Below are 115,343 nucleotides of genomic sequence, written 5' to 3'. Positions count from 1 at the left end.
CGTGCACCTGCTCCATCTTTGTGCCGCCATCTGAGCCTTTGGTGGTGGTGTGCAGCTGCACGGTGTCGGTGGCGGTCGAGGAGGCGCTGGTGATCTTCACCGGTTTGTCCCCGCTATTGGTGATTTTGCCGAACACGCCGGTCATGCTGCCCTTGCTGGCTTTCACCCAGGCCCCCTCAATTTTTAGGGTGCCTGACGAGGCGCTGGCCCCCTGCCCGCCTGCCGCACTAGCCCCCGCTGAGGCTGATGAGCTTGCCGAGGAGGATGCCGATGCGGAACCGGATGAGCCGGTGCTGGTGGAGCCACCCCCGCAGGCGGAGAGCAGCAGCACCCCAGCTGCGGCGGTGCAGGTAAAGGTTACGAGCTTCTGATGATTCTTGAACATGGTTGGTTTTCTCTTTCTGGGCGGTACCGCCCGGTGTGTGCTGTGCGCAGCTGCGGTCGAGGGACGACCCCAGCTATTGCGCATACTTAGTGAGTGCGGCTACTTAGTAGTTCCTGAGCCGTCGTTGCGTTTGCGGATGAGCATCACCACAATCGCCCCGACCAGCAGGATCAGCAGCCCGCCGCCGCCCCACAGCCAGGGGGCAAGTCCTTCTTTATGTTCCGTGTCCGGCCCGTTCTGCGCCTCACTGCTCTGTTCGGCGGAGGCGCTGCTTACAGGTGCCGAGGCGGTTTTACCGGCCCCCACAGTAAACCTGTAGGTACCCTGAATGGGGTGCCCGTCGGATGAGACCACGCGCCAGGTGACGGTGTACGTTTCATCCGCTGCGGGGTCTTTGAGGTTGAGGGTCTGGGTGACGGTGTTGCCGCTGACTTTAGCGTCGCCTTTCCCTTCAACAAGGGAATTGCCAGCCGAGTCGGTCACGCGCACCCGGTTGCCGCCCTCAACGTTCATGAGGTTAGCGCTGTAGGTGAGCGTGATTTCGGTGGGTGCCTTGCTGAGGGTCGCATCGGCGGCGGGGGTACTGCTGACGAGCTCGTCGTGCGCATAAGCGGGCGCGGCGGTGAGCGTCAGCAGCGTTGCCGTGAGCGCGGCAAGTAGGGTACGCAAAATAGTGCGCATAGTGTTTCCTTGTCTGAGTCACGGGTTGCGGTAACCCGGGTGCGGGTGCGTGCACCATCTGGCACGCTGGCTTTCTCAGACGAAGGCGGGCGGGCCGCGCTCAATACGGCAGTATTTGAGGGTGGCAACCCGCCCGGTGGCGGGTGTGTTCGGAATATACAGTAGGATGCGCCGCCCCAGCAGCGGCAGCACGGCTGGCGGGGTGAAAAGAGCCACCCCCAGGGCACGCACTTTCATGGCGAGCAGGCGTATTAAGCGAGCGAGGGTGCGCTCAGCGCTGTAGAGCACCCCCAGGCTGGCGATAGCTGCCACTAGGTGCACCCCGAACATGGGTATATGTGCGTGTTCGGCCGCTGCGTGGGTGAGGGTGTGGGTGCCGCCTACCCCGCCGCCCGATGGGGCATAGTCATAGGGCGTGTTTCCTGGTAAAACATGGTTGCCCAGCGTATGGGTATGTGCCCCGTGCGCGGCGGTGCTGGCGTGGGCTGCTGCGATGTGCTCCCCCGCTAGGGAGGGCGCGTGGGAGAGGTTAAAGAGTGTGTGCAGTAGTGCTTGTACGGCAACGGCGCCTAGGGCGGTTCCTGCGGTGAGGGCTTGGGGGATGCGGTTGCGCATCCGGCTCATAACCAGCAGCAGCACCAGGCTCATGAGCGCCCCAAGCGCGGTGCACAGGATGAGAATCATAAGGTGCGGCGCGCTGGCCCCGGCAAGGGTGTGTCCGGCTGCGCCGAGGAGCACGGCGGTACCTGAGATAGCCCAGGCACGCCCCATTAGGGCGGTGCGGGTGGGGATGCACAGCGTATGCGCATCCGTTTCAGTGCATGCACAGGGGGTGTTGCAAGGGGTGAAGGCGCGCCGAGCGTAAGCGTTAGCTGCGTCGCGCATATATGCCTCCTCGCTGCTGGTACACCGTGTGTGCGGTTTTCGTGTACAGCACCCATTCTACCGGTAATACCGTAGGGCGCCGCATCCTCCGTTGGATGCGGCGCCTGTTGGGCTACCCCCGAGGCACGGAACGTTACTTGTGGCCCCTGAACGGCAGCTTCCTGTGCCGAGGTGGTTGAGCCGTACGGCGCGCCTTATTTCCGCACTGACGCGCCGCCGCTCTTTCCGCACAGGTTTATGAGCTGGCGGCCTTATCGGGTCAGTTGTTCGCCTGCCGCATACGGTGGTGTAGGCGGCTTCTTTCCCGAAGGGATTGTGTGAAGGCGTGACCGTCAGCTCAGCAGCGTGGAGGGGGTTCTAGCGGAGGTGGTCATGAGGGTTTTCCTCTGTGGTGGTTGGTATACGGTTTGGGGTGTACTGCCGCAGTTCGTGCACCCGCATTATTGCAGGCTTGCGGTAGTGATAGGTTCCACTATATAAGGGGTGGCTATGTTTGACCTGTGTTTATACTGTGATACCCACCTGTGAACAGCGAGAGCACCGAAGCAGTGGGGCTTGGCGAGGCGGCTCCCACCTCAGCTGTAGTGGGATACTGCCGCAGCGGGGATACCGTGGCGCCCCTGCCGCAGGTAGTGTGCCTCTGTCTGCTATTAGGATCGCTGCCACAGGTCACACGCCGCTCCCCCGCTTGTTTTTGAGGCCAACGTTCGGGTAGCAGCTGTTATCCGCTCAATGGAGGGAACTATTTGGAGGTCTGTGTGGGTTCTGCTGGCGCTTTGGGGGTGACGTTCTGCCCGCTGGGCACAGCAGGAACCTGCGGTGTTGCGGGTTTTTCAGTGGTGGGAGACCCGTTTTTAACAACGGTGTATTCCCCGTCTACGCTCACTTCTGCGGTGTCACCGTTGGCGTAACGGGTTTCCCATGAGCCGTCTGCCTTGACCGTGGTGGTGTCACCGTTGGGGTTGGTGCGGGTCCAAGACCCTGCGGTACCCACAGTGACGGTTGCCCCGCCGTTTTCGGTGTTCTTCCAGGCTGGGCTGCTTGCGGAGGTTGCAGGTTTCTGCCCGCTGCCAGCCGTCTGGGTGCCGCCGCCTGCACTGGTTTCGGCGGTACTGGGGCTGGTGCTGGTCTTAGGTTTTTCGTGGGGGTTCGCCTGGGTGGATGCCCCTGCCGTGCCCGGGTTTGTTTCTGCGCCTGCACTGCCAGTGGTTTTGCCTGCTGCGGCTCCTTTGCTGCCGCTGGCGGTGGGCTTCGGTGTGGTGCTTGCGCTGCTGGTTTCACCGGGGGTTGCGGATGCACTGTCTTCGGAGATGGTGTTGGTGGTGCCGCAGGCGCTAAGAGTGAGCAGCCCCGCGATGCTAAGAGCGGTCAGTACAGATATTTTTGAATTTTTGAAGACGGTATTCATCTTGTCCTTTTCATGCAACGGGGCTCATATATCGGTGTGGTGCTATTAGCTTAGCAGGGTGACCTCAGTAAACGCCGGAAAATTACAGCTTATTTTTGAGAATGCGCGGCTGTTTTCCTCATGCATGGCGCTCATCCCGGGGCGCATGAGTACATTTAGTTTCCGCCGCATTGCACATTGCGAATTCTGAGGTTCACCGGGAAAAGAGGTAACGATAGCAGCCTGTTGTCTTACAGAAGGTGCGGTGCCGCTATTTTTCTACAGGTATGGCTGGGTTAATAGGGGTTTTGGGTGTTGCCGCCCCGGGTGCGCTGGCGGGCGTGGGTGTACCTGGTTTTGCGGGGAGCACGGGGGTGCCGCCGCCTCCGGGGTTGTCGTAGGTTCCGTCGGTTTTAACACGCATACTGCCTTTATTAATACCGCCGATCCAGGTCCAGGATCTGTCACGGTTAACGTCAATAACTCCACCTTCGGGGGATCCGGTCCACCGCCATGAGCCGTCGGCGTTTACGGTAATAGTACCTATATCACTACCGGTTGCGGCCCATGACCCGTCGGGGTTAACGTGCAGCTGAGTTCCGTCAGGGTTGGTAACAAACCAAGAACCGTCTGTTTGCACGACTGCGGTGTCGGTATTGAAGGTCAGGGTGTGCACACCGCCGGGGTTTTCGGCGGGCTCGGTGTCAGCTGCCACAGATGAGGCAGTACCGGTGGGTGCGCCCGCACCGCTGGTGGTGCACCCGGTTAGAGCGAGGGCCAGCACACCGGTGAGAACCGTAACGAGGAGAACCGGTACGTTTTGAGCAGCCGTCATTGGCAAACCTTTCCGCATATCAGTCGCACACCCCTTATAGCATGTGGTGGATAAAGGTAGCCCCGGGCTGGTGCTGAAACTGTACCGGTCCGGGACTCTAGATCGCCCTGTGCACGGGCGCTAGGTGAAGGATGCTCCCCTAAGAATTAGCTGTTAACTTTCTTGGGCTGCACAGGGGTCTTTGGAGTAGTAGCGTCTTTTGACGGCTTGATAGCGCTCATGTCTGGGCTTTTAGGTATCGTAACCTTAGCCTTACCGTCCTCTGAGGTTCCAGTATTACCCGCGGCATCAGTGTATACCCAAGTTCCATCGGTCTTCGTGGTAAACGTGGCGCCGTCATCACCTTTACGAACCCACGAACCATCAGCAGCAACGGTAATAGTTCCTTGGCCCTCTTTTTTCATAACCCAGGACCCATCCGCAGCAACAGACAGTTCGATACCCTCCTCGGAGAACTTTCCAACCCAAGAACCATCAGGGCTCACTTTTACGTCTTCCAGACCCTTAGCTTCAGAACCCGAACCTGAACCACTCTTTGCTGAAGCTGAAGAGTCAGCTGCACCGCTGCTGGAGTCTGAACCACTGGAGCTATCAGCGGTTGATTCGGTGCTGTCACTGTCTGCAGACGCACTGGAATCAGCTGCCCCGGAGGAACTTGCGCTGCTGCTCGAGCTTGCGCTGCTTGACGCGGAGGACGATGCGGAAGCACTGGAACTCGCGCTTGAAGATGCGGAGGAGCTTGCGCTGCTGCTGCTCGAGTTGTTGGAGGCAGACCCTCCACCGCATGCGCTCAGTGCGAGCACACCAGCGAAGGCGAGGGAAAGTAGGGCCGGTGCTTTTTTGTATTTCATCGAGAGACCTTTCGGTAGTGTATATCGGTGTGTGTCCCCACCCCAGACGCTTATCCCAACATATGTTGAGCCAGCATAAAGGTAGGGTGCGTCACTAGCGGCTACTTTCACTGGTGCGGAACAGGTTTCACCCCTAGCAGGCCGTTAAAGCACTGGTATTTAGTCTACCTGAAAAGAACCGCTGACAACGTGGGACACATTACACTTTCTAGAAGCACTATCCTGACACTCTCACGACGAGAAAATACAGACTGCTTACGTCGCTGTATTTTTACGAAATCTCAACATTGCCATACCTCTTCCCAGTCACCAGTCAGGCATCCTGAGGATGAAACATTACACTTACCTCAGTCATTCTCCGATTATTATTCAGAGTGGTCGGTGCCACCTCCACGCGGTAACCGATGGGGCTTTCTATTCATGTGCAGTTAGCAGCAGGTTACTTACTTGGAGAGATGGGGGTTCGTGGGTCTTTGACGTCAGTGTTCGGCTTAGCAGGTACCTGGGGAGCAACTACTGTACCGTCCTTTGGTGAAGGGGTGCCGTCATACTCAACAGCGGTGACTTTGCCGCTGGGGTCTTTCATGGTCCATGACCCGTCATGTTTAACCACAATATGGGTACCGTCTGGCTTATCCATTGTCCAGCTGCCGTCATAATCTACGGCGATTTTAGTGCCATCTTCCTTCACCTGTGTCCATGACCCGTCATAAGAGATATCCAGCTTAGCCTTGGAAGAGCCACTCTTGGCGCTACTAGAGGCAGAAGACTCTCCAGCTTTGCCATTGGCGCTTGCGGAGCTGGACGAAGAATCAGCCTTAACCGTCTCCCCCGAGGACGCTGAGGCAGACACGCTCACATCCCCGCCCTTACCAACATTCACATCCGCCGAATTACCGTTGCCGTCACTACCGGAAATCTTTACATTCCCGTCAGGACCAACCGACACATTCGCACCAGCAGAAGCTGACGCAGACGAAGAAGCCGGTGAAGAGGAAGAAGAATCAGACGACGATCCTGAAGAGTTCACTGAGACACACCCACTCAGCGCGAGAATGCCAGCCACAGCAAGAGACACAAAAACAGGAGCTTTTTGGACGGAAATATTCACAGTATTTTCTCTTTTCTTATTTGACAGCTAATCGGCTCATCAGAGTTGGGGGTAAAAACACCTCAACGGCCACATACGCAACCGCTAAAAGATGCGTTAAGAAGCTCACCCACGCCTTCAGGTTTCAGTACCTTATTAGCGTGGGTGAGATCCTTAAGCCTATTGTTTGGGCTGAACAGGAGTTGTCGGGGTGGCCGCTTTATCGTTCGGTTTAGCAGGCACCTGCGGGACGGTGGGAGTTCCATTATCAGAGTGGAATGCCCCATTCTCGTTAACAGTTGTGGTGTTACCGTCAGCATCGGTCATGGACCACGCGCCACTGGCGTTAACCGTAATGTGAGTGCCGTCGGACTTCTGCAGCGCCCACGCCCCACCCGCGTTAACCGTAATCTGGGTGCCGTCGGGCTTCACTAGCACCCATGCGCCGCTGTCGTTCATCGTCAGTTTGCCTTCTGCCGATTCAGAAGAAGCTGCGGAGTCGGCTTTATCGTCAGCTGATGCGGTGGAGTCCTCTGAGGCTTCATCTGATGCGGTTTCCCCTGAGGACGCCGAGGCAGACACGCTCACATCCCCACCCTTACCAACATTCACATCCGCCGAATTACCCTTGCCGTCACTACCGGAAATCTTCACATTCCCGTCAGGACCAACCGACACATTAGCACCAGCAGAAGCTGACGCAGACGAAGCAGCCGAAGCCGAAGAACTAGCCGACGATGAAGCCGATGAAGAGGACGAAGAATCAGACGACGATCCTGAAGAGTTCACTGAAACACACCCACTCAGCGCGAGCATGCCAGCCACAGCAAGAGACACAAAAACAGGAGCTTTTTTGGAGGTGATATTCATCGGAAGTTCTTTCTTATGTGATTGTTAGTATGCGGTTATGCTATGCCCCAACGATTCGGGGCACCATCAGTCGCCTGTGTGCCTCCATTTGGCCTGTGTAGGCGGGGTTTTCCGCATCAGTTGAGACCTTTTAATTTTACTGTCGTTTTCTATGCCCCTGCTATGAAAAGCTATGTTTTAACTGTGAAAAGCACCCCATAATGTGTGGGGAGCCTCCATATGTACGGCAACTGGGTGCCGTACCCGCAGCGGGTACAGCACCCAGTCTCAGTAAGGTCCGTGTTTTTGAACCGTTGAACGAGCCGGAGTCCCTAACCTAGTTTCTTAGTGGGCTGGACGGGGCTGACAGGGTTGGCGGCCTCAGCATTCGGTTTTGCGGGCACGTCCGGGGTGTCTGGCTTATCTGCTTTACCGTCGTGCTCAACCTGATTGTACGAGCCGTCAGGTTTTACCGTCACACTGTCGCCGTCGTGTTCGGTTTTAGTCCACGAGCCGTCAGGCTGCACCGATACGGTGTCACCGTCACGTTCGGTCTTGGTCCATGAGCCATCTGCTGCGACTGTGATCGTGTCGCCGTCAGCCTCTGTGAGGGTCCAAGCGCCGCCTTCACCCATGGTCACGTTGCCGTTTGCCCCACTGGATGCTGCACCCGAAGCTGCACCAGCCGCGCCACTACTTGCGGCACCGGAGGCACCACCAGAAGCACTAGCAGATGCGCTACCAGTTGCCGCACTGGATGCGGTACCGTCCTGAGTCGCAGCCGCAGAAGAGCTGGCTGCTGATGAAGCGCTTGATGAGCTGGAGCTCGAAGAACTATTGGAAGATGATGCGTTATTAGAACCACCGCAAGCGCTCAGCGCGAGCGCACCGGCGACCGCAATGGTCAGGAATGCGGAAGTTTTCTTGACAGATGCGTTCATTGTCTTGTCCCTTCAAGGGTGGTCGGTTGGCTACCACCGGGTGGATGCACAACCACAGCACATTATAGGATCAGGTGTGTGCGTCCCGTATGGGGAGGGAAATTGATTCTCGGTGCCGGTTCGGGTTCGTGGGGAACTGTCGCCAAATGCGAAGAATCTGCTGAACCTAATGTGATTGTATGTTGTCATCCTGTGGTGATATCCCCAGCTTATCAAGATTTTCTATGTTTTCTCCCAGAAAACCTGTGCTTTAGCTGTGATAGTTAAATCTTAATATTCTGACTTAATCTGATATGAAAGGTGTTTGCTGTGCCGCACCAGCATCGTTACCCCGCTATTACTGTCTGCATCCGCCGGGGGCGATGCGTCCTGTTGGTGAGAACCGGGTGCCGCATCGGCGTTAATGCGGCACCCGGGGATGGGGGGTCAGGTGGGAACGACGCTGTTCCCGTATGTTGTGGGAGATTCCCGCACAAGCGGGCTAGCTGTTGTCTGTTATGGATTTTGTGGGTTGTACGGGAGTGACAGGGGTAACTGCCGAGTTATCGGGTTTTTCGGGAGCTTTTGGAAGTTTCGGGGGCTCGTTGGATACTGCGCCCTCTTTAAGCACGCGGAAAGTGCCGTCGGCATCCACCCTCGCCGCTTCCTTTATCAGTTGTCCTTTTTCCGAGGCGGTGGTATAAGACCACGAACCATCCGCTAGCACATTTGTGCTTTCACCTTTGGGGCCAGTGATGGTCCAGCTTCCGTCCTGGAACACGACGTACTTATTACCGTCAGGCTCATCTTTTGTCCAAGCAATGGTGGTCCTATCTGAGTCTGATGAGCCGCCCGCACCGCCCGAGGCTGAGGTGTTCGGGGCTGCTGCTGAGGCTGAGCTTTGAGCCGGGGTGCTTGTTGCGGCTGAGGAGGTGGCTTCTGAGGAGGAGCTTGTTGCTCCACCACCGCATGCACTGAGAATCAGCGTGCCAGCTAGGGTGGCTGCAACGGGTACGGAACCTTTGTACAGTGAGGTACGCATCAGAACTGTTGTTTCCCTTCGGTCGGTTGCGGATCGCCGCCTCTCTCGGAGGTACCCGCTGTACGGGTTACGGCGTTAGTTCTACCCTATTCACCGCTGCTGTATGGCCGCTCTAAAAAACCGGCTCTCAGCTGTGAAACCCCTAGGGTGCACCCGATAGAACCCTCAACTTTAACTTTATATTTTATGATTGTGTGTCAACGTAAGCGTTCTTGACGCACAAGGCACCCCCTGCAGGATGCCGAGGCTAAAATACCCGCAGCACCACCAGCAGAGGGCGCATACCGTTCACAAATATGATGTTGTACCGTTCGTTGGCGACGTCAATCTCTGGTGAGGCTCACCGCACCCGCTCTCAGGGTGCGTAGGGCACAGGTGCGGCTATTTCACCACTGCTTTAGCCCGCCCTAGAACCACCGGGGAGATGGGCTGTGCCGGGTCTTTGGCCTTCGAGTTATCGGGTTTTGCGGGAGTACCAGGCTTGGCAGGGCCCTTAAAATCGTCTTTCTTCCCGGTACTATCGTACGACCCGTCAGCAGCGACGGATATATTGCCGTTCTCACCGGATAGCTCCCAGGAGCGGTCTTTATTCACAGTGATGGAGCCATCCGGGCCATCAGCCCACGACCAGGAGCCGTCTGATTTCACGTCCAGCACCTTCGTGTTCTGTGAATTGCGCACCTCCCAGGCCCCCGATGAGTGCACCTTAAGAGTCATCCCCTGACCGTTATGTGTCTGCCAAGCACCGCTATCTTCAACTGTGGCGTCTTTGGTGTTAAAACCTAAATCCCGTATGCGTTCAGTTGCCTGAGCTGTCCCGGAGCTGGAGGAGCTTACTTCCGTGCCTTTAATAGTTTCACCGCCGCTGCAGGCGCTCAGTACGAGCGTTCCGGCAAGCACAATGGTGGCGCAGGTAGCGATTTTACGGGTGTTCGTGGAGGTGGTATTCATAGTCGCATCCCTCAGGTAGATGTTTCAATGAGCTTCTTTAACCATAAAGTTATCCAAGCATTCATTTCACCTGTAAAGTGATGCATGCACCTGGGAATATGCTGAATTTTACATATGCACTATTTTTACTTCAGCTGTTTCGGGGTCGCTGGAACAGCAGGGGCCGCTGCCTTTTCGTTCGACGGTTTACCAATAGCAGCGGGTTTTGCCGGAACCTGCGGCTTACCTCCACTGGTCGCGCTATACGAGCCGTCAACCTTCACCTCAGCAATACCGTACGGCCCGCCCGTCCAGGTCCACGAACCATTGCGCTCAACGGTCACCATACCTCCGGATGGGTGGCTCGTCCACGTCCACGAACCGTCGCTGTCCACCGCGAGGATGCCCTTCGTGCCGTTCACAGACCATGAACCATCGTCATCAACTTGCACCGTGGTGCCCTGGGCACTGTGCGCTTCCCAGGCACCATCGTTCTCAATGGTGGTGACTTCCTGAATCGTGCCGAACCCCAGATCGATGGTGCCCGTTTCGTTGTGTTGCGGAGATGCCGTTGATGCTTTGACGCTGGGGGTCGCGCCAGCTGCGGCCGCACTGGCAGCAGCCGGGGAGCTGCTTGGTGTCTGCGCTGCTGATGCTGTCTTTTCAGGCTCTACAGGCTGGGCGTGGCCAGATGGGGTGTGGTCAGATGAGCTGGGGGACATGCCCAATGTAGCACTGGTGCTAGGCGATGCACTGGAGGCAGATTCCGAAGACGCTTTCGCTTTAGAAATTTCAGCCTGCGCCGAAGCCACCGCGTCTGAAGCCTGCCGGGTCTCATTCGAGGTGCCGCCGCAGGCGCTCAATAAGCAGACACCCGCTACGGTACAAGAAAGCAGCACATACAGTTTTCGTGCGGAACTTTTCATCAGGGGCTCTTTCCTCACGTGGTTGGTATGCCGCCCCAGCTAAGCGGCACAATGATTGTACCGGAAAATAGGTACCTCATGCCTTGTGAGTCAGCGCCCCGGCATACTGCAGTGTGCCATTATTAGCGAGGCTGCACCGGTGTTTTCGGTGCGGTCGCGTTCTGGTTCGGCTTCGCGGGGAGCTCAGGAACGTCCGGCCGGTCATGTGAGGGAGCCCCGTCCTCAATCATCACAAACGAGCCGTCAGAGTTGACGGTGACGGTGTCCCCGTCATTCTCACGTTTCGTCCATGAGCCATCAGAATTCACGGTCACCACGTCGCCATCAGGCTCGGTTTTCACCCACGAGCCGTCCGGGTTTACCGAGACAACATCGCCGTCAGATTCGGTAGTGCTCCACCCGCCGCCAGCGGCAACTGCTTGAGTGTTACCCCCCGAGATATTGACAGAAGAACCGCCACCGTTCTGGGAGCCTTGACCCTGTGTCGCTCCGCCCTGTGGCTGCTGTTCACCACCGTGCGGGGCAGCGGCGGAGGGGCTGGATCCGTTCTGGGCCGCAGGTGCAGGTGCAGCGGTACCGCCAGCACGTGCACTTGGTGCTGCGGCGGCCTCAGTATTCCCCCCGTTTCCCCCGTTTGCCGTCTCATGAGCAGTATGCGCTGCTGTGCTCTCATGCACCGGTGCGGCGGCGGGCGCCTCAGAGCGGTGAGGCCCACTACCGTGGGAGCTGGCGGATGCTGAAGCGGACGGGGAAGCAGAAGCTGATTCTGATGCCCGTTTCGCCATCTCGGCCTGTGCTGAGGCCACCGCGTCCGAGGCCTGGCGGGTCTCATGGGATTTTCCGCAGGCGCCCAACACCAAAACACCCGCAAGAGCTAGGGGTACCACCGCATAGTATGTTTTCTGTCGGGGTGTCATAGGGAAAGTCCTTCTCTTGTCCTGCGTGTGAATCGCTGGGGGTTCCCGAAAGACGGAATAAACGCCGTATCTCGTAGCCCAGACGAACCCTGAACTGCGTGCCCCAGCGTACGGGGTGGAGGCTTCTACCGGCGTGGCGCGGGGGCTGCTGGCCGGATAGCTACCATGCACCGCCCCATCATTACCCATATCATAGCAACGTCCACTATGCCCCAGCTAAGAAAACCTGTGTTTTCCCTGAGAAAACCATGAACGCCCGGCGTGTCACACGTTATAAACCCTGTTTTCGGCGGGTGACCCACCCGAAACCGCCTACAATATTCGCCACATGTCTATCCCGCAGCCCCGCACAAAGCTACCCAGCACCTGTGGCTTTCACATCCTTTTATCTGCGGTATAGGCTGGCTCCCTGCTTCGTATGCGGAGGCCGCACACAAACGGAGCCGCCTCCCCACCGGTACGGCGGGGAGGCGGCTCTTCACAGTTTAGAGTCTCAAGAATTACTTCTTCTTGGTGGTCTTGGCGGCCTTCTTCTTGGTGGCGACTGCTGCCTTCAGCTTGGAGCCTGCGGTCAGCTTCACGCCGTGACCAGCGGGAATCTGGATGGTTTCGCCGGTCTGCGGGTTACGGCCGGTACGAGCAGCACGGTCGGTGCGCTCAATTGCCAGCCACCCGGGGATGGTGATCTTCTCGCCCTTGGAGACGGAAGTCTCGAAGACCTGGAACACTGCGTCGAGGACTGCATTAACGGTTGCCTGGCTCTTGCCAGACTTCTCTGCTACCTCTGCAACGAGTTCGGTACGGTTCTTAGCCATTAGGGTGCCCCTTCCTGAGACTTTAGATTTGCGACTAAGTCAAAGCTTTTTCCGGTGAGAAATAACTTTGCCTAGGTACAAAATACCAGAAATTACCAGCTCGACTTAGTAATGCCGGGCAGTTCGCCACGATGAGCCATCTCGCGGAAACGCACACGGGAGATACCAAACTTCTGGAAGGTACCGCGCGGGCGGCCGTCAATCTGGTCACGGTTGCGAACGCGAACGGGGGAAGCGTTACGCGGCAGCTTCTGCAGCGCCACGCGTGCTGCCTCACGCTCTTCGGGAGTAGCGTTCTCGTCGATCAGCGTCTTCTTCAGGGCAAGACGCTTCTCGTTGTAACGAGCCACAATGACCTTGCGCTGCTCATTACGAGCAATCTTTGACTTCTTGGCCATTATTTAGCGCTCCTCTCGGAAATCAACGTGCTTACGTACGACGGGATCGTACTTCTTCAGCACCATACGGTCGGGGTTGTTGCGGCGGTTCTTACGGGTCACGTAGGTGAACCCGGTGCCAGCAGTGGACTTGAGCTTGATAATAGGACGCAGATCCTTAGCCTTCTTAGATGCCATAATGCTAGATCTTCTCCCCGCGTGCGATGATGTCTGCGACCACGGCGTCGATGCCACGAACATCGATCACCTTAATGCCCTTGGCGGACACGTTCAGGGTTACCTTACGGCGAAGCGAAGGAACCCAGTAGGTCTTCTTCTGAACGTTCGGATCGAATCGACGCTTATTGCGGCGATGCGAGTGCGAAATGCTGTGTCCAAAGCCGGGAACAGCTCCGGTCACCTGGCAGACTGCTGCCATGTTTCACTCCTTATGGTTGATTTTTATGACGGGTACGCAGTCGATGTTACTCGTAAGCGTCCCGTCACCAATGTAGAAGCACCGGGTTATTCGCCGGGCTAGAGTGTCCAAGACCGCCACCCGGGTGAGAGTCCGAGCAACAGCCCCCGCCGCGGGAAAAACGGTGAAGCTTAAAATTAGTGTCGAGAGGCGTTTTCACCACTACGAACAGCCTTAAATTCTAGGTAACTCAAGGCACTCTCGCAAGCCTAGACGCCGGTAATCCCCATAAATTTTGCGGATTTCTCGCTAAAACCTTAGGGTGCGCACCCCGTGGGGTACCCCGGAAACCACCCAGCATCAGGCCAGAGAGCCACCAGAATATTCTATCACTGTCCCGTATTGGCGCAAGTCAGAGCCCCTATTCACCCCGGTAGCGGATAGTTTTAGTGGGTGTTAGCGCGCCCCAAAACCTGAGTAAATAACACAGCTGAAATTCGCTGTGTGAGATTAATAGCTTAAAGCACCGATTAAGACATTAAACCGCAAAAGCACAGGCCGCAGCCTTCCACACCAGCGGTGTTCCCTTTGACCCGGAAACTACGCTGCGCTCACCACATGTTTGCCGGCGGGCACACCCACACCGCTGCCAAGTGCACGGGCAGAAGGCTCAAACAACGCTGGACGAAACGCCGCATACTTAGGCTGCAGCCCATCCCCAGAGCTGGTTCCCCGGATCCTACGCCCCACCCACGGCAGGGCGTGCTCCCACACCCAGCGCGCGCTCTGCTCCAGCTCTTCACGGCGGCTCAACTCAACCACTGGCGGCAGCTGCGGCTCCGGCACAGCGCCTTCAAGACCCAATAAAGACAGCACCCGAGCCGCAAACTTCTGGTGCCCATACTCGTTCATATGCAGCTTATCGGGAGCCCACAGCCGCCAATCCACAAAATCACGCATCCGCCAATAATCGACAATGTGCACTCCCCTGTTCTCAGCCACCTCACGGATCAGCTCATTATACAAGGCCGTGCGCGGACGGGTGCGGGCAAACGGGCCTTCCCCCAAAAAGTCCAGACCAGTCATGGTGAACACCTCAATGCCCTCGGCACGCAAAAGAGCAAACGCATCATCCATGCGCTGCACCAACGCATCAATATCCACCTTGGGGCGTATGATGTCATTACCCCCGCCGTAAATACTCACCAGGTTCGGCTTCAGCTCAAGAGCCGGTGCCAGCTGCTCATCCATGATCTGATCCATTAAATACCCGCGGATCGCCAAGTTCGCGTACTGCGCCTGCGCATCCCGGGCACCTATCGCATCAGCCACCCTATCGGCCCAGCCACGCACCTGATTCGGGCGGGACTCATCAATATCGCCGACCCCCTCAGTAAACGAATCGCCCAAGGCCACATAGCGTACCGGCTCACCGTTCAGGCGAGCATTCTCATCAAGGTGAAGCACCGTTCCCCTCCCCTAGCTCACAGTTTTGCCTACACGCCAGTATCCCATAAACGACACCTGCTCCTTCGGGGTTCCTGCCTCCTGCCCGCTCACCCAGCGAAGGCGTTTACCCATCGCGGTTCCTCCCCACAACGAACATGTCGTGCGGGTCATTGGCGACACGGCAGATATAACGCCGTAGCGGGTGATATTGCTGAGGTTTTGCCGAGCGCCTTGAGTTTATTGTCAAACCAGTCGGCGGACTTATTTGAGTTCTCTTCCCTAAAATTTGAGTCTGCCGGTCACCAACCAGCCGCTGCGGGATGCACGCTCATAAATGGCGTGCGCCATGGTGCGAGCGTAGCTTTTTGTCACGTGGTTATCGTCCATGTACACGTAAACATTCCCGATGATCGGCTGGCAGGTTCCTTCAGGGCAGTACAGGTCAGCCAGGTCGATGGTCACCGCGCCTTCGTACCGGTCTAGCACCTCGCGGGAGGGGTTGGTATCAGCAAGCTTCTCATTCACGGGACGAGCACAGGAGCTCATATCCGAACCGGCTTTTTGGGCGCACTCGTACACGTTGAAGTCATAACGCGGGTTATCCCGCAAACCAATCACCTGAATCCCGGCATCGGTAAGTTTTTTGACGGTTTCATCCAGCGCCGGGTCGACCCGTTCCTCATTGGTTTTCGCATCTGCCACAGTTGCGGTTAACACCACCGTCTGGGGTTTGCGTTTGAGGAGTTCCTCGGTCACCTTATGGTTGAATTCGCTGCATTCGTCGGATGCGTTCACGTCTCGGGTCGGGTACAGGCACCCTCCCAGCAGGTAGGCTTGCAGGTTGGTGTGGGTCTGCTCCGCGATCGGTTTGAAGGAGGCAATGGACTGTTCGATATGCGAGTTGCCCACAATAACGGTCAGCGGGGCATCATCCGCACCGTATGTTTGGATATTGCAGTATTTGGAAAGCGACTCGTCCCTGGGTTTAAACACCCCATCGCAAGCCCCGTCCAGGCGCTCATACTGGCTTTTGGGGTCGGTAGAAGGGATGGGGTTGTCGTTTGATGTCACCCGGTTGGTACCAATGGCGCGCGCGCCTGGGTACTCTGAGTGTTCATCGCCAGTACTCTGTTCTGCTTTGGCTACGGCTTTGGTGTTGGATGCGCTCACCCACGCCTGCGCGCCAGCAAGCGGGATCCCTGCGAGCAGGAAGATGGCGACAAGGAAAGCAGCCTGATCTGCCCAGGTGCTCACCACGAACACTTTTTTAAACCGTAGTTTCATCATGAGCCAGGGCACGAACGGGTCTTTACGGTACCGTAGCGGTTTTTCGATGAAACGGGTCAGCAGCCATGCCAACGCCACGGAGACCACAATAATCAGGGTCCCTTCCAGGAAGTCTACCCCGGTTTTACCAACAGCGGCGCTGTAGAGAATGAGGATAGGCCAGTGCACTAAGTACAGAGCGTAGGATATGTTACCCAGGTTCTGCAACGGTTGGGAGACCAGCAGCCGGTCTATGCCCCATTTGCTATTGGTGCGGCCAGCCATAATGACAAGTGCCCCCGAGAGCACCGGCCACAGGGCGAGAAAGCCTGGGAAAGACCGCTGCACCGGTAGCACGGCGCCACAGATAGCAAGCCCGATGATGCCCACCCAGCCCATAATGACGCGTGCTTTCTCTGGGGCCTTCCATTTGAGGGTGAGCATGGCCAACAGGGTTCCGATGGCAAACTCCCAGAGGCGGGTGCGAGTGTCAAAGTACGCGTACCCCTGGTTTGCGTTAGTCTCAATGATGGAGAAGGTTAGGGAAGCCACGAACACGGTGTTGAAAACAAGCACAGCTGTGGTGAGCAGGTTCCAGTTGTGACGGCGCACCAGATAAGCAACAAAAGCGAACAGCAGAGGCCATAGAAGGAATATTTGTCCCTGGATGGAGAGCGACCAGAAGTGCTGGAAGGGGGTCTTCGCGGCCGCATTTTGGGCGTAGTAGTCCACTGAACTATTCGCTAGGTGCCAGTTCTCGTAGTAGAACAGCGAAGATTTGGCGTCCGCCATAATCTCAGGCCAACGGCTGGGCGCGAGAATGAAAAACGCAGCAATGGTCGTACCCGCAATGGTGATAGTAGCGACGGGCAGCAGCCGCTGGAATACGTGCAGCCAATAGTTAATGAGGTTCAGAGGACGACCCTCATTGATTTTACGGAGATAAGACAACGAGAGCAGGAAGGCCGAGATGAAGAGGAACACGTCCACTCCCCCGGAGACCCTGCCGAACCATACGTGGTAGAAGACAACCAGTAGCACTGCGAAGGCTCGCAGCCCCTGAATTTCGGGGCGAAAGCCGCGTGTCTCAATAAAGTTTTCGAGGGGCTTAGGCTCCTGCGGGCGAGCCGGTGCGGTGCGTGCTGACGGTTGGTCTGACATGGTTGCCATTCTATGGTTGATGTGAATGTTTGCGGTTGGTTTGTAGTTTGTATCGGTGTGCCCTGTATGAAAGAAAATCCTGATTCAGCGCATCCGCACAGGCGGAGGGGACGAATCAGGATTTTGGGTGAGCCCCCTACCGGATTCGAACCGGTGACCCTCGGTTTACAAGACCGATGCTCTGGCCAACTGAGCTAAGGAGGCATACGACCTCTAGTTTACCCTACGATGGGCGATTTCCTGCCCTTTTAGGCGCTCAGTATCGGCTACATCACTCCAGTTTATGTGTGGGGTGGGTCGCATACCTGACACATTTATCGTATCAGGTATGCGACCCACCTCGTGGTATGGCTACCCTGAGGTTATTTTACGCACCACACGGGCGACCACAGACCAGCCTGTTACTGCTGCTTTTTGGCATCAATCTTTCCTTGAACCCACTTAGGGAAGTCTTCGGATTTAGGCCCGGGGAACTGTTCCCCATCAGCGTAGATCGCCGGAGTGCCGTGCACACCGTTATTGAGAGATTCTTCATTGACCACATTCACGAGGGGACGCCACTTGTTATCGTTCAGGTCGCTCGAAATATTCGCCCCGTATTTTGCGGCGATGTCGGCGATCTGCTGGTTATTCAGGTCCCCACCGCCCTGCCGGTCAAAGAGTTCTTTCTGGAACTCCAGGTACTTATCGGCGCTCACCTGGTTTGCCACAGCATAGGCAGCATTTGCGGTACGCGCGGAGTACTGGGTGGGTGATCCACGGTCCAGAATGATCATATTGCGGTATTCCACGGTAATGGAACCGTCCTCAACGAGCTTCTTAATGGTCTCGTAGTTTGCCTGTTCAAAATCACGGCAGTGGTGGCAGTTAAAGTCCTGGAAGATCACCACGTGTACGGGCTTACCGTTCTTCTTGGCTTCTTCTGCTTTCTCTATGCCTAGCGGCAGGGTTTCTGGGGTGGCGCTTCCGCTGGCAGAGGGAGTAATGGATGTATCGGAGGTACCGAGTTTATCAGCGTCTCGCTGATCCTGCTTTGATGCGTTCTTGACGATTCCGTCTTTGGTAATAACGATACCGCCGTATTCGTTAGCACTAGCTGGCACGGGTCCTGCCTTGGGAATATCCTGCTTCTGCCCATTAATGAAGACAAAACCGACAATAATCACGGCCACTAGGACAACCGCTAGCACACCCAGCTGCAGCAGGCGACGGTTTGATTTTGTTGGGTTATTGCGTGCCTGTTTGGCCGCGATTTGACGGGCCTTTTCACGGGCATCGTTCGACATACCTGTTCCTTTTCTTGTAGGACGCACGACGCTGCGCCTTATCATTACCCCGTCTAGACTACCGAACTAGAGGATGCATATTCCAGCCATCAGTCGATTTCTGCGGAGTTTCGGAGTTTTCTCACGCTCTCAGCTTATTTTACGACGCAAATATATGCCTTTATGCAGATAGTGATGTCATGTTTCTCATACGGGGGTGAAGATACCAGGCGCCTTATAGCCCTGGCTTTTTGTGTAGACCCCAAAACACCCACACCCCCCTGTGGGGGCACAAAAAAGAGGGGCCCCCACCAGGGGACCCCCACTCACAAAAAAATTGCGGCAGCCATCTACTCTCCCACACCCACCAAGATGCAGTACCATCAACACCACAGGGCTTAGCAACCAGGTTCGAAAAGGAGACTGAGCGTTTCCCCCCGGCTATCACCACCGCAAAACCACACAACAACACCTTCACGGGGATTACCCCCCGTAAAGAATGGTTTGTTGCCTCAAAACTGTACAGTGAACACAAACACACAAAAATGACTATATTGTAAGCCTTCGGTCTATTAGTACCAGTCAACTCCACACCTTACAGCGCTTCCATACCCGGCCTATCAACCCCGTCATCTACAGGGAACCTCACACACCCAAAAGGTGCCAGGAGAACTCATCACGAAACAAGCTTCCCGCTTAGATGCTTTCAGCGGTTATCCCTCCCGAACGTAGCCAATCAGCCATGCACCTGGCGGTACAACTGACATACCAGAGGTTCGTCCGTCCCGGTCCTCTCGTACTAAGGACAGCCTTTCTCAATTCTCCAACGCACGCAGCGGATAGGGACCGAACTGTCTCACGACGTTCTGAACCCAGCTCGCGTACCGCTTTAATGGGCGAACAGCCCAACCCTTGGGACCGACTCCAGCCCCAGGATGCGACGAGCCGACATCGAGGTGCCAAACCATGCCGTCGATATGGACTCTTGGGCAAGATCAGCCTGTTATCCCCGAGGTACCTTTTATCCGTTGAGCGACAGCGCTTCCACACGCCACTGCCGGATCACTAGTCCCTGCTTTCGCACCTGCTCGAGCCGCCACTCTCACAGTCAAGCTCCCTTGTGCACTTACACTCAACACCTGATTGCCAACCAGGCTGAGGGAACCTTTGGGCGCCTCCGTTACACTTTAGGAGGCAACCGCCCCAGTTAAACTACCCATCAGGCACTGTCCCTGAACCAGATCATGGCCCGAAGTTAGACGCTCAGATTGACCAGAGTGGTATTTCAACAACGACTCCACCACCACTAGCGTAGCGGCTTCACAGTCTCCCACCTATCCTACACAAGCCAACCCAAACACCAATACCAAACTATAGTAAAGGTCACGGGGTCTTTCCGTCCTGCTGCGCGAAACGAGCATCTTTACTCGTACTGCAATTTCACCGAGTTCATGGTTGAGACAGTAGGGAAGTCGTTACTCCATTCGTGCAGGTCGGAACTTACCCGACAAGGAATTTCGCTACCTTAGGATGGTTATAGTTACCACCGCCGTTTACTGGGGCTTAAATTCGCAGCTTCGCCCCCAAAAGGGCTAACCACTCCTCTTAACCTTCCAGCACCGGGCAGGAGTCAGTCCGTATACCTCGTCTTACGACTTCGCACGGACCTGTGTTTTTGATAAACAGTCGCTTCCCCCTGGTCTCTGCGACCCCTACACGCTCCCCACCGCACGGGCAGATCACGCTCAGGGCCCCCCTTCTCCCGAAGTTACGGGGGCATTTTGCCGAGTTCCTTAACCATGATTCTCTCGATCGCCTTAGTATTCTCTACCTGATCACCTGTGTCGGTTTCGGGTACGGGCAGCTCAAACCTCACGCCGATGCTTTTCTCGACAGCATAGGATCACCAAATCCCCCAACAACGGGGTCCCATCACGTCTCAGACACACAGCTGGCGCATTTAACAACCAACCATCCTACACGCTTAGACCACGACAACCACCGCGTGGCTTGGCTACCTTCCTGCGTCACACCTGTTAACACGCTTACCTCCAAAGCCTGGGTCCCACACACCCCACAACACACCACCCAAAAGAGCAGCACACTGTGTTCGGCATGGTTAGCATCACAATATCAGTATGGACGGTTCTTCACTGGTACGGGAATATCAACCCGTTATCCATCGACTACGCCTGTCGGCCTCGCCTTAGGCCCCGACTAACCCAGGGCAGATTAACTTGACCCTGGAACCCTTGATCATCCGGCGCACGGGTTTCTCACCCGTGATTCGCTACTCATGCCTGCATTCTCACTCCCACACAATCCACCACACACTCCCGTGGCAGCTTCACCTCATGCAGGACGCTCCCCTACCCAACCAGCCACAAGGACTGATTGCCATAACTTCGGCGGTGTACTTGAGCCCCGCTACATTATCGGCGCAGAATCACTTGACCAGTGAGCTATTACGCACTCTTTCAAGGATGGCTGCTTCTAAGCCAACCTCCTGGTTGTCTCAGCAACTCCACATCCTTTCCCACTTAGCACACGCTTAGGGGCCTTAGTTGATGGTCTGGGCTGTTTCCCTCTCGACAATGAAGCTTATCCCCCACTGTCTCACTGCTACACTCTCACTTACCGGCATTCGGAGTTTAGCTAACGTCAGTAACCCTCGCGGGCCCATCAGCCATCCAGTCGCTCTACCTCCGGCAAGAAACATGCAACGCTGCACCTAAATGCATTTCGGGGAGAACCAGCTATCACAGAGTTTGATTGGCCTTTCACCCCTATCCACAGCTCATCCCCCCAGTTTTCAACCTAGGTGGGTTCGGTCCTCCACACGCTCTTACACGTGCTTCAACCTGGCCATGGATAGATCACTCCGCTTCGGGTCTAGATCCTGCCACTACAACGCCCTATTCAGACTCGCTTTCGCTACGACTACCCCACACGGGTTAACCTCGCGACAAAACACTAACTCGCAGGCTCATTCTTCAAAAGGCACGCCACCACCCCACACAACGGGGGCTATAACGGCTTGTAAGCACACGGTTTCAGGTACTCTTTCACTCCCCTCCCGGGGTACTTTTCACCATTCCCTCACGGTACTGATCCACTATCGGTCACTAGAAAGTATTTAGACTTACCAGGTGGTCCTGGCAGATTCACACGAGATTCCACGAGCCCCGTGCTACTCGGGACAAACGCCACGCGGTCAGAACAATTTCAGCTACGGGACTCTCACCCACTCCGGTCGGCCTTCCCAGACCATTCACCTACCATCCTGAACATCACGCCAACAGCCGGTCAGAACTGCCACGACGCCTCCCACAACCCCCATGATGCAACCCCCGACCGGTATCACACACCACAGGTTTAGTCTCTTCCGCTTTCGCTCGCCACTACTAACAGAATCATTATTATTTTCTCTTCCTGCGGGTACTGAGATGTTTCACTTCCCCGCGTTCCCCCCAACTGGCCTATACATTCAACCAGCGGTCACTCACCATAACAATGAGCAAGGTTTCCCCATTCGGACATCCTCGGATCAACGCCCAGTTATCGGCTCCCCGAGGCTTATCGCAGATTCACACGTCCTTCATCGGCTTCTAGTGCCAAGGCATCCACCGTGTGCCCTTAACAACTTACAAACAATCAAAGAAAAAATCACAGAAAACTCACCACACACCCACACACAAAACAGGCGGGTGCACAGCACAGCTTCCAGAAGATGCTCGCGTCCACTATACAGTTCTCAAACAACAAACCACACCACCACCAGCACCAGAGAAAACCCCCAGCACCAGCACCAGCCAGTCACACAGACCACACAGCGTGCAGCCCGAAAACCCAACAGCGCACCTCAATGGCCCCACCACAAACCAGGAAACATGACATTCCACCCATGAGCAAACCACCCATCCGACACTCGCAGATGGCATGGCCAACCAATATAGTTGAGCTCCTTAGAAAGGAGGTGATCCAGCCGCACCTTCCGGTACGGCTACCTTGTTACGACTTAGTCCCAATCGCCAATCCCACCTTCGACGGCTCCCCCCACAAGGGTTAGGCCACCGGCTTCGGGTGTTACCAACTTTCGTGACTTGACGGGCGGTGTGTACAAGGCCCGGGAACGTATTCACCGCAGCGTTGCTGATCTGCGATTACTAGCGACTCCGACTTCATGGGGTCGAGTTGCAGACCCCAATCCGAACTGAGACCGGCTTTAAGGGATTAGCTCCACCTCACAGTATCGCAACCCTCTGTACCGGCCATTGTAGCATGCGTGAAGCCCAAGACATAAGGGGCATGATGATTTGACGTCATCCCCACCTTCCTCCGAGTTGACCCCGGCAGTCTCCTATGAGTCCCCGGCCGAACCGCTGGCAACATAGAACGAGGGTTGCGCTCGTTGCGGGACTTAACCCAACATCTCACGACACGAGCTGACGACAACCATGCACCACCTGTACACCAGCCCCGAAGGGAAACGCCATCTCTGACGCGATCTAATGCATGTCAAGCCTTGGTAAGGTTCTTCGCGTTGCATCGAATTAATCCGCATGCTCCGCCGCTTGTGCGGGCCCCCGTCAATTCCTTTGAGTTTTAGCCTTGCGGCCGTACTCCCCAGGCGGGGCACTTAATGCGTTAGCTACGGCGCGGAAAACGTGGAATGTCCCCCACACCTAGTGCCCAACGTTTACGGCATGGACTACCAGGGTATCTAATCCTGTTCGCTCCCCATGCTTTCGCTTCTCAGCGTCAGTTACAGCCCAGAGACCTGCCTTCGCCATCGGTGTTCCTCCTGATATCTGTGCATTCCACCGCTACACCAGGAATTCCAGTCTCCCCTACTGCACTCTAGTTAGCCCGTACCCACTGCAAAACCGGAGTTAAGCCCCGGCCTTTCACAGCAGACGCGACCAACCGCCTACAAGCTCTTTACGCCCAATAATTCCGGACAACGCTCGCGCCCTACGTATTACCGCGGCTGCTGGCACGTAGTTAGCCGGCGCTTTCTCTGCACCTACCGTCACTTTCGCTTCTTCGATGCTAACAGAGGTTTACAACCCGAAGGCCGTCATCCCTCACGCGGCGTCGCTGCATCAGGCTTGCGCCCATTGTGCAATATTCCCCACTGCTGCCTCCCGTAGGAGTCTGGGCCGTGTCTCAGTCCCAGTGTGGCCGGTCACCCTCTCAGGCCGGCTACCCGTCGTCGCCTTGGTAAGCCATTACCTCACCAACAAGCTGATAGGCCGTGAGCCCATCTAAAACCACTCCATAACGCTTTCCACCAACACCCCATGCAGAGATTGGTCGTATCCGGTATTAGACCCAGTTTCCCAGGCTTATCCCAGAGTCAAAGGTAGGTCACTCACGTATTACTCACCCGTTCGCCACTAATCCACGGTGCAAGCACCGCTTCATCGTTCGACTTGCATGTGTTAAGCACGCCGCCAGCGTTCGTCCTGAGCCAGGATCAAACTCTCCGTTACAAAACAAAAAGCCTGACAACCCGATCTCAAACACCAACACAAACCGTACACGGGGGTGCACGATCCACGCTGACACAATTGAAACCACAAACGGTCATCAATCAAAAAATAAATAAAATAATTGGTATCACATTTCCAAACAAAAACAATTTGCTCGAAACCAAAAAAGCACACTATTGAGTTCTCAAACAACACACCACCCCAGGACACCACCACACACCCACAACAGGCACGCAGAAGCCCCCCAGACAGTCATCATTCAGAGCCAACCACAACATCAACAGCACCCCTTCAGGGCCCCTCGCCGCGGCGACTCATACAACTATACACACCCCCCACACAACACGCAAATCCACACACCATGAACTACACCACACATAAAGCAGCATGTGGGTGCCACCTACAAAACTGGGGGTAACTGCTCAACGCAGTTACCCCCATATACGCTATCTTTTCGTCATAGCAACCTACAGAAAAATTCTTACTCTTTGTTCTTGGCCGTTACAGGCTCCACCGGGGCCGCAGCCTTCACAGCCTTAGGCTCCGATGCTTGGCGCGCCCCAACACCCTGCTGTTTTGTGGCTTGTTCAAAAGGAGAAGCTAATGATTTGCCGTCGCCGCCCTCCTTCGTCATTTTTCCGTCTGCAGATACGCTGTAGACAGTTCCGTCCTGGTATTTAAGAGTCCAGGAGCCGTCTGCCTTCACTTCATACGTCCTGTAACCGTTAGTCGCCGCGTAGGTGTAGGAACCATCAGCGTTAACGGTTAACTCTCGAAGATCATTCTTCTCTTCCCAAGACCCGTCCTTCTTCACAATGAGCTGGGCGGTCTTGTAGTTCTTACTCCACGAGCCATCATCATTAACGATTGCTTCGCCCACAGGATCACTAGCCGTAGCCGTGCGGTTACCGCTGCTGTCTGCGCCACCTGCCGGAGCAGTACTTGCAGATACTGAAGACGACGCAGTTGAGCTTGCCGAAGACGATGCACTGCTACTTGCACTAGCGGAAGATGAAGAGGCCGATGCCGCAGACGAAGACGATGCGGAGGCTGAAGATGATGCACTAGAACTGGAAGCAGCTGATGATGAAGAGCTATTCGATGCTGAGCTATTTGAGCTCCCGCATGCACTCAAACCCAGCATAGCGACAATACTCAGCGACACTACAGCAGAAGCAGGACGGATATTCATGTGATGATTCACTTCCCTCAAGTAAAAACTTTACGTCTTCACACATACATCGAAGACGGTATGACTATAGCACCGTATACCTTGAAATACCTTTAAATATGAAGCTAACGTTAAAATTTTAAACAAATGAGTTCTCTACACACGCACAGTGGTAAAGGGGGACCGCTAGTGAGACTCGGTGCGATGGCGCGATACATCATAAAGGGTAATACCCACTGCCATTGCGGCATTGAGAGACTCCATAGCCGAATCAATGGGAATCGACACGATCTGATCGCAGGTCTCCGTCACCAAACGCGAAAGGCCCTTACCCTCGGAACCAACCACCACGCACAGAGGTTCAGAAGCGAGCTGCAGATTCGGCAGGTCTATGTCTCCCCCGCCGTCCAAACCAATCACAAACATACCCTGCTCTTTTGCCTGCTGCAGCACGCGCGTCAGGTTCGTTGCCTTCGCCACCGGAATGCGGGCCGCCGCACCCGCACTCGTTTTCCAGGCGCCTGCAGTCACCGCAGCAGAGCGACGCTCGGGAATAATGACCCCATCACCGCTAAAAGCCGACACACTACGAATAATTGCGCCCAAATTTCGAGGATCGGTAATACCATCCAAAGCCACGAAAAGCGGAGGCGACTTAAGTTTGCCAGCATGCCAGCGCTGCATAACATCCAGTACCAAATCGGTAGCATCCGGGTACTGGTAAGGCGGAATCTGCATTGCGATCCCCTGATGCACGGCACCATCCGTCAGACGATCCAGCTCGCTGCGGGGAATCTCCAGCATGGGCAGGTTTTTCTTATTCGCCATCGTCATAATGTCGCGCACGCGGTCATCAACCTCAATACGGCTCATCACGTACAGGTGCTTCGCTGGAATATTGGTGCGAAGTGCCTCCAGAACCGCGTTGCGACCGGTCACCAACTCATCACTCACGCGTTTACCGCCCAGACGAGTCTGGAACTTGCGGTTCGTGCCGGTAGCCGCACGGCGCTCCGCCGCGCGCTTCATCTTATACGCCTTGTGATAAACGCGGTCCTCAGCCTTCGGGGTGGGCCCTTTACCTTCCAGCGCACGCCGACCGTGGCCGCCGGTGCCCTTCGTCGCACCCTTTTTCTTTGCGGTAGCGCCGGGGCGCGAACCTGCCTTAGCCATATCTGTATCCTTTAGTTCAATGTCTGTCATGCCCGCTTCCGGGGCGGGGTTTCGGAGAATGTGTTATGCGTTAAGGCTCCACGTAGAGCCCTGCGCGCCGTCCTTGACCGTAATACCTGCGGCAGCGAGAACATCGCGCATCCTATCGGCGGTTGCCCAGTCCTTCTCGGCGCGGGCACTCGCGCGCTGTTCCAAAATAGTGTGAATAAGCGCATCTAATGCCTGATGCTCCGTGCCAGATGCTCCCGAACCGTCAAGATTCATGAGCGAAGTCAGCCCCAGCACATTCGCCATCGCCCACACGGCGTTTGCGTATTCGGATGCATCCGTACCGGCGGCAAGCGCGGCGTTACCGGCGCGAGTCTGCTCATGAAGCACCGCGAGCGCGCGCGGAATATTCATATCGTCGTCGAGCGCATCCGCAAAATCCTGTGGTACGCGACGCTCTTGTGGATTCGGGGCCATAAGCTCCGAGGTAGCGGCAAGAAACGCCTCCACACGCTCGATAGCAACCCGTGCTTCTTCTAATGAAGTGGGGCGGTAGTCCAGCACCGAACGATAATGTGCCGAACCCAAGTAATAGCGCACCACCAGCGGGCGAGCCTGCTGCAGCATTTGCACGGGCGAAATGGTGTTGCCGATTGACTTCGACATTTTCTCGCCCTCGTAGGTGACCATACCGTTGTGCATCCAGAAGTTAGCGAAATCATCGCCCGCCGCCGTGGACTGCGCCAGTTCATTCTCGTGATGCGGAAAACGCAGATCCAGCCCGCCACCGTGAATATCGAACCGCTTCCCCAGATATTTACCTGCCATCGCGGAGCATTCCAGATGCCAGCCGGGACGACCGCGACCCCACGGCGAATCCCACGCTGCGGTCACCGGTTCACCTTCCTTATACCCCTTCCACAGGGCAAAATCGCGGGGATCACGCTTGCCGCGCGGGTCTGCGTCGGCGGAGTCCTGCATATCATCTACGCTCTGGCGGGTGAGCGCGCCATAGTGTTCCCAGGAACGCACATCGAAGTAGACATCCCCAGAATCATCAAGCGCCGGGTATGCGTGCCCGCGGTCGATGAGACGCTGAATAAGTTCAAACATCTCAGGAATGTGACCGGTCGCGCGCGGCTCATAGGTTGGCGGGTCAATACCCAACGTCGCATATGCGCGCGCAAAAACTTTCTCGTATCGATACGCGAGCGCCCACCACTGCTCGTTGGGGTGTTCCCCAGCGTAGGTGGGCTGTGCAGATTCAACGGACTTCGCCAGAATTTTATCGTCAATATCCGTAACATTGCGCACGGTGGTGACTTTGAACCCGCGGTAGCGCATCCACCGCGCAAGCTGGTCGAAGACCAGGGCGGAACGGATATGCCCCACATGCGGTTCACCCTGCACGGTGGCACCGCAGTAGTAGATACGTGCCTCGCCGGGGACTACCGGTTCAAAATCGCGGATGCTTGATGTTGCTGAATCATAAAAACGCATAGTCACAGTACCTAGTTTACGGGGTACAGCACCCAAGCGGCGGGTACCGCCGGATTCTCATTTAATAATCTTCCGTCCGGGGAACTACACCACAGGGTAAAGGAGTGCAGTGGCAACGGCTGCAACGCCTTCGCCGCGTCCGGTCAGACCCAAACCGTCGGTCGTGGTCGCGGTAACGGTCACCGAAGCCCCAGCCGCTTCGCTCAGAACACGATTGGCTTCTGCGCGGCGCGGCGAAAATTTGGGGCGGTTACCGATCAGCTGCACGCTGATGTTGCCGATCTCAAAACCTGCCGCTCGCACGATTGCCGCCGCCTCCGAGAGAATACGCACTCCGGATGCGCCCGCCATATCTGGACGATCCACCCCGAAGTTACTGCCCAAGTCTCCGGTACCGGAGGCGGTAAAGAGCGCATCGGCGGCCGCGTGCGCAACAACATCGCCGTCGGAATGCCCACTGAGCCCGCGTTCGCCCGGCCAATACAGCCCCGCGATCCACAGCTCAGTGTTTTCCTCCCCAAAGGCGTGCACGTCTACACCGGTTCCTACGCGGGGTATGAGGGGGGTCTGAGGGGTGGGGCTGTTCTGTGTGCTGGTTGTATCTGTCATGGCGTGCCTTTCGTCGCGGTGTACTGTGGGTTCCCCACCCTCACCTTCCTGTGACGAAACGTCATGACCCGGCGGGGCAGGTGTACGGGTTAGGCGGCAGAAGAATCGGGTGCTGCGTAGAGAGCCCTGGCAATGCGCAAATCCATGGGCGTCGTAATCTTAAAGGCGTCCATGTGCCCGCGCACGGTCACTACCCGTCGGCCCGCTGCCTCAACGGCCATCGCGTCGTCCGTGATCTTCTCAGACTCTTCAGGAGGCAGCCGTCGGCTGCGGCGGTGTGCCGCCTCAAGAACCCACCACTCAAACCCTTGCGGGGTCTGTACGGCGCGCATCTGCGAGCGGGGCGGGGTGCCCGTCACGTACCCGTAGGCGTCTACTGTCTTAATCGTATCGACCACTGGAAGCACCGGGATCACTGCGTCCGAGCCAGTGTTCAGCTCATCCAGTACCCGCTGGTACACCCTCGGCGGGGTAAACGGCCGGGCGCAGTCATGAATCAGAACCACACGTGGGGGAAGGATCTGCTGCAACGAACATACTGCACGTACTGTACGCATTGCCGCCACCACAGAGGCGGTGCGGGTGTCCCCGCCGGTGCTCACCATCGCCCCGAACCTATTGGCGTCATCGTAGAGTTGCGGGCATGTCTCACTACAGTTGGGGGGCAGAGTCACCACCATCATATCGGCGACCCCGGAGTCGTGAACCCCCTGCAGCGCATGATGCAGCAGGGTTTTACCGCCCACCTTAACGGCGGCCTTGGGTACCGGCTCACCCAGGCGCGTGCCCGAGCCCGAGGCGAGCACAATGACCGCAACGTCAATATCGGTCACACCAAGTTTATTCATCACGTAATGAGCGTACCCGATACGGCGGATACTTGAACAAAACCAGCCCCCGCCGGGGAGGTGAAACCGCGACCCGCAGCGGCTACTGCGGGGAATACGGTGCACTATACGCGCAGGTGGAGGCCGCAAAAGCCGCCAGCCCGTGGGAAAAGCCGCGGGCACTATGTGATATTGAGCTATGCGTGTTCCCGTCCACGGCCCAAAGCTCTCAATACACCCGAGCTAGAGCCGTCCGCTAACCGCCGCTACGGCGTGAACAGCCCATTGGGGAAACCTGGGGAGTCATATACCGACGTCTTGTCGATAAATTGCTAGAATGGTGCAAGAGATTACTTATCTCACGCCACGGTTCGCGGCCGCCCACCGTCCGGGAGAACGCCCGCGTCTGAGGCGTCTAGCACGCACACCGAGCCCTCACCGGCTCGCCACCACACCAAGGAGGACGGGTCGTGAAGTTCACCGTTTCTACAGCACTCAAACGCGCCGGAGCGGGCCTAACGCTAGGGGCCGCGTTACTGGCTGTCAGCGGGTGCGGGTATATTTACACCCAGCCAACTACCCTGCATTACGCCGCATCCGACGGAGTACACAGCACCATTAACGGCAATATTGAGCTGCGCAATATTATGGTTGTCTCCCACGGTAAAGGCGCCGAAGGGCGAGTGCTAGGCACCGTACTGAACAAAGGCAACAACGACGCGACCGTCACCTTCAACTTCCCCTCCGGGGCGAAAACCGTGAACGTCCCCAAAGGGCAGCAGGTGCGCCTGGAACAGGACGACCACAAGCTCGTGATCCCGCAGGTGGCGCCACAGCCCGGAGAAACCCTGAGCAACACGCGTGTATCCGTGGGTGATGCATCGGGCACTCTGAACATCCCCGTCATGGACGGCACCCTCAAAGAGTACAAGCCGTACCTGCCTGGTAATGCGAACGCTTCAGCCAGCGCCTCCCACACCGGTGCCCCATCCGCGAGTCATGCAGCGACCCCCAGCGGCAGCGTGAGCCCCTCCGCTGTACCCGAGACCCCACGCGCATCACACGATGCCACCAGCGGGCGCACCCCAGAGGCGACCGCCGAAACCAGCCAGGCACCCACCCTGAGCCTGGCCCCGGGGGCGACGGAAGAACCCACCGGTGCGGAGCAGTCCGCTTCAAGCGCCTCACCCCAGCGTTAGAACAAGTTCAGCGGCCGGTTATAGAAAAACACCTAAAATAGAACAACGGCGGGTGCCCGCCAGCAGGTTTTTGCATCCTGCGGCTGCGGCACCCGCCGTTTACGGTGTGGTACCGCTGGGGCTACGCCTCAAACTTATATCCCAGCCCGCGCACCGTCACCACGTACCGGGGGGAAGAAGCCTGCGGCTCAATTTTGGAGCGAAGACGCTTAATATGCACATCCAGAGTCTTCGTGTCCCCCACATAGTCGGCGCCCCACACCTGCTCAATCAGGGAGGCGCGCGTCATCACCCGCCCCGCATTCCGCAGCAGAATCTCAAGAAGCTCGAACTCTTTCAGCGGCATCGAAACCTCACCACCGTCCACAGTCACCACATGCCGCTGCACGTCCATCCGCACCGGCCCAGCCACCAGCGGCGCACGGCTCTCGTCCTCTTCAGGGTCCCCGCCGCTGCGGCGGCGAAGCACAGCCCGGATGCGCGCAATCAGCTCACGCGAAGAATACGGTTTTGTCACATAGTCGTCAGCGCCCAGCTCAAGGCCCAGCACCTTATCAAGCTCAGTATCTTTGGCAGTGAGCATAATAATCGGCACAGAAGAAACCGCCCGCAGCTGTTTACACACCTCAAGCCCGGACTGCCCCGGGAGCATCACATCCAAAAGCACCAGGTCGGCGCCTTCACGTTCGAAAGTGGGCACCGCCTGCAGCCCGTTATCCACCACAACAGGCGTGAAGCCCTCCCTGCCCAGTAGGTACGCCAGGGGGTCTGAGAGAGCTTCCTCATCCTCAACTATCAGGATTTTCACCGGGGTCTATACCTCCGCTTAGGGTTCGTGACGGCTACTACCATTATGCCGTATACGCCCCTGCGGCCGCTGCCGCCCCAGCTGCCCTAAACCGCCGTATCGGCAATCGGCAGGGACAGCGTGAACGTGGACCCCTGCCCCGGCACCGACTGCACCGACACCTGCCCGCCGTGCTGCCCCATCACATGTTTGACGATGCTCAACCCCAGGCCCGTGCCGCCGGTCTGGCGTGAACGCGCCGCATCAACACGGTAAAACCGCTCAAAGATGCGCGCCTGCTCTTCCTCCGGGATGCCTGCGCCCTGGTCAGTCACCGAAATGTTCAGGGTGTCCCCCTCACGTTCAATCAGCAGATCCACCCGGGTTTTTTCGGGCGAGTACCGCACCGCGTTTTCCACCAGGTTGTGCAGGGCGGTCCCCAGCAGCTCAGGGTCGGCGTACAGCTCACCGCTGTAGTGCACCTGAGCCTGCAGCACAATGCTTTTCGCTTCGGCCGCTAACCGGTTGCGGTCAAGAGCCTCGTTCACCAGCGCATCCGTAGATACCAGGGTGCCGCGGGCAATCACATCCGCTGACTGCAGCCGAGACAGCTCAATAATATCTCGCACCAGCGCCGAGAGCCGCTGCGATTCACGGCGAAGCCTGCCCGTGAAGTACTCAATCGCCTGCGGGTCGTCGGATGCCTCTTCAATAGCCTCAGCCAGCAGGCCAATAGCGCCCACCGGGGTTTTCAGCTCATGTGAAACGTTGGCCACAAAATCATTGCGCACACGCTGCACACGCGAAATTTCGGTGCGGTCATCGGCCAGCACCAGCATGTACTCATCCCCCACCGGCGCCACCCGCAGGTCAATGACCAGCGTCTCGCCCTCGCCGCGGTCCACTTCGACCTCCTGCTCGACGAAAATACCCCGGTGCCGCACGGTGCGGATCATCTCGGACAGCTGCTCAGAAACTACCGTGTGCCCGCGCACCAGGCCCATCGCGTAGGCCCCGGGGGACGCCTGCGCCACGCCGCCGACCTCATCAACCACCACGTAGGCGCGGCCAATCACCGCGAGCACCTGCGCCGCTCCGTCACTCAGGGCGGGCTCAACCACACTATTATTCGCCCACTCACGTTCGCTGCGGCGCAGAAAGCTCATGCTCACAGCACCCAGCAGCAGGCCAATAATACCCGATATGAGAATAACCAGGGCGGCTCCCCCTCCTTCCTAACGTCGCCGTTGTCAGATGTCCGCCGGTGCGGGCCAGCAAAAACATGAAACCCGCCTCCTACGTCACACATTATCCCGAGGAGACGGGCTTCACGCCTACAAATCAGTTGGTGAGAATTTACTTACCCTGGTTGGCGACGGCCGCAATCGCATCCTTCGCGGCTTCGGGGTCAAGGTACTCGCCCGGCTTGACGGGCTTAAAGTTCTCATCCAGCTCGTAGTACAGCGGGATACCGGTCGGGATGTTCAAACCGGCAATATCCTCATCGGAGATATTCTCCAGGTGCTTCACCAGCGAGCGCAGCGAGTTGCCGTGCGCAGCCACCAGCACAGTCTTACCCTCAGCAAGATCAGGCTTAATATCGGATTCCCAGTACGGGAGCATACGGCCCAGAACATCCTTGAGGCACTCGGTGCGGGGTGCGTTCTCAACATCAGCGTAGCGGGGGTCGTTCGCCTGCGAGTAAGGGTCGTTATCGTCCAGCGGCGGAGGCGGCACATCGTAGGAGCGGCGCCAAGTCATGAACTTCTCGTCACCGTATTCTTCACGGATCTCAGACTTGTTCTTACCCTGTAGAGCACCGTAGTGGCGCTCATTCAGGCGCCAAGTGCGTTTGACCGGGATCCACAGGCGGTCAGCCGCATCCAGGGAAATATTTGCGGTGTTAATAGCGCGTCGCTGCAGGGAGGTGTGCACAACATCCGGCAGGATGTGGCGCTCTTTCAGCAGCTCGCCGCCGCGCTGAGCCTCAGCACGGCCCTTATCTGTCAGATTAACATCAACCCAGCCGGTGAATAGGTTCTTCTCGTTCCACTCAGACTGGCCATGGCGAAGGAGTACTAGTTTATAAGTCATACCCCTATTCTTCCACCCCCAGCGCGGCTTGTCATGCTTTAAGACGCTTAAAAGCCGGGGTGTGGGCACATTACGGCACAAATGCCGCTGCCCACACCCGCACGGATCACCGCACCCGGCAGTACCCCACTATGGCACCAGTTACAGGCGGCGCCGGACGCTGGGGTGCACATTCGTCAAAAACACCATCGCAATGGTGATGGCGATCAGCTCAAACAGGAGCATGCTGCTCATCATCCCGCCCCTCAGCACCAGCCACAGCATCAGCACCGAAAACAGGGCCGAACCGCCGGTGAGCCCCATCCAGAACCCCTTAGTGCGTTTATCGTGGAACTTATAGGCGTTCGGGGCTGCCGCAGCCGCCTGCACAAACGCCCACACGCAGGTGGCAGCGGCGGCTACTGACAACACCAGATCCGCCCAGTACATGAACAGCATCACCAGCTGAATCGGCGACATTAAGCGATCTCCTTCAACGCATTGACCAGATCGTCGTACAGGTCATCCACATTCTCAATCCCCACCGACAGGCGCAGCAAAGACTCCGGAATGGAATCCGGCTCATTACCGTGACGGCGGCGGCGCTCCACCAGCGACTCCACCCCACCCAAGCTTGTGGCCGGGGTCCACAGTTTCAGTGCCTCAACCACGCGTTGGGCGCCAGCCGCATCCGTGTTCAGCACCACGCACAGCACCGCACCGAACCCGCCGGTCATCTGCTTCTTCGCCAGCTCATGCCCCTTATCAGTGGGCAGCCCCGGGTAACGCACCTGCACCACAGCCGGGTGCTCCCCCAGCCGCTCAGCCAGCACCTGCGCATTCGCCATGGAACGCTCAACCCGCACCGCCAAAGTACGCAGCCCACGCAGCCCCAGCCACGCCTCCATAGGCCCGGCAATCGCCCCGTTTGTGATGCGGTGGTGCAGCATCGCCTGGTACAGCGCCTCGTTTGAGGTGACGCTCACGCCCAGCAGCACATCCGAGTGACCCGCCAGGAACTTAGTAGCCGAATGCACTACCACATCCGCCCCGAACGACAGCGGCCGCTGCACCAACGGAGTGGAGAACGTATTATCAACCGCAGAAACCACACCCAGCCGTTTCGCAGCCGCACAAATTGCGGGCACATCCCCCACCTCAAGCATGGGGTTCGTGGGGCTCTCAATCCAGATGAGCGCCTTCGGGGCGGCATAGTCAACAGTGCCGGGGGTGACACCGGTGCGGGCTGCCGCATCCTCAAGGGCAGCAATAACAGAGGCGGTGTCCTCAAGGTCATAACGCACCACCTCAGCGATACCGCGGCGCTCCAGATCCTTACACATGGTCACCGACGCCATATAGGCGTGCTTCGGCACCAGAATAACGGAACCAACCGGCACCAAGTCGATCACCGAAGCAACCGCCGCCATACCCGAAGGAAACAGCAGGCCCGGCTGGGTGGCGCCCTCAAGGCGGGCAACGACTTCTTCCATTCCCTCCCACGTATCATTCGCGAACCGCGCATACACGCGGTCATTCACCGTATCAACCGTGTCAGTGCCACGGTAGGTGGAGGAAAGAATAATGGGCGGGTTCACCGGCGCGTCATGCTCATGCGCGGGACGCCCGCCGCTCACAACAAAAGTATCGGCAGAGAAACGTTCAGAAGTCATACCCTTAAGAGTGGCACAGGTTCACGCCCGGCGCATCCCGGCCCTGCCACAAGGCCACAAGGTTTTACACGGCTGTAACCTGCGCCCGAGACCGCAAACACCCCGCACCCCGCGCGGACCGGGCAGGCACGGTACCCTAGATAGGGTGAAGGATTCTCTGAGTTACACCCCCGGCACCGCAGACCACCCGCGTGTGAGTGACGGCACCCCAACCGGGCTTTTTATCGTCTTTGAAGGCAGCGATGGCTCCGGCAAAACCACCCAGCTGTCCCTGCTCGCTGATGCGCTCACCGCCCGCGGGTACACCGTGATCACCACCCGTGAACCCGGCGGAACCGAGATCGGGGAGAAACTGCGGGACCTCGTGCTCAGCAACAGCGGCGACCCGGTTGATGCCCGCACCGAGGCTCTCATCTTCGCCGCCTCCCGCGCAGCACACGCGGCGCAGAAAATCCGTCCTGCGCTCGCCGCCGGGGCGGTTGTGCTCAGCGACCGGTATATTGACTCGTCTGCCGCGTACCAGGGGGCGGGGCGCAGCCTGGGGGTGGAGAGCATCGTTGACCTTAGCCGCTGGGCCACCAGTAACCTGCTGCCAGATGCCACCCTTTTCCTTGAGGTGCCGCCCGCAGCAAGCGAGCAGCGTGTGAGCGTACGCGGCACCACCGACCGTATCGAAGCCGAAAACACACAGTTCAAGGCCCGCACCCACACCGCTTTTACCGACCTGGCGCACGCCGAAACAACCGGCCCGCACACGGTCATTGACGGCTCAGGCACCATTGAGCAGGTGCACGAGCGGGTGCTTGCCGCCATCACGCCGCTACTTGCTCAGCGGTCACTGCCGCGCGAAAACACCGCACCAACTAAGGAGGCGCTGTGAGCCTGTGGGACGCCCTCCTAGCGCCTGAGCCCGTGACGGCGCAGCTACGGCAAGATGCCTCTTCCCAGGCGCCCACACACGCCTGGCTTTTTACCGGCGGGGCGGGCTCGCTCAACCGGCAGGCCGCCTCCGTTTTCGCCGCAACCCTGCTCTGTGACCAGCCCGACCCGGCAGACCGGGGGTGCGGTACCTGCCGGGGGTGTGTGACCGTCATGAACGGTTCCCACGCCGACTTCACACATTTCCGTACCGAGGCGGTGAGCATCAGCATTGATGAGGCACGTGAACTGGTTCTCAAAGCCCAAGACCGCCCCTCGGTGAGCCGCTGGCGTGTGATTCTGCTGGAAGACACCGAACGCATGCCTGAGCGCACCTCCAACGTGCTGCTGAAAGCGATTGAGGAGCCGCCGCCGCACACGATCTGGCTGCTGACCGCCCCCTCCCCCGCCGATGTGCTGGTCACCATCCGTTCACGCTGCCGCCCCGTGCAGCTGCCGGTGCCGCAGACACAGAGGATCGCCGCGTACCTTGAAAGCACAGGGGTTGAGGCGGGGCTGGCCCACCGCGCCGCCGCCCTCAGCCTCGGTGACGCCGAGGTAGCGCACCGGCTGGCAACGGTACCGCAGGCGCTGACCCGCCGGGAGGATCTTGCGCGCCTGCCGTTGCGTATCCGCACCCTGTCGTCGGCAATGGAGGCGGCTGAGCGGCTGATTTCGCTGGCTGAGCAGGATGCCGCCGACGCGACGCAGCAGCGTGATGCCGCCGAACGCGCCGAGCTGCTGGCGATGCTGGGCATCGCTGAGGGTGAGCGGGTGGCCCCGACCCTGCGGGCCCAGGTGCGTCGTCTGGAGGAGCAGCAGAAGCGGCGGGCGCGGCGCATCCAGACCGATACGCTCATCCGCGCGGTGGCCGATATTCAGACGGTTCTGCGGGATGCGCTAACCCTGCAGCTGGGGGCGCAGGCCCCTCTGCTGAACGAGTATCTGCGGGAGCCGCTGCAGGAGTACGCGGCGCGCACCAGCCCCGCGCAGACCCTCTCAGATGTTCAGGCGGTTGAGACAACCCTGCGGCGGCTACGCACTAACGCGAACGCCCGCCTGGCTTTGGAGGCCCTCATGAGCAGGTTCGTGCGGTAACTACTGCGCCTGTCCCCAGCGGCCGCGCGTGCGCACCCCGTCAAGCAGCACATTCAGGTGGGGCGCTAGGCGTGGCAGGTTCCACACCGGGCGTGCGGAGATGTCCTGCACAATATAGTCGTCAAGGTTAATTCCGGCCTGCCGCGCATTGTGCTCAAACCGTTCTATATCCTCATAGGCGTGCGGCGAGTGTTCAAGTTTCTCCGCTGTTTTCAGGTAGTCCACGAGCACCGGGATTGAGCGGGCGCGTTTCGTGGCGGAGTACCCAGGTGCCTTGATTTTGACCATATAGCCTGTAGAGTCGCGGATAACCCAGCCTTCAGCGTCGCTTGTGCGCGCGTTCTGGAGCAGGCGGGTGAAATTGGCGTCGTCTTTGAGGGGAATTTCTTCGACCGTAGAGATGCGCACGGAGCCGTAGTCTTCGGTGGGGCGCGGCTGTACGAAGGCCTGCGGGGAGAGCCACAGATTTTCAAAGCGGGCCAGTTTCACGCTGAACTGCGCGGTGTTCGCCACCAGATCGAGCAGGTAGAGCGTGACCTGCTCGTAGGGCACAATGTGCGGGTCGCGGAACGGGTCGACCACCTCAACGGTCAGGGAGGAATCCATGCGGGTGAGCGCCTCGGTGAGCCGGGTGAGTTCTTCCTCGGTGAGGGCCGCGCGCAGGATGCTCTCGGCGTGGCGGCTGTAGGCGGTTGCCCCGCCTTTACTGTAGACGGTCAGCACACCGTCGAAGACCGTAATAATCGCCAGGTACCCGTTTTCTTTGGCGCGCGCCACAGCCGGGTAGGCGAGGCGTTCACGAACGTGTGCCTCACTCTCGTGCCCGGGCTCATCCATATTGAAGAATTTTTCGTACCCGCGCCCCACAATTTTGCCGGTTTCGGCGTGAATAAACAGCCCGCGCGCTTTGGCGGTGGTCTTATCCCAGGCGCCTTTGTAGAAGGCTTTGCGTGTGAAGTTGCACGCGAGCACACCCGCTGGTTCGGTGGCGCGCACGTTCACATTGGGGTTGGCGCGCATCTCCTCTAGCAGGCGATGCCCGTCATTGAGTGGTTCTGTGGCACCGTTTGCGGTGCTTTTTGAGGCGCCCGCCGCTCTACTCCCCGAGGCGTAAGGATCGGGGATGAGGGAGCTCGATGGAATTTCCACGATTTCACGCTTCCATACGGCTTTCTCAGGTGCACCGGATACGCTGTCCTCACGGCTGAACACCACGGCACTCAGCTCGCCGCCGGTATATTCGACGCTGCTTTCTAACGGAATGAGATTACTGTATCCTTCCGAACCGAGCGCCGCCGGGCGGTGACCGTAAATTTGGGTGATACCGGCGGCCCGACTCAGGTCATTGAGCGTGTCTTCGTAGCCCGCGTACTGGGTTTTACCCGCCCGCGCCTGCGGGTACGGATTAGAACCCAAATAGAACGTTTCATCTGCATACAGCCCCGTGAGGTACCCCTCCCCCACGCCCTCCAGCGTGCGATGGGAGTCCGCGAAGAGCTGCGGCGCAACCCCGGCGTGGGTCACGAAATAACGCTCCTGCCCGAGAGTAAAGGGCATCATATTCACAGCGGTGTTGAGCATGGCGATTACCCGGCTGTTGTACACGCCGTGGGCGGCGAGAGCGTCCAGGGTTTCGCGGGCATCACGGTAGCGGCGCACGCCCCGGATAGTGTGCATAATGGAGCGTTCGTGGTTGCCCATCACGAGGTGCACATTGGGCAGGGTGCCAAGGGCGGGTTCGAGGATGTCAAAGACTTTTTCGGGGTTTTGCCCGCGGTCAAAAAGGTCACCGGCGAATATCCAGCAGATGTTTTCATCGCTCAGCCCGGTTTCGGGTGAGAGAGTGTCGATGAGTTTTTCGAGTTCACTACCCATGCCCTGAATATCGCCGACCACGACTACTTTATGGTAGTTATCGAGCGCACGCACCGGGGTGAAGAGTTCGGCGAAAACCTGGTCGGGGGCGATGTACCCGGCGACCACATCCCGGTAGTTTTTGAGGGTGCTGCGCCAGTTCTCGCGCAGCTCGCGGTGGTTGTTGTAGGCAGTCTCGATAACCTCTTCAGGTACGCGCTTGGTGTATTCGCGGGCTCTGTTGCGCGCATACAGTTCGTCGAGGGTGAGTTCGCCCTGAAAATCGACGAGGTATGCGGTGTAGCAGTATTTACGCGCAAATTCGAGGAAGGTTTTCATGTTGCGCAGCAGCACGTTCATATTGTCGATAAATACGGTGTTGCCGTGCCGCATATTCTCTTCCACGCAGTCGTTTACCCGGCGGATAGCCTTCGATTCGGCACTGGTATTTTGCGATAGGGCTAGTGCGGGCTGGTTATCGAGCGTGTAGGTGATGTATCCGCATTTGCGGCGCTCGGCATCCCAGGAATGCGTCAGGTCTGCGAGCTCAGGATGCGCGGCGATCCAGGTGCTCTTACCGGCACCCGCCGCCCCAGCTAAGAGGAAGATTTTACGTGCCATTACTATTATCTTTTCGTCATCTTTGTGTAGTGGTTGGTCTATAGTGTTTTAGACCTTACCGGGTTACCCGCGCTGGTTCAACATATAAGGTCGCTGGGGTGAGCTATTTAAGGTATCGCAACACGTGCTTGAAGATACTGCTCTTCACCTTTCAGCCACTCACAGTTTTAATCCGCGGCACATGGATTTCAGCGTATAGGCAAGCGTAGGCACACTAATATTATTGAAAACCTGCGCTTAATATAATTTTGAGCGGAGCATTAGAAATATTTCCTTCGGGGATCTTCAAAAGAACCAATAAATGTTAAATCATTGTATAAATTGCCCGGAGTATCCTCATGAAAAACTGCGTTTCCATAATAATATAACGAATTTCCTTCGGTTACCCCTTTAGCTTTGGCCGCCGCAATAACCTTTTCAGTAGCCGCCCGAGAATGAGTCGCCACTTCTTCAGCCAGAACTTCGATGGGAACAATTTCATGATTCGCTGTTCGATACGCACCAAAGAAATCAGAGTCAATAAAAGAGGTTCCAAAATCTCTGCACGCCGGACAACCTGATCCTAGATATTCCATGCCTTCCGTGTATTCATTAAAATCTTCATATGACTTCATGGATATTCCCATCCACACCGAAATCATTCCCCGAACCGTGTTATCAATCATACTATCATTCCTAAATATTTACCACGTATTAATCAATAAATATTTTCTATTTTGAATAATTTATAAATATTTTTCAGTTACGTTACACACCCACAATCTTACAGTCTTTCAAAAATTAAATTATATACGCAAGATTGTGTTTCTTCAGTGAAATTTTCACCCTCAATTTTTACCGGTAGTTTGCTATTTAAAACAAAGCCATCAAGAAGGATTATATTATGTTGTTGAAATAAAGTTATTAATGGCAAATCCTCGCTACTAATACCAGGGGATTGATGCGACAAATAGTGCCCGGATTTATATCGTTGTGCCACAGCGTACCTGCCTACCAGGGAAAGACTCACCCCATACCTATTCTTTTCGTCTCGCCGACTGGCTATTGACCAGTCCAAACATGAGGAATAATTTAAGTCCGATAGATCAGAAACTATGTATTGCGTTTCTACAGCATTTAGAAACTCATCGTACATACCCTCATTAATTCTCTTACCAACAAAACTAAAATTTGGGCTCTCGGGGTTCTCATATGAGTTTAGAACGTCATGACATATTTTTATTAAAACTTTCTCCCTATTACTCATAGAAAACCTAACCTCTGAGACTTTATTTCCCTAATGTTTCCGGCGAATTTCTGGTAGGTCATGGCTGCATACTATTTACCTATACATTGGTTAAGTTCTGCTTTCAGCTTGGGTGACACCTTTTTCGAGACAGAACGTAAGGTTTCTTTATAGTTTCTACTATCCACATTACGGATGGTCCACATAAGTTTTCTATGGAAAGAGTAAAAACTGTTGAGCGCTAACCAGTCATATTTTAGATCAAAACATTTTATTAAGACCGGGACTGCTGACGCATCTCCATAGTAGTCAATAATATCTACAATGTCTTCTTGCCTGCTATGCCACCCTTCGCATAATAATTGCTTATACACATTAAGCAAAAATTTGTCTTTTTTCAACAGCCCCGAAAGCGCTATACAAAATTCGATTCTGCCACCATCTTTATTTTTAACCCCATCTTCAATATATTCATGAAGAAAATCCAAAATGTCAATGCCTCTATCAGAAATAGATTCGTTAATAAAATAACTAATTTCTTGATAGCTAGATTCCCCTCCGATAAATGAATCCATCAGAGTATCGAGGCCTTCAAAAACGTCTTGACTATTCATCACATACCCTCTTCGTATTGTATAAGTTATAGTTATCTAAGAATATTTACATTTTACCTGATGTGAAGTTTTGATGCACACAAGCGCAGAGCCTCTTTCCACCTCTCTTCCCCTAGCCAAGTTCTGGGGTCCAGGCTGGCTACTGCCTGGTCTTGTATTCTTTCATACGCTCAGACATTGTGTGAAAATTAAGTACTCCTTCAGGGTAGTCTTCAAAAAACATACTTAGCCACATCTCAAACGCGCTGGGTTTTGCAAAAAACCCATATATACGACCACTTTTAACTAGCGTATCGTACGTATCAAAACTAACACTTTTCGCATTCCCTTTACTCATAACCTGAGAATTCTGATAAGAATAGGATACGTTCCACGCTAGATATATAGCCAAATCTGGGAATGTAATGCCTTCCGATTCTAAGTCGATATTTCCGATATATTTCCATGTATTATTATCAATATTCATTTCATCACAGGCGCTATACATTTTAAACCCTTTGTGAAGCAAAATATTGACGTCGCTTATTTTATTCTTAGAAATATAATTAAAAATCCCGAAATTCTTTTCAGAGATAAGACAGGCATACACATACTTCCCTTCTGGCAGAAGAATCTCATATACGTTTCCGTATTTCTTGTTACTTAGCATCTTTAACAACCATCCTGCATATGTAAAATCCCAAAATATACTACCCGAATCTTCGTGCCTTTTATGCCACGTATCCAGAGATTAAAACTTGCTGAGAACCGCACACCATAGTCTAATATGTCTCATACACTTCCCAAGAGAAACTTTTATCGTCGCATGGAATCCTGCCGAGCCTAAAATATTCCCTCATACAGCTAAACGCCAGGTATTCGGGGATAACATATTTAACCTCATATGGCCCATACTGCCCTCCGGCTTTCATATTCTCTGTATCTATAGAGCTCACTTCTTCGCCTTCTGGGCACAATAAGTTAAACCCTCTCAGCTGTCCTTCGCTATGTGCTTCCTGCCCGAAAACTAGATAGGTGCCACGACCGCCAGAGATAGTTAAATAATCATCATCAATTTTTCCATGAAGAATTAATTCTGTATGTACCTTTGAGTCTAGTCGCCGCAGCGTTTTGGTGAGTTCTTCCTGAGATTTTATGTCAAAGGTTTCCTCTTGCCTGCGCGTCCCCTGCCATTGATCGATGGTAGCTTTCATCTTCACCGCCTGATATGTGCTATCTGAGGTAGGAGGGGCATTCATTTGGGCTAGGGAAACTATTCAGAAACCTTTAGCATAAGCCCAGCACCTCTGCAGAAGGAGAACGGATAAAGAAACCCTCTTCCGTTTGCTCCCCTAGTTTCTGAACCCGTGCACCGGTGAGGGGATCCTGCCGCAGCGGGCGATGAACGCCTCTGAGGATGGTGTATGCACCGGCATGATCGGGGCGCGCCCCAGCAGCCCACCGAACTCAACGGTATCTCCCACCCCTAGACCGACGGCGGGGATGACGCGCACGGCGGTGGTCTTGTGGTTCATCACGCCGATTGCAGCTTCATCGGCGATCATGGCGGCAAGCGTCGCGGCGGGAGTGTCACCAGGTACTGCGACCATGTCCAGCCCAACCGAGCAGATCGCGGTCATTGCTTCTAGCTTATCGAGTGTAATATGCCCTGCGGCGGCGGATTCGATCATGCCGATGTCTTCGGAGATTGGGATGAATGAGCCAGATAGTCCGCCCACATGCGAGCAGGCCATGAGCCCACCCTTTTTTACCGCATCGTTGAGCAGGGCGAGTGCTGCTACTGTGCCGTGGGTTCCCACGGTTTCCAGCCCCAGTTCTTCGAGGATGTGCGCCACGGAGTCCCCGATTTCGGCGGTGGGGGCTAGTGAGAGGTCAACAATGTTGAAGTACACTCCCAGGCGTTCGGCGGCGAGGCTGCCAACCAGCTGCCCTACACGCGTGATTTTGAAGGCTGCCTGTTTAATGGCTTCGGCGCATGCGTCGAATCGTGCCCCGCGTACTTTGTGGAGGGCGCGGTGTACCACGCCGGGGCCGGAGACGCCCACTGAGATGGTGGTGTCTGCTTCTTGCACGCCGTGGAATGCGCCAGCCATAAAGGGGTTATCGCTCACGGCGTTGGCGAAGACCACGAGTTTGGCGCACCCGAACCCGTTAGTTTCTGCGGTGAGGTCGGCGGTTTCACGCACCACCTCACCCATGCGTTTAACACCGCTCATGTTAATGCCGGCGCGGGAGGAGCCAATGTTTACTGAGGAGCACACCACGTCGGTTTCGGCGAGCGCGGTGGGGATGGAGTTCATGAGCGTGTTGTCGGCGGGGGTTGCGCCTTTGTCGATGAGTGCGCTGAACCCGCCGATGAAGTTCACGCCCACGGCTTTTGCGGCGGCGTCGAGGGTGCGGGCGTATTCGATGTAGTCGTTTTCGCTGCTGGCTCCGGCGATGACGGCGATGGGTGTGACGGCGATGCGTTTATTCACAATGGGGATGCCCAGCTCAGCTTCGATTCCTTCGCACACGCTCACCAGGTTTTTGGCGCGGGAGGTGATTTTGTCGTAGATTTTTTGGCGGGCTACCGCGCCGTTAGAGTCGGCGCAGTCGAGCAGGGAGATGCCCATGGTGACGGTGCGGATATCTAGTTTTTCTTCCTCGATCATGCGTAGGGTTTCGAGGATATTGTCGTTCATCATGCGGTTGGGGTCCCTTGGGCACGTTAGATGGTGTGCATGGTTTTGAAGATCGCTTCTGCCTGGATGCGGATCTGAACTTTTTGTGCGTGTTCGACGGGGATCATGGCTTCTTGCAGGTCGATGAGGTTCTGCTCGTTTTCGTCGAAGGAGCAGTGCATGATCATGGTGAAGTATTCACCCATAATGGTTTGGGAGACGTCGAGGACGTTCACGTGGCGTTCTGCGAGGGTGTTGGTGACGGCGGCAATGATGCCTTCGTGGTCGATGCCGGTGACGGTGAGGATGATTTTCACGGTGATTCCTTACGGTGGTGGCATGGTTTCTGGGCAGGATAGTTTTTTAGGAATTGTAACGTATCCCGGTTGATATGGAGACCCGCAACACACCACTGGATGGTTATTTGCCTGCTTTTGAGCCCCGCCCTGCCGTGGCGTGCCAGCCCTTATACGTACTGGGCGATGTACAGTTCACCGCTGCCTGTGATGGTCACGGGGGTGGGGTCCCCCGCGTGCAGTACGGATTCGGTGCCGCCAAGGGTGTAGTCTTGGCCTGCGCCGGTGACGGCACCGGCAATGGTGATAGTGATGGTCCCGTCCACTACCAGTGCTGCTGAGGTTCCTTCAAAGACGTAGTCGATGGTTTCTTTCGGCGCCACCCGGATGCGGGTTACACTCATCCGCTCATCCCACATGGTGTATTCGCCTACGGCGGCGTTATCGGGGGTGGGCCGCTGAATTTCGGGGGCGTCTTGGGAGTCGCCCAGCACCCGAATCAGTTCTTCAGTGTCAATATGTTTGGGGGTCAGCCCGGCGCGCATGACGTTATCGGAGGGGTTCATGAGTTCGATTGCGGTCCCCGAGACGTAGGCGTGCACCTGCCCGTCGGGGGTGAAGGCGGAGTCACCGGGTGCTAGGTGCACCAGGTTCATGACGAAAGCCACCAGCAGGCCGCGGTCACCGGGGTATTTGTGTGCTACCAGGTTCACCAGCTCTATAGCGTCAAGCACGGAGGGGGCCGCTTTACGCCGTGTTTGCGCGAGTTTATGGGCGGTGGCCGCCAGCTGATCCACGGCTTGGGCGGCTTCGGGTTCGGGCATACGAATAATGGCGGTCAGCAGCTCTTTGGGGGCAAGGTGCGCTCTGTCCGCCAGCCAGGACGCGTTGAATGCTCGGGCAAGATTTTTGAGCTGCTCGGCGGGTCGCACACCGGTGAGCACCCGCATGTTGGTGAGGGCGATCACGGTCTCGGGTTTGGAGTAGCGGTCTTTGTAGTTGCGGTGCGGCGCATCTAGGGGCACACCACGGGCCTGCTCGGCTTCGAACCCTGCGGCGGCCTGCTCGTCGGTGGGGTGCACCTGGATAGACAGGGGGGCGTCAATCGCCAGGATTTTGAAGAGGAACGGGAACCAGTCGCTGTTCCGGTCGGGGCGCAGGAACCTGCCGGGCTGCTGTGCAACCAGTTCGTCAAGCTGCTGCTCAGAGCCGTCAACGGTGGCAACCGACGGGGCGGCCGGGTGCGCCCCTACCCACACTTCAGCCTCGGGCTTGTCAGTGGGCACGGGCACCCCACGCATACGGCCCAGGATGCTGCGCGAACCCCATGCGTAGTTCTGGATCTTATTTTTCAGACGGAAAATTTCGCCCATGCGCGTGCATATCCTTTCACGAACCGCCCTGACGGCCTAAAACTGAGTGATGGAAAACCTACAATATCTATGGAATTCCCAGCGTTTCTTCCCCAATTATAGAGGGATATTAGTTGGCCTTCCCGTTAGAATGAGGGGGTGACTACTATCAATCTACATGACTCGTTCAAAGCCTACGATGTTCGCGGTATCGTGGGCGAGACCATTACCGCTGAAACCGTGAAGGCAACCGGCGCCGCTTTCGTTGATGTGCTCGGCCTGGCTGGTCAGACCGTTTTGGTGGGCGGTGACATGCGCCCCTCCTCCCCCGAATTCATGGATGCATTCGCTGAAGGTGCCACCGCACGCGGCGCAAACGTCCAGAAAATCGGTCTCATCTCAACCGATGTGCTCTACTTCGCGTGCGGTGTTGAGAACGCTGCGGGCGTTACTTTCACCGCAAGCCACAACCCCGCCGAATACAACGGCATGAAAATGGCTAAGGCCGGGGCTGTTCCTGTATCCTCCGAAACCGGTCTTTTCGATATTCGTGACCTTGCGCAGAAGTACCTCGACGAAGGCTCCATTCCTACCGTTGAGAACCCCGGCGCTGTCACCGAAAAGGACGTTCTCAAAGCCTACGCCGAATACTTGCGTCAGCTCGTAGACCTCTCCAGCATCCGCCCCCTCAAAGTTGTTGTGGATGCGGGTAACGGCATGGGCGGCATGACCACCCCCGCCGTCTTGGGGGATGCTCTTCTTCCCGCGCTTCCGCTTGAGATCGTGCCCCTCTACTTTGAGCTTGACGGCACCTTCCCGAACCACCCGGCTAACCCGCTTGAACCCGCCAACCTTGTCGATCTGCAGAAAGCGGTTGTTGAGCACGGCGCAGACATCGGCCTTGCCTTTGACGGCGATGCCGACCGCTGCTTCGTGATTGACGAGAAAGGCAACGCGGTCACCCCCTCCGCCATTACCGCGCTCGTGGCAGAACGTGAAATCGCGCGTGCTAAGGCGGAAGGCAATGAGCAGCCGGTTATTATCTATAACCTCATCACCTCCAAGGCTGTACCCGAGCTCGTTGAAAAGCTCGGTGGGCGCGCCGTGAAAACCCGTGTGGGTCACTCCTTCATCAAGGCAGTCATGGCTGAAGAATCCGGTATTTTCGGCGGTGAGCACTCCGCGCACTACTATTTCAAGGACTTCTTCAACGCAGACACCGGTATGCTCGCCGCGATGCACGTGCTCGCGGCCCTCGGCGGCGGTCACCAGGCACTCTCCGAGATCAGCGCCAGCTACTCCCCCTATGTGGCATCCGGTGAGATCAACTCCGAGATTGAGGACAAGGCAGCCGCTGTGGACCGTGTACGCGCGCACTACGCTGGCGCGCCCGTAGAGGTCGAAGACTCCGACGGCACCACCTTCACCAACACCGAAGAAGGCTGGTGGGCAAATCTGCGGCCTTCCAACACCGAGCCGTTCCTGCGTCTGAACCTTGAAGCACCGGATACCCCCACAATGGAGCGCGTGCGCGACGAGATCCTGGCTCTGGTGCGCCAGTAATTCTCTGAACTCACTATTTTGGGCGGATGTCGATTATTATCGGTATCCGCCCTTCTGCTATGCATTATTGGTGCCGGGTTATACAATCGCCTTACAGCCCTGTCGCAAACGCATTTGAACCGCTTTGCCCCGGTAGGCGTGCCGGGCGTGAACCCCAGAACAAGGGCTTTGTAGTTTTAACAGGGATATACCCACTGATATTTAGGTATAATATTAGATAGCGGGCACCCCTAAACCGCGAAGCTAGGGGAACCCGCTGAAACGTCACACCGGCTTAGCCGATGACGTCGATTAGGTCAGCAATCGCTTTGACGAGTTGCGCGAGGGCTTTGATAATTCGCGCAGCCGCCAAAGCGATTTTGCTTTTACCTTTTTTCGGCATTCCGTCTCACTCCCTTTCGGAACTACGACCCTCCACGGCTGATTAGGTCAGAAGTGTTCCGTGGGGTGTAGCCGCGACGGGGGCTTCTTTAGTTTACCTTTGGATATTTAGAAATACTTAAATAAAAATATTGGGGGCTCAACGCCCCCAATATTTTTTATCTCTCCTCCTGAACATGGGATATTCGGTGCGGCCTCAGACGGATCTCCCAAGCGGCTTCAGGATGTTCTCCAAAGAACCTTCTTCAGGATCCAGATGCGCACCAGAAGAGGGCCGAGGCGCCCCTGACGCCGAGAGACGGACTTGCACAGAGACATCCCTGAAAAGGCGACTATTAGCTCACCCAGCCGCCTCTAAATACTCCAGCACGGGCTGCGTTGAAGCAGCCTTTATGAGCGCAGCATCCACTGGTCCGGCCCGAAGATCTCGTAATTAATATTCTGCGCCGGTACACCTGCATCCACGAGAGCGGAACGCACGCCCTTCATGAACGGCAGCGGGCCGCACAGGTATACGTTCGCCTCCGCAGGTACGCCCAGCTTCGCAATGTCCACGCGGCCGCGGTAATCACCGGTTTCTTCATCCTCCATGAACGTGACGAGCTTACCGTGCGGGAGCTTTTCAACCAGCGCGGTCATCTCCTCGCGCAGCGGCCATGTATCAAGGCGACGGTCGGCGTGAACCACGGTTACCTGACGCTGAGAACCGGACTCAATCAGCTCATTGAGGAAGCTAATCATAGGGGTTACACCAATACCCGCTGAGAAAAGGTAGAGGGGCGCATCCGCAGAGCCGAAGCCCTCCAGGGTGAGGTCACCGTAAGGGTTGGAAATCTCGACAACATCGCCAATCGTGAGCCCGTGAATGATCGAAGTCATTTCGCCGTTCGGGTCGAGCTTCACGCCGATACGACGCTGGTTTTTATCGGACGGAAGCAGGGTGTATTGGCGGGGCTGGCGCAGACCATCACGTGCCTTCGTAATAATGGAAATGTACTGGCCTGCTTTCGCCTCAGTCATGGGGGTTTCATCGGCAGGTTCAAAGGTCAGCACGACCACGTTATCGCCGGTCTCCTGGCGATCAACAACTTTGAAGGGCGCGTGGGTAACATTATTCGCCTGGGACGCGTACAGGCCCCTCTCGATCTTAATGAGGGCGTTCGCCATGAGCCAGTACACTTCGCTCCAGGCGTCCACGACCTCCTCGGTTGCGGCATCGCCCAGGTCTGCAGCAATCGCCTCAAACAGGTACTTATATACGGTGGGGTACTCTTTCTCCTGCAGCCCCAAAGAAGCGTGCTTATGCGCCACGCGGGAAAGCACCTCATCGGGGTAGGAGTCGGGATGCTCCACAATGTAGGAGGCAAAAACCGCAATAGACCCGGCAAGTGCTTTCGGCTGGGTGCCCTCAAGTTGAGAGGAACGGGAGAACAGGCCGTCCATCAAATCGGGTCGGGCAGCGAACATCCGCTCGTAGAAGTCAGGGGTAATGTGACCGATACGGTCGGCGATAATGGGCAGTGTTGCCTCAATAATGGGACGTGACTTTTCAGAGAGCATAGGTGTCTTCTTCCGTAAATGATGAAATCCGCCTTAAACGTTTTACACGTAAAGCCTTTTACACGGTAGCACTTCTGACAGGGGCCCGCAGGGCTCCCTTGGAATCTGCTTTTGGTGGGAGCGCCCAGAAATACCCGCAGTTTTATATATCTGCCCCCGCACACTTTTTATATGTTGTATACGAATATTTCTCGGCATAATAACTAACGGTTACTTAGAAGCGTAGGTGAAATGCTTCTTTAAGTTCGCAGCAGGTGAAATAACTGCAGGGTTTCTTTTCATATAGTCGCTGCATGTTTTACGCTTATTGCCGCACGCTACACAGGGTCAGGCAATAACAGGCGGCTCTGTGCTTACCGGGCGGCAGAACCTCGCCACGACGCTGATAATAAGAGGTTTAGAGAACTTCGCGGTCAAAACTCGCAGCCAGCGGCCCCAACCCAAGCTCCACAAATACAGGCCCGGCAGGCCTGGCGGGGCCGGGAAGATCCGAAATCACCACATCATCCACCGCCGCGTAGAATGCCTCACGCGCATCCGCCAGCACGTTCCGTAAGCGGCAGAAACTATCGAGAGGACAGTTACCGTCCTGATCTTCGCACTCAATCATGGGGATATCCCCCTCGGTGGTACGGAGCACCTGACCCACTGTTGCCTGGCGGCCTTTCGCCGAGAGCAGCACACCCCCGGAGCGGCCTCTGGTGGACTGTAGCAGGCCTTGATTTACCAGGAATGCCACCGACTTTGCCACATGGTTATAGGGGGTTCCCACGCCGTCAGCAATTTTTTGGGTAGAGAGCTTCTGATCGGGGTCTAAGGCAGAGAGAAGCATCATGATGCGTAACGATACGTCTGAAAAGGCTGTAAGCCGCATCGTTCTCTCCTCTCGTATGGGGGCTGGAAGATCACCCTAAAAACTATTAAAGGTGGCGCTAGCCATAGTCATCTGTGGGAATTGTAGCCCCGACCATACCGTGAAAAAAATTAGGGTCCGCTGCCTAACCATCCCGGCTTTCTGCACTGGCACCCAATTTTTATGCTTTATACATATAGTATATTCCGCATAATTTCGTGGGCGTGGGATTCACCCCAGCGTGCCGCGCCTTTTAGCGCAACAGTTCTTTTATAATCCGGCACTGAGGCTCTTCACACTATACGAAAAATACAGGCACCGGCTGGACAAGCATGGCCCCAGGCGAGGTACCGTCGTTATGCCCAAGGCACAATCCTGCAAGGTTTTGTGTCATGTGAGTGTGTAGCCGTCAGGTGCCCCGCACGCACTGCGCGGCACCTCGGCAAGACCACAGGTTTCTGCCCTGTTCTCTCGCTGAGGTGCCGCGCGTGGGATGAAGAGTTACTTAGTTCTCAAGCGCCTGAGCCAGTGCGTCACGCTCAGCCTTGACCTCTGCGGGGAGCTTATCGCCGAACTTCGCCAGCCATTCGTCAATGCCGGGCAGCTCGGCCACCCACTCGTCCTTTGAAACGGCGAGTGCTGCGTTAAGTTCTTCATCGCTGATGCTCAGACCGGTCAGGTCGAGGTCTTCCTTCGTGGGTACGGTGCCCAGGAAGGTCTGCGTGCCGCCGCCCTTGCCGTCGAGGCGGTCGAAGATCCACTTGACCACGCGGGAGTTTTCACCGAATCCGGGCCATGCGAAGCCGCCGTCGGGGGTGCGGCGGAACCAGTTCACGTAGTAGACCTTCGGCATGTTCTCGGCACCGTGCTTCTTGCCCAGGTCGATCCAATGCTGGAAGTAGTCGCCCGCGTTGTACCCGATGAAGGGAAGCATTGCCATGGGGTCGCGGCGAACCACGCCGACGGCACCCTTTGCGGCTGCTGTGGTCTCAGAGGAGAGGGTGACCGCGCGGAATACGCCCTGTTCCCAGCTGTCGGATTCGGAGACCAGCGGCACGGTGGTCTTGCGGCGACCGCCCAGCACGATGGCGCTCAGCGGCACGCCCTCAGGATCGTAGTACTCGGGGGCGAGCATATCCACCTGGGATGCGGGGGTGCAGAAGCGCGAGTTGGGGTGCGCTGCGGGACGCCCCGATTCAGGAGTCCAGTCCTTGCCGGTCCAGTCGGTCAGGTGCGCGGGTGCCTCGTCGGTCTTGCCTTCCCACCATACGGAGCCGTCATCGGTGAGCGCCACGTTGGTGAAGATAGTGTTGCCTTTAGAGATTGCCTTCATGGCGTTGGGGTTAGTGGAGTAACCGGTGCCGGGTGCCACGCCGAAAAGACCCGCCTCGGGGTTAACGACGCGAGCCTGGTGGTTCTCGTCAAATTCGATCCACGCGATATCGTCGCCGACCATTTCGGCCTTCCAGCCGTCGATGGTGGGGTCCATCATCGCAAAGTTGGTTTTACCGCAGGCAGAGGGGAATGCGGCGGAGATGTAGCGGGTAACGCCCTCGGGGTTGGTGACCTTGAGGATGAGCATGTGCTCAGCCATCCAGCCCTCATCATGACCGATAACCGAGGCGATACGCAGCGCATAGCATTTCTTGCCCAGCAGCGCGTTGCCACCATAGCCTGACCCGAAGGACCAGATTTCACGGGTCTCGGGGAACTGCACAATGTACTTCTCGGGGTTGCAGGGCCAGGGCACATCTGCCTGCCCGGGCTCAAGCGGGGCACCTACGGAGTGAAGCGCCTTCACGAAGAAGCCCTGGGTTTCGTCCAGTTTCGCGAGCACATCCTTGCCGATAGTTGCCATAATGCGCATTGAGCACACCACATAGGCGGAGTCGGTAATTTCGACCGCCATCTTGGGGTTCTTCGCTTTCAAAGAGCCCATGACGAAAGGAATGACGTACATGGTGCGCCCGCGCATCGAACCTTTGAAAAGGCCGGTGAGCGTCTGCTTCATCTCCACGGGGTCACGCCAGTTGTTAGTGGGGCCTGCGCCTTCTTCGGTCTGTGAGCAGATAAAGGTGCGCTCTTCCACGCGTGCCACGTCGTCGGGGTCAGAGAACGCTGCATACGAGTTGGGGAACTCGTGATCGCTCAGGCGCACGAAGGTGCCTGCATCGACCAGTTCTTGGGCAAGCCGGTTGTATTCCTCTTCGGAACCATCAACCCAGTAGATACGGTCGGGCTCGGTGAGGGCTGCAACCTCGCGCACCCATTCAAGCAGACCGGCATGGGTGGTCGGTGCGTTCTGCAGGTCTTTTTCTAGCTCTGCGGAAAGAGCTCCGCGTGAAATATCAGTCATTGACTTTATTCCCCTTTGAGTTTGTATGCCGGGCACCTTCGCTGGCCAGGCGCGTCTGACTGGTTGGGGCGGTTAAATAACAACGGCGCACAGGGCCGAGGGGCTCGCACGCCGATGAAATTTTTCCACTCCCTCGTGTGTTTACAGAATAGCGCATATACCCTTGTTGTGTGGAACATCTGGGGTGTTTGCGATGCGTATCCCAGATTTTTTGCCGGTGCGTGCGCCACACAGAGGCAAAATATTGCGCTGACCTGGTGCGATACCTCAATAGGCAGACAGGACGCCAACACCGCGACGGGAGTGATTGCCCAGGGGATTGTGCGGCTCGACAGAGCGGGTACGCCGGGGAAGAAAACCACCGTCTTAATTGTGAGCCAATACACTCAATTTCAACTTGCAGTGTGTGAAGGAATCCCGTAGAGTATTACCTGTTGCCGCGACGGATTGAAAAAATTCAAACCACGGAACATGCGCCTGTAGCTCAACGGATAGAGCATCTGACTACGGATCAGAAGGTTGGGGGTTCGAATCCCTCCAGGCGCACACTGTGAAAGCTCTTCCTCTTCATCAGGAAGGGCTTTTTTGATGCCCACCCAACGCACGGCTGTACCTGTGGAACACCAGTAGCGCCACCGCATTCTGAGGCGCAAGACGGCGCGGCAAAAGGGTTCGGTGCTCCATCCGTATGAGTGCGACTGCTTCACGAGATGCCAGTTCGTGCAGTACTGGCTTTACTTCTTTAACCTCGTCAAAAGTTACGTTTCGATAACGAAAGGGTGTGAGTGCGCCCTCCCGCAAGAAACGTGAAGTGAGCAGCGGCAGCGGTACAGCCCAGGAAACCACCCCTATCCCCTGCTGTTGCGGCGGAAAATCTGAGCACACGGGAGAAGATGCACCGGAAAAAGCTCAACCTGCAACAGTTACACAGGAAAAAATTGGTGGCGAATGCACAGTTTTGCCACCAAATCTGTAAAAAAGACCGTACTATGCACCTATCGGAAAAACTATTTTTTGGCTATGAGCCGATTTCATAGCCACAGAACCCCAAAAAAGTTACCCTGGAAAGTGTGTTTGGTATACCGCCCTCGCATCACGATAAGGCGCGAGGTGTATGGGACAGCACCACTTCCGGTGTCGTCCTGATATTGAGGTAAAACTCTAGGGCAGCGACGACAGTAGCACAACCCAAAGTTTATATCCACGCAAGAATACAACTAGTATGCCTACACGCCCTAGGAGGTAGCAGTGGCTACAACCACCCTGCTCATACCGCGAGTAATAGCTCGCCAGCTCACAGAAATCGCCCAACTGGGTAAGTTTAGTGTTTTTCCAGCCACCCCAAAATGTTCGCATTGGGCCGTATATGATTCCCATAAAACGGAGCTCGCCTGCCCGTGTGCACCGCTAGAGCCGGACGCAAAACTACTCATACGCACAATGGCGGCAATTCTTCAAGAAAACTTCGTACCACGTAGTGAACCTTGCGAAACACCTTTTTCCCGAGCGGATACTACACAACAGATAAAAGATACAAAATCCCAAAAAACCGACTATCATACTTCAGCAGAAATACATCAACGTACCGAAGATACAAACCCTCAAAAACAGCAAACTTCACAGCCAACCCCTACACCGTCTCGCCCCACCCCTACCGCCCCAAAGCCCGCCGTCACCGAAGCACAGCAGCGGAACCATCCAGATATTAAGCGGCCAATACCGCAGCCGCCCAGCTCACCGCTGCCGAAGCTGGCGGAAGTATCCAAGGCTGAGCCGAAAACCCCTACCGGCCCCATCCCAAGCCCCACCGCCCTAGCGGGTAAGTTCAAACCGCTCACCTACAAACCGCCAGCCATCGCCGAATACTACGCCACTAAGCCGTCCCGGGGCGCACGGCATGGGGAAGCGGCAGGAGAAAGGGTGTGGCCACTCAAAGAGGTGGAAGCTATCGCACCTTACACAGTGAGCCAAGAGAAACACACCGATTTGCTCGATACCGAGCGGCTCAGCAAAACCCTCGGCGACCAGTATTACCTGCGCGGCACCAAGCGGGACTCGCTGCTGCGCAGGCTGCATAAAACGCAGCACCGCGCCGTTCCCCACCCGGAAGCATCCGGCTCGAAATACCCAGAGATCCGGCCCGAAATGCTCAAACACATTAAAGAGCTCAACCTCGACTACGAAGACATTAAACGGTTTATTGACTGCGGGGTACCCGAAAAAATCAACGGCTGGACCACCCACTACCGGTACGACGACTACCGGGTGGAGCTGAACACCAGCTCGAACACGGTGCTGAATGTTGAAGACGAACGTGACTTCTACGACGAGTTCCTAGACGACACCAGTGAGGAGAAACTGCCGTACACCTTCGCCCCCGCCGTAGAACACTACATGGTGATGCACAGCATCCCGTATAACCGCGTTATCCGCATCATTGAAGAACCTAAGAGCGTGGACCCGGCCCCCTCGTGGCTGACCGCCTACAGCGACCATGAGTACCGAGTGTTCGTTGCCCCAGACGGCCGCACCATCCGCTCCATTAAACCCCTGAAAGAGGACTAGTCATGGCCGGTTACACACTCGACGTGCCCGAAGAACTTTACGAAGCACTGCAGAAGATGGCCCCCTACGCCACCTACACCTACACCGATGAGGACGGCGACTGGGACCTTCTCTCCCCCGCCGGGCACAGCGCCCTCACCAAAGACCGCGTCTTGGATGCCGACCTGCTCAACCTGTATTTTGAGGTGCTCCCGCAGATTGCCACGCTCTTCGCCAAGCAGCACCCGCGAGCACTCAATACGTTCTCGGCGGTGCCCACGCCCTCCGCCATTAAAATGCCCAAGGCCCAGCTGACCCCCCTCATCCAGGTGGAAAAAGAACGCGCCGAAGAAGAAGCCCACTGGGCGTCCCTTGAAGAAGAATTCTATGCGGGCGTGCCCGAAGAGGAACGCAACTACGGGGTGACCCCCGGACTGAAACACTATATGATGCGGGAAAACCTGGGGTATGCGCTGCTGTTAGACATTATTAACGACCCCGACGCCGAATACAGCACCAGCCATAACAACGGGTACGAGGTACCCGTATACACCAGCAAAAAACTGGGGTATCGGGTGGTGCTCACCCACAACAGCTCGGCCGTTATGTCGCTACGGAAAATTGACGATGGGATGGTCGGCAAATACTCGCTGGCTGAGGCAGCTGAGCAGCATATGAAGGATTTGGGGCTGCGCGAAGAAGAGCTGATTCTGGTGCTGGAGAGCATCGACTCTGAGGTGTCAGCGGTTCCGGGGCACAGCGCCCGCACCGGGTACCGGCTCAACGGGTACGAGGTGATCGTCGATTCGGTGCGTAAAACCATCCTGAGCGTGGCGGAGGCCTCTGCCTCACCGGGTACTCGGCCCACTCCGCACAATCAGCCCCGGCTCAGCGGGCAGAAGGCCCAGCGCGGCGTGAAAATCCCGAACGATATGCCCAGCTACATTAAACTGCTTGAGACCCACGGGTTCACGGTTGAGCACGGCAAAACCCACTACAAAGTCACTCATGATGCGTTCCCCGGCAAGAGTGTAAGCATGCCGGTGACCCCCTCCGATAGTCAGCGCTGGTACAAGAACTCGGTCAGCGATATGCGCCGCGAGTTCGGGGTGAACCTTAAACGGGACCGACCCGAGTACACGCGCCGCGGTGAACCCACCCCCAGGCACGAAAGGCTCTGACCCTCCAACGCAGTTACAGCCTTCGTAAAGGCTCTGCTGTAGGTGCGAGGTGTGGCGGGCCGGTGCGTCTTTGAATCTTTTGCCCGCACATTGCAAATATAGCCCGTGTATTGCCTCACGTTATACTGCCGCTGGCGCCCCTCATTAGAAGGGGTGCCAGCGGCGGTTTTATGGGGTGCCCCACAGCCCATACGCCTCACCCGGCGGGCACCCCTGGGGTCTTTGTGCCTGTCACGGGCTTTTTGGAAAACGCTCCCGCACGCTGGCCCACCCACCGCCTGGACAGCACCGGGGCAGGCGGGCTTTATCTGCGGCCTTGGTGCACGCCGAATGTGTGGCTCACACGGTGTGCACAATGGGGATATACTGTGAAATGTTCCGTGGAGGACGCCTAACAATAACCACTGATTTGGGGTAGGCTAAGCCTAGTGTTAGTAAGGCAATAGCAACTTTATAGAGGCTATAATGTCCGCCACTGCACCCCCATAATTCGCCTCTCGAAGGCGATTAATACCCCTCCTGACGCATAGAATGGATATGCATCTACACAAACGCACAGGAGGAACGCATGGGCGTCATGATTAAGGTAACCGATGAGACCGGCGATAGTCGTGAAGTCGAGTGGGAAGAACACCACACCCTACTCGAATCGCTTCTTTCCCACGGTTTCCCGGTGTTGGCAACCTGCGGAGGGAACGCATCCTGCGCGACCTGCCACGCCTTTATTGACCCCGAACATATTGCAGCATCCGGCGAGCGTACAGACGCAGAAGCTGACCTACTCGATATGGTTGACGATGTAGCCAACGAATACTCCCGCCTATGCTGCCAGGTAGAATACACCCCAGATATGGACGGCGCGTCCATCACCTTACAGGCGGCAATGTAATGAAACTTTCGGCACGGACTCTCATCTGTTCCACGGCGCTACTGTGCGCGTTTACGTTGAGCGGATGCGGCTCCAGCGACACCAACCAGACGCAGAACGCACCGGCCCAGAACGAGGCCAGTGCGAGCGTCTCCCCCGGCACCATCACCATCGCCTCCCCCAATGCCTCAGCTAACCCCTCAGGCTCGGTCGCGCCCGGCGACATTAACGTGGTCAATGGCGGAAACAATAACGACAAGAAAAAAGAAGACGAGAAAGAGCACCAGAACTCTGAGGAGTCGCCCGGCTCATCCGATGAGCACTCCGACAAAGGCGGCACCAACGGGGAGAAAAAAGACGGCGGTAAACGCACCGAAAAAGGTGGCTCTTCCTCCTCTTCATCCAGCTCTTCCGGCACCAAGAAACAGCAAGGAAGCGGCTCACAAGGCAGTTCGGGGCGCACCTCAGGCAGCTCCAGCTCCTCAGGCGGCAGCGGCGGCTCAAGCGGCTCCAGCACTCAGCAAGAACCCGCCGCCCAGCCCGCAGGAGGCGGAAGCGGTGGGGCCTCCAGCGAGGAATCCAGCGGCGGCACACTTGTGAGCCGTGCGCAGGCATGCACCGAGAACCAGGTCTCGGTATCGCTCACCCCCGGCCCTTCAACCGCCGGGTCGCAGCAGTACACCCTGTCGTTCACCAATGTCTCTGCCGGACCCTGCCGTCTGAAAGGCAACCCGGATGTGGCGCACACCAACACGGACGGCAGCAGCATTATGGGCATATCTTCCCAACTCGATGGTAACCTTATGAACCCCTCCGGGGTGGTGCTCCAGTCGGGCGAGACCACCACAGCCGCCATGCGGCGCGTGAGCGCATCATCGCACGGCGATAACTGTGTGGTGCAGAACTCCCCCAAACTCACCGTGTGGCTGCCCGGGTCGGGTAAAGGGTACGCTTTCGACTTCGACCAGGACACGTGCACTAACGTGCCGCAGCTCTTCGTGGGCCAATTCGGCGCCTAGCCACGCAGCGGCACGGCGTACCCGCGGTGCCGGGTGGGGCGCAGATTCTGCGCTCTATGCACCAAATACGCCCTAACTATAAGGCGGCTCCCCCGAGAAACCGGGAGAGCCGCCTTTAAGCATCTACACAATACTTTATTTATACACTAGTTGAGCCTTAGCTTACCAGTTGGACACGCTTACTGGGCGAGAATATTCCCCACCCTGTGGGCCTAGACAGTGCGGGTGGTCTGCTCAAAACTGAACCGCACCCCACGCTCCCGGAAAGGCCCCAGCCCGTAACCAATATTCACCACCAGAAACGGCTGCTGATCCTGCCCACCCAGCAGCACCGCATCCGCTGCGATCGCCTCAAAATCCGCGCCGGTGATAGGGCCAGCATCCAAGCCAAGAGCACGCACAGCGGTAATGAAATACCCCGCCTGAACCTGCGCGCACAGCCGCCCCAGCGGGATACGCTCGCCCTCATCCTCAAAGAACTTCTGCGCGGCCACAGCGTGCGGGGCGAACTCGGTGAAACGTTTCTGCCAGTTCCGCTCAAACGCAAGAATCGCATTCACCGGGGCCTGGGAAGCAGATGCGCGGTTCCCCTCATGCAGGTGAGTCAATAGGCGTTCTTTCGCGTGCGGGGAACGTACCCAGGTGATGCGCAGCGGCTGATTATTGTAGGCGGTGGGTCCCATGACAGTCAGCTGGTGAATCTCACGCAGCTGCTCCTCAGTGACGGGATCCTCGCTAAACCGGTAGCAGGTGCGCGGCTGAAGGTAGAGGGCGGCACGCTGCTCTTCCTCCAGACGGGGCCTGTGGGTGGGGTTCGCCAGGTTAATGGTGTCGTGGTAGTGAGGGGGCATTGCATTTTCCTCTCTGCGGGGCCTGCCAGGTGGGGTTATTCCCATTGTGTACCCCGCACCCCATCAAACGCCGGTTTTACCGTCCCAGTGTCAAAAATCTTAACGAAAAGACGGCTACCGTCATCATTCAGATGCGGCAGCCGCCGGTGAATCAGAGATATTCGTGGGCCTCTCCGTTCGCCGCGTACCGGGTCTCTGCGGTAATCTCGCCGGGTGCCATAAATGTTCCTCGGCGGCTCAGCAAACGCAAAACACAGTGTTTAGAGGCTGCGGGTCACCTCGTCGAATCCGAACCGAGTATCGCGCGGGTGCTGGGTAGGAACACCGTACCCTAGATTCACCACAAGGATGGGATGCTCGTCGGTCCCCGCAAAAAATTCTTCATACAGCCCCTCAAAATCGGCCCATAAGGGACCGGCATCTAGACCAAGGGCGCGCGCGGCGGTCATAAAGTAACCGGCCTGCAGGTTGGCGCTCTGCTGAGCGGCGAAGGTAACAATTTCCTCGGTCGTGCAGTAGCTCCTAATAGTCTCTGCCGCGCGGGGATTAAACACATCTGCACGGTCTATCCACGCCTTATCGTATGAGAGTATGGCGTTAACGGGTGCCTGACGAGCCTTTTCTTGATTAGCTTCGATCAGGTGTTTCACTAGGCGCTCCCGGGCCTCAGGACTCTTAATCCAGGTGATGCGCAAAGGCTGGCTATTGAAGGCCGTGGGCCCCAGATAGGTAAGTTCCTGAATCTCCCGAAGCTGATCATCAGTGACGGGCCGATCGGTAAATTTACGCATAGTTCGGGGCTCACGGAAAAGAGCAGTGATCTGGTCCTCAGACAAACGGGTCATCTCTCATATCCTTTCCTATGACGTCGGGTTCTTTTGGCACAGTGAATCTATATGCCCCACGAAAGGCTACCGCGCCGTTCTTCCCATCATGCACCGGCCCGTGCCATAAAGCTACCCCAAAATTCGCACTGCAACAGTTCCCCCGTTCCCTCAGGGTTTAACAAAAACCGGTGGCTGCCGCATCATCAGATACGGCAGCCACCGGCAAAAATCAGGCGCTCACAGGTCCCCGGACACATGTACATCACTACCGGAGTTCTGCGGCTTACTCTCGCTGGTCTCGCTCAATGCCGAATATGCGGCGGCTCAGCGAGCGCGAAACACAGCTTTTAGATGCTGCGGGTTACGTCATCAAACTCAAAACGGGTACCGCGCGGATACTCGGGAGCCACACCATAACCCAGGTTTACGACGAGGAAGGGCTGCTGGTCGGTGCCCTCGAAGAATTCAGCGGCGATACCGTCGAAATCCGCGCCGGTCATGGGGCCAGCATCCAAACCGAGAGCACGCACGGCGGTAATGAAGTAGCCAGCCTGAAGTGCAGAGCTCAGCGCGCCTGCGGGAATACGCGCCTCTTCAGCCTCGTAGTAGGACTCAAAGGCAGCGGCCTGGGGCGCGAATTCCCCAAAACGCTTCTGCCAGTTCTTATCGAAAGCCAGCACAGCGGTCACGGGGGCGTTGAGGGTCTTCTCCTTATTCCCGTCCATCATGTGCTTGACCAGGCGCTCGCGAGCCTCAGGGGTCTTTACCCAGGTGATGCGCAGCGGCTGGCTGTTAAAAGCAGTGGGGCCCATAGCGGCCAGCTCATAGATTTTCTGCAGCTGCTCGTCGGTGACGGGCTGCTCGGTGAATGCGTTCACGGTGCGGGGTTCATTGAAAAGGGTGTTGAGCTGTTCGTCGTTCAGGCGAGTCATGATGAGGCTCCTCTAATTGTTACCTTTAGAAACTTTACAGATAAAACATTACCCTGCTATCGGGGGCCGGTCAAACATCATCGTAAACATCCTCTCCCTCACTGTGCGCGATCCTTAGCCCTGTATTTACCAGAGATATACCAAGCGCAGACATACCACATGGAAGGCTTCAGTGCACCGCGCAACGCCTCACCGTTGTTTAACCGACAGAAAATGTAGCGCGAAACATACAGGAACAGTCCACACTATGAACACCCCGGCGGTACTGGCAAAGCCCCAGGTGGCACCCCATATTCACCATCACAGGGGTCTTCTCGCCAAGCCGCCGTAGTCGCGACAGCCCACCATGACCTAAACCCCGCTGCGCACCGCACATTTTCGGGATAATGGAACCATGCCCGACGCTCTAGCACCTTTCTCACCCGCCACTCAGCAATGGTTCCGCAACGCTTTTGGCACCCCGACCGCCGCGCAGGAAGGCGCTTGGGAGAGTATCAGCAAGGGCGAAAACGCGCTTATTATCGCCCCCACGGGCTCCGGCAAAACCCTTGCCGCTTTCCTGTGGGCGCTCGATGCGCTCTACCGCGACAAAAGCACAGAACCGGGTCAGCGCGAGCTTACGACATCGGCTCAGGCGCAGAAAAACGGGGACGCTCGGGAAACACACAAGACCAAGAAAAAGCGTGCGGGCGGTACGCGCATCCTGTATGTTTCACCTCTGAAAGCTCTCGGGGCGGATGTGGAACGCAACCTGCGCGCGCCGCTTGCGGGGATTGCGCATACGGCGAAGGAATCCGGGCGAACCCCGCCCGATATTACCGTGGGTATTCGAAGCGGTGACACCCCGGCGCGAGAGAGGCGGCAGCTTATCAGCAACCCGCCCGATATTCTGCTGACCACCCCCGAATCGCTCTACCTTATGCTGACCTCTGCGGCACGTTCGACACTCACCGGCGTGACAACTGTGATTGTGGACGAGGTGCACGCCCTGGCGGGAACTAAGCGCGGGGCGCATCTGGCGGTGTCCCTGGAGAGGCTCGATCAGCTGGTGGAGCGACCGGTGCAGCGCATCGGACTCTCTGCAACCGTGAACCCACCCGAAGCCGTCGCCACATTTTTAGGCGGGGTGCACCCGGTGACAATCGTGGCGCGGCAGGTGCCCAAACGTTGGGATCTGCGGCTCTCGGTACCCGTGCCGGATATGGCGGCGCTCGGCGGGGCAAACGATTACGGGCAGGGCAGCTATGCCCCCGGGGAGCAACGGGCACCGCGCGGGCAGGATTCGCCCGGTTCAGCCCCGAACGCCCCGGATTTGCAGGTTCAGGCAGCCGATGATGCGCCATCCTATACTCTTGCGGATGCTATTGGCACCTTCCCCGGTGAAGAAGGATTATCTCTTGAGCTGCTGAACAGCTCTGCCGAACAAGATGGTGCCGCGAGCGCGACGGCGGGTGCCGGGGCACGGAAGCCGGGCGGTGAGGGCGAGCGCGCGTCCGGGTATCGTGCCTCGATTTGGCCTTATGTTCAGGAACGCATCGTGGACGATATCGAGAATAATCGTTCTACGATCGTGTTCGTGAACTCGCGTGGGCTTGCCGAAAAACTTACCGCGGCTCTCAACGATATTCATGTGCGCCGCGAGCTCTCACGGCGCGAGCTTGCGGGTGAGCCTCTGCCTGACATTGGTGAGGATCCAGATATTGCGCCGTTGGCGCGGGCGCATCACGGTTCGGTGGCGAAGGATCAGCGCACGCTTATCGAAGAGTCCCTCAAGAATGGTTCGCTGCGGTGTGTGGTCGCCACAAGTTCCCTGGAGCTCGGCATCGATATGGGGCATGTGGATGCGGTTATTCAGGTGGCGTCCCCGCCGTCGGTGGCTTCCGGTCTGCAGCGGGTGGGTCGTGCCGGGCACCGAGTGGGCGAGGTTTCGCGCGGGCTTTTTTATCCGAAGCATCGCGGGGATTTGTTGGGCTCTGCCGTGGCTCTGTCCGGTATGCTCGCCGGGTCTTTAGAACCGCTTACCGTTCCCGCGAACCCGCTGGATGTGCTTGCCCAGCAGACCGTCGCCGCCTGCGCTTTGGGGCCTATCGGGGTGGATGCCTGGTACGAGGCGCTGCGCCGCACCGCTCCTTTCGCGAACCTTTCGCGCGCGCTCTATGACAGTACTTTAGAGATGCTGGCGGGCAAGTACCCTTCCGATGAGTTTGCGGAGCTTCGCCCGCGTATTATTTGGGATCGCGCCGCCACTGCCGATGCGCCAAGCGGCACGATTGAGGGGCGACCCGGTGCGCAGCGGCTTGCCGTGACTTCGGGCGGGACGATTCCCGATCGTGGGCTTTTTCCTGTCTACCTGGCCGGTTCTGAGGATTCCAAAGCACCTAAACGGGTGGGCGAGCTGGACGAGGAGATGGTCTACGAGTCGCGGGCAGGCGATGTGATCGCCTTGGGGGCGAGCAGTTGGCGCATCGAGGACATCTCACACGATGCGGTGCGCGTGAGCCCCGCACCCGGCGAGCCTTCACGCCTGCCGTTTTGGCATGGTGAGCGGGTGGGCCGCCCGGTGGCGTTGGGCCGTCGTCTGGGGCAGTTTACCCGCGAGTTAGCGAAGTCTGCGGGTGCTGACTCCGGAAGCGAAGACGCCTCAGCGACGGCTGCGATACGCGCCGAGCTGACCCGGTTAGGGCTGGATTCTTGGGCGAGCGATAATTTGCTCGCTTATATTCGGGAGCAGCGCGAGGCTACCGGCGTGGTCCCCACCGATACGCGGTTTGTGGTGGAGCGCTGCCGCGATGAACTGGGAGATTGGCGCGTTATTTTGCATTCGCCGTACGGGTATCCGGTGCATGCGCCTTGGGCTGTGGCGGTGGGCGCCCGCGTGCAGGAACGGTACGGTATTGATGCCAGCGCGCTTGCGGCAGATGATGGTATTGTGCTGCGTATTCCTGCGGTGGAAGATACCCCGCTGGGTGCTGAACTTTTTCTCTTCGAGCCCGATGAGCTAGAGGAGATCGTCAAGGATCGTGTGGGCGAATCGGCGCTTTTCGCGTCTCGTTTTCGAGAGAGCGCCGCCCGTGCCCTGCTTCTGCCGCGCCGCGATCCGGGCAGGCGTACTCCCCTATGGCAGCAGCGCCAGCGTTCGGCGCAACTGTTGGATGTTGCGCGCAAATACCCCGAGTTCCCGATTCTGTTGGAAACCGCCCGCGAATGCTTGCAGGATGTATATGATGTTCCTGCGCTTCTTCAGCTGCATCGGGATATTGCCGCGCGGCGCATCAGCCTGTCGCAGGTGCAGACCGAGGGGCCTTCGCCTTTTGCCCGCACCATGCTTTTCGAGTACGTGGCGGAGCATATTTATGATACGGATGCGCCCGCCGCTGAACGCCGCGCTGCCGCTTTGGCACTGGATCCGGCGCTTTTGGCGGAGCTGCTGGGTACCGCTCAGCTGCGCGATCTGCTGGATCCGCAGGTGATTCTTGAGGTTCAGGAGCGTCTTCAGCGCACCGGGGTGAAGTATCGGGCACGCGGGGTTGAGGGTGTGGCGGATCTTCTGCGCCAGCTCGGTCCGCTCACGGCAAATGAGCTGGCGCTGCGGATGCGCGGGAATGAGGGGTCCGGGGTTGAGGCCGTGCCCGAGGTCTCTTGGAGCACTCCAAAAGGCAGCGAAAGTCGATCTAAAAAGGCTGATATTTCACATGAGACCGGGCACTCAGCCGAAAATACCGCCGAGGGTCTACCGGAAGAAGACCTTGAAACTACCCCGCACGCCACCGCCGAAGAGGCGCGCACGCTTGCCGAAGAGCTGGTCGCATCCCGCAGGGCATTCGTTATCAATCCGCACTCAAATATAGCGGGTAGCACGGAACCGATCTATGCCGCAGTGGAAGACGCCGCCCGGCTGCGCGACGGGTTAGGGCTGCCGCTTCCGGTCGGGATTGCTCAGGCGTACCTCATGCCGGTCGCCGCGCCGCTCGAAGACCTAATCTCGCGGTATGCGCGCACGCACATCCCCTTTACCGCAGCCGAGGCGAGCGCCCATTTCAGCCGCATCACGCCGACGGGTTCGGGTGCTATTCTGCCGGTTTTACGCGCTTTAGAGACGCAGAATCGGCTGTTCTCGGGTGAGTACCTGCCCGAGGAACTGCGTGTATCTCGCGCGGAGGCAGCCGATACGATACCGCCCTCCCCCGCGCCCACGGCAAGCCTGGAATGGGTGGACGCCGAGGTGCTTCGCCTGCTTCGTGCCCGGTCTTTGGCGGCGCTGCGCCGCGAGATTGAGCCGGTGCCACAGCGTGCCTATGGTGCGTTCCTGCCCACCTGGCAGGGAGTGCGCACGCAGACGGTCAAGGTTTCGCGCAGGCTCGCAGAAACCACCGAGTACGGTGCGTATTACGAGCCCGAACGCACGGTTCAGGTTCTTGCCGAAAACAAAGGTTCATCCGCCGAGGCATTAGAGGGTCGCGAAGGCTTACTGACGGTCATTGATCAGCTGGCCGGGGTGCGTGTGCCCGCCTCTGCTTTGGAGACCCTCGTCTTGCCAGCACGGGTGCGTGATTATTCGCCGCAGCTCTTAGATAGTCTGTTGGCCAGCGGAGAGGTGCTTTGGCGCGGCGAAGGCGAAATCTCCGGCAATGACGGCTGGGTGAGCCTGCATCTTACCGAATCCGCCGAGCTGACCCTGCCCGATTCTTCCCGCACGCAGGCCTTGGATGAGCTGGGCTCGGTGGAGCACGCCGTCTTTGAGGCGCTTTCCGGCGGCGGGCTATTCTTTATGCCGCTTCGTGAGCGCGTGAACGACATCTTGGCCTCTCGCGCCGCCTCGGGCGAGGTTGTGCATTTTCCGGAGGCTTCGGAGGTATCCGCCGCGCTGTGGCGCCTGGTGTGGGCGGGGTTGGTCACGAACGATACTTTCGCCCCGGTACGTGCCATGCTGGCGGGCGGATCGAGTGCGCATCCGGTGCGGCCCGCCGCTCCCCTAGCGCGCCCGGTGCGCAGGCGCGGTGCCGCACGATTGTCGGCGGCGCGTACTTCTGTGGGTGCTTATCCGCGCAGGTATAGCGGCTTGGGCGGCACCCGTGCCAGCTCTTCTGATCCGCAGGTTTCGGCCCGGGATTCCGGACGTTTCAGCCATATTAGCCTTCCCCAGAGCCGCCCTCATACTGGGGGCACCGAGTCTTCGCAGGAAGCGGATGCGACCGTTACCGCCTATGCTCGCGCGGAGCTTCTTTTAGACAGGTACGGTGTGCTCACGCGCGGCGCGCTCGCCTCTGAGGATGTGCCCGGTGGCTTTGCGGCCCTGTACCGCGTCTATGCGGCTGCCGAGGAACGTGCCCTGGTGCGGCGCGGATACTTCATTGAGGGGCTGGGTGCGGCTCAGTTTGCCTCCCCAGCAACAGTGGATGCGGTGCGCTCCTACACTAATATTGGCACCGACACCCCGCAGAATACCGGAGTAAAGCGAACAAAAACCGAGGAAGTATTCGGTGTATTTGAGGGTGTTCTGTTGGCGGCTACAGACCCTGCGAATCCCTATGGTGCGGCGCTCACGTGGCCTTCCGTCCCCAGCTTGCTCTCGGTCTCTTCTACATTCGGCGGTGCGGAAGAGGCTGCGCGCGAAAGCGCAGAGACCGCTCGGTCCGTGCGGCATCGTCCGGGGCGTAAGGCGGGTGCCTGCCTCATCCTGCTCGATGGTGAAGCGGTCCTCTATCTGGAACGCGGCGGCAAAACCCTGCTGTCTTTCACGGCTGACCCTCTCAAACTTGAGGCTGCGGCTCCGCTGCTGGCGCGCATCGTGCAGGCGGGTATTGCTGAGAAGATCGTGGTGGAAAAACTCAACGATTGTGATATTCTAGCGACCCCGGAACCGCCGAATCATCGGGGAGCCTCCAAGGCCGATTCTAACCGGCTGACCGAGCATCCGGTGGTGGCGTTACGGCGCGCACTGCTTGCGCAGGGCTTTTACACGACTCCGCGCGGTCTGCGGATGCGCCGCTCCCTCTAAAATACTGGGGTACCTATGCATCTGGGGTACCCAGATATGTGGGTGCTTTAAAAGCAGAAACCCGCATCGAGGGAACCGAAATATTTTCGGCAGCTCCCGATGTGGGGTCTTGTTGAAAGGCTCTAGTAGCCACCTCCGGTGAGGTTATCAGCGGCGCCCATGCACAGTTCGATAGCTTCTTCGGTGCGCATTGCCCGTGCCCCCGCCGAGACACGCCCGCGTGCTTTCCCCTGCACCACGTGCCGGGCGAAGTAATCGACGAGATGCATCCAGCCGCCAAGTATCATGCGGGTGCGGTCGTTCACGGGCATGCCGGTGCGGTGCAGCATCCATTCGAGGTACTCATCCGGGGTGTCGGGAACGGCGCTGGTGGCTTCGGTGCCGCGCCCGGCCACACGGTCAAAGTAGACATGTAACGCTGTGTGCAGCGCCTCCTGCGGGTCTTCGTGATGCTCGCTGAGGGTTTCCAGAACCGCCCGGGCTTCACGGCGAGTCACAGCAGCAGCCAGGGACTCCTTGCCGGGGAAGTAATGGTACAGCAGGGCACGGGTAATCCCGGCTTCCTTGGCGATGTCGAGCATGGAGGCGCCTACCACTCCGCGCCGGGCAAAATGTGCGGCGGCAACATTAATAATCTGCTCTTCGCGGGCGGCGGGGGTCAGCCGCGTACGGTGCGGCACAGGAAGCTTCCTCGTCTTATTTTTAGTGTGGTTGGGTGCGTCTTGACTCATTTCAGCTTCGTTGCGTATATAGTGTTCCATAATTGCCCCTTATATGTTCGATTGCTCGAACCCTCTTTTTTCAATCCTACCGCTTCACCCTGAACGGCTGTGGGTTTTCAGAAAATATGACGCCCAAACGGGCATCGAACGGCCATATTTAACGCCTCAAAAACTATAGAAAAAATCTATACTGCATAAACTTCAGCTTTAATTAGACAGATAAAGTGGATATTTTGGGGGAAATATTACGCCAACGGGGGCCGCCGGTAGAATCGGCGTATGCCCAGACGAGTCACACGAGACACTAAAACCCCGCCGCTGCCCCAGCGGGCGGGTATTGACCCGGTAGCGTTTACCCTCCCCAATGACCCGGGGGCCGCGCTTGACATCGCGGGGTCAGCGCACCCCAATCAGCCGGTGAGAACTGTCGCAGATTTTTTAGTGGCCCGGTTCTACCCACATAACCCACGAATTATTACGGACCGTCTTGAGCGCGGGGAGATCCGCACCGATAACGGGCGTATCCTCACCGGCGATTCACCGTACGTTCCCGGGCTCACCATCTGGTACTATCGGGAACTGCCCGAGGAGCCTCAGCTCCCCGATGACCTGCCGGTACTCTACGAAGATGAACATGTGCTGGCGGTCGATAAACCGCATTTTCTGCCCACCACCCCGCGCGGGGCGTTCGTGGCCCAGACGGCCCTCACCAAGCTGCGGGTACGCGAGGGAAACCCGCTGCTGGTGCCGGTTCACCGGCTGGACCGGGCGACGGCGGGGGTGCTGCTCTTCGCCAAAACGGTTCCGGCGCGGGGATTATTTCAGACCATGTTTGCCCGCCGCGAGGTCTTCAAAGAATATCTGGCGGTGGCCCGCCCCATACCCGATCCTCAGGCGCGTGCCGCAGCATTATCGGGTGAGCTGACGGTGCGCACCCGCATTGAGAAAATACGGGGTAAGCTGCAGGTGCGGCAATGGGATCAGCCATCGTGTGAACGGGAACTATTGAACCCCAACGCCACCACCGGGGTGCGCATCCTCACAGTTTTCGATGCGCCCGGCCCGCATCATACAGCCAATACACCTCAGCACACCGGCGCAATCGCGCACCCGGCACCGGGCTGCCCCGTCACCGGTGGGCAGCTGGCACTGTACCGGTTACGCCCGCACACCGGTAAAACCCACCAGCTGCGCGCCCACCTGCACCTGCTGGGGGCACCCATTGCAGGGGATGTGCTCTACCCGAAGGTACTGCCGCCAGCCGATGCCCCGGAGCTGCCGCTTCAGCTAGTGGCGCACCGACTGGAGTTTGAGCACCCCGTCACGGGCGAGCGGGTGCGGTTACGCAGTATGCGGAAGCTGGCTCTTCTACCGTCATAATCCACCATAAATTCAGCCCTGAGGCCATAAGCCTGCACGTGAAGGCGAACATTTCCCACAAGATGGGATAATGTCAAAGGTAAATAAGGGTAAAGTATAGATGAGTAAAACTGTCTCGGCCCCCGGGAAAGGCATTTATGGAATCCACTCACACATCGCAGGCGCCCACCCACACCGCAGCCGACTACGCCCAGCGTGCGGCTGATCGTGCCCGGTTAGCCGCGGATTCGGTGCTTCACCAATTTGCGCACCGTCCCTTGGGCGTGCCCGGAACGCTTCTTGGTTCCGTGCAGGTGCCCGAAACCCGGCCCCTCAGCAAACGGCTTAAAGACTGGCACTACTGGTGGCAGGCGCATTTTTTGGAGTGCGTGGTAGACGCCGGGGAACGCGAGCTGCACGCCGGTAACCGGCTGGGTGCCTCAGAATGGCTTTCGCGCGCCCGCGCGCTGGTGCGCGGCATTAACGCCCGAAACCTGGGCACATTCGTGAACGGCTTCTACGACGATATGGCGTGGCTGGCGTTGGCTGCCGGTCGCATGAATGAGCTGTCCCGCGCCATGAACGGCGGCGAAGGTGATACCGGTGCGCAGGACGCCGGGAACGTTCTGTTCCCGCAGCTGCGTTCCGGCATGTCACCCTACGGTGGGGTGAGCTGGTCAAAGCAGAAACGGGATTTCATTAACACCCCGGCGACGGCCCCCACCGCCCTGGCGTTCGCCCGCGCCGGTGACGTTGCCGACGCCTCCGCCCTGGTGACCTGGCTCAATAACACCCTGTGGGATGCGGAGCGTTCGCTCTACATCGACGGGGTGAACGTGCGCACCGGCAAGGTCCGTGATGTGGTCGGTGCCCGCGACATCGACTTGGATTACGAGCAGAATATTTACACGTACAACCAGGGGACGGCTCTGGCCGCACTGCTGGCGGTCGCAGAACGCAGCCCCGAGCAGGCACACTCCCTGGTGCGCCGTGCCGAGCAGCTGATTGTGGGTATTGTGACCCACCTGAGCGAGGAGTTCGTGTTCAGCGACGGCCAGCGCGGGCGTGTGCTCGCATCCGGCGGTGACGGCGACGGTGCGTTGTTTACCGGCATCCTGGTGCGGTACTTGGCACAGGCGGCACAGTGCGAGCTGCTGAGCAAGGATGCACGCCTGCTGGCGGCCTCACTGGTGCACGGCAGCGCCCGCGCAGTGTGGGAGGGGCGCCGCGAGTTCGACCCCGAGCTGCCGCTGAGCGAACCGGGTGTGAACACCAGCGAAATCCGTGGCGACGCGGTGGCGGTGTTCTCCCCCAAGTTCACGGAGCAGGCGCACACGGTACTGCCGGCGGGCACCCCCGTGGAGCTCTCCGGGCAGCTGCAGGCATGGATGGTGCTAGAGGCATCAGCCCTGCTGACGCGCGTATCCTAGACGGTGCGCCCCCAGGGCGGGCGCGCTAATGTCACCAAACTTTTCGTTTTTTATTCTTTGTGCGGGTTCTTCGGGCGGTATTTCCGCGCGCCAGTGCCCGGCGGCGAGCACCCCTCCCACGGTGGAAAGGCACACATGAGCAGCAGCAATAGCGAGTTTCCCAACCCCGGTTTCGGGTTCACCGTCACCAGCCGTCTTGCCGAGACCGCATCCCCCTCAGCCGAGCGTGTTGAGGCTAACGGCGGGCAGTTTTTGGGGCGCACGGGTGTGATTCGCACCCCGCACGGCGATATTGAGACTCCCGCCTTTACGCCCGTGGGTACGAAGGCGACCGTCAAAGCGGTGCTTCCCGAAGCGATGAAGGAGCTTGGGGCGCAGGCGCTTTTGGCGAACGCCTACCACCTGTATCTGCAGCCCGGACCCGAGATTCTGGATGCCGCTGGCGGGCTGGGGCGGTTCATGAACTGGGACGGGCCAACCTTCACCGACTCCGGCGGGTTCCAGGTGATGAGCCTGGGGTCGGGGTTCAAAAAGGTGATTGACATGGGAACCGTTGCCGATGCGAAGGGTGCCGACGGGCGCCCGATTGGCGACGACGATGTGGCTCACGGCAAGGATCGCCTGGCGCATATTGATGATGACGGCGTGAATTTTAAGTCCCATATCAACGGGTCTATTCACCGTTTCACTCCCGAAGTTTCAATGCAGGTGCAGCATCAGATCGGGGCAGATATCATGTTTGCCTTCGACGAGCTGACAACTCTGTACAATTCCCGCGGGTACCAGGAAGAGGCGCTGGAACGCACCCGTCTGTGGGCGCTGCGCTGCATTGCGGAGCATGAACGGCTCACGGATGAGCGCACGGGCAAACCCTACCAGGCACTTTTTGGGGTGATTCAGGGCGCGCAGTATGAGGATTTACGCCGCAAAGCCTGCCGTGATTTAGGTGATATGCCGTTCGATGGGTTCGGTATCGGGGGTGCCCTCGAAAAGGAGAACCTGGGTACCATTGTGCGCTGGTGCGCCGAAGAACTCCCGGAGGCTAAGCCCCGCCATCTGCTGGGTATTTCGGAACCGGACGATATTTTTGTGGGGCTGGAAAACGGTGTGGACACCTTCGACTGTGTCTCACCCACCCGCGTGGCGCGTAACGCGGCGCTCTACTCCCCCACCGGGCGTTTTAACGTGACGAATGCCCGGTTCAAAGCAGATTTCTCGCCCATCTATGAGGGGTGCGACTGCTATACGTGCACACACTATACACGCGCCTATCTGCGGCACCTGTTCAAAGCGGATGAGCGGCTGGCGGCGACCCTCGCCTCCATTCACAATGAGCGGTTTATCGTGCGCATGGTCGATGATGCGCGCGCCGCGATCGCCGACGGCACCTACTTCGAGTACCGTGACGAATTCCTCGGTAACTATTACTCTGGGAAGAAACCATAGCTACGAAAGGCCTACTGTGAGTGTTACGAAGGTACCTGATGAAGAGCTGCTCGTGTTTGACCACGAGATCGCGGCGAACCCCAAACGGGTGTTTACCGCCTACCTTGACCCCTCACAGCTACACCGCTGGTACGGTCCGGCGGGGTGGCGTGCCCAAACAGACGACCTTGTTGTGGAGTCCGTAGTGGGCGGTATTCAGCGGGTGCGGATGGTGAACGATTTCGACCCGGGGGCCACCTGCGTGCTGCAGAGCCGGTTCCTGGCTATTGAGCCGTACCACGAGCTGGAGTACGCCGAGCAGCTGCCGAACCACCTGGGTGAGCCCAGCGACATTCTGGTGTATTCCCGGTTCCGTTTTCACCCCGAGACGGTGATTACTCCCGAAGGTGTGGGTGAGGGCACGCGCATCACCGTGGAGATCGGCCCCATGCCCCCGAATGTTCACGAGGAGGTACGCACCAGCTGGCGTTCCACCTTCGCCCGGCTGGATGCGCTGCTCACCGAACACGACGACCCTGAACAAGAAGATGCCAGCCCCGAACAAACGGATGACGGCCCCGGCCAGGCATCGGACCCTCGCTAGTGGCAAGCCGCGCATCGCCTCATTCTTGGCCCTATGTGGCGCGGGGTGCCGCACATCCCCTATACTACAAGTGACTCCAGTCACCCTCGAATTGGATGGGATCATGATTATTCAGCGCCGCTGCTACGAAAACGACCGCTAATACCCACGGCACACGCACACCCGCGAACACTGACGACGTGGGTTCTACGCGTATGCCGTCAACACCCCACAGGTATAAAAGCACTCGACGTTTTCAAGGAACAAACGCATGACCCCCAATACCCCCGCCAGCGCGCCCAAAAACCCGTTACGGGCCAACACAGCATTTCAGCGCACCGCTGCGGCCCTCGCCCTCAACCAGCTCTCAGACGCAATGTCTCTCATCACCATCACCTTCATGGTGATAGCGATGAACGGCTCCCCCGAGCTCGCCTCCCTGGTGCTTTTCTGCTGCAGCTTCACCGCAATCACCGCCGGTATTATTTCCGGCACCATCGTAGACCGCATGACCCCGCGGCGGGCACTCATCCTCTCATGCGCCACCCAAACACTGGGCTGGGTGGGCGTGCTTGCCCTCAGCATGAGCGGGTCCCACTCTATTGTGGTGCTAACACTTATTCTGGTGCTGCTGACCGCCGCATCCCAGCTGGATTACCCCAGCGAGCAGAAAATCATTGCCGCGACCGTTCCCGTCACGGATCTAGGGCGCGCCTCAGCCATAGGGCAAGCACGCGAATCAGCCGCCAACCTATTCGGGGCACCAATTGCAGGATTTATCGCGGGGATATCACTTCACCTGCTGCTTGCGGCGCAGGGGCTGCTCAACCTGGTGGCCCTCGCCGTGGTTCCCAGCCGCAGAAGCATCGACCAGTACCGGAAGACGAAAAACAACAGCGACGACCCCGCGCCCGGCGGCAGCACCGTATCGGCCACCGACAGCGCGGCACCTGAAACGACCTCCGGGATACTCGCGGACTTCAAAGACGGGTGGCGGCGAGTACTCGCCGACAAAACCCTACTGGCAATAGCCGCCGTGACCGGAATAGCAAATTTTGCGACCACCGGTATTCCGCTCACTCTCATCTACTACTACCAGTCGGCTGGCTTCTCAGCACTGTGGGTGGGGGTACTCATGGGCGCCTTCGGGGCGGGAGTACTTACCGGCTCCACCCTGGTAGGCTTTCTCACCGACCGGCTGGCGCTGAGCACCCTGGGGATATGCGCCGTGGGTACGATCGCGGCAGGGCAGCTCGCCGCAGTATTCATACACCCCACATTCTGGGCGACAGCCGTTGTGTTCGCGCTCGCCGGGGTGCCGCTACCGGCGTTTAACGCCAGCATTATGGCCTACGTGAACGCCACCACCGACGAGGCCGCAATAGGCAGGGTGCACTCGGCGCTGGGCGTGCCCGTCATGGCGCTAATGCCCGCAGCGACACTCGCCGCCGGGGTGCTTTTCGGTGCCTGGGGTGCTGGCACCACCCTACTGTTCTTCGCCGTATTCATGGTGCTTTCGCTGGTGCTTATGCTCGTACAGCCGGGCCTGCGCACCCTGCCCAAACTCTCCGAACTGGAAGACGTGAACTCATAGTCCGCGCCCCTCACCGGCAGAAAGGGGAGGAACAAATCGCAGCCAACACAAAGGCGCTTTAGCGGCAGATAACGGTTTCGGGCCGTTGCCTGCCGCTAAAGCGCCTTGAGAAGGAACCAGCAGTAAATAGCTGCGGCTACTGGGCTGCGGCACCAGCAGCCGACTCAGAAGCCGCCGCGGTGCTCGGGGATGCGCCAGGCTGCGCAGGGGCAGTACCGCCGCCCTGCTGCTGGGAGGCTGGGTTGCTCAGCTGTGCAGTAAACTTCACGCCCCCATTAGCCGCCGTGCATTCAGCAGAGCTGGACTGCTCATTCCACGAACACTGGGCATCCTGAATGGCCTGGCTGGCGCGCGACGACGCCGAGGTATTCACGTACTCCTGCATCACCGTCAGCGCACGGTCACACACTACCGCACCGTTCTGTACGGTAACGACCGCACTGCCATTCTGCGCCTGAATATTGCCGCAGCTCTCGCCTGCACGGGCTATTCTCTCGGTGGGAGCCTGGGGGTTCTTGGGGTTATTGTTGGCACCGCCCTGCCCGGAGCCTGCGGCGGCGCTGGCGCTTTCGCCAGCCGCTGTGGCTGTGGGTGCCCCTGCGGCAGCCGAGCTGGTGGTGATAGTGCCCCAGGTGGGTTCGTCAGATACCGTGGCGGGGGCGGTACCAACCGTGGGCTCCTGCGCGGCGGTACTCACCTGCGGGGATGCGCTCGCCACAGAAGCACTCGCGGAGGCGCTGGCGCTTGCACTGCTTGAGGCGGCTGATGAGCTGGGGCTTTCCTGCGCTTTCTGATCTCCTGATGAGCATGCTGTTAGCGCCAGAGCGAGCGCCGCACCAACGGCGAGAACCGGGTAAGCTTTCACGGGGTTTTCTCCTTGATTTATCGGGGTGTATTAAGCCGGGTTTAATTTTACCTCTCCCCGACGAAGGCTCTTACCCACGCTGGCTCCATCTTGAACGCTCCATCACAGCGATACGCAGGCTCTTTCGCCTCAAAATATCACATGTAAATATTTGCAATATAAATATATTGAATGATTCTAAAAGTCTTATATAGTAGCTTATTTCTATCTATAATATATTTTAGAATATAAAAGGAGGTTATTAGTGAACATCCCCGAATGGCTATTAGCCCTCCCAAGTATCTCAGGGTTTTTAACTCTTCTGGCTGCTATCATCGGCGCAGTCGCTGTCTTACGTGCCAGCCGGGAGCGCGCCAGAGAAGCAGTAAGCGCTGAGTTTCAAGACCAGATGCAGTGGGCAGCAAAGTATGTGGGCGACTCATCAAAGCCATATGAGCAGGCCTTCGCCCTTATGCTTATTGATCGATACGCTCATAAGCCACCAAAGTTACTGGGGGCAGAAGACCTAGAAATTGCCCAACAGATGCAAGACATTGTGGCTCGAACTTTGGATATTACAGGGTTTCCTCCCGACAGTGAAAACTCAAATGGTGTAGAATAGGGAAACTACGTACTGCGGCCAAGCTCACCCGTCTGAATGGGTTTTGAGGAGTTATCATGACCGTTACATCACATAAAAAGTGGACCCCAACTTTCGTCAAGAACGGCGAAGTTGCGCCGCCGCGTGCAAACCGTGACGAAGTTCTGCACGAAATCCGTACCAGTTATTACAACAGTATTTCTGCGCAATCACAGGCACGCCAGACGGCCCGCCCTCAAGAATCTGCGCCCCCGCAGCAAAGCTGGGCGCGCCGGTACGCAGACCAACTACTAGGTTTTATTGGGCGTAAATCGCACTCGGCCCCCTAAATCACTGGGTGAGCGCCTCTGAGAAAGTTAGGCCTTTCTCAGAGGCGCTTCAGTTTGCCATGTTGGTGCTATGAACTCTCGAAAGGACAATGGCCCGTTTTCTCTCCTTGAGCCTGTCCTACACGGCTATGCACCAGCGCATACAGCAGCAGGTTCGCCACCGCCGCACCGGTTGCCGTCGCGCCGCCGATCATGACAATAGTGCGCGCATCCCCCAGTATTCCCGGCGTACCGAGTAGGTCACCCACAAGCACCATTGAGCTGAACAGCGAGCCGATAAGAGCCCAAGACTGCCCCTGGCGATGCTCGGGCACCCGTGTATACACCATGTCACGAATACCCATATTGTGGATCGAGTTGAAGAACCCGCCTACCAGGAACCCAGCTCCCACAATCCAAGGATTCGCCACCAGCCCTTCCAGCAGAATCGCGGCACCAATAAAGAATCCGCCCCACAGAATCGCGTTCACCAGCTGCGGTTTGTACCATCCGCGCCCGTAGAAAACGCTGGCGATGAGCGCCCCGACAGCCCACATCGCCAACACGAGCGAATATTCGAATGCGGTGTTCGTGATGGATTGCAGGTAGAACACCCCGGCGATGCCTTCCATCGTGGTGGAAGCAACTACGACCGCCATCACAGGTAAGAAAACCACGAGGGCACGGGCGCTGGAAATAGCCGAGAATCCTAGGAAAATATCTTTAAAACTATCGCGTTTAATCGCATCGGACAGCTCATGATCGGGCTGTGCTGGCACGTTAAACCAGGCGATGACTGCCGCAGTCAGCAAGAACACCGAAGAACCTACTATGGTGGCGGTCATGTTCCAGGTGGCGAAGAAGGCGCCCACAGGCGGGGCTACGATCGAGCAGAACGAGCCGATTCCCACAATAGAGGCGGATGCGCTCGACGGGGTCATACCCGGCGCCTTCGGCAGTAGTTTGAATTCGGCGGCGTTGGTGAGATTTCCGGCGGCTCCATTGAACACGCTCATGGCAACGATAGTGACCGGATGCGGGAAAAACGCGATGACCGCCACGCAGAGCGAGGATACGGCCAGGGAGCCAGACCAGCAGGTTCGACCCGAAAAACGATCGGCAACCCAGCCTGTGAAAGGACCGAAGAGTATGCCGGTGAAGAACCCGCCGACGGCCATGACGGTGAGCCACCAGGGCTCGGCAATGCGCGAGATATAAACGATGAGGATCAGCCCGAAGGATGCGTCCGCGAATCCATCGATCAGGGTGATGAGGAGAAGGGGAGTTTTGACGTATTGAGTTAGTTTTTTCATGTTTTCGTTTCGGTTCAACACCAGGGGCGTAAGACATCTATAGACTGTGCCCTGCCGCCTGCGCTTATTACGCTAGTAGTTTTACGCAATACTAATCTCAAACCCTTCTAGGGTTAATGAATTCAAAGTTATATTTTTCTTGTGCGTACAGATCGTCACTTCAATAAGATTACCCAGCGCGTCTCTTTGGCATTCCACACTGTGAATGACACCTAAATCCTCATTGGTAATATGCATTAGCGTAAAAATATCGCCCTCTTCAATGTCGAAAAGACAAGTAATCTCATCGGCCAGTTCTACTTCTATATCTCCATCATTGGAGGAAAACACCGCGAAGCCGTCCTCCAGCTCGAAAAAGAGCCACCGGTACATGGGCTGATAAAACTGCTTTCCACCGGTGTTTTCCGTATACCCTGAGACAATAACTCCATGCACTGATTTTTGTAAAATATTTTTAAACATGGCTAGTGTAGAATCCTTTATTCATGAGTTATGTCTTCTCTATTTCGGGGCCACTATTAACTATTAATCCATTCTACCGCGTGCGCCAGTATTTCCTCTAGGTTATTGATGCCGCCGTAAGCAACAAAGTTATCGTCACAGGATTTTACTGACAGCCAGTTGTCCTCGGAACGGTCAACGAAAATATTTATGCTTTTCTTATCGGTCTCTCCCGTAAGAGAGACCGTCCACCCCGGGTTATCTAAGGTATCAATTTCAACCCCGTACATGTGCTCCCAGGTTCCGTCGCATTTTGATTGATACCATTGCTGTAAAACTTTTAATAAATCACCCATCGGCTTAGCCCTTTTATTGTATTTATCTAAAGAAATACCAACTGCTAACTCAAATTTATGTATTTATTGTATGAGACAGGTTCAGTGTAACCCAAGAAAAACCGATAAACTAAGCAGAAGCCACCGCCTAAATACACACCAGCAGCACTTGGTACACCACCAAGTACATCCGCTACAGCTTAGTTTTTATACTAGTAAACTTCGTGGCTCCCCAAGGAGCGCGCCTTGTATATTCAGTACAAACATCTCCGCATCCCTCCAAGGGGAGCCCCTGCTACTGCATATAGAAGCCCGCCTGTGAGGCGCTTACTGGGTAATGGCTGTGGCCGACCCGTGACCGAGCATTTTGTGACCCTCCAGCATGGCGCGCTGAGATGGGTTCAGCCGTGCCAGCTGCTCGGCGGTTGAGTCCCAGAATGCCAGCACCGTAAAAGCACGCACACAGTCGGTGCCGTTGACGGGGTTAAGGATCTTATACCCCACCCGCACCGAGGCGGCTGTAATCTTCTCAATGCGCACCCGCACCGGTATGTTCTCACCCGTATACGGCAGCGGCGCCACGTAGCGGATACCGTGCTCAGCAATGAGCGCCTGCACCCCGTCGGCCATGGTCTCAAACAGCGGGATAGGTGGGGCGGGCAGGTTTTTCGGTTTCTGCCCGGACGATGGTGGCGGGCCAAACAGGGCGATACGTGCCTCTTCCATAATGGACAGGATGGCCACGTTATTTACGTGGCCATAGGCGTCCATATCTCCCCAGCGTGGGGGCACGTATACGGTGATTTCACGGTCGGTGTGGTCTGTGGTTGTTTTGTTCGTGTTTTCTTCGCTCATAGTTCAACTGTACAGCGCGGGTGTGGGAAGCACTAAAGGCTCAGCGGCGCCTTAATCCCGCAGGCGGTGTACAGAAGAGGCACGCACACTAATTGTGTTCTAACCATAATCATATACGGTGTAAATACACAGCATACCGCACATAAAATTGCTAAAGCTTATAGTAAAGGTTTTATATTTACTAAAATACTGCTCCCCGAAGGCTTCAATGCCTTCGGGGAGCAGACAACACACAGACATTTGAACGCATACAAGATCATACGGTTCACTAAATACTATATCTCTGCGACCTCGGTAAAACCTCATTTTCGCGGGAATATTACATAAAATTCTGAAAATAATTACCACGGGTCGCCAAGCCCCGCACGCTCATGTGCCAAGGCACGCGCATGGGGTACAGTTCCGGTGATGTAGCGGCGCGGGAATGTGCATACAATAACCGCAACCGTGCCGGAGGCAGGTAGGCTGCCCGTTGTTCGGGCGCCTGGTTTCCTGTGCTCTAGTGCCCAGCCTCAGCGGAGGTTTTAAGGGCCTCAGCTTCCTCGTCAAGGGCCGCAGTGTGCTCGGCGGAAGCCTGCTGCGCCTGGGTGAACGCGTCCTCATCCACGGTGAGCGTGTGCTTGACCCGCGCGAAGTACACAATCGTCAGAACCAGGAAGTACCCCACGCCCACAATCGCGGGGACAAGCGAGCCGCGCACCATGAACAGGGCAACCCACACGGTGAAAAGAACCATGATGCCCGCGCCCGCCGTAACGCGCCCGCCCCACAGGCGGAACGTTGAGCTTTTGCCCTCAACCCGCCGGTACACAATGTACGCGAGCAGAATCAGCACCCACACGGTGAGCGCACACACCATAATCAGGAAGATCATGGAGAGGAACGCCTCTTGCGGGCTGAATAGCGCCAGCAGAATAGCGATGACAACGCCGCTGGTGGAAACCCATACGGCACGCGAAGGCACTCCGGAGGCGTTCACCGCAGCCAGCGCACGGGGCGCCATACGGTCGGTTGCCAGCGAGTGCATCAGGCGGGCACCGGCATACAGGTTAGCGTTTGCCGAGGACAGTGCCGCAATGAGCACCACAAAGTTCACGAAATGCGCCGCGCCCGTAATGCCCAACTGGTCAAAAACCAGAACGAACGGGGAGGTTTCGACTTTCTCCCCCAGCTCACCCGCCGAACGCCACGGAATAATCGACACCACAATAAACAGCGCCAGCACGTAGAACGTTGCCAGGCGAATCATCATAGCCTTCGCACTGGAACGCACTGACCGGGCGGGGTCCTTGGCTTCTGCGGCGGAGATAGAGATCATCTCAATACCGCCGAAGGAGAACATCACGACCGCCAGTGAAAGCCAGACCGAACCGAACCCGTGGGGCATGAACCCGCCGTCGTTGAAAAGGTTGGCGGTGCCAGCCGCCGCATGCCCGGGAAGCCCGAAGAACACTAGGCACAGGCCCACCAGAATAAAGGCGATCACCGAAATAACTTTAATGGACGAGAGGAAAAATTCGAGCGTACCAAAGGATTTCACGCTCGTAATGTTCAGAATAATAATTGCGACACCGAATACCGCGATGCCCGCCCACAGGGGCAGCTGCGGCCACCAGTAATTCAGGTAGGTGGCCACAGACACCAGCTCCACGCCGGTAATGACCACGGTCGCCGTCCAGTAGGCCACCCGCGTCAGAAAACCGGCGTACGGGCCAAGGTACCTGGTGGCGATGGCGCCGAAACCGCCTCGCACCGGGTAACGCACCGCCATCTCGCCAGTGGCCGCGCCTATGACGGAAGCCAGCGCCGAACCGATAGCATACGCGAGAATAACGGCTGGCCCGGCCATGGCGATTGCCCGCCCGGACCCCAGGAACAGGCCGGTGCCAAGCGCCGAGCCCATGACGATCATGGTCATCTGCCCGTGTGAGAGGGAGCGCTTGAGTTCGGCACGGTCGGGGCGTTTGTGCGGGTGCTCGGCACCGGTTCTGGGTGATGCGGAGTGTTGAGGGTCGGAGTCAGTCATGGGGTTAGCCTTCCACGAGATGCTGGGGAACTATGATGAGCGTGTTTGTGTTTCTAGGGTAGTACACCCGCCGCCATTACTACACCGGCGGGCAGAGGATGAAATATCCTCTGCCCGCGGTTATAGCTCAACAGGCTACGCGTCTTCTTTCTGCGGTTCGGTAAATGCCTCCAGGTCGGCCCGTGGGAAACCGCCGCGTTTTTTCGCCAGCACCACGTAGAAAATGGAGATAATGGCGAAGAACACCACACCCACCTGCACGGATACTACGGCGCTCGAATCGGGAAGCATGAACAGGGCAACCAAGGTTGCAAGCACCCCGGCAAGCCCCACACCCGCCGTGATGCGCCCACCCCAGACGGTGAACCCTGAGGAGTTCCCCTGGTGCTTCTTGTACGCCTGGTAGGTCAGCAGAATCATGATCCATACCACCAGAATGCACAGGGTGACCAGGGCCATTAGCAGCTCGAAAATATTACTGATTTCTGCCACCGCCATAACAGATGCGACCACCACACCCAGGAAGGAAAGCATAAGTGCGGTGACGGGCACACCATTATGGTTCGTGGTGCCCGCAAACGTGGGTGCCATTTTATCGCCCGCGAGCGCGTGGAGCAGGCGGGTTGCCGCATACAGCGAGGCGTTCGCGCCCGAAAGCGCGGCGATCAGAATCACGAAGTTGGTAATGTCTGCCGCATAGGGAATACCCAGTTCAGAGAACACCATCACGAAGGGTGACTGGCCGATGTCTTTGCCGGTTTGCGCCGCCTGCTGCCAGGGCATCAGGCACAGAATGATCAGCATTGAGAGCACGTAGAAGCTGGAGAGCCGCCAGATCATGGCTTTAACACTGGTGCGCACCGAACGCACCGGGTTCCTCGCTTCTGCGGCGGAGATGGAAAGCATTTCAACGCCGCCGAAGGAGAACATCACAATTGCCATCGAAACCCAGACGGCGCCGACTCCGTTGGGGAGCAGCCCGCCGTCGTTCACGAGGTTTGCGGTGCCCGCCGCAGCGTGCCCGGGCAGACCGACGAACACAAGAAGCAGCCCCAGCACAATAAAGACGATAACCGCAATTACTTTAATGGAGGAGAGGAAAAACTCGAGGGCGCCGAAGGATTTAACGCTCACCAGGTTCAGGATGAGAATCAGGATGCCGGAGGCCGCCACCGTCACCCACAGCGGGATATCGGGGAACCAGTACGAGAAATATTTGCCGACCGCCACGAGTTCGGCGCCGGTCAGCGGCACGGTTGTTGCCCAGTACGCCCAGCGGCCAATATACCCGGCGTAGGGGCTGAGGTATCTGGTGGCGATGGTGCCGAACCCGCCGGGAACGGGGTGGCGAACCGCCATTTCACCCGCACACGCCGCGATAATAGCGGCGATCATGGAGCCAACAGCGTAGGCGATAATAGCACCGGGTCCCGCAATTTTGATGGCGGAACCAGAGCCCAGAAAAAGGCCGGTCCCCAGGGCGAGACCCATCGCGATCATGGTCATCTGACCGTGCGAGAGGGAACGTTTCAGTTCACCGTCGCCGGTTGCGGGGTTATCAGCAGGCTTCACGGGGCCCTGTTCTGCGGTGCTCATAGGTTTCTTTCGGTGGGTTCTTGGTGCGGCACCTCACGCATTGAGTGTGCGCAGGGTACTGAATAACTATTACTCTCTGCGGGGGCAGGCGCAAACCCGCTGGCAGGGGCACAGGCGGGTTTACCGGGTTTTGGGTGGGGTTTTCACGCATCCGACCCCTAAAATCTCAATATGTGAAACATGGGGTGGGGGCTTCGGCCTGCTGCCTGGTGCAGCCGTCCCGCGGCAGGGCCTCTTTGGCGGTACAGAATTTTAAAAGCAGCCGGGGTGGAGAATACGCAATCCTCCACCCCGCCGTATGTTAGACGCCCCGTATGACGTTTTAGCTCTTGTACTCGACTTCGTGGCGTTTGAACCAGCCAATCACCGGGTAGCTGATAGGCATGAGCACAATCTCAACCAGGCACTTATACACGTACCCGACCAGGGTGTAGCTAATGAACTGATCCAGGGTGGTAATCCCCAGAATAGGTGAGGCAATCGCACAGAAAATAATGGTGTCCGCCAACTCGCCCACAAGGGTTGAGGCGATCATACGCGCCCACATAAACCGCCCGGAGGTGGCCTTCTTCATGGCGACCATCACCCACGCGTTCAGAAGCTGACCCGTCAAATATCCCAGCAGCGACCCGGCAAAAATCTGCCATACGGGACCAAGAATAATGGCGAACGCCTCTTGGTTCGCATAGTAGCTGGCGGGCGGCAGGGCGACGGTCAGCAGGAAGCACCCGGCAGCAAACGCCGCTGCCACAAACGAGGCGATAATAGCCCGGCGAGCGCGCTTAAACCCGTACACCTCAGAGAGCACGTCGCCGAGTACATAGGCCAGCGGGTACAGGAAGAAACCGCCGTCACTGGGGATGAAGTTGCCGTTCGTGAACGGCGGGAACTCGAACGGCAGCGGCCCGAACTCAATACTCTTCGTGGCCGCAATATTCGAAATAATCAGAATCACGCAGGATGCGCCCAGCAGCAGGTCGAAATAGCGGCGTTTACCCGCCCAAGGGACGGGTACGTTCGTGGTATCGGGGCGCGCCTCATTGGTGGGTGTGGACATTCTTCTCCCTGGTAGGTTCTTTCCGTCACCGCACGCCGTGCCCAATATGCTGCTGCCCGTCGCCTCCACAGGTGGGCGGGGCCCGCAGCCACACGACTGGGATACACGGCGTACACGGTCTTGTGCTGTATTGCCCGTCTGCCACCCGAGCATCACCCATTCTAACCCACGCCGACGCCTCCGCAACGCCACACGCCCGGCCATACCCGGTGCACAGCCCCGGAACGGTTTTACATGGTTTTAGCGCGAGCGGTGGCCTCATCACGTATCCGCTTCACCTGCTGGATGCGCCCCGCATTCTGCTGCACCCACTCGCGGTTAGCTGATAGCACCGCCTGGTCAAGCTTCTCGAAATAGTGCAGCTTCTTATCGCACGCGTAGTCTGCGGCGGCCAGCTGCTGCTCTTTCGCGTTGGTGAGAACACCTTCACCCCGGTACAGCCCGGCGATCGCCTCAGCCCGCTCAGCCACCAGCGGCGGCGCGCCCACATTATTAAAACCAGCGTCCTCTAGGCACTGCTGGTAGGCGCCCCGGTTCTCATCGTGCACTTTGCGGGCCGCCTCGGCTGAACGCGCGCCCAGCTGCCTCAGCTCGGGGTACAGCGCCTCATAGGTGGCGTAGTTCTCTAAGGAACCGAATACTTTCTGGATGGCTATACCTTTGCACCCGTACTCAGCCGGGTCGGCGGTGACCGCAATGGGGGTGAACAGGTTCGGGGCGGAGGGGGCCGTCGATTTGCCCCAGTCGTACTTTTGCGGGCGCAGGTTCCTGGAATCCAGCTGCGGGCGGGAACCGTACATGGCCTGCCGCTGCGCCGACGAGAGGTAGCTGAGGGTCGGGTAGGTTTCGGGGATCCACAGGGTGGTGGAGTAGCCGCGGAACTTCGCGTCTTCTTCACTCTCGAAACGGCCACTGATTTCGGAAATACTCTCATGCGCCCGCAGCCGCGCCTCCCACCCGCCAGAGGTGAAACCGGCCTCACGCATGCACTGCGCGCCCGCCTTCTGAAGCGCCGTATTAATCTCTGCGGGGCCGCTCAGGTACTCAAGCACAGCCTGCTCATCCCCTGAGGTTCCCTCCTGCTGTGTGGCACCCGCCTGCCCGCTATCTATCCCGCCGCACCCGCTCAAAGCAAGCATGAGCGCGGCAGCCGCCAGCAGTGAGCGTTTACCTGTTCGCATGGTCCTACTGTTCCTTTGACGATGTTCACCGGTAGCCACCGTGGCTACCCTCCTCACTATCGTACGTTGAGGGTACGCACCTCATTGTCTTAAAACCACTGTACCTATTCTTTATAAAAGCGGAAGCCACCCGGCGTATTGTTTCGGTGAGCTAAAACTTTTACCCTTGGGCTTTTGACTCTTCTATCAGCCCAAGGGCGGATAGGAGGAAAAGCATAGGTGTGGCTGGGGATTTGGCTAACACGTTCGGTATAAAGGCTTTTCTGGGAAAATTTTTCCTAAATACCGCATTATTTTGGTTATATTCTGAAAAAAGACACCCTCCGCGGTGGGGCGCATGGCCCGCCACCGGAAGGGTGTCTCAATATGGGGGAAGATTAAAACTTCGTGCCGGTTAGCCGCTCGTAGGCTTCAATGTAGCGGGCGCGGGTTTTCTCCACCACAGCCTCGGGCAGGTGAGGCACATTATCGGAGCCGTCCCAGCCTGCCTCCGGCGAGCGCAGCCAGTCGCGCACATACTGTTTATCGAAGCTCGGCTGGGATTTGCCTGGCTCATATTCGCTCGCGTCCCAGAACCGTGAGGAGTCGGGGGTGAGCAGCTCATCGCCGAGGGTGATTTCGCCGCGGTATGAGTCGGTGCCGAACTCAACTTTGGTATCCGCAAGGATAATGCCCTGCTCGCGGGCGATCTTTTCGGCGGTGGTGTAAATGTACAGGGTCAGCTCTTCAAGCCGCTCGGCCACGGCCTCCCCCACTTCTTCCCACAGTTCTTGGCGGGTGACCATCTCGTCGTGTTCGCCCACCTCAGCCTTGCCGGTGGGGGTGAAGATTGGCGGCTGCAGGCGGGAGCCGTTCACCAGCCCAGCGGGAAGCTCAATCCCCGCAATGGTGCCGTTCTCACGGTATGTCTCCAGCCCCGACCCCGTCAGGTACCCGCGGGCAATGCACTCCACCGGGAACATATTCAGCGACTTGCAGATCATGGCTCGCCCCGCCACTTCGTCCGGCACGTCCGTGGAAAGCACGTGGTTTGGCACGTCCCCCAGCTGTTTAAACCACCATAGGGAAAGCTGCGTCAGAACCGCGCCTTTGTCGGGGATTTCGGTGGGAAGGATCTTATCGAAAGCACTAATGCGGTCGGAGGCGACCACCATGACGGAGCCTGCGCGTACCTCAGCGTCGTCGCTGATAGTTAGCCCGGCAGCGTCGTAACGGCTTTCTTCGGGAACATACAGGTCACGGACTTTACCGGAGTAGACGTGAGTCCAACCTGGAATCTCAATGGGGGCGGTGCGGGAGGTCATGGGCATCTCCTGAGATGTGTTCTGCGGTGGTTGAAGAGCTGTGTACTTTTTAACATACCCGATATGATGCCCCGGCGTGCAATAGTACGCCCTCACGGGTTCTGAGGGTGAGGTGGCACTCTTAAAGAATGAGGTGACCGGCGTTTGGGTGCGTTGCCGGTCACCTTCTGGCGGGCGGGGTAGCGCCCGGTCGGGAGCATCGAATAGGATGCCGCACCAGATGCCGCGGATGCCCCCGCCGCGTTAGTCGCGAAGTTCGGGCACGGTAATCGCCCCCTGCACGGCTTTCAGAGCGATATCGGTGCGGTATTGTGCGCCTTCCCAGGTGATAGCGTGTACCCCTTCGTAGGCGGCATCGCGAGCCTGGGCAAGGGTATCACCAAGCGCGACAACGGCGAGCACGCGCCCGCCCGCTGTCACAATCTCTTCGCCCGCGACGGCGGTTCCGGCGTGCACCACATGCACACCGGGCACGTTGGATGCGTTCTCAAGCCCCGCGATCGCATCGCCCTTACGCGGGGTTCCCGGGTAGTTTTCTGCCGCCATGACCACATCTACGGCGGTGCGGGGATCCCATTCCAGGTGGGTGTCTTCGGCGATCTCGCCGCGGGATGCCGCGAGGAGCAGCTGCCCGAGCGGGGTGCGCAGGCGTGCCAGCACCGCCTGGGTTTCGGGGTCACCAAAGCGAGCGTTGAATTCGATGACGCGCACGCCGCGGCTGGTAACGGTGAGCCCGCAGAAGAGTACACCTACGAACGGGGTGCCGCGTTCTGCCATGCGCGTGATGGTGGGGCGGGCGATCTTTTCGATCACTTCGCCCACAAATCCTTCAGGCAGCCAGTCAAGTGGGGTGTAGGCGCCCATCCCGCCGGTGTTTGGGCCTTTATCGTTGTCAAAGATGCGCTTGAAATCCTGCGCGGGAGACAGCGGGAGCACGTTCTTTCCGTCGCTGATGACGAAGAGCGACACTTCGGGACCGTCCAAGAATTCTTCGATCACCACGGAACCGCCGGCGGCAAAGCAGGCGTTCGCATGCTCTAAGGCGGCATCCCGGTTCTCGGTGACAACCACGCCCTTACCCGCGGCGAGCCCGTCGTCTTTCACCACATAGGGGGCGCCGAATTCATCAAGGGCTTGCGCCGCTTCGGCCTCGGTCGTGGCGACGAAGGCGCGGGCGGTCGGCACGTTCGCCTCCTCCATCACCTGCTTGGCGAATGCCTTGGACCCCTCAAGCTGTGCCGCAGCCGCGGAGGGTCCGAAGACCGCGAAGCCCGCCTCGCGCAAGGCGTCGGAAACACCGGCGACTAGAGGTGCCTCAGGGCCAATAACCACCAGGTCTGCGGCGAGCTCGCGGGCGAGCGTAACAGCCTGCTCGGGGTTATTGGCATCGATGGCGTGTACCGGAACGTCCTGAGCGATGCCCGCGTTGCCGGGTGCGCTGTGAACTTCGGTTACCTGTGGATCGCGCGCAAGCGCACGGATAATTGCGTGTTCGCGGCCGCCGGGGCCCAGTACCAAAACCTTCATGTACATAAGGGTACCGTGTCGTATGCGACCTGGGCGGGGGTTTCGGCGCTCTTCTGTATCGTGGGGTGCCTATCCCTCAGGCCGTAAAAAAGAGCCTTTATGTGAATAAAGCGGTGTTTTTAACGCTTTTTTCGTATAAAGGCTCTTTTTAGCAGGATAGTTTAGGGCCGCCGCCGTGGCCTGCATTTTGCGTCATTCCAGGGGCGGGAGTAGGCTAAATTGTCTTGTGAATACGGTCTGCATCTACTGGGTTGGGCGCATCGCAGGGCATACTACACAGACGAAAGGACCCTCATGAGCGCACAAAATTCCAGCACTCAGACCCCCACCCAAGAGACGCATAAAGAATCGGATATTCACGCCAGATTTTTCCCGATCCTAGCGCGCGTAGCATCCGTAACCGCGGTGCTCATGTACGTCTTCTACTTCCCGCAAATTATCGGCAATATCAATGGTCATAAGGGCGACTGGATTCAGCCGCTCGTTGCCGGCATTAACTGCACGCTGTGGGTGGCATACGGTTTGTGGCGCGAGAAGAAAGACTGGCCCATCGTGATTGCAAATGCGCCCGGCATTATTTTTGGCGGCACGGCTGCCGTCACCGCGCTCATGTAGCCGCCTATCCGCCCCACTCGAACTCCCCGCGCCACGCCCGAGGCGAATAATGCGCCCTGAAGCCTGCAAAACCCTTTTAATAGGGTGTATGAATAGCGCACACATCGCAGAGGCCGCCACCCCCGTACGCGACGCCGAGCTGGCGGTTGCCACCCGCGGCGGCATGATCGAATCCCGCCACCGCGGCACCGTGGTGGTGCTCTCCCCCGGCGGCGATGTTATCCTCGCCCTCGGAGACGCCCACCGCCCCATCTTCGCGCGCTCCACTCTCAAACCGTTCCAGGCCATTGGGGCGCTCAAAGCCGGGGCGCCGCTGCGCGGGGCGCAGGTGGCGATCGCGTGCGCATCGCACCGGGGCACTTTCGAGCAGATGCGCGCGGTACAGGAGGCGCTGGCGGCAGCCGGGCTCAGCGCCGACGCGCTCCAGTGCCCCGCCGTGTACCCCACCGACTCGGGCACGCGCGCCACCATGCTCCAGGCGGGGCTGGCAAAAACACCGCTCGCGTTCGAGTGCTCCGGCAAACACGCCGCGTTCTTGTGGGCGTGCGCGGCCAAAAGTGAACGCGGCGAGCTTGAGCCGGATGCGGCACTGTGGAGCATCGACACTTATCTTGACCCCCAGCACCCGCTGCAGCGCATGATCGTTGAAGAGGTGGAGGCGTTCACCGGCGAGCAGGTTGCGCACGCCAGCGTCGACGGGTGCGGCGCGCCCGTGTTCGCGTTATCACCGGTGGGTTTGGCCCGCGCCTACGCAACCCTGGGCACGGCGATCCGCAATATGGAGGCGGATGCGCGCGCCTCAACCGTAGCAACCGCGATGGTGGATTACCCCGAGCTGATTCAGGGCCCAGACTCCCCCGACACGGTGGTGAGTGAACGGCTGGACGCTGTGGTGAAAAGCGGCGCGGAGGGGATGCTGTGCGTTGGCCTGCGCTCGGGGGCGAGCGCCGTGGTGAAGATTTCTGACGGGTCATCCCGCGCCACGCACCTGGTGGCGCTGCGGGCGCTGCAGGCGGCAGGGTTTTTGACGCAGACGACGGTGGATAGCCTGCTGACTGCGGTGCTTCGCCCCATTACCGGCGGTGTTGAAGACGGGCAGCCGCGTACTGTGGGGGAGCTGGTGCCTGGCACGGATCTTGCGGCGGTACTGGCTGGGGTGGCGCCGGCGGTGGCGGCACGGCACGGCTCAGACGGGGCCTGCCTCACGGTGCATGAGGAAAAAGCACACGAAGAGACAACGCAGCGTGAGAAAACACCGGGTGAGCCAGATGGAGCCGACAGCACAGCCACCGGCAAGGAGGCAGACGGCACCCAAACATCCGGGGCCGCTGGCGGTTCTGCGGGGGCCGCACCCGGTCGGGGCGTCAACGGCAGGCCCGTGCGTCATGCGCTCAAGGGCCGCAGGAACGGCAAGAAAGGCAGGCGTTAGTGGCGATACGGCGTAAAGTGTCGGAGGCTGACGGGGCGGCTGCGCTGGCCACTGTACGCGGCGTTTTTGAGGCAGGCACACCGCTGACGGGCGGGCAGAACCGGGAAGAGATGGAACGGTTGTTCGCGTCCCTGCCGCGTGGGGTGCGCGCCACCGCTGTGCGGTACAGCCTGGAGGAGCTGGGCACTTTAGCCCCCGGCAATAGTGTTGAGGTGCGGGTGCCCCCGTATGGGGTGACCCAGTGCGTGGCTGGCCCGCGGCATACGCGCGGCACCCCGCCGAGTGTGGTTGAGGCGTCCGCTTTCGTGTGGTGTGCGCTCGCGCTTGGGGTGCTGGGGTGGGCTGATGCGTTGGGGTCAGCCCAGCTGAGCGCAAGCGGTGAGCGGTCTGATATTTCCCGCTATTTCCCGTTATTCTAGGCGCCCGATTCTAGGCACCAACTGCCTGAATAACGCAGCTTATGGTGTATCGCCCACGCCTTAGGGGCAGGTAATACGCCTTAAGCTGCGTTTTCCGAGCTCCCGCCGTTGAGGGAGCCGCTAGGCAGGGCACAGCCCAAAAGCTAGACTTGAAGATATGAGTAGCGCACACACACCTTCTAATTCCCACCCTGATTCTTCGGGGCATTCCCCCGCCCCTGTGCCTGAAGCATCCCCCGAGACCGAGGTCGAGTACTCGCAGGTGCGTATCCGCCGTGCCCCGTCCATTCCGGCGTTTATGATTCTGGGCCTGGTCGTGGGGCTTATTGTGGCGTTTGTTTCGGTGTGGTTCGGCCCGGGTAATCCCTCCTACACGTTTGAGGCGGTGTTCGGGGTGATCGCCGTCATTTTTGGTGCCGTGGGTACGGCCCTGGGGGCGCTTTTGGGGCTGTGGCTTGACCGCCGGTCGGTGAAGAAAGCCCGTATTGCCCGCGTCGAGCCTGAAGACTAAGAGCAGCCAGCCTGTGAGAAATATTCGTATACCGCACCACTTTTTTCTGTTGGAGGGGGTAGACTGGTTGTGCGTCTTAATCTGGCAAAATTTTTAGCATCACACGCGAAGGCTGGTTAAGGCGTTCCCACAGTCCCGACGTCGAAAAGAAGTGAATTGATTCGCCCCGACGGAAAACTCACTCACGATCTGGATCCGGTTGATCATGGACCCAAGGACGCCTGCGGCGTATTTGGCGTCTGGGCACCCGGTGAAGACGTGGCAAAGCTCACCTACTACGGCCTGTACGCGATTCAGCACCGCGGCCAGGAATCAGCCGGTATAGCAACCAGTAACGGCAAGCGCATTAGCGTGTATAAGGATATGGGGCTGGTCTCCCAGGTCTTTGACGAGGCAACGCTCAGCTCCATGCCCGGCGATCACGCTATCGGCCACGCGCGCTACTCCACCACGGGTGCATCCCACTGGGCGAATGCGCAGCCGACGCTGGGCACCACCCCGCACGGCACGCTCTGCCTAGCGCACAACGGCAACCTCACGAACTCGGCTGACCTCTACGACCGGCTGCTGGCGAAGAACGGCGGTAAACCTCCGGCGTTTGGCGAGCTGGCGCAGGGCAACACCACCGATACCGCCCTGGTGACCGCGCTCTTAGCTGAGCACGATTTTGCCTCGCTGGAGGAGGCGGTGCTTGATCTGCTGCCCACCCTGCGCGGGGCGTTCTGCCTCACGTTCATGGACGAAACCACCCTGTACGCGGCCCGTGACCCGCAGGGTGTGCGGCCGCTGGTGCTGGGGCGTTTGGAGCGGGGCTGGGTGGTGGCCTCCGAGACGGCGGCGCTCGATATTGTGGGTGCTTCTTTCGTGCGTGAGGTAGAGCCGGGCGAGCTTATCATCATTGATGAGGACGGGCTGCGGTCGCAGCGGTTTGCACCCGCCCAGCCCGCCGGGTGCGTGTTTGAGTTTGTGTACCTGGCCCGGCCTGATACGACCATTTCGGGGCGTTCAGTGTATGAGTCCCGTGTGGAGATGGGGCGGCAGCTGGCGCGTGAGCACCCGGTCGAGGCTGACCTGGTGATGCCCACCCCCGAGTCCGGTGTGCCCGCCGCGATCGGTTACGCGGAGCAGTCCGGCATCCCCTTCGGCAATGGCCTGGTGAAGAACGCCTATGTGGGGCGCACCTTCATCCAGCCATCGCAGACTATCCGCCAGCTGGGTATTCGGCTCAAGCTGAACCCGCTCAAGTCTGTGGTGGCGGGCAAACGCCTGATCGTGATTGATGATTCGATTGTGCGCGGCAACACCCAGCGCGCCCTGGTGCGGATGCTCCGTGAGGCGGGTGCGAAAGAGGTGCATGTGCGTATCTCGTCCCCGCCGGTGAAATGGCCTTGCTTCTACGGTATTGATTTCGCCTCCCGCGCAGAGCTGATTGCGAACGGGCTTTCGGTCAACGAGATTGCCGCGTCCCTGGGGGCTGATTCGCTTGGTTTCATTTCGCAGGATGGCATGATGGCCGCCACCGAGCAGCCCACGAGGAACATGTGCACGGCGTGCTTCACCGGCAACTACCCGATTGAGCTTCCCGCCGAGGAACGGCGCGGCAAGTCCCTGTTCGACGCCTCAGAGAGTAAGGGTGGGCCGCTGTCTGGTATGGCTGCTGAGGTGACGGTTGAGCGCCCCGTCCCCACTAAGCCTGAGCACGCTGAGGCCGTGTCGATTGAGACCCGCGCAGGCACTGATTCGCTGGAGCACAAGTTTGAGAGCAGCCCGCTGCCAGCGGCACCTGCGGGCGGGGGTGAGCCAGCACCGGGTCAGCACGCACCAGCCGGTGGGATGTGCAATCCGGGGCCCGATGCGGACCTTGAGGCTCTGCTGACCGACGATGATCTTGTTCCGGCATCCGCCACGAAAACTGCTACCGATAAGGACTAACCCGAATGACTGAGAATACCGCCGCCGTCACCTACGCCAGTGCGGGCGTTGATGTTGAGGCGGGCGACCGCGCCGTTGAGCTCATGAAAGACGCGATTCGCGCCACCCACTCCTCCGCCGTGGTAGGTGGCGTAGGCGGGTTCGCGGGCCTGTATGATGCCTCGCAGCTGGTGAAGTACCGCCGCCCGTACTTGGCGACCTCCACGGACGGGGTGGGTACGAAGGTTGCTATTGCGCAGGCGCTTGATGTGCATGACACGATCGGTTATGACCTGGTGGGTATGGTTGTGGACGATATTGTGGTGTGCGGTGCGAAGCCGTTGTTTATGACTGACTATATTGCCACGGGCAAGGTGGTTCCTGAGCGTATTGCCGATATTGTGCGCGGTATTGCGGGGGCGTGTTCTGTGGCGGGTACGGCCCTGGTGGGTGGCGAGACGGCTGAGCATCCGGGTTTGCTGGCCGCGAATGAGTACGATGTTGCCGGTGCCGCCACGGGCGTGGTTGAGGCTGACGAGCTGCTGGGCCCTGAGCGGGTACGTGAGGGCGATGTGCTCATTGGTATGGCTTCTTCCGGCATCCACTCAAATGGTTATTCACTGGTTCGTAAAGTTATTAATGTTGCGGGGTGGGGCCTGGAACGTCAGGTAGACGAGTTGGGGCGCACCCTGGGTGAGGAACTGCTGGAACCCACCCGCGTGTACACTGCGGACTGTTTGGATCTGGCGCAGGCGTTCCCCGTCAATGGCCCCGACGGGCAGACCGGCACCGGTATTCGCGGGTTCTCACACGTGACCGGCGGCGGTTTAGCAGCGAACCTGGCGCGTGTGCTGCCGCAGGGCTTGGAGGCCCGCGTGGACCGCTCCAGCTGGCAGATTCCGGCAATTTTCTCGCTGATCGGTTCGCTCGGCAACGTGCCGCTGCCCGATCTGGAACGCACCCTGAACCTGGGTGTGGGCATGGTCGCTATTGTGGACCCGTCAGTTGCCGAGGCCGCCGCACGCCGCCTTAACGACCGGGGTGTTCCCGCCTGGGTCATGGGCGATGTGGTGGCCGCCACCGAGCCCGATACCGACAGCCCCGACTATGTGCAGGGCGCTAAAGGGGTCAATGGCGGCGCGGTGCGCCTCTTCGGCCAGTACGCATAATTATTTACTGCCCGTTGTGTAGCGGGCGCAGCAGAGCACGCGGTGTTCCCACTCCCCCTTCCGGGGCCGTGGGAACACCGCGTGCATGTGTTTGTATACCCTATGAAGTTCTCCAGTGAGCGTATCGCTCTCGGTGCTGTTCACCGTATACGCATCACCTCCTGAGCTGGTGGGTTTCGTGCCAGCCTGCCGGGGCCACCCGCGAGTAGAGTGGATGAGTAGCAATGTTCGGGTACCCCGCGCACGCTGTGCACCTGAAAATCTAGTAGCGCCTGCCCGTATATTCTTCTTCGACGGATGCACCGCTGAGTTTGCTTAGTTGCAGCTCGGGCGCGGTGTGCTCTTCACGCTGGGGCGTGCGGGTGGGCAGGAACACCCAGCGGCGTTGCACCGCGAAGCTCACGGGAATCAGCACGGCCTCGGTGAGTACCTTGGCAGCCACCAGGTGCACACCAAGGGTCATGAGCGCCTCCAGCAGGGCCGCGTTTGCCGCGAGGATGCCCACCGCCAGCGTTGCGTACCGCATCAGTGAGTTCCCGGGTGAGGGCCGGGCCGCCCCGTCACGCATCATTAGCCGGTTCACGCTGAAGTTCGCCAGCGCCGAGATAATGCGTGCGGCAATGACGGCCACCAGCAGGGGCGTACCGAGTGCGACGAGCGTGAAAAGTGCCGCCGCGTCAATCAGGAACCCTGCGAACGAGGAGGCGAGGAACCCAATGAGCGGCGCGTATATGAGCGCCGAGTCGCGCACGGGTCGGAAATGGCTGGTGGGGTTGCCGGGCTCATACACTTTCACAATGGGCACCTGCACCAGGTTGATTCCCGCACGGGTGGCCCGCAGCAGCATGGTGAATTCGTACTCGTACTTGTCCCCGGGTATGTTCAGCGCCCATTCGATCATCTGCGGGGTGAAGCCGCGCAGCCCGGTTTGGGTGTCTGCTAGCCGGGTGCCGGTGGCGAGGGTGAAAAACCCGATGGTGAGGGCGTTGCCCACTTTTGAGCGCGCGGGTACTGTGCCGCTCCCCTGGGCCGTGTTATCGGGGAGGGTGCGTACCCCCAGCACGAGTGAGTGTTTGCCGCTGTCAGCGTGGGTTGCTGTGTGTGCGCCGACCCGCAGGATATCCCGCACCAGGTGTTGGCCGTCCGCGTCGGCGGTGACGACTACCTGCCGGGGCTGATAGATGCGTGCCCAGTTCAGGCCGGTGCGTATGGCTGCGCCTTTGCCCAGGTTGATGGGGTGGGTGATAACGGTTGCCCCGGTGAGCGTGAGTTCGGTGAAGATCGGCGTGTATTCGCTGCCGGATCCGTCGTCAATTACGAGCACCTGGATGTTCTCGCTGTGGGCGGTGAGCTGGTGTGTTAGCCGTGTGAGTGAGTTGTCGGGTTTGTAGGCTGGAATGAGTACTATCATGCGGCGCTCCCGGCAATGTAGAGAATATCGCTGGTGCCGCGTTCTTTGCTGCCCCCTAGGGGTTTATTGACGAGTTTCCCGTTGAAAACCATGACTGAGGAGCCGCCGCCGTCAAGGTTGTAGGCGGTTTCGCATCCGTGTTCTTTGAACATTTGGGCGAATTCGGGCATGGTAACCCCGCGCGAGTACCCGTCGGAGCGGCCGTCTACGACCATGAACAGCAGGTGGTTGTTTCCCAGCACACCCACGCCGGTGCGTGGCTGGTTGCCTTGGATGGAGTGGTTACCGAAGTTGGTATCGACCTCAACCTGGTCGATGCCGCTCATAACCTCGGAGTTTTTGACGAGCGCAGGCCCGAAGGAGAGGGTGTTCAGCACGCCGGAGTCAATGAGCGCCTGTGCGTTGGTGCTGGTTTCGTCGTAGAGTTTGACGCTGCCGTCCCGGTAGAAGGCGAGCCCTTCACGGGCGGGCGAATCGCGGTAGGTGACGCCGTTGCGGATGACGATGCCGGTGTCACGGAACCCGTAGTAGTCCCCGTTTATGGCCCAGATACCGTTGTGCTGCGCGGCAATATTGGAGGGGGTGTCGATAATGTTCTGGCCGAATTTGTTATTGGCGAAGGCGGAGCGCAGCAGCGTGGCATTATTGAGTTTTACCTCGGCGGTGAACGAGACGACGGCGTTATTGCCGCTGCCTTCGGTGTAGCTTTTGAGGGTGATAGAGCCTTCCTGCGCGGTGAGCCCGCTGTCGGTGATGCTCACCCCGGTGAGCTCGGTGGGGTCTGCGGCGCCGGATGGGTTGTTTTTACTTTGCTGCGCTGCCTCGTAGGCGAGGGTGTCTTCGATTTGGGTGTGTTCGGCGAGGTACCGGTTGTAGGCCCAGCCAGCCCCGACCCCCGCGACGGCGAGGGTGCCGATGCCGCCGCCGATGAGGACGCGGCGGGTCATTTTCTTTGCGGTTTTGGTGCCGCCGGGGGTATTATCCGCCGGGGCGGGGGTGTCTTCGGTGAGAGTGTTTGAGCCGGTGATATTCTGTTCGTTCTTCATATTTATAGGTTGAAATACCATCCCATGCATGGGGCATGAAGAACCTTTATTTTAGCTATGCATCGCAGCTCATATTTTCTTATTATTTTCTGATCTCACGCTTACCCGCGGCTCACCTTTTCCTGCTATATGCAGAACGCATCTGGGAAGCGTCAGTACACCAAACCGGGCCAGCACCATCTGCCCCATCCAATTACCCAAGCTGAAGGCACACAAAAACCGGTTCGGGCATCCCCTGGGGGATGCCCGAACCGGTTGCATAGCAGGCGACATGAGAGCCAGTGCCGCGCCTTATACTTTTAGCGATGCACCTCAGCTATGCCTCGTCGTCGTAGTTTGCATATTTCTCTGCGTACGCCGAGTAGTCATCCTCATCATCGTAACGATGTTGGGACGAGTCGGAGGTTTTACTCTTCTTAGCGCTACTGAGCTCACGCTCAAGTGCGCTGTAATCGGTTTCGGGGCTGAAGTACTTCATCTCCCGAGCCTGCCGTGTTGCCTTAGCCTTCTGACGGCCGCGCCCCATGGCGTGACCCCCTCTTTCATCCTGTCCGTGACTGCCGCCCGCATGGCGCGCGCAACCGACGGATCGCTTGTACAGTCTTTCCTGCCTTCTAGGGTACCTTGTTTGACCCCTTATTGTCTTCCTGACAGACACATATTCTGCTAGAAATCTCAGAAAAACCGGGAGCAAACACCGCCTATTGCGGGTTTGAAGCTTACCGAACACCCTTTTTATTTTGCACGGGTTATCGGCAGCTTTAGCACCCCGAGAGTGCGGAATAGCCCGTCCCCTCCTACCGACGTGTTAGGAGAGGACGGGAAGTCGTATCCGGCACAACAGGCCGCTGGGTTAGGCTGCGGTGAAGCTGCCCAGCTCACTCGCCCCGCTTGCCGCAGTGGTGGACGCAGCATCTACACTGCCGGAGGTCACAGAGACGGTGTAGCTTTGCCCCTTGACGATATTCTTATTCGAGACGAGCACCAGCTGCACCCCTGACTTGGTGATCTTATAGTTCGCCACCACAGTGCCTGAGGAATCGGTGACCTGAATGGTGCTGCCCTGGGTGAGGGCCGACGAATCAGTAATTTTCAGGTACCCGCTGGTCGATGCTGATGAGGGGGCTTCGAACATGTCGGCGGTGCTGCCGGCGGTGACGGTTCCCCCGTTCAGCAGCAAATCACCGTTGGAGTCAAGGGCGTTATTGCCGCCAGCGGTGGGGCCGTTTACGGTGACGGTGCCGCCGCTGAATGTTGCGGTACCGTTCGAGTCGATCCCGTCACCCTCGGCGTTGACCACCACGGTGCCGCCGCTTATATTAATGGCCGCATCTACCACCTCGAAGATGCCGCCGCCACCGCCGGGCATAGCACCGTCAGTGGGAGGCTGGGGCATATTCTGGTTTTGCCCAGTGCTGCCCTGACTACCGCCGGGTGCGGTTCCCCCGCCCGCCGGGGCCTGCTGCACCTGACCGTTCTGGTTCTGCTGGGTTTGCTGCCCGGCGGGGGCCGTCCCACTGGTGGTATCGGATGAGGTGTCAGAGGAGCTGTCTTTGAGGGAGGCGTTAATGCCGTCATCCGTGCTATTGACGGTCACATCACCGTCAAGAATATTAATGTACTGCGCCTCAATGCCTTCATTGGATTTCTCAATGTTCAGGGTGCCGCCGGAAATTTCGAGGGTGTGCGGGGCCTTGAGCCCGTCGTCCCCAGCCGAGACAGTCACCGACCCGGCGCTCAGCCGGGTGAAGCCCTTGCTTTCGTCATCGGTGTTGGTGGATTTAATGCCGTCTTGTGCGGCAGTAACATTGACGATTCCACCGGTAATATCAACATAGTCCTTGCCCTTAATACCGGTGTTCGCGGCGTTGACCTCAAGGGTGCCGCTGGCAATAACCAGCCCGCCAGTCGTGTGGATACCCTCCTCGTAGGCACCCTCCACAGACAGGCTGCCCTCCCCGGCGAGGGTCAGGTTCGCGGTGGAATAGATGGCTGCATCCGGGTCGTCGTCACCGGTGGCAGTGTAGTTAGCCTCGTCGGCGACGGTGTTCGTGGTACCCGCAGCGGTGTAGATAATTGCTTCGGCGGCGCTCACCACATTAAGGGCCGCCCCGGTTGAGTTGGTAATCTTCGCGTTATCAAGCACCAGCCGCACCGTGTCGGTCTTGGCTGCATCGATCTTCACCTGGCCGCTGTACTCACCGGTGAGCCGGTAGGTGCCGCCGGAGGTAATGGTGATGGTGCCGTTCTCTACGCTGACCCCATCGGTGGCGGCGGGGTTCGCCAGGTCAATAGTTTTCTCATCAGAGGAGTCCCAGGTGAGGTCCTCATTGGTGTAGTGGGTTTGGGCATCTAGTGTCTGCCCAGCGGCCGTATTGGAGGTGGACGTTCCGGCGGTGGTTCCTGAGACAGCGCTGTGCACGGTGGAGGTGCCGGAGGTGAGGGTGGTACCGCTGGCGGTGGAGCATCCGGTGAGCCCCAGCGCGGCGATCAGAGTTACGGAGGTTACGGTTTTGAGCATTGAGTTCTTCATACCTCCTATATTTCGGCAGTTAGCTAAGCCTCAGCTGTGTTCGGGCTTTTTCTGCGCAATGTCTTAGGGGCTGCCCCCAGTTGCCGCAGCAGATAACCTGAATCATTGAGAGATGAGCATAAAAAGACACGCGATGCGCTGGTTTGAGCATCGCGTGTTTTCTGATTGTGCATCTTCAGCCCCGTACCGTCACAAGCCAAAAGATAGCGGCTCCCCGTCTCCTCCCATTGTGTTGGGAGAGGGCGGGAAGCCGCATCAGGCTCAACGGGGTGCTGGATTAAGCGGCGGTGAAGCTGCCCAGCTCGGTTGCGCCATTCGCCACATCGGTGGAGTCAATATCCACATCGCCGGAGGCCACGTAGACCTTGTAGTCCTGCCCCTTGACAATATTCTTATTCGAGACGAGCACCAGCTGCACCCCTGACTTGGTGATCTTATAGTTCGCCACCACCTCGCCGGAGGAGTCGGCCACCTGAACGGTTTTGCCTTGGGTCAGGGCAGCGTTATTAACGATTTTCAGGTGCCCGCTGGTTGATTCCGTTGAGGGTGTCTGGAACTTTTCGGCGGCGCTGCCGGTGGTGACGTTTGCCCCGTTCAGCAGCAGCTTGCCGTCAAAGTCAATAGCCCTGTTGCCGCCAGCGATGGGGCCGTTCACAATGATGGTGCCGCCGGTGAATACCGCGTTGCCGTTCGTGTCGATCCCGTCAGCATCAGCGTTGACGACCACGGTGCCGCCGCTAATATTAACGTCCGCGTCTACCGGAGCGGCGCCAGCACCATCAGCGGGTTCCTGTTCCTGGTCGGCATCGCCGTCATCATCTACCTTGTCGGCTGCGGGCAAGGAGGCGTTAATGCCGTCATCCGTGCTATTGACGGTCACCTCACCGTCAAGGACGTTAACGTACTGCCCTTCAATACCCTCATCGGACTTTTCAATGTTCAGGGTGCCGCCGGAAATTTCGAGGGTGCGCGGGGCTTTGAGTCCGTCATCCCCAGCCGAAATAGTCACCGACCCGTCACTGAGGCGAGTAAAGCCTTTGTTTTCATCATCGGTGTTGGTGGATTTAATGCCGTCCTGCCCAGCGGTAACCTTCACGGTGCCGCCAACAATGTCTACATAGTCTTTGCCTTTAATACCGGCTTTTGCGGCGTTGACATCAAGGGTGCCGTTGGCGATGACGAGCCCGTCAGTGGTGTGAACACCCGCTTTGTAGGAGCCCTTCACAGACAGACTGCCTTCCCCGGCGAGGGTCAGGTTCGCAGTGGAGTAGATGGCCGCATCCGGGTCATCTGCGCCTTTAGCAGCATAGTTAGCTCCGTCTGCAATGGTGTTTGCCGTGCCCGAAGCGGTGTAAATAATCGCTTCACCAGCGCCCGCCACATTAATGGCTGGCCCGGTTGAGTTGGTAATCTTCGCGTTATCGAGCACCAGCCGTACCGTATCAGACTTACCGGCTTCAATCTTCACTTGGCCGTTGTACTCGCCGGAGAGCCGGTAGGTACCGTCTGCGGTGATAGTGATAGTGCCATTGTTAACGTTTACCCCGTCGGCAGCGGCGGGGTTCGCCAGGTCAATGGCTTCTTCGTCGGAGGAGTCCCATTTGAGGTCTTCATCGGAGTAGTGGGTTTGTGCATCTAGCTTTTGCACTGCGGCTGCGTTGGGTGCAGCTGCGACGGGAGGCGCACCATTGGCGGCAAGGTACCCGGTAGACCCCAGCGCGGTGATCAGAGTTACGGAGGCTACGGTTTTGACCGTTGTTTTCTTCATATTTATTGTTATCTTTCGGTGATTATTGGAGTCTCAGCAATCGCTCAAGACCTTAAAAGTCTACCTTAAGTTGAAGGATTGTGTAACCTAATTTATAGATAAATAAATATAAAGAAGACACGCGATGCACCGGTTTGAGCATCGCGTGTCTTCTTATTGTGTACTTTCACCTCCGTACCGCTACGAGCCGAAAGACAACAGTTCCACGCCTTCCCCGTTATTTCGTCTTGTCACAAACGGGTTTATAGGTATTGTTGGGCTATTCTGCGGCGTACGTGCCCACTTCAACCGCTCCCGGAGCGAGGGTCGTGCTGCCCTCCTGCACCGGCTCAGACACCGTATATACCGTATAGTTATTACCTTTTACGAGGGATGGGTTCGAGAGAAAGAACAGCTGCACGCCGGAGGTAACCACCGTATAGTTCGCCACCACCGCGCCGGTCTCGGTATCTGTCACCTGCACTGTGCGTCCGGGGGTAAACACATCCAGATTAACCACTCGCAGGTACCCGTTCGTTGACTTCTCGGAGGGAACCTTAAACATTTCTGCGCCGCTGCCGGCCGCCGCAATATTCACCCCGTTCAGCAGCAGCTCGCCGTTGGCATCCACCGAGTTATTCAGGTAGGTTGAGGGGCCGTTAATGGTGACAGTGCCGCCGGTGTAGGTCTGGGAGCCGTTCGAGTCGATGCCATCCCCCTCAACGTTCACCGTGACCTGTCCGCCGCTGATATGAATAGCGGCGTCAATAACTTCGGTGGTATCCCGTGCACCTCCCACGCTGCCGCTGGGTTCCTGCTGGGGCTGACCGTCAGGTGTGGGGTCGGCGGTGTCCTCGGCTTCCTGCCCGTCAGGCAGGGGGTCTTTGAGGGAGGCGTTAATGCCGTCGTCTATGCTGTTGACGGATACCGCGCCGCCAAAAATATTAATGTACTGGCCCTCCACACCTTCTCGGGCCTTTTCAATATTGAGCGTGCCGTCGGCTATTTCAACGGTGCGGATGGCTTTAAGTCCGTCATCGCCCGCAATAACCTTCACGGTGCCGCCGGTAATACGAGCCCACCCGTACCCTTCCTCTTTAGAGTTGGTGGCTTTAATAGCATCTTTCTGGGAGTTGACGGATACCTCACCGCCCAGAATGTCCACATAGTTTTTGCCTTTAATCCCGGTTTTTACGGAGTTCACATTCAGGGTTCCGTTGGAGATCACCAGCCCGCCAGTGGTATGCACCCCTTCTTCATGGTTCCCGTTCACCGTCAACGTGCCTTCCCCGGCGAGGGTCAGGTTCGCGGTGGAGTAGATCGCTGCGTCTGGTTTTTTCTTACCAGTTACCGTGTACTGCTCCCCATCACTGACAGTATTGGTGGTGCCAGCCATCGTATATACGATTGTCGTGCCGCCTCCGCTGGCGGTAATAGCAGGCCCCGTGGAGTTAGTAATACTCACATTATCTAAGATGAGCCGCACTGTCTCAGGCTCGGCGGTATTAATGCGTACCTGCCCGGTGTAGTCGCCGCTTAGATGATAGTTCCCGGCTTTGGTAATGACTAGGGCACCATCCTCAACGCTCACCCCGTCAGCGGAAGGTTCATTCGCAAGGTCAAGGCGGATTTCAGATCCAGTATCCCAGGTGAGACTACCGTGGGTGTGGTGGGTTTCAGCATTAATTTTTTCGCCGGTTTTCGTATTCGAACTATATTTGCCCGAGGGGGCTTTTGCCTGTTGAGCGGGTGCGGCATTGGTCGGGCCTAGGGAGTCTTTCGGGGCGGCACTAGATTCATTATTACTACCTGAGCATCCAGCCAGTCCCAAACCCACAATAAGGGGTAGAGAGGCTGCCACGTTTAAAGGGGATTTCTTCACTATGCGTCTTCTTCCTGCCTGCGTATATCGGTGTCTGTAGGCGCGTGTCATAACGGTAACGGGTAACGTTTGGCTCCCCATATACCCTTACCGGTGGTTGGTGTTATTGGCGGTTATTTGCATGTTGTCTGCGCGCTGCACCCTAGAATCCCCCTGGGTGAGGGGGGTCCGTCGAATACGCGCCATGAGTTAGGTGGCGGTAAGCCACGCACTCTACCCTACCATTAGGTGGGTTTAAAAATACTAAATGGGTGACGCCTGACCCTGCGGCATAGCATTCACTGTGGTCTAAAAAGGGTACGGCACCTGCTGCGCTTATTGTGTGAGGCATTGGGCCTTATCACGTTCTGCGCGGCAGGTGCCGTCTCGTACCGGCAATTTAATGTGTTCGTTCTTGCGCCGGTTTTAGTTCAGTGTCGGTTGTGGTTGGTTATTCTCCCTTCTATACGGTGACGCGGGTTGCCTAGACGGCAACTTTAGCTGGCACCAGGTTCATCCACCGCTCAATAATGCGGTGCCACTTATTGGAGGGCAGCTGCGGGTTGAGTGCCGCCAGACCGGTACCGAACTTGGAGATCTTGACGGGCCGGATGCCCGCACGCCACAGGTGCTTGTCTGCGACTGAGGGGGCCGTGCCGGATTTCGTTTCAATAATGACGGTGCCGGGAATCGTGTACTCAACCCCCACCTTATGGCCGTGGTAGTTTTCCCGGGTTACCCCCGCATAGAGCGCATGATCCGACAAGGGCGTCCACGTGAGGTTACGGTCAATGGTCAGGCGGGAATCCACCGGGTTCTGCTCTGAGGCGGGCAGGTAAATGGTGGTGCGTCGATACCCGGTGCTAATAACCGGTTCGAACTCAATGGCCGGGGTGTCAAGAATCCCGTAGAGTGCCTCGTTGACGTACTGTCGGCCCTCTTCAGTGAGCTTGTCACGGTCATCAATGGAGTAAGGAATGCGCTCCTTCACGGTCATGGCGCGTTCGCCTTCGGTCTTGACCTCCAGGAAGCATGTGTTGGTGTCGAGGTAGCTGCGGGTGCGCACCTTGAACCGGTCGGGGCGGTCGGTGGCGGCCGCGTAGTAGCTGACCAGGTTGGGGGTATCGAAGTAGACGGAGTCGTAGGCAAATTCGCGCTGCCCCTCAATTTCGAGTACGGATGCCTCGGCGGGCAGCTCTGCCAGTACCGATGCCGCGTAGTCTGCGTCTACGATGTATTTACGGTCCATGCGGGTCTGCATGGCAGCTTTGTTATTAAGATCGTTCAGGGTAATGCTCTGCCAGTAGCTGGGAATAATTTCCATGATGCTGTTCCTTTCGGGCACCGCCCGGTGACTGTGCGGAAGCCGTGCCGGGTCGGTATTGTCGGTTAGAGCTACGAAAGTAGCAGGATATGCGCGAATCCTTTAGATATTGCGGGACGCCTCATGCAGGTGGTGGCCGTAGCCTTGCTGTGAGGAGGCGTACCCTTGGGCTTGGTTGCCATAGCCCTGAGTGGCACCTGCACCCTGCTGTGTTGGGGTGTTCTGCGCCTTGGCAGTTACCGCATAGTCGGGGGTGTTTCCCTGTTCTGCGGTGGTATCTTCTGCCGGTGGGTCAGGGTTGTAGCTAACCTCTGCCCTGGTAGTGTCGTTGACCATGTCGAGCTCCGATACTTTCACGCTGAGCACTTCGTAGGAGAGCTTCTGGTTCAAGTATGTTTTGAGTTCTTCAGGGTCGCTAATGGCACGATCGACGGTAATGATCTGGGTCTTCTGCTTATTGTCGAAGAAGGGCAGATCGACGACGGCCATGATAATAACGAGCATCGCCATGAGGGCGTATGCCATATATTCGGGATCCAGCCTGACACCTGCGATGAGGCCCAATGCCAATGAGACAAAGTAGTAGGCGACTTCGCGTTGTGCCAGTGGAGTGGAACGCAGGCGGATAATGGATAGCACGCCGAATAGTCCAAGCCCCATTCCTGCACTCGTGCCGGAGGCAAATGAGAGTGCTTCTGTGACCACAAAAACGCCGAAGTTAATGATGGTGTATGAGACCACTAGCTCACGGCGGCTGTGGCGGACGAGGTAGATGGTGCACAGAGCGGCAATTGCTATAAGGTCCGCGATTACCATACTCACTAGGTGCATAGGATTCTCCGTCTGTAGTGTAGTGATTCGGATATTTATAGATTCGCGCTTAATCCTGTGTTGTAGCTGTGTCCTACTTAGATCGCAGGTATGTCTTCCAACGGCGCTGGTCTTATCCTGTATCGCCTCTTTTCTGTTGGCGGTTCATGTGCTGTGTTCCCACATATTTCATGTGGGTTTTTGAGCGGTAACTGTCAGTGGAATATATCTGTTACCTTTCCCCTCATTTTATCAATCTAAGGCTTAGGTTTTAACGCACCTTCACGTTCTATGGCTTAAATTCAACCTATACAGATAGAGTTGCCTTGACATTTATGTGCATAAAAATCACACCCACATAACGCCTCTTGCGAACGAAATCATTTATAGTGTGACCTGTTTTATGGTTTTCTGTGGGGATATCCCCACAAATCCAAAATCCCCCTTTGCATTCCATGCAAAGGGGGATTTAAGTGAATATTTACACAATGCGGCAGTATAAAGTACCGACCGAGCGATATTTTATGATTTACGCCGAATATTGAAGAAAATGATGAGCGCAGCGAGTACCACACCGCCGCCGATCAGCCCGTAGCCAAGCCACGGCATCATATTCCCGCCCGAGTTATTTGAAGATGCGCTGGTCACTGCGGTGGGGCTGGCGCTGCTGCTGATCGGGCTTAGCGGCTTTTCATCCGCATCTGTGGTGGCGCTGCTAGCAGCGGTGTGAGTTTCTTCTTCCTTAGCCGCGGGGCTGCTTTCTTCTTTAGCGGGAGTCTCTGTCTTAGCGCCTTTAGAAGGATCTTCCTTGGGACTTTCAGACTTGTTCGCATCGGCTGAGGCTGACTCCGACGGCTTAGCCTTGCCGGTGCCGCCGTTTTTGTCTACCACGGTCACAGAAGCGGCGATGCCTCCGCGCTTATTATCGTTGGGGTTCAAAGACCCGGTGAGCACGTTAATGGTGGCGGTCGAACCGGCAGTATAACGATCCTGCCAGGGAATAGAGCCACTTACCTTACCATCGGCATCAGCTTCGAACTGCAAGTAGTCTGATGAACCCACGGGCCCACCGTTGAGACGCACGGCAAGTACTGAGGGGGTGCCGTTGGTGGCAAAGAAGTTAACGCCCGAAAATTCTAGGGGCTCACCCTCAGTCCAGGTTGAGGGGAAGGTAAGGGTGGCGCCGTCGGTGTATTCCTTAACGATAGGCGTTGCAGATGGTTCTGGCGCTGCATAAGCGGCCGGTGCCAAAACCGAGCTGCTTAGTAGACTGCACCCGAGAGCGAGCACAGCGCCGGAAGTAGCGATTTTTTTACGGAATGTCATATCACCAGTCTATCGAAAATGATGTGTACCGTGTGGATAGTATTACCGTATTATTAAAACTCCCCCGTGTAATAATTCACTTTTTGACTGAATTCACCCTGCACTATCAACCTTTAGATCCTCAGTATTTCAATCAAGACACTCTAAAAGGCTACATCTTAACTACACACTATAAAAGGTATAAAACATAAAAATGCACATATCTCCTATAATACTGAGGGTATAGTGTTTATCTATTCATACATTGTTATTTTATTGCAGGTTTATGATACGTTCAGCACATCGTCAAGAAATTTTACGCTCGGCGTGGCGTATTTCCCCTATGAGCACTATACCCACGCATAATGCGCCGTACCTTTGTATTTCAGAGCACCCTGCACCTCCTGGCTGAAGAGCTTCTGTAAACCTTCATCGCCCCCTCCCGCAAGCCGAAAGTGCCCCTCCCTACACACAAGTGCAGGCCTCTGCCCCGCCATACTGCGGTATGCAAGAGACCTGCACTATTGTTGTCGGTTGGAATACTCCACGGCAGCGCGCATTAGGTAACGCGCACCAGCCAAGGTCTAGGAAGCTAAAGCCTAGGAGCTCTGCTTACGGCGGCGCATCACCACAATTGCGGCAACACCAGCGCCCACAGCAGCCAGGCCCAAGCCCGCAATGGTGGCAACACCGGCCGCGCCCGTGCTTGCCAGCCGCCCAGAGATACTGCCGCCACTATTATTATTGCTGTCGCTAGCGGCTACCCCGCCATTAGAATCCACGCGGGAGGCGCTGTTCTCATAGTCAGCGTCCTTCTCGCAGCCGACTCCATCATGGTCGGCGTCAAACTTCTCCTGGAAGTCCGGGTGGCCCTTGTGGATGGGGGCCAGACCGGCATCCTGCACCTCTTTACAGTTCTGAAAACGCGGGGTTGGTGATGCTTCTGTATCTGCACCAGCGTTCACCGACGCCTCAGCAGAAGCCGATGAGGTTTCGCTGGAGGTCGCCGAGGGCTGCTGCGAAGGGGCGGTCTCGCTCGGGGTTGCCGAGGGCGATTCAGCCGGTGATTCAGAGGGTGATTCAGATGGGGCAGCAACGGGTGAGCTCGCGCTGGGAGCAGGAGCTGAAGGAGACTCCGAAGGCACGCTGCTGGGTTTCTCAGAAGGTGACGGTGTCTCAGAAGGGGTGTCCTTCGGTACAGACGGATCAGACGGGGCAGCCGAATTGTCCACGACGGTCACCGTAGCCGCCACGCCGCCACGCTGCCGGTCTTTCTTATTCAACGAGCCGGTGAGCACATTAATTTCGACGCTTTCCCCGGCTTTAAGGTTCTCCTGCCAAGGGATAGAGCCAGAAATATTGCCGTCCGCATCCGCTTTAACCTCTAGGTAGCGGGCGCCGCTGACAGGGCCGCCGTTGATCTTAATCGCCAGAATAGAAGGGGAACCATCAGTTGCTTTGAAACCGGTACCTGTAAAGTGCAGGGGTTGACCTACGGTCCAGGTGTCCGGAAACTGCAGGCTCGCCCCATCTTCGTAAACGTGAGCGGCTGCGGCTGGAACCGAACCAGGTGCTGCAAAAGCAGCGGGAACAGTTGCACCAACCATGCCGCACCCCAGTGCGGCAACGATGCTGAATGTAGTAAATTTAGTGCGAATACTCATGACTTAATTTTATCTGTACGCACAGTATTAAATGCAGTTATTGCACGCAGAAGACTATGGTGTTCGTCAATATGGTTAACCTTCCTTAGACGTAAAACCCACCCTTAAATCATTGGTGCTATATCCCTGATCTGGCAGGTTTTAAGGAACATATTAACGGTATAAGACACGGCTTCTGTGGCTGGCGACTCATCGCATAAGTGCTCTAAATTGACCCGCAATACACTCTTGCATTCTTATAGGCACGTTCTTGAATATGTAGAGAATAATTCACCCACAGCGGGTTATATGCGAGAGCGGCATCACTCTTTACGCATTTTGCGCACGGCCAGGAATATTGCTCCACCAATTCCGCCCACAATCAGCACATAACCGGCAGCCAGCAAAACCCCGTTTTTACCGGGGTCCGCAAGATCTGCCGGGCTAAACCCCTGCCCGGAAGAACCCTGCTCACCCGAGGCCTCCGTAGAGGCAGAAGAATCCCCAGCCGCAGCACCCGTGGTAATCGTCACAGGCTCGTTGCCGAAGTCTGCGGGCTTATCGCACCCCACACCATCATGGTCAGCGTCAAAACCCTCCTGAAAATCCGGGTGATCCTTATGAATAGGGGCCAGCCCGGCGTCCTTCACCTCTTTACAGTTATGAAAACGCTTATTCCCGCTGGCAGAGGCTGAGGCTGACGCACTGGGGCTGGACTCACTGGCACTGGCCGAAACCTTATCGGAAGGACCATCCGGTTCGGAGGAATCTATAGCGCTGCCAGAGGCCCCGTTACTATCCTGCTGCCCACCCTGTGGGGAGGCTGATGGGTCGCTGCCGCCGCCGCTTTGGGCACCGCCAGCATTATTATTATTGCCGCCGGAGTTATTGTCGCCGCCGCTGCCGCCCTGGTTCTTATTGTCACCAGAGCCGCCGTTACCGTCCTTATTATTCTTATCCCCAGAGGTGCTGCCGCCGTCAGAGCCCCCGCCGTTCTTATTCTCACCAGACTTATCTTTCTCCGCCGGTTTCTGGGCTGCACCGGTGGTGGTCTTCGGCTGCGGGGCAGGGTTCTGCCGCGCCGGAGCGGCCACAACCCGCACATCAACCTCGCTGCCCTCGTAGAAACCGCCCCGGGTCAACGCGAAAGTCTCAAACTCAATGCTCTGCCCGGCCTGTAAACTATTCGACCACGGGATAGAAGTAGTGAATTTTCCATTAGCATCCGGACGCACCTCGTGGTAAATTTCGCCCTCATCGCCACGCAATACAACAGTCACCGACCGACCGCTTCTGGTTCTAAACCCCTGCCCGATAACAGTTAGCGGTTGCCCCGCCGTCCAAGTGGTGGGGAAATTAACGGTTGCTCCAGCTCTGAAATAACTGGTGGCGGTGGGAGCAGCCACCGGCGCGGCCGAGGCGATGGGAGCGGATGTGCCTACCATGCCGCCCGCAAGCGCGGCTATGATACCGAAAGTGGCAATCTTGGTGCGAATTGTCATGCCTTATATTCTATCGGCGAAGCAATAATATTACATGGCCTACGATTATGGTGTGGGTCAAATAGCGGCGATAGGGCACGCACTATTTTGCGCTAATGTACGCCCCCATTAGGGGAAATACTCTAACCCGGTGCTTGGCGTACCTTGCGTATTTCTTTATTATTCTTCTCCTGTGCGTGGCGGCGCCTTGGGCCACGGTGCTCACAGCTGCAACCGGTCAAGCAGCTGGCCCAGTGCATCCCCCACATTGGTGCGCCACAGATAGGTGGCGCGCGCATCCGCCCGGCCCGGCCCACCGTTCAACACGGCAACCGGCTTATTGGCCTTGAGCGTATCCAACACAATCTTGTAACTGCTCATCACCGCCACCGACGAACCAACCACCAGCAGAGCAGTCGAATCAGCCAGCATGTGCCGCAGCCGCTCCTTCCGCTCGGCGGGCACAGATTCACCGAAGTACACCACATCCGGTTTAAGGCGCTGGGAGCCGCACGCAATGCACCCGATCATCACAAAATCACGGATGAAATCGTTATCCAACTCAACATCGCCATCAGGGTTAACCCGCAAATCGGTGCCCGCAAGACGCGCCAAATAGCCGGGATTTGCGGCATCCAAACGAATATCCAGGCTCGCCCGCCCCTCACGGTGCCCGCAGGTGAGGCATATGATCGTTGAGAGATCACCGTGCAGAGCCAGTATATTTCTGCTCCCCGCCTGGGCATGAAGCCCATCAACGTTCTGGGTGATCACCCCAGAAACAGCGCCGTGCTGCTCAAGCTCAACCAGCGCATAGTGGGCGCGGTTAGGTTTGGCCTCCTTCATGCGCCGCCACCCCACATAGGAACGCGCCCAGTAGCGCTGGCGGGCAGCGTCATCATACCGGAATTCCTGGTAGGTCATGGGGCGGTGCTCACGCAGGGAACCGGCGGGGCCACGGTAATCAGGGATACCGGATTCGGTACTAACCCCCGCCCCGGTAAGCGCAAGCACCCGGCCTGCACGAAGCATACCAGCCACCCCTTCGAGGGCAACCTCAGGCTGGTGCGGCTGGGCGGTCTCGGCAACAACACGCTGGATAGAACGGATCGCGGCACGGTGCACGGCGGCAATCTCGTGATTATCGAATCCGGTCGTGTCAGTCCATTTATCCATTGCGTCCCAGTGTGCCGTCGTTCAAGAATGTACTGCACCCATTGTAGGATGCGCCCCGCCATGACCGTGCACACTGCGGGTATCCGCACCGAAAGTGACCGTGCGGCGGCTGGGACCGCGCACTGCTCACCCGCGCACGGAAAGAATTTCTGGGAGTAAACCTCAACTAACAGCTTAAAGATAGGGTATCCATACTGTTGTACACCACAGTCCCGAAGCGTCTTTTCGGGCATTCTACCCTACGCGGTGCCTATAGAATTTTAGGTATGACAACTCATCACAAATTCGCAACTATTGGCGCCGTCGCCACGCTCAGCCTCAGCCTCGTAGGCGCGACCGCCGTCCCCGCCGCATTCGCGGCACCCGCAACCAACACCGCCGCCGTGGCACCCGCAGCAAACGCGAGCCACACCTACGACGACGGGGCAACCATCACCTTCCCCAGCTCCTGGACCGTGGGGCAGGGTCTAAGCTTCACCGGCACCGGGTTCAAAGCCAAAGACGGCTCACCCTCGGTACTCGCCCTCAAAATTGATGGCGGTGGCGTAAGCGGACAGCCCTACCTGCGTGTTGAGGCCGACGCAAACGGCAACGTGGCGGGCACCATCCCCTGGCAGGAAGGGTTCAAACCCGGGCAGACCGTGACCCTCACGGTGCTTACCGGGTCGCTCAATAAACAGGATCCCCGCCGCGGCGGCGACGCCGCGACCGTGACAATCCAGGCGGCAGCAGCACCGAGCGCTTCCCCCACCGATACGGCTGCTGCTTCTGCTGCGCCCGCACCGACCGAAGCAACCCCCAGCTCCTCAGCCTCTGCCGCACAGAGCGCCACCGAGGCACCCGCTGCCTCAAGCGCCTCCGCAGCGGTGACGGGCAAGCCGCAGCCTCCGGTGCAGCCTTCCGCTGCCCCCAGCCAGAGCGAGCAGGCAGCAAACAATTCGGCGCAGGACTCTTCCTCTGCTGAACATAACGTGCCGAACGCATCCGCAAACGCGGAGCACCTGGCCGCTGCCGCTCAGGGCTCGGCCGTAGCTGGGGAAATCCCCAAGAACTGCACCGAAGCATCGGCGCGCGGACTCAGCAATATTGATGCGAACAGCCCGCACTACAGTGAGCACCTTGACCGTGACAAGGACGGGGTAGGGTGCGAGACTAAAGCAACCGGCACTTCCGGTTCCGGCACCACCAGCACCACCGGAGGCAAGCAGGCAGCAGCCGCTGACACCTCCACCGATGACAAACCTGATAACTGCACCGAGGCCCGCGCCCGCGGCCTGAACAATATTAAGGCAGGCAGCGAACACTACAGCGGCCACCTTGACCGCGACAAAGACGGGGTAGCGTGCGAGTCCAGGGTATCCGGCAGCTACTCGGGTGGCTCCGCATCGCGTGTCTCCTCCACCGGGACCGTCGCCTCAACCGGCAGCACGGGCAGCTACTCGGCAGCTTCAACCACTCGCGGCAGGCTGGCAAGCACCGGCGCTTCGGGTGCGCTAACCATCGCCGGGGTTGGCCTGTTCACCCTCGTAGCGGGTACCACCGTCGTACTGGTGGCACGCCGCCGCAAGCAGGCATAACACCTTTCATCTACTAGCAAGAATGCGCGCCGTACCGGGATACTTCCCGGTGCGGCGCGCATTATCTGTACCAGCTGCGCTACCCGTTACCGCCTGGAGGTCACCGACAGACCGTCCATTGCAACATCCGGGTTCACATCCACCTCTACGGTGTCGCCATCGTGAATGGCACCTGAGAGGATGCCCTTCGCCAGACGGTCGCCGATCTCACGCTGTACCAGGCGGCGCAGCGGGCGGGCGCCGAAGGCCGGATCGTACCCTGCCAAGCCCAGCCATTCCAGGGCGGCGGGGGTAACATCCAGGGTCAGGCGGCGGTCGGCCAGACGCTTGCCCATGCCCTGAATCTGCAGGTTCACAATCTGTCCCAGATGCTCGGAAGAGAGCGGCTCGAACATGATGATGTCGTCCAGACGGTTCAGGAACTCGGGGCGGAACGCCTGGTGAACCACCTGCATTGCCTTCTCGGTGCGCTCCTCAAACGGCATCTCCTGATCGACCAGGTACTGCGAACCCAGGTTCGAGGTCAGAATCAGAATCACGTTGCGGAAGTCCACGGTGCGGCCCTGACCGTCGGTCAGACGACCGTCATCAAGCACCTGCAGCAGAATATCGAAGACCTCGGGGTGGGCCTTCTCAACCTCGTCCAGCAGCACCACGGAGTAGGGGCGACGGCGCACAGCCTCGGTCAGCTGACCGCCTTCTTCGTGGCCCACGTATCCGGGAGGCGCACCCACCAGGCGGGAAACGCTGTGCTTCTCGCCGTACTCACTCATGTCGATGCGCACCAGGGCGTGCTCGTCATCAAACTGGAACTCCGCCAGAGCCTTCGCGAGCTCGGTCTTACCCACGCCGGTCGGCCCCAGGAACAGGAAGGAACCAATCGGGCGGTTCGGGTCGGAGATTCCGGCGCGGGCGCGGCGAACCGCATCCGCTACGGCAACCACGGCGGCTTCCTGACCGATCAGGCGTTCACCGATACGTTTCTCCATCTCCAGCAGCTTCTCGGATTCGCCCTGAAGCATGCGCCCGGCGGGAATGCCCGTCCAGGAAGAGATAACCTCGGCAATGTCGTCAGCCGTGACCTCTTCAGAGACCATAGCCTCGCCATGAGCCTCAGTTTCGGCGCGCTGAGCTTCTTCCAGTTCCTTCTCCTTGGCGGGAATTTCGCCGTAGAGCAGGCGGGATGCATCCGCCAGGTTGCCCTCGCGCTGTGCCACCTCGGCACGCGAGCGCAGCTCATCGATTTCACTCTTGAGATCGCCCACGCGGTTCAGACCGGCCTTTTCGGCTTCCCAGCGGGCGTTGAGCGCATCCAGCTGTTCTTTCTTGTCAGCCATGTCTTTGCGCAGCGCCGCCAGGCGTTCCTTCGACGCCGGGTCGGTCTCGTTCTTGAGGGCCAGTTCTTCCATCGTCAAGCGGTCTACGGCACGGCGCAGCTGGTCGATTTCCTCGGGGGCCGAGTCGATCTCCATGCGCAGGCGCGATGCGGCCTCATCCACCAGGTCGATCGCCTTATCGGGCAGCTGACGTGAGGGAATGTACCTATTTGAAAGTGCTGCGGCGGCAACTAGGGCGGCGTCGGAAATCTGCACCTTGTGGTGCGCCTCGTAGCGTTCCTTGAGCCCACGCAGAATACCGATCGTGTCATCAACACTAGGCTCACCCACGTACACCTGCTGGAAACGACGTTCCAGAGCGGGGTCTTTCTCAATGTTCTCGCGGAACTCGTCAAGCGTAGTGGCGCCAATCATGCGCAGCTCGCCGCGTGCCAGCATGGGCTTGAGCATATTGCCTGCATCCATGGAACCTTCTGATGCGCCCGCACCAACCACGGTGTGCATCTCGTCGATAAAGGTGACGATCTGGCCTTCGGATTTCTTGATTTCTTCGAGCACGGCCTTGAGGCGTTCCTCGAATTCGCCGCGGTATTTAGCGCCCGCAACCATGGACCCAAGGTCAAGGCTGATCAGGGTTTTACCGCGCAGGGATTCGGGAACATCGCCGGAGACCATGCGCTGAGCCAGCCCTTCGACCACGGCGGTTTTACCGACGCCGGGTTCACCAATGAGCACGGGGTTGTTCTTGGTGCGCCGTGAGAGCACCTGCACCACGCGGCGAATTTCGGAGTCTCGGCCAATCACGGGGTCGAGTTTACCTTCGCGGGCGAGCGCGGTCAGGTCGGTTCCATACTTTTCAAGGGCCTGGAAGGTGCCTTCGGGGTCCGGGGTATCCACGGTGCGGTCTCCTCGTACTTGGGGAATGGTCTCTTCGATAACTTTGGCGGTTGCGCCCAGGTTTTCAAGTGCGCGAGCGGTATCGCTATCGCCGCTTGCGATGCCCAGCAGCAGCATTTCGGTGGAGATGTAGGTGTCACCGAATTTCTGTGCGTGGGTCTGCGCGCTCTGAATGGCGGCGAGGGCGCTGCGGCTGAAGTTTGCGTTCTGCACCGATGCGCCAGATGCCTTCGGCAGTTTCTTAATCTCTGCGGATGCGGCTTCCGAAATAGCCTCGATGTCTAGCCCTGCGGCCTTGAGAACCGCTACGGCAACACCTTCTCGCTGATCCATCAGTGCTTTGAGGATGTGCGCAGGTTCGATGCTGGGGTTACCCGCTGTCTGCGCGTTCATATTAGCAGCGGATAGCGCTTCTTGGCTCTTGGTGGTGAATTTTGCGTCCATAAATCTTATCCTTTCACGTCTTGTGCGGGGCGCATCCTGCGCCTTCTTTTTACAGCTAACTTGAGTCTACTACACTCAAGGTTTGGATGCAAGGGGCTACTGCCGATTTTCGGGACCAAAATTCAGTGCTAAAAAAGGCTCTTGATGCGAATAAAGCGGTGAAAAATACGCTTTATTCGCATCAAGAGCCTTTTTAGGGCGCGGGATGAGAGGGCCAGACTAGGCCTCAGTCCAAGAAGTCATACGGGCTTTGCTGTCGCGCCTGCTCCTCCAAAACCTCGTCGGTAACACCCTGCTGCAGGCGCGCCCCACGCCGGTTCGCACTGTACGCCAACGCGGCGGCAGTAATAGCGGCCGCGAACGTCAGAATACCGAAGGTGTTACCGAACCCTGCCGCATATCCCACGTACTCGCCGCCCACAAGCGCACCCATTCCTGACACCGGCACCCCGGCGCGGTAGTCCGGGATAAACATGCCGAATAAAAACGCCAGCACCCAGCAGGTAGACTGCGCAATCGCCACACCCCAGCGGCAGGCGGGGCGGGTGAGTTCTGCGGCCGCGACAGCGCGGCGCGCATCCGTAAAGGCCCAGCGGGCCGCCAGGCACAGTATGAGTGCGAGCGCCGGGCCGAATGAGATAGCAAAAATAGGCACGAGGTCACCGGCTGCCCCGAAGAGGGCACGGCCTACGGTAATCCAGGCGGCAGAGACAAGCGCCATGGGGTAGGCGGCGTAGAGGGCTGCGACCTGTATGACGGCAGGTGTGCGTGCAGCCAATGAGTTTACGTGCGGGTGCGATCCGGAGCGCTCTGATTTTTCGTTCACTGTGCCATCCTAAACGGTTTGCGCCCCGGGTTGGGGCAGCACTCACCATGTCAGTGGTTTTTCCGCAGTAAAACCCACATAAACCTAAACTTTAGCCAAAAACTTTATTGTTATACTGAGCACATTGGGTGCTTGCGGGTGCCCACACCAACCACGTTAAACCCATACCAACCACACCGATAAATAATGGGAGCCTACATGAAAATACTGGTTTTAGGAGCGAGCGGTCGCACCGGAAGCCTTTTCACCCGCAAAGCGTTAGAGGAGGGGCACACGGTCACCGCCTATGTGCGTAACCCCGATAAGGCGGTGGCGCTTTTGGGGGCGCACCAGAACCTCATTATTGTTCCCGGTGCCCTGAACGATTCCGAGCAGCTTGCCACGATTTCTTCCGGGCAGGATGTGATGGTTAGTATCCTGGGGCAGAAAGCTACGGTACGGGAGTTTCTATCGACCAAGTTCATGCAGAAGCGCCTGCCGCTCATTATGGAGGCGGTGGTGGGTGCGGGTGTACCGCACTGTGTTCTTATGAGCGCCTACGGGGTGGGTGACACGGTGCGGAGCGCATCTTTTTTAATGCGTGTGGCGTGCAAGACCATTATGCGCAGTATTTTTAGGGACCGCGCGAAGGCCGACGCTATGGTTGCTAAGTATCAGCCGTATATTTCGCGGGCGTTGCCAGGCAGGCTCACAGATGAGCCTGGTAAGGGCGGGGCGAAGGTGGTTGATGTGACGAGTGTTGCGCATGTTCCGGGTATCCCAACGATTGCCCGTGAGGACGTTGCCGATGCTCTGCTCGATATTGCGGGAGACCCGCTGAATGCGGGTACCGATTTTCTGGTGACGATTGAG

96 protein-coding genes, 2 tRNA genes and 3 rRNA genes (2 of these 101 running past the window's edge) are annotated in these 115,343 nt (G+C 58.0%); 27 read left to right on the top strand and 74 right to left on the bottom strand.

Features of this window, described 5'->3' with window-relative positions; translation table 11 throughout:
* From I6I94_RS08265 to I6I94_RS08145, 25 genes are all read right to left on the bottom strand, one after another.
* On the bottom strand, nt 1-385 hold the beginning of the coding sequence (locus I6I94_RS08265) for a copper chaperone PCu(A)C (protein WP_201620601.1). The gene continues 467 nt to the left of window position 1, outside the view; only the first 385 of its 852 coding nucleotides appear in the window; the start codon lies at nt 383-385; its stop codon lies beyond the left edge, outside the window.
* Between the two features lie 99 nt (nt 386-484).
* Nucleotides 485-1,066, bottom strand: coding sequence for a copper resistance CopC family protein (locus I6I94_RS08260; RefSeq protein WP_201620600.1), 582 nt, complete (start codon nt 1,064-1,066; stop codon nt 485-487).
* A gap of 75 nt (nt 1,067-1,141) precedes the next feature.
* Nucleotides 1,142-1,951 carry a hypothetical protein gene (locus tag I6I94_RS08255; protein WP_201620599.1) on the bottom strand — a complete coding sequence of 270 codons (810 nt, stop codon included), beginning with the start codon at nt 1,949-1,951 and terminating at the stop codon, nt 1,142-1,144.
* A 742-nt stretch (nt 1,952-2,693) separates the two neighbouring features.
* On the bottom strand, nt 2,694-3,359 hold the full coding sequence (locus I6I94_RS08250) for a hypothetical protein (protein ID WP_128088143.1): 666 nt from the start codon (nt 3,357-3,359) through the stop codon (nt 2,694-2,696).
* 250 nt (nt 3,360-3,609) lie between these two features.
* The gene (locus I6I94_RS08245; RefSeq protein WP_128088144.1) at nt 3,610-4,173 is read right to left on the bottom strand and encodes a hypothetical protein; all 564 of its coding nucleotides are present in this window, start codon (nt 4,171-4,173) and stop codon (nt 3,610-3,612) included.
* A gap of 146 nt (nt 4,174-4,319) precedes the next feature.
* Nucleotides 4,320-5,024: a hypothetical protein gene (locus I6I94_RS08240; RefSeq protein ID WP_128088145.1), complete on the bottom strand. Its 705-nt coding sequence runs from the start codon at nt 5,022-5,024 to the stop codon at nt 4,320-4,322.
* Between the two features lie 439 nt (nt 5,025-5,463).
* Nucleotides 5,464-6,135 (bottom strand): hypothetical protein, encoded by a 672-nt coding sequence (locus I6I94_RS08235; RefSeq protein ID WP_201620598.1) that lies wholly within the window; start codon nt 6,133-6,135, stop codon nt 5,464-5,466.
* Nucleotides 6,136-6,294: 159 nt separating this feature from the next.
* Nucleotides 6,295-6,984 (bottom strand): hypothetical protein, encoded by a 690-nt coding sequence (locus I6I94_RS08230; protein WP_128088148.1) that lies wholly within the window; start codon nt 6,982-6,984, stop codon nt 6,295-6,297.
* Between the two features lie 311 nt (nt 6,985-7,295).
* Nucleotides 7,296-7,904 carry a hypothetical protein gene (locus tag I6I94_RS08225; RefSeq protein WP_006889123.1) on the bottom strand — a complete coding sequence of 203 codons (609 nt, stop codon included), beginning with the start codon at nt 7,902-7,904 and terminating at the stop codon, nt 7,296-7,298.
* Between the two features lie 481 nt (nt 7,905-8,385).
* Nucleotides 8,386-8,925: a hypothetical protein gene (locus tag I6I94_RS08220; protein WP_128088149.1), complete on the bottom strand. Its 540-nt coding sequence runs from the start codon at nt 8,923-8,925 to the stop codon at nt 8,386-8,388.
* A 381-nt stretch (nt 8,926-9,306) separates the two neighbouring features.
* Nucleotides 9,307-9,876 (bottom strand): hypothetical protein, encoded by a 570-nt coding sequence (locus tag I6I94_RS08215; protein WP_128088150.1) that lies wholly within the window; start codon nt 9,874-9,876, stop codon nt 9,307-9,309.
* A gap of 125 nt (nt 9,877-10,001) precedes the next feature.
* Nucleotides 10,002-10,781 (bottom strand): hypothetical protein, encoded by a 780-nt coding sequence (locus tag I6I94_RS08210; RefSeq protein WP_128088151.1) that lies wholly within the window; start codon nt 10,779-10,781, stop codon nt 10,002-10,004.
* A 122-nt stretch (nt 10,782-10,903) separates the two neighbouring features.
* On the bottom strand, nt 10,904-11,698 hold the full coding sequence (locus I6I94_RS08205) for a hypothetical protein (protein WP_201620597.1): 795 nt from the start codon (nt 11,696-11,698) through the stop codon (nt 10,904-10,906).
* A 500-nt stretch (nt 11,699-12,198) separates the two neighbouring features.
* Entirely contained in the window at nt 12,199-12,513 is a 315-nt protein-coding gene (locus tag I6I94_RS08200) for an HU family DNA-binding protein (RefSeq protein ID WP_006889128.1), read from the bottom strand.
* Nucleotides 12,514-12,605: 92 nt separating this feature from the next.
* The gene (rpsN, locus tag I6I94_RS08195) at nt 12,606-12,911 is read right to left on the bottom strand and encodes a 30S ribosomal protein S14 (RefSeq protein ID WP_006889130.1); all 306 of its coding nucleotides are present in this window, start codon (nt 12,909-12,911) and stop codon (nt 12,606-12,608) included.
* Nucleotides 12,912-12,914: 3 nt separating this feature from the next.
* Nucleotides 12,915-13,088 (bottom strand): 50S ribosomal protein L33, encoded by a 174-nt coding sequence (gene rpmG / locus I6I94_RS08190; RefSeq protein WP_006889131.1) that lies wholly within the window; start codon nt 13,086-13,088, stop codon nt 12,915-12,917.
* Between the two features lie 4 nt (nt 13,089-13,092).
* Nucleotides 13,093-13,329 carry a 50S ribosomal protein L28 gene (gene rpmB, locus I6I94_RS08185; RefSeq protein ID WP_006889129.1) on the bottom strand — a complete coding sequence of 79 codons (237 nt, stop codon included), beginning with the start codon at nt 13,327-13,329 and terminating at the stop codon, nt 13,093-13,095.
* Nucleotides 13,330-13,908: 579 nt separating this feature from the next.
* Complete coding sequence (locus tag I6I94_RS08180; RefSeq protein WP_023134305.1) at nt 13,909-14,775, bottom strand: SGNH/GDSL hydrolase family protein; 867 nt, start codon at nt 14,773-14,775, stop codon at nt 13,909-13,911.
* Nucleotides 14,776-15,036: 261 nt separating this feature from the next.
* Nucleotides 15,037-17,193: an acyltransferase family protein gene (locus tag I6I94_RS08175; protein ID WP_201620596.1), complete on the bottom strand. Its 2,157-nt coding sequence runs from the start codon at nt 17,191-17,193 to the stop codon at nt 15,037-15,039.
* A gap of 121 nt (nt 17,194-17,314) precedes the next feature.
* Nucleotides 17,315-17,388 (bottom strand) — tRNA-Thr (locus I6I94_RS08170).
* A 197-nt stretch (nt 17,389-17,585) separates the two neighbouring features.
* Nucleotides 17,586-18,470, bottom strand: a complete 885-nt coding sequence (locus I6I94_RS08165) for a DsbA family protein (RefSeq protein ID WP_023134308.1) — start codon at nt 18,468-18,470, stop codon at nt 17,586-17,588.
* Nucleotides 18,471-18,786: 316 nt separating this feature from the next.
* Nucleotides 18,787-18,904 (bottom strand): 5S ribosomal RNA (gene rrf / locus I6I94_RS08160).
* Between the two features lie 97 nt (nt 18,905-19,001).
* Nucleotides 19,002-22,099: ribosomal RNA gene (locus tag I6I94_RS08155) — 23S ribosomal RNA — on the bottom strand.
* A gap of 319 nt (nt 22,100-22,418) precedes the next feature.
* Nucleotides 22,419-23,944 (bottom strand): 16S ribosomal RNA (locus I6I94_RS08150).
* The 16S, 23S and 5S rRNA genes sit together here, the layout of an rRNA operon.
* 481 nt (nt 23,945-24,425) lie before the next feature.
* On the bottom strand, nt 24,426-24,824 hold the full coding sequence (locus I6I94_RS08145; protein ID WP_006887647.1) for a hypothetical protein: 399 nt from the start codon (nt 24,822-24,824) through the stop codon (nt 24,426-24,428).
* Between the two features lie 19 nt (nt 24,825-24,843).
* On the opposite strand from I6I94_RS08145, the gene I6I94_RS08140 reads away from it, so the two are divergent.
* Nucleotides 24,844-25,140, top strand: coding sequence for a hypothetical protein (locus I6I94_RS08140; RefSeq protein ID WP_006887596.1), 297 nt, complete (start codon nt 24,844-24,846; stop codon nt 25,138-25,140).
* A gap of 161 nt (nt 25,141-25,301) precedes the next feature.
* Here the strand turns inward: I6I94_RS08140 and rlmB are convergent, their stop codons facing one another.
* The 4 genes from rlmB to ispD all read right to left on the bottom strand — a co-directional run bounded on the left by rlmB (nt 25,302) and on the right by ispD (nt 29,233).
* A complete protein-coding gene (gene rlmB / locus I6I94_RS08135; protein WP_201621001.1) occupies nt 25,302-26,288 on the bottom strand; it encodes a 23S rRNA (guanosine(2251)-2'-O)-methyltransferase RlmB in 987 nt (328 codons plus the stop codon).
* 63 nt (nt 26,289-26,351) lie between these two features.
* Nucleotides 26,352-27,782, bottom strand: coding sequence for a cysteine--tRNA ligase (cysS, locus tag I6I94_RS08130; protein WP_128087063.1), 1,431 nt, complete (start codon nt 27,780-27,782; stop codon nt 26,352-26,354).
* Between the two features lie 78 nt (nt 27,783-27,860).
* Nucleotides 27,861-28,385, bottom strand: a complete 525-nt coding sequence (gene ispF, locus I6I94_RS08125) for a 2-C-methyl-D-erythritol 2,4-cyclodiphosphate synthase (RefSeq protein ID WP_201620595.1) — start codon at nt 28,383-28,385, stop codon at nt 27,861-27,863.
* A gap of 89 nt (nt 28,386-28,474) precedes the next feature.
* Complete coding sequence (gene ispD, locus I6I94_RS08120; RefSeq protein ID WP_201621000.1) at nt 28,475-29,233, bottom strand: 2-C-methyl-D-erythritol 4-phosphate cytidylyltransferase; 759 nt, start codon at nt 29,231-29,233, stop codon at nt 28,475-28,477.
* 449 nt (nt 29,234-29,682) lie between these two features.
* On the opposite strand from ispD, the gene I6I94_RS08115 reads away from it, so the two are divergent.
* Nucleotides 29,683-30,411, top strand: a complete 729-nt coding sequence (locus I6I94_RS08115; protein ID WP_006887609.1) for a hypothetical protein — start codon at nt 29,683-29,685, stop codon at nt 30,409-30,411.
* 121 nt (nt 30,412-30,532) lie between these two features.
* Here the strand turns inward: I6I94_RS08115 and I6I94_RS08110 are convergent, their stop codons facing one another.
* The 5 genes from I6I94_RS08110 to I6I94_RS08090 form a co-directional block, all read right to left on the bottom strand.
* Nucleotides 30,533-31,219 (bottom strand): response regulator transcription factor, encoded by a 687-nt coding sequence (locus tag I6I94_RS08110; RefSeq protein ID WP_201620594.1) that lies wholly within the window; start codon nt 31,217-31,219, stop codon nt 30,533-30,535.
* Between the two features lie 86 nt (nt 31,220-31,305).
* The gene (locus tag I6I94_RS08105; RefSeq protein WP_201620593.1) at nt 31,306-32,364 is read right to left on the bottom strand and encodes a sensor histidine kinase; all 1,059 of its coding nucleotides are present in this window, start codon (nt 32,362-32,364) and stop codon (nt 31,306-31,308) included.
* A 190-nt stretch (nt 32,365-32,554) separates the two neighbouring features.
* Nucleotides 32,555-33,292, bottom strand: a complete 738-nt coding sequence (locus I6I94_RS08100) for a phosphoglyceromutase (RefSeq protein ID WP_006887623.1) — start codon at nt 33,290-33,292, stop codon at nt 32,555-32,557.
* A gap of 141 nt (nt 33,293-33,433) precedes the next feature.
* Nucleotides 33,434-33,751, bottom strand: a complete 318-nt coding sequence (locus tag I6I94_RS08095) for a DUF2516 family protein (RefSeq protein WP_006887602.1) — start codon at nt 33,749-33,751, stop codon at nt 33,434-33,436.
* Nucleotides 33,751-34,944 carry a trans-sulfuration enzyme family protein gene (locus I6I94_RS08090; RefSeq protein ID WP_037237020.1) on the bottom strand — a complete coding sequence of 398 codons (1,194 nt, stop codon included), beginning with the start codon at nt 34,942-34,944 and terminating at the stop codon, nt 33,751-33,753. Before I6I94_RS08090 ends, I6I94_RS08095 begins: the two co-directional genes overlap by 1 nt.
* A 145-nt stretch (nt 34,945-35,089) precedes the next feature.
* Here I6I94_RS08090 and tmk point away from each other — a divergent pair, with 145 nt between their 5' ends.
* Both tmk and I6I94_RS08080 read left to right on the top strand, forming a co-directional pair.
* Nucleotides 35,090-35,824 (top strand): dTMP kinase, encoded by a 735-nt coding sequence (gene tmk, locus I6I94_RS08085; RefSeq protein ID WP_201620592.1) that lies wholly within the window; start codon nt 35,090-35,092, stop codon nt 35,822-35,824.
* Entirely contained in the window at nt 35,821-36,960 is a 1,140-nt protein-coding gene (locus I6I94_RS08080) for a DNA polymerase III subunit delta' (RefSeq protein ID WP_128087066.1), read from the top strand. Before tmk ends, I6I94_RS08080 begins: the two co-directional genes overlap by 4 nt.
* Here the strand turns inward: I6I94_RS08080 and I6I94_RS08075 are convergent, their stop codons facing one another.
* The 8 genes from I6I94_RS08075 to manA all read right to left on the bottom strand — a co-directional run bounded on the left by I6I94_RS08075 (nt 36,961) and on the right by manA (nt 45,606).
* The gene (locus I6I94_RS08075; protein ID WP_201620591.1) at nt 36,961-39,435 is read right to left on the bottom strand and encodes an RNA ligase; all 2,475 of its coding nucleotides are present in this window, start codon (nt 39,433-39,435) and stop codon (nt 36,961-36,963) included.
* A gap of 260 nt (nt 39,436-39,695) precedes the next feature.
* Nucleotides 39,696-40,100 (bottom strand): immunity 22 family protein, encoded by a 405-nt coding sequence (locus I6I94_RS08070; RefSeq protein WP_128087067.1) that lies wholly within the window; start codon nt 40,098-40,100, stop codon nt 39,696-39,698.
* Nucleotides 40,101-40,752: 652 nt separating this feature from the next.
* Nucleotides 40,753-41,274, bottom strand: coding sequence for a hypothetical protein (locus I6I94_RS08065; protein WP_128088155.1), 522 nt, complete (start codon nt 41,272-41,274; stop codon nt 40,753-40,755).
* Between the two features lie 139 nt (nt 41,275-41,413).
* Nucleotides 41,414-41,923 carry an Imm26 family immunity protein gene (locus I6I94_RS08060; RefSeq protein WP_128087068.1) on the bottom strand — a complete coding sequence of 170 codons (510 nt, stop codon included), beginning with the start codon at nt 41,921-41,923 and terminating at the stop codon, nt 41,414-41,416.
* Between the two features lie 112 nt (nt 41,924-42,035).
* Complete coding sequence (locus tag I6I94_RS08055) at nt 42,036-42,467, bottom strand: hypothetical protein (protein WP_201620590.1); 432 nt, start codon at nt 42,465-42,467, stop codon at nt 42,036-42,038.
* Nucleotides 42,468-42,605: 138 nt separating this feature from the next.
* Nucleotides 42,606-43,961 carry a PFL family protein gene (locus tag I6I94_RS08050; RefSeq protein ID WP_023134483.1) on the bottom strand — a complete coding sequence of 452 codons (1,356 nt, stop codon included), beginning with the start codon at nt 43,959-43,961 and terminating at the stop codon, nt 42,606-42,608.
* A gap of 23 nt (nt 43,962-43,984) precedes the next feature.
* Entirely contained in the window at nt 43,985-44,254 is a 270-nt protein-coding gene (locus I6I94_RS08045) for an ACT domain-containing protein (RefSeq protein WP_006887639.1), read from the bottom strand.
* 149 nt (nt 44,255-44,403) lie between these two features.
* Complete coding sequence (manA, locus tag I6I94_RS08040) at nt 44,404-45,606, bottom strand: mannose-6-phosphate isomerase, class I (protein ID WP_201620589.1); 1,203 nt, start codon at nt 45,604-45,606, stop codon at nt 44,404-44,406.
* A gap of 138 nt (nt 45,607-45,744) precedes the next feature.
* Between manA and I6I94_RS08035 the strand changes: the two genes are divergently transcribed.
* On the top strand, nt 45,745-47,148 hold the full coding sequence (locus I6I94_RS08035; RefSeq protein ID WP_023134485.1) for a phosphomannomutase/phosphoglucomutase: 1,404 nt from the start codon (nt 45,745-45,747) through the stop codon (nt 47,146-47,148).
* A 771-nt stretch (nt 47,149-47,919) separates the two neighbouring features.
* On the opposite strand, the gene I6I94_RS08030 is transcribed toward I6I94_RS08035, so the two are convergent.
* The 3 genes from I6I94_RS08030 to I6I94_RS08020 form a co-directional block, all read right to left on the bottom strand.
* Complete coding sequence (locus tag I6I94_RS08030) at nt 47,920-49,089, bottom strand: FAD-binding oxidoreductase (RefSeq protein ID WP_126500542.1); 1,170 nt, start codon at nt 49,087-49,089, stop codon at nt 47,920-47,922.
* A 397-nt stretch (nt 49,090-49,486) separates the two neighbouring features.
* Nucleotides 49,487-49,963, bottom strand: a complete 477-nt coding sequence (locus I6I94_RS08025; protein ID WP_037236993.1) for an RrF2 family transcriptional regulator — start codon at nt 49,961-49,963, stop codon at nt 49,487-49,489.
* Nucleotides 49,964-50,447: 484 nt separating this feature from the next.
* On the bottom strand, nt 50,448-52,298 hold the full coding sequence (locus tag I6I94_RS08020) for a phosphoenolpyruvate carboxykinase (GTP) (protein ID WP_037236990.1): 1,851 nt from the start codon (nt 52,296-52,298) through the stop codon (nt 50,448-50,450).
* Between the two features lie 473 nt (nt 52,299-52,771).
* On the opposite strand from I6I94_RS08020, the gene I6I94_RS08015 reads away from it, so the two are divergent.
* The 6 genes from I6I94_RS08015 to I6I94_RS07990 all read left to right on the top strand — a co-directional run bounded on the left by I6I94_RS08015 (nt 52,772) and on the right by I6I94_RS07990 (nt 57,910).
* A tRNA-Arg gene (locus tag I6I94_RS08015) sits at nt 52,772-52,844 on the top strand.
* 265 nt (nt 52,845-53,109) lie between these two features.
* On the top strand, nt 53,110-53,274 hold the full coding sequence (locus I6I94_RS08010) for a hypothetical protein (RefSeq protein WP_201620588.1): 165 nt from the start codon (nt 53,110-53,112) through the stop codon (nt 53,272-53,274).
* 272 nt (nt 53,275-53,546) lie between these two features.
* On the top strand, nt 53,547-54,863 hold the full coding sequence (locus tag I6I94_RS08005; RefSeq protein WP_201620587.1) for a hypothetical protein: 1,317 nt from the start codon (nt 53,547-53,549) through the stop codon (nt 54,861-54,863).
* Nucleotides 54,864-54,865: 2 nt separating this feature from the next.
* Nucleotides 54,866-56,023, top strand: a complete 1,158-nt coding sequence (locus I6I94_RS08000) for a hypothetical protein (protein ID WP_128087071.1) — start codon at nt 54,866-54,868, stop codon at nt 56,021-56,023.
* A gap of 568 nt (nt 56,024-56,591) precedes the next feature.
* Complete coding sequence (locus I6I94_RS07995; RefSeq protein WP_006887635.1) at nt 56,592-56,912, top strand: 2Fe-2S iron-sulfur cluster-binding protein; 321 nt, start codon at nt 56,592-56,594, stop codon at nt 56,910-56,912.
* Nucleotides 56,912-57,910: a DUF4232 domain-containing protein gene (locus tag I6I94_RS07990; protein WP_158214251.1), complete on the top strand. Its 999-nt coding sequence runs from the start codon at nt 56,912-56,914 to the stop codon at nt 57,908-57,910. Before I6I94_RS07995 ends, I6I94_RS07990 begins: the two co-directional genes overlap by 1 nt.
* Nucleotides 57,911-58,122: 212 nt before the next feature.
* On the opposite strand, the gene I6I94_RS07985 is transcribed toward I6I94_RS07990, so the two are convergent.
* The 3 genes from I6I94_RS07985 to I6I94_RS07975 form a co-directional block, all read right to left on the bottom strand.
* The gene (locus I6I94_RS07985) at nt 58,123-58,761 is read right to left on the bottom strand and encodes a malonic semialdehyde reductase (RefSeq protein ID WP_006887607.1); all 639 of its coding nucleotides are present in this window, start codon (nt 58,759-58,761) and stop codon (nt 58,123-58,125) included.
* A 260-nt stretch (nt 58,762-59,021) separates the two neighbouring features.
* The gene (locus I6I94_RS07980; protein WP_037236980.1) at nt 59,022-59,606 is read right to left on the bottom strand and encodes a malonic semialdehyde reductase; all 585 of its coding nucleotides are present in this window, start codon (nt 59,604-59,606) and stop codon (nt 59,022-59,024) included.
* 329 nt (nt 59,607-59,935) lie between these two features.
* Entirely contained in the window at nt 59,936-60,520 is a 585-nt protein-coding gene (locus I6I94_RS07975) for a malonic semialdehyde reductase (RefSeq protein ID WP_128087074.1), read from the bottom strand.
* Nucleotides 60,521-60,914: 394 nt separating this feature from the next.
* On the opposite strand from I6I94_RS07975, the gene I6I94_RS07970 reads away from it, so the two are divergent.
* A complete protein-coding gene (locus I6I94_RS07970) occupies nt 60,915-66,518 on the top strand; it encodes an Lhr family helicase (RefSeq protein WP_201620586.1) in 5,604 nt (1,867 codons plus the stop codon).
* 122 nt (nt 66,519-66,640) lie between these two features.
* Here the strand turns inward: I6I94_RS07970 and I6I94_RS07965 are convergent, their stop codons facing one another.
* Nucleotides 66,641-67,279, bottom strand: a complete 639-nt coding sequence (locus I6I94_RS07965) for a TetR/AcrR family transcriptional regulator (protein ID WP_128087075.1) — start codon at nt 67,277-67,279, stop codon at nt 66,641-66,643.
* Nucleotides 67,280-67,519: 240 nt separating this feature from the next.
* On the opposite strand from I6I94_RS07965, the gene I6I94_RS07960 reads away from it, so the two are divergent.
* From I6I94_RS07960 to I6I94_RS07940, 5 genes are all read left to right on the top strand, one after another.
* On the top strand, nt 67,520-68,620 hold the full coding sequence (locus tag I6I94_RS07960; RefSeq protein WP_128087076.1) for a pseudouridine synthase: 1,101 nt from the start codon (nt 67,520-67,522) through the stop codon (nt 68,618-68,620).
* A 137-nt stretch (nt 68,621-68,757) separates the two neighbouring features.
* Nucleotides 68,758-70,029 carry a glycoside hydrolase family 76 protein gene (locus tag I6I94_RS07955; protein ID WP_126500552.1) on the top strand — a complete coding sequence of 424 codons (1,272 nt, stop codon included), beginning with the start codon at nt 68,758-68,760 and terminating at the stop codon, nt 70,027-70,029.
* Nucleotides 70,030-70,164: 135 nt separating this feature from the next.
* Nucleotides 70,165-71,475, top strand: a complete 1,311-nt coding sequence (tgt, locus tag I6I94_RS07950) for a tRNA guanosine(34) transglycosylase Tgt (protein WP_128087077.1) — start codon at nt 70,165-70,167, stop codon at nt 71,473-71,475.
* Between the two features lie 16 nt (nt 71,476-71,491).
* Nucleotides 71,492-72,058, top strand: coding sequence for an SRPBCC family protein (locus tag I6I94_RS07945; RefSeq protein ID WP_201620585.1), 567 nt, complete (start codon nt 71,492-71,494; stop codon nt 72,056-72,058).
* 250 nt (nt 72,059-72,308) lie between these two features.
* Nucleotides 72,309-73,631, top strand: coding sequence for an MFS transporter (locus tag I6I94_RS07940; RefSeq protein ID WP_128087078.1), 1,323 nt, complete (start codon nt 72,309-72,311; stop codon nt 73,629-73,631).
* Nucleotides 73,632-73,767: 136 nt separating this feature from the next.
* On the opposite strand, the gene I6I94_RS07935 is transcribed toward I6I94_RS07940, so the two are convergent.
* On the bottom strand, nt 73,768-74,496 hold the full coding sequence (locus I6I94_RS07935) for a hypothetical protein (protein ID WP_201620584.1): 729 nt from the start codon (nt 74,494-74,496) through the stop codon (nt 73,768-73,770).
* 244 nt (nt 74,497-74,740) lie between these two features.
* On the opposite strand from I6I94_RS07935, the gene I6I94_RS07930 reads away from it, so the two are divergent.
* Both I6I94_RS07930 and I6I94_RS07925 read left to right on the top strand, forming a co-directional pair.
* Nucleotides 74,741-75,097 carry a hypothetical protein gene (locus I6I94_RS07930; protein ID WP_128087081.1) on the top strand — a complete coding sequence of 119 codons (357 nt, stop codon included), beginning with the start codon at nt 74,741-74,743 and terminating at the stop codon, nt 75,095-75,097.
* Nucleotides 75,098-75,153: 56 nt separating this feature from the next.
* Nucleotides 75,154-75,405 (top strand): hypothetical protein, encoded by a 252-nt coding sequence (locus tag I6I94_RS07925; RefSeq protein ID WP_201620583.1) that lies wholly within the window; start codon nt 75,154-75,156, stop codon nt 75,403-75,405.
* A gap of 68 nt (nt 75,406-75,473) precedes the next feature.
* Here I6I94_RS07925 and I6I94_RS07920 read toward each other — a convergent pair whose 3' ends face one another.
* From I6I94_RS07920 to purD, 10 genes are all read right to left on the bottom strand, one after another.
* Nucleotides 75,474-76,697 (bottom strand): MFS transporter, encoded by a 1,224-nt coding sequence (locus tag I6I94_RS07920; RefSeq protein WP_128087083.1) that lies wholly within the window; start codon nt 76,695-76,697, stop codon nt 75,474-75,476.
* An 81-nt stretch (nt 76,698-76,778) separates the two neighbouring features.
* A complete protein-coding gene (locus I6I94_RS07915; RefSeq protein ID WP_006887642.1) occupies nt 76,779-77,159 on the bottom strand; it encodes a hypothetical protein in 381 nt (126 codons plus the stop codon).
* A 56-nt stretch (nt 77,160-77,215) separates the two neighbouring features.
* On the bottom strand, nt 77,216-77,428 hold the full coding sequence (locus I6I94_RS07910) for an Imm53 family immunity protein (protein WP_232018555.1): 213 nt from the start codon (nt 77,426-77,428) through the stop codon (nt 77,216-77,218).
* A 372-nt stretch (nt 77,429-77,800) separates the two neighbouring features.
* Nucleotides 77,801-78,328 carry an acyl-CoA thioesterase gene (locus I6I94_RS07905; RefSeq protein ID WP_023134514.1) on the bottom strand — a complete coding sequence of 176 codons (528 nt, stop codon included), beginning with the start codon at nt 78,326-78,328 and terminating at the stop codon, nt 77,801-77,803.
* A 499-nt stretch (nt 78,329-78,827) separates the two neighbouring features.
* Complete coding sequence (locus tag I6I94_RS07900) at nt 78,828-80,354, bottom strand: amino acid permease (RefSeq protein ID WP_128087085.1); 1,527 nt, start codon at nt 80,352-80,354, stop codon at nt 78,828-78,830.
* Between the two features lie 135 nt (nt 80,355-80,489).
* On the bottom strand, nt 80,490-81,950 hold the full coding sequence (locus tag I6I94_RS07895; protein WP_236588843.1) for an amino acid permease: 1,461 nt from the start codon (nt 81,948-81,950) through the stop codon (nt 80,490-80,492).
* Between the two features lie 322 nt (nt 81,951-82,272).
* A complete protein-coding gene (locus tag I6I94_RS07890; protein ID WP_037236931.1) occupies nt 82,273-83,007 on the bottom strand; it encodes a queuosine precursor transporter in 735 nt (244 codons plus the stop codon).
* A 230-nt stretch (nt 83,008-83,237) separates the two neighbouring features.
* Complete coding sequence (locus I6I94_RS07885; protein ID WP_128087086.1) at nt 83,238-84,188, bottom strand: hypothetical protein; 951 nt, start codon at nt 84,186-84,188, stop codon at nt 83,238-83,240.
* A gap of 377 nt (nt 84,189-84,565) precedes the next feature.
* Entirely contained in the window at nt 84,566-85,492 is a 927-nt protein-coding gene (locus I6I94_RS07880) for a phosphoribosylaminoimidazolesuccinocarboxamide synthase (RefSeq protein WP_006887624.1), read from the bottom strand.
* Nucleotides 85,493-85,735: 243 nt separating this feature from the next.
* Nucleotides 85,736-87,019, bottom strand: a complete 1,284-nt coding sequence (gene purD, locus I6I94_RS07875) for a phosphoribosylamine--glycine ligase (RefSeq protein ID WP_128087087.1) — start codon at nt 87,017-87,019, stop codon at nt 85,736-85,738.
* 294 nt (nt 87,020-87,313) lie between these two features.
* On the opposite strand from purD, the gene I6I94_RS11475 reads away from it, so the two are divergent.
* From I6I94_RS11475 to purM, 6 genes are all read left to right on the top strand, one after another.
* Nucleotides 87,314-87,634 (top strand): PQ-loop repeat-containing protein, encoded by a 321-nt coding sequence (locus tag I6I94_RS11475; RefSeq protein ID WP_128087088.1) that lies wholly within the window; start codon nt 87,314-87,316, stop codon nt 87,632-87,634.
* 88 nt (nt 87,635-87,722) lie between these two features.
* On the top strand, nt 87,723-89,063 hold the full coding sequence (locus tag I6I94_RS07865) for an asparaginase (RefSeq protein ID WP_128087089.1): 1,341 nt from the start codon (nt 87,723-87,725) through the stop codon (nt 89,061-89,063).
* A complete protein-coding gene (locus tag I6I94_RS07860) occupies nt 89,063-89,482 on the top strand; it encodes a sterol carrier family protein (RefSeq protein ID WP_037236922.1) in 420 nt (139 codons plus the stop codon). The genes I6I94_RS07865 and I6I94_RS07860 overlap by 1 nt, the downstream gene beginning before the upstream one ends.
* A gap of 157 nt (nt 89,483-89,639) precedes the next feature.
* Nucleotides 89,640-89,993 carry a hypothetical protein gene (locus I6I94_RS07855; protein ID WP_201620582.1) on the top strand — a complete coding sequence of 118 codons (354 nt, stop codon included), beginning with the start codon at nt 89,640-89,642 and terminating at the stop codon, nt 89,991-89,993.
* Nucleotides 89,994-90,149: 156 nt separating this feature from the next.
* The gene (gene purF, locus I6I94_RS07850; RefSeq protein ID WP_006887660.1) at nt 90,150-91,925 is read left to right on the top strand and encodes an amidophosphoribosyltransferase; all 1,776 of its coding nucleotides are present in this window, start codon (nt 90,150-90,152) and stop codon (nt 91,923-91,925) included.
* Nucleotides 91,926-91,930: 5 nt separating this feature from the next.
* A complete protein-coding gene (gene purM / locus I6I94_RS07845; RefSeq protein WP_126500566.1) occupies nt 91,931-93,073 on the top strand; it encodes a phosphoribosylformylglycinamidine cyclo-ligase in 1,143 nt (380 codons plus the stop codon).
* A gap of 262 nt (nt 93,074-93,335) precedes the next feature.
* Here the strand turns inward: purM and I6I94_RS07840 are convergent, their stop codons facing one another.
* From I6I94_RS07840 to I6I94_RS07785, 12 genes are all read right to left on the bottom strand, one after another.
* Nucleotides 93,336-94,484, bottom strand: a complete 1,149-nt coding sequence (locus tag I6I94_RS07840; protein ID WP_128087090.1) for a GtrA family protein — start codon at nt 94,482-94,484, stop codon at nt 93,336-93,338.
* A complete protein-coding gene (locus I6I94_RS07835) occupies nt 94,481-95,431 on the bottom strand; it encodes a phosphodiester glycosidase family protein (RefSeq protein ID WP_279744557.1) in 951 nt (316 codons plus the stop codon). Before I6I94_RS07835 ends, I6I94_RS07840 begins: the two co-directional genes overlap by 4 nt.
* A gap of 415 nt (nt 95,432-95,846) precedes the next feature.
* On the bottom strand, nt 95,847-96,056 hold the full coding sequence (locus tag I6I94_RS07830) for a DUF3073 domain-containing protein (protein ID WP_006887634.1): 210 nt from the start codon (nt 96,054-96,056) through the stop codon (nt 95,847-95,849).
* Between the two features lie 327 nt (nt 96,057-96,383).
* A complete protein-coding gene (locus I6I94_RS07825) occupies nt 96,384-98,063 on the bottom strand; it encodes a carbohydrate-binding domain-containing protein (protein ID WP_201620580.1) in 1,680 nt (559 codons plus the stop codon).
* 277 nt (nt 98,064-98,340) lie between these two features.
* Nucleotides 98,341-99,831 carry a carbohydrate-binding domain-containing protein gene (locus I6I94_RS07820; RefSeq protein WP_128087091.1) on the bottom strand — a complete coding sequence of 497 codons (1,491 nt, stop codon included), beginning with the start codon at nt 99,829-99,831 and terminating at the stop codon, nt 98,341-98,343.
* 259 nt (nt 99,832-100,090) lie between these two features.
* Complete coding sequence (locus I6I94_RS07815; protein WP_201620579.1) at nt 100,091-101,692, bottom strand: carbohydrate-binding domain-containing protein; 1,602 nt, start codon at nt 101,690-101,692, stop codon at nt 100,091-100,093.
* Nucleotides 101,693-102,155: 463 nt separating this feature from the next.
* On the bottom strand, nt 102,156-102,995 hold the full coding sequence (locus I6I94_RS07810; protein WP_126854528.1) for a polyphosphate polymerase domain-containing protein: 840 nt from the start codon (nt 102,993-102,995) through the stop codon (nt 102,156-102,158).
* Between the two features lie 102 nt (nt 102,996-103,097).
* Complete coding sequence (locus tag I6I94_RS07805) at nt 103,098-103,826, bottom strand: DUF4956 domain-containing protein (RefSeq protein ID WP_094758435.1); 729 nt, start codon at nt 103,824-103,826, stop codon at nt 103,098-103,100.
* A gap of 501 nt (nt 103,827-104,327) precedes the next feature.
* Nucleotides 104,328-105,131: a hypothetical protein gene (locus I6I94_RS07800; RefSeq protein WP_201620578.1), complete on the bottom strand. Its 804-nt coding sequence runs from the start codon at nt 105,129-105,131 to the stop codon at nt 104,328-104,330.
* Between the two features lie 578 nt (nt 105,132-105,709).
* The gene (locus I6I94_RS07795; protein WP_094758433.1) at nt 105,710-106,774 is read right to left on the bottom strand and encodes an excalibur calcium-binding domain-containing protein; all 1,065 of its coding nucleotides are present in this window, start codon (nt 106,772-106,774) and stop codon (nt 105,710-105,712) included.
* 302 nt (nt 106,775-107,076) lie between these two features.
* On the bottom strand, nt 107,077-108,255 hold the full coding sequence (locus I6I94_RS07790) for an excalibur calcium-binding domain-containing protein (protein ID WP_094758432.1): 1,179 nt from the start codon (nt 108,253-108,255) through the stop codon (nt 107,077-107,079).
* A gap of 201 nt (nt 108,256-108,456) precedes the next feature.
* The gene (locus I6I94_RS07785; RefSeq protein ID WP_094758431.1) at nt 108,457-109,410 is read right to left on the bottom strand and encodes a Sir2 family NAD-dependent protein deacetylase; all 954 of its coding nucleotides are present in this window, start codon (nt 109,408-109,410) and stop codon (nt 108,457-108,459) included.
* 266 nt (nt 109,411-109,676) lie between these two features.
* Here I6I94_RS07785 and I6I94_RS07780 point away from each other — a divergent pair, with 266 nt between their 5' ends.
* Complete coding sequence (locus I6I94_RS07780) at nt 109,677-110,987, top strand: excalibur calcium-binding domain-containing protein (RefSeq protein ID WP_094758430.1); 1,311 nt, start codon at nt 109,677-109,679, stop codon at nt 110,985-110,987.
* Between the two features lie 86 nt (nt 110,988-111,073).
* Here the strand turns inward: I6I94_RS07780 and clpB are convergent, their stop codons facing one another.
* The gene (gene clpB, locus I6I94_RS07775) at nt 111,074-113,665 is read right to left on the bottom strand and encodes an ATP-dependent chaperone ClpB (protein ID WP_128087093.1); all 2,592 of its coding nucleotides are present in this window, start codon (nt 113,663-113,665) and stop codon (nt 111,074-111,076) included.
* A 226-nt stretch (nt 113,666-113,891) separates the two neighbouring features.
* On the bottom strand, nt 113,892-114,491 hold the full coding sequence (locus I6I94_RS07770; RefSeq protein ID WP_128087094.1) for a hypothetical protein: 600 nt from the start codon (nt 114,489-114,491) through the stop codon (nt 113,892-113,894).
* Between the two features lie 198 nt (nt 114,492-114,689).
* Between I6I94_RS07770 and I6I94_RS07765 the strand changes: the two genes are divergently transcribed.
* Nucleotides 114,690-115,343: the 5' portion of an NAD(P)-dependent oxidoreductase gene (locus tag I6I94_RS07765; protein WP_006887612.1), read on the top strand. The gene runs 24 nt beyond the window's last position; only the first 654 of its 678 coding nucleotides appear in the window; its start codon is at nt 114,690-114,692; its stop codon lies off the right edge, out of view.

The organism is Rothia aeria, assembly GCF_016726365.1.
Taxonomy (GTDB): domain Bacteria; phylum Actinomycetota; class Actinomycetes; order Actinomycetales; family Micrococcaceae; genus Rothia; species Rothia aeria.
The sequence above is the reverse complement of the archived record's forward strand: the minus strand, read 5'-3'. Positions and strand labels throughout refer to the sequence as shown.

What these genes read in the sequence shown, in the direction of transcription:
- I6I94_RS08260 (WP_201620600.1), bottom strand. Translation starts at nt 1,066, where the DNA reads ATGCGCACTATTTTGCGTACCCTACTTGCCGCGCTCACGGCAACGCTG.
- I6I94_RS08255 (WP_201620599.1), bottom strand. Translation starts at nt 1,951, where the DNA reads ATGCGCGACGCAGCTAACGCTTACGCTCGGCGCGCCTTCACCCCTTGC.
- I6I94_RS08250 (WP_128088143.1), bottom strand. Translation starts at nt 3,359, where the DNA reads ATGAATACCGTCTTCAAAAATTCAAAAATATCTGTACTGACCGCTCTT.
- I6I94_RS08245 (WP_128088144.1), bottom strand. Translation starts at nt 4,173, where the DNA reads ATGACGGCTGCTCAAAACGTACCGGTTCTCCTCGTTACGGTTCTCACC.
- I6I94_RS08240 (WP_128088145.1), bottom strand. Translation starts at nt 5,024, where the DNA reads ATGAAATACAAAAAAGCACCGGCCCTACTTTCCCTCGCCTTCGCTGGT.
- I6I94_RS08230 (WP_128088148.1), bottom strand. Translation starts at nt 6,984, where the DNA reads ATGAATATCACCTCCAAAAAAGCTCCTGTTTTTGTGTCTCTTGCTGTG.
- I6I94_RS08225 (WP_006889123.1), bottom strand. Translation starts at nt 7,904, where the DNA reads ATGAACGCATCTGTCAAGAAAACTTCCGCATTCCTGACCATTGCGGTC.
- I6I94_RS08220 (WP_128088149.1), bottom strand. Translation starts at nt 8,925, where the DNA reads ATGCGTACCTCACTGTACAAAGGTTCCGTACCCGTTGCAGCCACCCTA.
- I6I94_RS08215 (WP_128088150.1), bottom strand. Translation starts at nt 9,876, where the DNA reads ATGAATACCACCTCCACGAACACCCGTAAAATCGCTACCTGCGCCACC.
- I6I94_RS08210 (WP_128088151.1), bottom strand. Translation starts at nt 10,781, where the DNA reads ATGAAAAGTTCCGCACGAAAACTGTATGTGCTGCTTTCTTGTACCGTA.
- I6I94_RS08205 (WP_201620597.1), bottom strand. Translation starts at nt 11,698, where the DNA reads ATGACACCCCGACAGAAAACATACTATGCGGTGGTACCCCTAGCTCTT.
- I6I94_RS08200 (WP_006889128.1), bottom strand. Translation starts at nt 12,513, where the DNA reads ATGGCTAAGAACCGTACCGAACTCGTTGCAGAGGTAGCAGAGAAGTCT.
- rpsN (WP_006889130.1), bottom strand. Translation starts at nt 12,911, where the DNA reads ATGGCCAAGAAGTCAAAGATTGCTCGTAATGAGCAGCGCAAGGTCATT.
- rpmG (WP_006889131.1), bottom strand. Translation starts at nt 13,088, where the DNA reads ATGGCATCTAAGAAGGCTAAGGATCTGCGTCCTATTATCAAGCTCAAG.
- rpmB (WP_006889129.1), bottom strand. Translation starts at nt 13,329, where the DNA reads ATGGCAGCAGTCTGCCAGGTGACCGGAGCTGTTCCCGGCTTTGGACAC.
- I6I94_RS08175 (WP_201620596.1), bottom strand. Translation starts at nt 17,193, where the DNA reads ATGGCAACCATGTCAGACCAACCGTCAGCACGCACCGCACCGGCTCGC.
- I6I94_RS08165 (WP_023134308.1), bottom strand. Translation starts at nt 18,470, where the DNA reads ATGTCGAACGATGCCCGTGAAAAGGCCCGTCAAATCGCGGCCAAACAG.
- rlmB (WP_201621001.1), bottom strand. Translation starts at nt 26,288, where the DNA reads ATGGCTAAGGCAGGTTCGCGCCCCGGCGCTACCGCAAAGAAAAAGGGT.
- ispF (WP_201620595.1), bottom strand. Translation starts at nt 28,385, where the DNA reads ATGACAGATACAACCAGCACACAGAACAGCCCCACCCCTCAGACCCCC.
- ispD (WP_201621000.1), bottom strand. Translation starts at nt 29,233, where the DNA reads ATGAATAAACTTGGTGTGACCGATATTGACGTTGCGGTCATTGTGCTC.
- I6I94_RS08105 (WP_201620593.1), bottom strand. Translation starts at nt 32,364, where the DNA reads ATGAGCTTTCTGCGCCGCAGCGAACGTGAGTGGGCGAATAATAGTGTG.
- I6I94_RS08100 (WP_006887623.1), bottom strand. Translation starts at nt 33,292, where the DNA reads ATGACTTATAAACTAGTACTCCTTCGCCATGGCCAGTCTGAGTGGAAC.
- I6I94_RS08095 (WP_006887602.1), bottom strand. Translation starts at nt 33,751, where the DNA reads ATGTCGCCGATTCAGCTGGTGATGCTGTTCATGTACTGGGCGGATCTG.
- I6I94_RS08090 (WP_037237020.1), bottom strand. Translation starts at nt 34,944, where the DNA reads ATGACTTCTGAACGTTTCTCTGCCGATACTTTTGTTGTGAGCGGCGGG.
- I6I94_RS08075 (WP_201620591.1), bottom strand. Translation starts at nt 39,435, where the DNA reads ATGGCACGTAAAATCTTCCTCTTAGCTGGGGCGGCGGGTGCCGGTAAG.
- I6I94_RS08070 (WP_128087067.1), bottom strand. Translation starts at nt 40,100, where the DNA reads ATGATTGATAACACGGTTCGGGGAATGATTTCGGTGTGGATGGGAATA.
- I6I94_RS08065 (WP_128088155.1), bottom strand. Translation starts at nt 41,274, where the DNA reads ATGAATAGTCAAGACGTTTTTGAAGGCCTCGATACTCTGATGGATTCA.
- I6I94_RS08060 (WP_128087068.1), bottom strand. Translation starts at nt 41,923, where the DNA reads ATGCTAAGTAACAAGAAATACGGAAACGTATATGAGATTCTTCTGCCA.
- I6I94_RS08055 (WP_201620590.1), bottom strand. Translation starts at nt 42,467, where the DNA reads ATGAAAGCTACCATCGATCAATGGCAGGGGACGCGCAGGCAAGAGGAA.
- I6I94_RS08050 (WP_023134483.1), bottom strand. Translation starts at nt 43,961, where the DNA reads ATGATGAACGACAATATCCTCGAAACCCTACGCATGATCGAGGAAGAA.
- manA (WP_201620589.1), bottom strand. Translation starts at nt 45,606, where the DNA reads ATGGGCGAAATTTTCCGTCTGAAAAATAAGATCCAGAACTACGCATGG.
- I6I94_RS08030 (WP_126500542.1), bottom strand. Translation starts at nt 49,089, where the DNA reads ATGCTCTCTGAAAAGTCACGTCCCATTATTGAGGCAACACTGCCCATT.
- I6I94_RS08025 (WP_037236993.1), bottom strand. Translation starts at nt 49,963, where the DNA reads ATGCGGCTTACAGCCTTTTCAGACGTATCGTTACGCATCATGATGCTT.
- I6I94_RS08020 (WP_037236990.1), bottom strand. Translation starts at nt 52,298, where the DNA reads ATGACTGATATTTCACGCGGAGCTCTTTCCGCAGAGCTAGAAAAAGAC.
- I6I94_RS08000 (WP_128087071.1), top strand. Translation starts at nt 54,866, where the DNA reads ATGGCCGGTTACACACTCGACGTGCCCGAAGAACTTTACGAAGCACTG.
- I6I94_RS07995 (WP_006887635.1), top strand. Translation starts at nt 56,592, where the DNA reads ATGGGCGTCATGATTAAGGTAACCGATGAGACCGGCGATAGTCGTGAA.
- I6I94_RS07990 (WP_158214251.1), top strand. Translation starts at nt 56,912, where the DNA reads ATGAAACTTTCGGCACGGACTCTCATCTGTTCCACGGCGCTACTGTGC.
- I6I94_RS07985 (WP_006887607.1), bottom strand. Translation starts at nt 58,761, where the DNA reads ATGCCCCCTCACTACCACGACACCATTAACCTGGCGAACCCCACCCAC.
- I6I94_RS07980 (WP_037236980.1), bottom strand. Translation starts at nt 59,606, where the DNA reads ATGACCCGTTTGTCTGAGGACCAGATCACTGCTCTTTTCCGTGAGCCC.
- I6I94_RS07975 (WP_128087074.1), bottom strand. Translation starts at nt 60,520, where the DNA reads ATGACTCGCCTGAACGACGAACAGCTCAACACCCTTTTCAATGAACCC.
- I6I94_RS07970 (WP_201620586.1), top strand. Translation starts at nt 60,915, where the DNA reads ATGCCCGACGCTCTAGCACCTTTCTCACCCGCCACTCAGCAATGGTTC.
- I6I94_RS07965 (WP_128087075.1), bottom strand. Translation starts at nt 67,279, where the DNA reads ATGGAACACTATATACGCAACGAAGCTGAAATGAGTCAAGACGCACCC.
- I6I94_RS07960 (WP_128087076.1), top strand. Translation starts at nt 67,520, where the DNA reads ATGCCCAGACGAGTCACACGAGACACTAAAACCCCGCCGCTGCCCCAG.
- I6I94_RS07955 (WP_126500552.1), top strand. Translation starts at nt 68,758, where the DNA reads ATGGAATCCACTCACACATCGCAGGCGCCCACCCACACCGCAGCCGAC.
- tgt (WP_128087077.1), top strand. Translation starts at nt 70,165, where the DNA reads ATGAGCAGCAGCAATAGCGAGTTTCCCAACCCCGGTTTCGGGTTCACC.
- I6I94_RS07940 (WP_128087078.1), top strand. Translation starts at nt 72,309, where the DNA reads ATGACCCCCAATACCCCCGCCAGCGCGCCCAAAAACCCGTTACGGGCC.
- I6I94_RS07925 (WP_201620583.1), top strand. Translation starts at nt 75,154, where the DNA reads ATGACCGTTACATCACATAAAAAGTGGACCCCAACTTTCGTCAAGAAC.
- I6I94_RS07920 (WP_128087083.1), bottom strand. Translation starts at nt 76,697, where the DNA reads ATGAAAAAACTAACTCAATACGTCAAAACTCCCCTTCTCCTCATCACC.
- I6I94_RS07915 (WP_006887642.1), bottom strand. Translation starts at nt 77,159, where the DNA reads ATGTTTAAAAATATTTTACAAAAATCAGTGCATGGAGTTATTGTCTCA.
- I6I94_RS07910 (WP_232018555.1), bottom strand. Translation starts at nt 77,428, where the DNA reads ATGTACGGGGTTGAAATTGATACCTTAGATAACCCGGGGTGGACGGTC.
- I6I94_RS07905 (WP_023134514.1), bottom strand. Translation starts at nt 78,328, where the DNA reads ATGAGCGAAGAAAACACGAACAAAACAACCACAGACCACACCGACCGT.
- I6I94_RS07900 (WP_128087085.1), bottom strand. Translation starts at nt 80,354, where the DNA reads ATGACTGACTCCGACCCTCAACACTCCGCATCACCCAGAACCGGTGCC.
- I6I94_RS07895 (WP_236588843.1), bottom strand. Translation starts at nt 81,950, where the DNA reads ATGAGCACCGCAGAACAGGGCCCCGTGAAGCCTGCTGATAACCCCGCA.
- I6I94_RS07890 (WP_037236931.1), bottom strand. Translation starts at nt 83,007, where the DNA reads ATGTCCACACCCACCAATGAGGCGCGCCCCGATACCACGAACGTACCC.
- I6I94_RS07885 (WP_128087086.1), bottom strand. Translation starts at nt 84,188, where the DNA reads ATGCGAACAGGTAAACGCTCACTGCTGGCGGCTGCCGCGCTCATGCTT.
- I6I94_RS07880 (WP_006887624.1), bottom strand. Translation starts at nt 85,492, where the DNA reads ATGACCTCCCGCACCGCCCCCATTGAGATTCCAGGTTGGACTCACGTC.
- purD (WP_128087087.1), bottom strand. Translation starts at nt 87,019, where the DNA reads ATGAAGGTTTTGGTACTGGGCCCCGGCGGCCGCGAACACGCAATTATC.
- I6I94_RS11475 (WP_128087088.1), top strand. Translation starts at nt 87,314, where the DNA reads ATGAGCGCACAAAATTCCAGCACTCAGACCCCCACCCAAGAGACGCAT.
- I6I94_RS07865 (WP_128087089.1), top strand. Translation starts at nt 87,723, where the DNA reads ATGAATAGCGCACACATCGCAGAGGCCGCCACCCCCGTACGCGACGCC.
- I6I94_RS07855 (WP_201620582.1), top strand. Translation starts at nt 89,640, where the DNA reads ATGAGTAGCGCACACACACCTTCTAATTCCCACCCTGATTCTTCGGGG.
- purM (WP_126500566.1), top strand. Translation starts at nt 91,931, where the DNA reads ATGACTGAGAATACCGCCGCCGTCACCTACGCCAGTGCGGGCGTTGAT.
- I6I94_RS07840 (WP_128087090.1), bottom strand. Translation starts at nt 94,484, where the DNA reads ATGATAGTACTCATTCCAGCCTACAAACCCGACAACTCACTCACACGG.
- I6I94_RS07835 (WP_279744557.1), bottom strand. Translation starts at nt 95,431, where the DNA reads ATGACCCGCCGCGTCCTCATCGGCGGCGGCATCGGCACCCTCGCCGTC.
- I6I94_RS07830 (WP_006887634.1), bottom strand. Translation starts at nt 96,056, where the DNA reads ATGGGGCGCGGCCGTCAGAAGGCTAAGGCAACACGGCAGGCTCGGGAG.
- I6I94_RS07825 (WP_201620580.1), bottom strand. Translation starts at nt 98,063, where the DNA reads ATGAAGAACTCAATGCTCAAAACCGTAACCTCCGTAACTCTGATCGCC.
- I6I94_RS07820 (WP_128087091.1), bottom strand. Translation starts at nt 99,831, where the DNA reads ATGAAGAAAACAACGGTCAAAACCGTAGCCTCCGTAACTCTGATCACC.
- I6I94_RS07810 (WP_126854528.1), bottom strand. Translation starts at nt 102,995, where the DNA reads ATGGAAATTATTCCCAGCTACTGGCAGAGCATTACCCTGAACGATCTT.
- I6I94_RS07805 (WP_094758435.1), bottom strand. Translation starts at nt 103,826, where the DNA reads ATGCACCTAGTGAGTATGGTAATCGCGGACCTTATAGCAATTGCCGCT.
- I6I94_RS07800 (WP_201620578.1), bottom strand. Translation starts at nt 105,131, where the DNA reads ATGACATTCCGTAAAAAAATCGCTACTTCCGGCGCTGTGCTCGCTCTC.
- I6I94_RS07795 (WP_094758433.1), bottom strand. Translation starts at nt 106,774, where the DNA reads ATGAGTATTCGCACTAAATTTACTACATTCAGCATCGTTGCCGCACTG.
- I6I94_RS07790 (WP_094758432.1), bottom strand. Translation starts at nt 108,255, where the DNA reads ATGACAATTCGCACCAAGATTGCCACTTTCGGTATCATAGCCGCGCTT.
- I6I94_RS07785 (WP_094758431.1), bottom strand. Translation starts at nt 109,410, where the DNA reads ATGGATAAATGGACTGACACGACCGGATTCGATAATCACGAGATTGCC.
- I6I94_RS07780 (WP_094758430.1), top strand. Translation starts at nt 109,677, where the DNA reads ATGACAACTCATCACAAATTCGCAACTATTGGCGCCGTCGCCACGCTC.
- clpB (WP_128087093.1), bottom strand. Translation starts at nt 113,665, where the DNA reads ATGGACGCAAAATTCACCACCAAGAGCCAAGAAGCGCTATCCGCTGCT.